This window comes from Microcoleus sp. FACHB-1515 (assembly GCF_014696105.1).
Taxonomy (GTDB): Bacteria; Cyanobacteriota; Cyanobacteriia; order Elainellales; family Elainellaceae; genus JAAUTJ01.
Window position 1 is genome coordinate 1 of record NZ_JACJPO010000012.1, and the last position, 101989, is coordinate 101989.

At 52.6% G+C, this 101989-nt stretch carries 99 protein-coding genes, 8 tRNA genes, 1 other RNA gene and 1 pseudogene; 47 read left to right on the forward strand and 62 right to left on the reverse strand.

Annotated features, from left to right (window positions below):
• Positions 1-187 precede the first annotated feature (187 nt).
• Complete coding sequence (gene fghA / locus H6F67_RS02560) at positions 188-1036, reverse strand: S-formylglutathione hydrolase (RefSeq protein WP_190763037.1); 849 nt, start codon at positions 1034-1036, stop codon at positions 188-190.
• A 119-nt stretch (positions 1037-1155) separates the two neighbouring features.
• On the opposite strand from fghA, the gene H6F67_RS02565 reads away from it, so the two are divergent.
• Entirely contained in the window at positions 1156-1629 is a 474-nt protein-coding gene (locus H6F67_RS02565; RefSeq protein ID WP_190763039.1) for an NC domain-containing protein, read from the forward strand.
• Here H6F67_RS02565 and H6F67_RS02570 read toward each other — a convergent pair.
• Positions 1619-2728: an S-(hydroxymethyl)glutathione dehydrogenase/class III alcohol dehydrogenase gene (locus H6F67_RS02570; protein WP_190763041.1), complete on the reverse strand. Its 1110-nt coding sequence runs from the start codon at positions 2726-2728 to the stop codon at positions 1619-1621. The two genes, H6F67_RS02565 and H6F67_RS02570, sit on opposite strands and share 11 nt — an antisense overlap.
• A 125-nt stretch (positions 2729-2853) precedes the next feature.
• Here H6F67_RS02570 and H6F67_RS02575 point away from each other — a divergent pair, with 125 nt between their 5' ends.
• Positions 2854-3765 carry a ChaN family lipoprotein gene (locus tag H6F67_RS02575; protein ID WP_190763043.1) on the forward strand — a complete coding sequence of 304 codons (912 nt, stop codon included), beginning with the start codon at positions 2854-2856 and terminating at the stop codon, positions 3763-3765.
• On the opposite strand, the gene H6F67_RS02580 is transcribed toward H6F67_RS02575, so the two are convergent.
• From H6F67_RS02580 to H6F67_RS02590, 3 genes are all read right to left on the reverse strand, one after another.
• Positions 3714-4142, reverse strand: coding sequence for a hypothetical protein (locus H6F67_RS02580; protein ID WP_190763045.1), 429 nt, complete (start codon positions 4140-4142; stop codon positions 3714-3716). The genes H6F67_RS02575 and H6F67_RS02580 overlap by 52 nt on opposite strands.
• Positions 4143-4232: 90 nt before the next feature.
• Positions 4233-4958: a 16S rRNA (guanine(527)-N(7))-methyltransferase RsmG gene (rsmG, locus tag H6F67_RS02585; protein ID WP_190763047.1), complete on the reverse strand. Its 726-nt coding sequence runs from the start codon at positions 4956-4958 to the stop codon at positions 4233-4235.
• Positions 4955-5614: an ABC transporter ATP-binding protein gene (locus H6F67_RS02590; protein WP_190763049.1), complete on the reverse strand. Its 660-nt coding sequence runs from the start codon at positions 5612-5614 to the stop codon at positions 4955-4957. The genes rsmG and H6F67_RS02590 overlap by 4 nt, the downstream gene beginning before the upstream one ends.
• Positions 5615-5776: 162 nt before the next feature.
• On the opposite strand from H6F67_RS02590, the gene H6F67_RS02595 reads away from it, so the two are divergent.
• Both H6F67_RS02595 and H6F67_RS02600 read left to right on the forward strand, forming a co-directional pair.
• Positions 5777-6106, forward strand: a complete 330-nt coding sequence (locus H6F67_RS02595; protein WP_190763051.1) for a hypothetical protein — start codon at positions 5777-5779, stop codon at positions 6104-6106.
• 182 nt (positions 6107-6288) lie between these two features.
• On the forward strand, positions 6289-8304 hold the full coding sequence (locus H6F67_RS02600) for a serine/threonine-protein kinase (RefSeq protein ID WP_190763053.1): 2016 nt from the start codon (positions 6289-6291) through the stop codon (positions 8302-8304).
• Here the strand turns inward: H6F67_RS02600 and H6F67_RS02605 are convergent.
• Positions 8301-8684: a YraN family protein gene (locus tag H6F67_RS02605; protein WP_190763055.1), complete on the reverse strand. Its 384-nt coding sequence runs from the start codon at positions 8682-8684 to the stop codon at positions 8301-8303. The genes H6F67_RS02600 and H6F67_RS02605 overlap by 4 nt on opposite strands.
• A gap of 104 nt (positions 8685-8788) precedes the next feature.
• Between H6F67_RS02605 and H6F67_RS02610 the strand changes: the two genes are divergently transcribed.
• The gene (locus H6F67_RS02610; protein WP_242020459.1) at positions 8789-9316 is read left to right on the forward strand and encodes a pentapeptide repeat-containing protein; all 528 of its coding nucleotides are present in this window, start codon (positions 8789-8791) and stop codon (positions 9314-9316) included.
• Positions 9317-9424: 108 nt separating this feature from the next.
• Here the strand turns inward: H6F67_RS02610 and H6F67_RS02615 are convergent, their stop codons facing one another.
• Entirely contained in the window at positions 9425-10450 is a 1026-nt protein-coding gene (locus H6F67_RS02615) for a PstS family phosphate ABC transporter substrate-binding protein (protein ID WP_190763057.1), read from the reverse strand.
• A 196-nt stretch (positions 10451-10646) separates the two neighbouring features.
• Here H6F67_RS02615 and H6F67_RS02620 point away from each other — a divergent pair, with 196 nt between their 5' ends.
• Positions 10647-10871 carry a hypothetical protein gene (locus tag H6F67_RS02620; protein ID WP_190763059.1) on the forward strand — a complete coding sequence of 75 codons (225 nt, stop codon included), beginning with the start codon at positions 10647-10649 and terminating at the stop codon, positions 10869-10871.
• A 35-nt stretch (positions 10872-10906) separates the two neighbouring features.
• Positions 10907-11836 carry an acetyl-CoA carboxylase, carboxyltransferase subunit beta gene (gene accD / locus H6F67_RS02625; protein ID WP_190763061.1) on the forward strand — a complete coding sequence of 310 codons (930 nt, stop codon included), beginning with the start codon at positions 10907-10909 and terminating at the stop codon, positions 11834-11836.
• A 47-nt stretch (positions 11837-11883) separates the two neighbouring features.
• On the opposite strand, the gene H6F67_RS02630 is transcribed toward accD, so the two are convergent.
• From H6F67_RS02630 to H6F67_RS02645, 4 genes are all read right to left on the reverse strand, one after another.
• Positions 11884-12387: a hypothetical protein gene (locus H6F67_RS02630; protein WP_190763063.1), complete on the reverse strand. Its 504-nt coding sequence runs from the start codon at positions 12385-12387 to the stop codon at positions 11884-11886.
• 4 nt (positions 12388-12391) lie between these two features.
• Positions 12392-13321 carry a CoA-binding protein gene (locus tag H6F67_RS02635; protein ID WP_190763065.1) on the reverse strand — a complete coding sequence of 310 codons (930 nt, stop codon included), beginning with the start codon at positions 13319-13321 and terminating at the stop codon, positions 12392-12394.
• A gap of 5 nt (positions 13322-13326) precedes the next feature.
• Positions 13327-14472, reverse strand: coding sequence for a succinate--CoA ligase subunit beta (locus H6F67_RS02640; RefSeq protein WP_190763067.1), 1146 nt, complete (start codon positions 14470-14472; stop codon positions 13327-13329).
• A 141-nt stretch (positions 14473-14613) separates the two neighbouring features.
• The gene (locus H6F67_RS02645; RefSeq protein ID WP_190763069.1) at positions 14614-15567 is read right to left on the reverse strand and encodes an SDR family oxidoreductase; all 954 of its coding nucleotides are present in this window, start codon (positions 15565-15567) and stop codon (positions 14614-14616) included.
• Between the two features lie 74 nt (positions 15568-15641).
• Here H6F67_RS02645 and H6F67_RS02650 point away from each other — a divergent pair, with 74 nt between their 5' ends.
• Positions 15642-16277, forward strand: a complete 636-nt coding sequence (locus tag H6F67_RS02650; RefSeq protein WP_190763071.1) for a YqiA/YcfP family alpha/beta fold hydrolase — start codon at positions 15642-15644, stop codon at positions 16275-16277.
• Between the two features lie 9 nt (positions 16278-16286).
• Here the strand turns inward: H6F67_RS02650 and H6F67_RS02655 are convergent, their stop codons facing one another.
• Positions 16287-17033 carry a DUF2993 domain-containing protein gene (locus tag H6F67_RS02655; protein ID WP_190763073.1) on the reverse strand — a complete coding sequence of 249 codons (747 nt, stop codon included), beginning with the start codon at positions 17031-17033 and terminating at the stop codon, positions 16287-16289.
• A 116-nt stretch (positions 17034-17149) separates the two neighbouring features.
• The gene (locus H6F67_RS02660; RefSeq protein ID WP_190763075.1) at positions 17150-17296 is read right to left on the reverse strand and encodes a hypothetical protein; all 147 of its coding nucleotides are present in this window, start codon (positions 17294-17296) and stop codon (positions 17150-17152) included.
• 16 nt (positions 17297-17312) lie between these two features.
• Here H6F67_RS02660 and H6F67_RS02665 point away from each other — a divergent pair, with 16 nt between their 5' ends.
• From H6F67_RS02665 to H6F67_RS02675, 3 genes are all read left to right on the forward strand, one after another.
• The gene (locus tag H6F67_RS02665) at positions 17313-18569 is read left to right on the forward strand and encodes a DUF4912 domain-containing protein (RefSeq protein ID WP_190763077.1); all 1257 of its coding nucleotides are present in this window, start codon (positions 17313-17315) and stop codon (positions 18567-18569) included.
• Between the two features lie 116 nt (positions 18570-18685).
• Complete coding sequence (locus H6F67_RS02670) at positions 18686-19264, forward strand: hypothetical protein (protein WP_190763079.1); 579 nt, start codon at positions 18686-18688, stop codon at positions 19262-19264.
• Positions 19265-19473: 209 nt separating this feature from the next.
• Positions 19474-19854 (forward strand): DUF4359 domain-containing protein, encoded by a 381-nt coding sequence (locus tag H6F67_RS02675; RefSeq protein ID WP_190763081.1) that lies wholly within the window; start codon positions 19474-19476, stop codon positions 19852-19854.
• A 10-nt stretch (positions 19855-19864) separates the two neighbouring features.
• Here the strand turns inward: H6F67_RS02675 and H6F67_RS02680 are convergent, their stop codons facing one another.
• From H6F67_RS02680 to H6F67_RS02695, 4 genes are all read right to left on the reverse strand, one after another.
• Positions 19865-20869 (reverse strand): Gfo/Idh/MocA family protein, encoded by a 1005-nt coding sequence (locus tag H6F67_RS02680; protein WP_190763083.1) that lies wholly within the window; start codon positions 20867-20869, stop codon positions 19865-19867.
• A 5-nt stretch (positions 20870-20874) separates the two neighbouring features.
• On the reverse strand, positions 20875-21585 hold the full coding sequence (rnc, locus tag H6F67_RS02685) for a ribonuclease III (RefSeq protein WP_190763085.1): 711 nt from the start codon (positions 21583-21585) through the stop codon (positions 20875-20877).
• Between the two features lie 30 nt (positions 21586-21615).
• An RNA gene (gene rnpB, locus H6F67_RS02690) (RNase P RNA component class A) lies at positions 21616-21981 on the reverse strand.
• Between the two features lie 92 nt (positions 21982-22073).
• Positions 22074-24005, reverse strand: coding sequence for a sensor histidine kinase (locus H6F67_RS02695; RefSeq protein WP_190763086.1), 1932 nt, complete (start codon positions 24003-24005; stop codon positions 22074-22076).
• A 547-nt stretch (positions 24006-24552) separates the two neighbouring features.
• Here H6F67_RS02695 and H6F67_RS02700 point away from each other — a divergent pair.
• Together H6F67_RS02700 and H6F67_RS02705 are read left to right on the forward strand one after the other, a co-directional pair.
• Positions 24553-25704 carry a helix-turn-helix domain-containing protein gene (locus tag H6F67_RS02700; RefSeq protein ID WP_190763088.1) on the forward strand — a complete coding sequence of 384 codons (1152 nt, stop codon included), beginning with the start codon at positions 24553-24555 and terminating at the stop codon, positions 25702-25704.
• Between the two features lie 98 nt (positions 25705-25802).
• Positions 25803-26765: a M48 family metallopeptidase gene (locus H6F67_RS02705; RefSeq protein ID WP_190763212.1), complete on the forward strand. Its 963-nt coding sequence runs from the start codon at positions 25803-25805 to the stop codon at positions 26763-26765.
• Here the strand turns inward: H6F67_RS02705 and murJ are convergent.
• Positions 26762-28375, reverse strand: coding sequence for a murein biosynthesis integral membrane protein MurJ (gene murJ, locus H6F67_RS02710; RefSeq protein WP_190763090.1), 1614 nt, complete (start codon positions 28373-28375; stop codon positions 26762-26764). The two genes, H6F67_RS02705 and murJ, sit on opposite strands and share 4 nt — an antisense overlap.
• Positions 28376-28539: 164 nt before the next feature.
• Here murJ and H6F67_RS02715 point away from each other — a divergent pair, with 164 nt between their 5' ends.
• The 3 genes from H6F67_RS02715 to H6F67_RS02725 all read left to right on the forward strand — a co-directional run bounded on the left by H6F67_RS02715 (position 28540) and on the right by H6F67_RS02725 (position 29960).
• The gene (locus H6F67_RS02715) at positions 28540-28836 is read left to right on the forward strand and encodes a DUF6464 family protein (RefSeq protein WP_190763214.1); all 297 of its coding nucleotides are present in this window, start codon (positions 28540-28542) and stop codon (positions 28834-28836) included.
• Between the two features lie 291 nt (positions 28837-29127).
• Entirely contained in the window at positions 29128-29445 is a 318-nt protein-coding gene (locus tag H6F67_RS02720) for a hypothetical protein (protein ID WP_190763092.1), read from the forward strand.
• Positions 29446-29663: 218 nt separating this feature from the next.
• Positions 29664-29960 (forward strand): Npun_R1517 family heterocyst differentiation transcriptional regulator, encoded by a 297-nt coding sequence (locus tag H6F67_RS02725; protein ID WP_190763094.1) that lies wholly within the window; start codon positions 29664-29666, stop codon positions 29958-29960.
• A gap of 77 nt (positions 29961-30037) precedes the next feature.
• On the opposite strand, the gene H6F67_RS02730 is transcribed toward H6F67_RS02725, so the two are convergent.
• On the reverse strand, positions 30038-30349 hold the full coding sequence (locus H6F67_RS02730; protein ID WP_190763096.1) for a TIGR02450 family Trp-rich protein: 312 nt from the start codon (positions 30347-30349) through the stop codon (positions 30038-30040).
• A 505-nt stretch (positions 30350-30854) separates the two neighbouring features.
• On the opposite strand from H6F67_RS02730, the gene rpoD reads away from it, so the two are divergent.
• From rpoD to H6F67_RS02750, 5 genes are all read left to right on the forward strand, one after another.
• Complete coding sequence (gene rpoD, locus H6F67_RS02735) at positions 30855-31967, forward strand: RNA polymerase sigma factor RpoD (protein ID WP_190763098.1); 1113 nt, start codon at positions 30855-30857, stop codon at positions 31965-31967.
• A 67-nt stretch (positions 31968-32034) separates the two neighbouring features.
• Complete coding sequence (locus H6F67_RS02740) at positions 32035-32412, forward strand: response regulator (protein ID WP_190763216.1); 378 nt, start codon at positions 32035-32037, stop codon at positions 32410-32412.
• 103 nt (positions 32413-32515) lie between these two features.
• Positions 32516-32695, forward strand: a complete 180-nt coding sequence (locus H6F67_RS28445; RefSeq protein WP_396797533.1) for a hypothetical protein — start codon at positions 32516-32518, stop codon at positions 32693-32695.
• Between the two features lie 115 nt (positions 32696-32810).
• Positions 32811-35060, forward strand: coding sequence for an FdhF/YdeP family oxidoreductase (locus H6F67_RS02745; protein ID WP_190763100.1), 2250 nt, complete (start codon positions 32811-32813; stop codon positions 35058-35060).
• Positions 35061-35575: 515 nt separating this feature from the next.
• Positions 35576-35797 (forward strand): hypothetical protein, encoded by a 222-nt coding sequence (locus H6F67_RS02750; RefSeq protein WP_190763102.1) that lies wholly within the window; start codon positions 35576-35578, stop codon positions 35795-35797.
• 170 nt (positions 35798-35967) lie between these two features.
• On the opposite strand, the gene H6F67_RS02755 is transcribed toward H6F67_RS02750, so the two are convergent.
• The gene (locus H6F67_RS02755; RefSeq protein WP_190763104.1) at positions 35968-36162 is read right to left on the reverse strand and encodes a hypothetical protein; all 195 of its coding nucleotides are present in this window, start codon (positions 36160-36162) and stop codon (positions 35968-35970) included.
• A gap of 840 nt (positions 36163-37002) precedes the next feature.
• Between H6F67_RS02755 and H6F67_RS02760 the strand changes: the two genes are divergently transcribed.
• From H6F67_RS02760 to H6F67_RS02775, 4 genes are all read left to right on the forward strand, one after another.
• Positions 37003-37485, forward strand: a complete 483-nt coding sequence (locus H6F67_RS02760; RefSeq protein ID WP_190763106.1) for a hypothetical protein — start codon at positions 37003-37005, stop codon at positions 37483-37485.
• Positions 37486-37537: 52 nt separating this feature from the next.
• Positions 37538-37906, forward strand: coding sequence for a roadblock/LC7 domain-containing protein (locus tag H6F67_RS02765; RefSeq protein WP_190763107.1), 369 nt, complete (start codon positions 37538-37540; stop codon positions 37904-37906).
• Positions 37907-38001: 95 nt separating this feature from the next.
• The gene (locus H6F67_RS02770) at positions 38002-38637 is read left to right on the forward strand and encodes an ATP/GTP-binding protein (RefSeq protein ID WP_190763109.1); all 636 of its coding nucleotides are present in this window, start codon (positions 38002-38004) and stop codon (positions 38635-38637) included.
• A 56-nt stretch (positions 38638-38693) separates the two neighbouring features.
• Positions 38694-40340 carry a tetratricopeptide repeat protein gene (locus H6F67_RS02775; RefSeq protein WP_190763111.1) on the forward strand — a complete coding sequence of 549 codons (1647 nt, stop codon included), beginning with the start codon at positions 38694-38696 and terminating at the stop codon, positions 40338-40340.
• Positions 40341-40452: 112 nt separating this feature from the next.
• Here the strand turns inward: H6F67_RS02775 and H6F67_RS02780 are convergent, their stop codons facing one another.
• A complete protein-coding gene (locus tag H6F67_RS02780; protein ID WP_190763114.1) occupies positions 40453-40665 on the reverse strand; it encodes a hypothetical protein in 213 nt (70 codons plus the stop codon).
• Positions 40666-41041: 376 nt separating this feature from the next.
• Between H6F67_RS02780 and H6F67_RS02785 the strand changes: the two genes are divergently transcribed.
• Positions 41042-42013 carry a M28 family peptidase gene (locus tag H6F67_RS02785; RefSeq protein ID WP_190763116.1) on the forward strand — a complete coding sequence of 324 codons (972 nt, stop codon included), beginning with the start codon at positions 41042-41044 and terminating at the stop codon, positions 42011-42013.
• Between the two features lie 96 nt (positions 42014-42109).
• Here H6F67_RS02785 and H6F67_RS27565 read toward each other — a convergent pair whose 3' ends face one another.
• From H6F67_RS27565 to psbB, 7 genes are all read right to left on the reverse strand, one after another.
• Complete coding sequence (locus tag H6F67_RS27565; RefSeq protein ID WP_242020460.1) at positions 42110-42664, reverse strand: response regulator; 555 nt, start codon at positions 42662-42664, stop codon at positions 42110-42112.
• Entirely contained in the window at positions 42580-43050 is a 471-nt protein-coding gene (locus H6F67_RS27570; protein WP_396797548.1) for a sensor histidine kinase, read from the reverse strand. The genes H6F67_RS27565 and H6F67_RS27570 overlap by 85 nt, the downstream gene beginning before the upstream one ends.
• Positions 43008-43271 carry an RsbRD N-terminal domain-containing protein gene (locus H6F67_RS28450; RefSeq protein ID WP_396797549.1) on the reverse strand — a complete coding sequence of 88 codons (264 nt, stop codon included), beginning with the start codon at positions 43269-43271 and terminating at the stop codon, positions 43008-43010. Before H6F67_RS28450 ends, H6F67_RS27570 begins: the two co-directional genes overlap by 43 nt.
• 304 nt (positions 43272-43575) lie before the next feature.
• Complete coding sequence (locus H6F67_RS02795) at positions 43576-44550, reverse strand: 30S ribosomal protein S1 (RefSeq protein ID WP_190763118.1); 975 nt, start codon at positions 44548-44550, stop codon at positions 43576-43578.
• A gap of 209 nt (positions 44551-44759) precedes the next feature.
• Positions 44760-45278 (reverse strand): transcriptional regulator NrdR, encoded by a 519-nt coding sequence (nrdR, locus tag H6F67_RS02800; protein WP_190763120.1) that lies wholly within the window; start codon positions 45276-45278, stop codon positions 44760-44762.
• 157 nt (positions 45279-45435) lie between these two features.
• A complete protein-coding gene (locus tag H6F67_RS02805) occupies positions 45436-45534 on the reverse strand; it encodes a photosystem II reaction center protein T (protein ID WP_190763122.1) in 99 nt (32 codons plus the stop codon).
• A 113-nt stretch (positions 45535-45647) separates the two neighbouring features.
• Positions 45648-47180 carry a photosystem II chlorophyll-binding protein CP47 gene (gene psbB, locus H6F67_RS02810; protein ID WP_190763124.1) on the reverse strand — a complete coding sequence of 511 codons (1533 nt, stop codon included), beginning with the start codon at positions 47178-47180 and terminating at the stop codon, positions 45648-45650.
• A gap of 271 nt (positions 47181-47451) precedes the next feature.
• Between psbB and H6F67_RS02815 the strand changes: the two genes are divergently transcribed.
• Positions 47452-47751 carry a 2Fe-2S iron-sulfur cluster-binding protein gene (locus H6F67_RS02815; protein WP_190763126.1) on the forward strand — a complete coding sequence of 100 codons (300 nt, stop codon included), beginning with the start codon at positions 47452-47454 and terminating at the stop codon, positions 47749-47751.
• An 81-nt stretch (positions 47752-47832) separates the two neighbouring features.
• Positions 47833-47946 (forward strand): photosystem II reaction center protein PsbM, encoded by a 114-nt coding sequence (psbM, locus tag H6F67_RS02820; RefSeq protein WP_190763128.1) that lies wholly within the window; start codon positions 47833-47835, stop codon positions 47944-47946.
• 138 nt (positions 47947-48084) lie between these two features.
• Here the strand turns inward: psbM and H6F67_RS02825 are convergent, their stop codons facing one another.
• Positions 48085-48366, reverse strand: coding sequence for a hypothetical protein (locus tag H6F67_RS02825; RefSeq protein WP_190763131.1), 282 nt, complete (start codon positions 48364-48366; stop codon positions 48085-48087).
• Between the two features lie 454 nt (positions 48367-48820).
• Positions 48821-49996: a DNA double-strand break repair nuclease NurA gene (locus H6F67_RS02830; RefSeq protein ID WP_190763132.1), complete on the reverse strand. Its 1176-nt coding sequence runs from the start codon at positions 49994-49996 to the stop codon at positions 48821-48823.
• Between the two features lie 193 nt (positions 49997-50189).
• Between H6F67_RS02830 and H6F67_RS02835 the strand changes: the two genes are divergently transcribed.
• On the forward strand, positions 50190-51218 hold the full coding sequence (locus tag H6F67_RS02835) for a glycosyltransferase family 1 protein (RefSeq protein WP_190763218.1): 1029 nt from the start codon (positions 50190-50192) through the stop codon (positions 51216-51218).
• Positions 51219-51254: 36 nt separating this feature from the next.
• Here the strand turns inward: H6F67_RS02835 and H6F67_RS02840 are convergent, their stop codons facing one another.
• Positions 51255-51623, reverse strand: a complete 369-nt coding sequence (locus tag H6F67_RS02840) for an EamA family transporter (protein ID WP_190763134.1) — start codon at positions 51621-51623, stop codon at positions 51255-51257.
• Between the two features lie 98 nt (positions 51624-51721).
• Between H6F67_RS02840 and H6F67_RS02845 the strand changes: the two genes are divergently transcribed.
• On the forward strand, positions 51722-52393 hold the full coding sequence (locus H6F67_RS02845) for a Mo-dependent nitrogenase C-terminal domain-containing protein (RefSeq protein WP_190763137.1): 672 nt from the start codon (positions 51722-51724) through the stop codon (positions 52391-52393).
• 306 nt (positions 52394-52699) lie between these two features.
• On the opposite strand, the gene H6F67_RS02850 is transcribed toward H6F67_RS02845, so the two are convergent.
• The 4 genes from H6F67_RS02850 to H6F67_RS02865 form a co-directional block, all read right to left on the reverse strand.
• A complete protein-coding gene (locus H6F67_RS02850; RefSeq protein WP_190763139.1) occupies positions 52700-53146 on the reverse strand; it encodes an ATP-binding protein in 447 nt (148 codons plus the stop codon).
• 207 nt (positions 53147-53353) lie between these two features.
• Positions 53354-53698, reverse strand: coding sequence for a DUF3288 family protein (locus H6F67_RS02855; RefSeq protein ID WP_190763141.1), 345 nt, complete (start codon positions 53696-53698; stop codon positions 53354-53356).
• Positions 53699-53826: 128 nt separating this feature from the next.
• The gene (locus H6F67_RS02860) at positions 53827-54921 is read right to left on the reverse strand and encodes a cell wall metabolism sensor histidine kinase WalK (RefSeq protein WP_190763143.1); all 1095 of its coding nucleotides are present in this window, start codon (positions 54919-54921) and stop codon (positions 53827-53829) included.
• A gap of 2 nt (positions 54922-54923) precedes the next feature.
• A complete protein-coding gene (locus tag H6F67_RS02865; protein ID WP_190763145.1) occupies positions 54924-55625 on the reverse strand; it encodes a response regulator transcription factor in 702 nt (233 codons plus the stop codon).
• Positions 55626-55856: 231 nt separating this feature from the next.
• Between H6F67_RS02865 and H6F67_RS02870 the strand changes: the two genes are divergently transcribed.
• Positions 55857-57620: a hypothetical protein gene (locus H6F67_RS02870; RefSeq protein ID WP_190763147.1), complete on the forward strand. Its 1764-nt coding sequence runs from the start codon at positions 55857-55859 to the stop codon at positions 57618-57620.
• A gap of 4 nt (positions 57621-57624) precedes the next feature.
• Here the strand turns inward: H6F67_RS02870 and H6F67_RS02875 are convergent, their stop codons facing one another.
• The gene (locus tag H6F67_RS02875; RefSeq protein WP_190763149.1) at positions 57625-58392 is read right to left on the reverse strand and encodes an ABC transporter permease; all 768 of its coding nucleotides are present in this window, start codon (positions 58390-58392) and stop codon (positions 57625-57627) included.
• 63 nt (positions 58393-58455) lie between these two features.
• Here H6F67_RS02875 and H6F67_RS02880 point away from each other — a divergent pair, with 63 nt between their 5' ends.
• Positions 58456-59733: a recombinase family protein gene (locus H6F67_RS02880; protein ID WP_190763151.1), complete on the forward strand. Its 1278-nt coding sequence runs from the start codon at positions 58456-58458 to the stop codon at positions 59731-59733.
• Here H6F67_RS02880 and H6F67_RS02885 read toward each other — a convergent pair.
• Positions 59668-60843: an alpha/beta hydrolase gene (locus H6F67_RS02885; protein ID WP_190763152.1), complete on the reverse strand. Its 1176-nt coding sequence runs from the start codon at positions 60841-60843 to the stop codon at positions 59668-59670. The two genes, H6F67_RS02880 and H6F67_RS02885, sit on opposite strands and share 66 nt — an antisense overlap.
• A 265-nt stretch (positions 60844-61108) precedes the next feature.
• Complete coding sequence (locus tag H6F67_RS02890; RefSeq protein WP_190763154.1) at positions 61109-63019, reverse strand: transketolase C-terminal domain-containing protein; 1911 nt, start codon at positions 63017-63019, stop codon at positions 61109-61111.
• 307 nt (positions 63020-63326) lie between these two features.
• Between H6F67_RS02890 and H6F67_RS02895 the strand changes: the two genes are divergently transcribed.
• Together H6F67_RS02895 and H6F67_RS02900 are read left to right on the forward strand one after the other, a co-directional pair.
• A complete protein-coding gene (locus H6F67_RS02895) occupies positions 63327-63734 on the forward strand; it encodes a hypothetical protein (protein WP_190763156.1) in 408 nt (135 codons plus the stop codon).
• Between the two features lie 243 nt (positions 63735-63977).
• Positions 63978-64316: a hypothetical protein gene (locus tag H6F67_RS02900; RefSeq protein WP_190763158.1), complete on the forward strand. Its 339-nt coding sequence runs from the start codon at positions 63978-63980 to the stop codon at positions 64314-64316.
• An 83-nt stretch (positions 64317-64399) separates the two neighbouring features.
• Here H6F67_RS02900 and H6F67_RS02905 read toward each other — a convergent pair whose 3' ends face one another.
• The 3 genes from H6F67_RS02905 to H6F67_RS02915 all read right to left on the reverse strand — a co-directional run bounded on the left by H6F67_RS02905 (position 64400) and on the right by H6F67_RS02915 (position 69199).
• Positions 64400-64621, reverse strand: a complete 222-nt coding sequence (locus H6F67_RS02905) for a DUF4327 family protein (RefSeq protein ID WP_190763160.1) — start codon at positions 64619-64621, stop codon at positions 64400-64402.
• Positions 64622-65205: 584 nt separating this feature from the next.
• On the reverse strand, positions 65206-66942 hold the full coding sequence (locus tag H6F67_RS02910) for an SBBP repeat-containing protein (RefSeq protein WP_190763162.1): 1737 nt from the start codon (positions 66940-66942) through the stop codon (positions 65206-65208).
• Between the two features lie 142 nt (positions 66943-67084).
• Positions 67085-69199 carry a TIGR00300 family protein gene (locus H6F67_RS02915; RefSeq protein ID WP_190763164.1) on the reverse strand — a complete coding sequence of 705 codons (2115 nt, stop codon included), beginning with the start codon at positions 69197-69199 and terminating at the stop codon, positions 67085-67087.
• Positions 69200-69802: 603 nt separating this feature from the next.
• Here H6F67_RS02915 and H6F67_RS02920 point away from each other — a divergent pair.
• Positions 69803-70183, forward strand: a complete 381-nt coding sequence (locus tag H6F67_RS02920) for a hypothetical protein (RefSeq protein WP_190763166.1) — start codon at positions 69803-69805, stop codon at positions 70181-70183.
• A gap of 39 nt (positions 70184-70222) precedes the next feature.
• Here H6F67_RS02920 and H6F67_RS02925 read toward each other — a convergent pair whose 3' ends face one another.
• Positions 70223-70993 (reverse strand): HAD-IA family hydrolase, encoded by a 771-nt coding sequence (locus tag H6F67_RS02925; RefSeq protein WP_190763167.1) that lies wholly within the window; start codon positions 70991-70993, stop codon positions 70223-70225.
• 36 nt (positions 70994-71029) lie between these two features.
• Positions 71030-71653: a TVP38/TMEM64 family protein gene (locus H6F67_RS02930; RefSeq protein ID WP_190763169.1), complete on the reverse strand. Its 624-nt coding sequence runs from the start codon at positions 71651-71653 to the stop codon at positions 71030-71032.
• Between the two features lie 188 nt (positions 71654-71841).
• On the opposite strand from H6F67_RS02930, the gene H6F67_RS02935 reads away from it, so the two are divergent.
• Positions 71842-73011: a lipocalin-like domain-containing protein gene (locus H6F67_RS02935; protein WP_190763171.1), complete on the forward strand. Its 1170-nt coding sequence runs from the start codon at positions 71842-71844 to the stop codon at positions 73009-73011.
• Here H6F67_RS02935 and H6F67_RS02940 read toward each other — a convergent pair.
• Both H6F67_RS02940 and H6F67_RS02945 read right to left on the reverse strand, forming a co-directional pair.
• Positions 73008-73880, reverse strand: coding sequence for a prephenate/arogenate dehydrogenase (locus tag H6F67_RS02940; RefSeq protein WP_190763173.1), 873 nt, complete (start codon positions 73878-73880; stop codon positions 73008-73010). The genes H6F67_RS02935 and H6F67_RS02940 overlap by 4 nt on opposite strands.
• Before the next feature lie 8 nt (positions 73881-73888).
• On the reverse strand, positions 73889-75715 hold the full coding sequence (locus H6F67_RS02945) for an APC family permease (RefSeq protein ID WP_190763175.1): 1827 nt from the start codon (positions 75713-75715) through the stop codon (positions 73889-73891).
• A 276-nt stretch (positions 75716-75991) separates the two neighbouring features.
• Here H6F67_RS02945 and H6F67_RS02950 point away from each other — a divergent pair, with 276 nt between their 5' ends.
• Entirely contained in the window at positions 75992-77512 is a 1521-nt protein-coding gene (locus H6F67_RS02950; RefSeq protein WP_190763177.1) for a helicase C-terminal domain-containing protein, read from the forward strand.
• A gap of 436 nt (positions 77513-77948) precedes the next feature.
• Here the strand turns inward: H6F67_RS02950 and H6F67_RS02955 are convergent, their stop codons facing one another.
• The 17 genes and pseudogenes from H6F67_RS02955 to H6F67_RS03040 form a co-directional block, all read right to left on the reverse strand.
• Positions 77949-78500, reverse strand: coding sequence for a hypothetical protein (locus H6F67_RS02955; protein WP_190763178.1), 552 nt, complete (start codon positions 78498-78500; stop codon positions 77949-77951).
• A 105-nt stretch (positions 78501-78605) separates the two neighbouring features.
• Positions 78606-79622 carry a DUF1517 domain-containing protein gene (locus tag H6F67_RS02960; protein WP_190763180.1) on the reverse strand — a complete coding sequence of 339 codons (1017 nt, stop codon included), beginning with the start codon at positions 79620-79622 and terminating at the stop codon, positions 78606-78608.
• A gap of 229 nt (positions 79623-79851) precedes the next feature.
• Positions 79852-79923, reverse strand: a tRNA-Lys gene (locus H6F67_RS02965).
• A 15-nt stretch (positions 79924-79938) separates the two neighbouring features.
• Positions 79939-80013: transfer RNA gene (locus H6F67_RS02970), tRNA-Lys, on the reverse strand.
• A gap of 83 nt (positions 80014-80096) precedes the next feature.
• A tRNA-Ile gene (locus H6F67_RS02975) sits at positions 80097-80174 on the reverse strand.
• Positions 80175-80178: 4 nt separating this feature from the next.
• Positions 80179-80253 (reverse strand) — tRNA-Leu (locus H6F67_RS02980).
• Positions 80254-80302: 49 nt separating this feature from the next.
• Positions 80303-80378 (reverse strand) — tRNA-Pro (locus H6F67_RS02985).
• Between the two features lie 5 nt (positions 80379-80383).
• Positions 80384-80460 (reverse strand) — tRNA-Leu (locus tag H6F67_RS02990).
• Positions 80461-80613: 153 nt separating this feature from the next.
• Positions 80614-80685 (reverse strand) — tRNA-Gln (locus H6F67_RS02995).
• 1 nt (position 80686) lies between these two features.
• A tRNA-Gln gene (locus tag H6F67_RS03000) sits at positions 80687-80762 on the reverse strand.
• 448 nt (positions 80763-81210) lie between these two features.
• Positions 81211-83628 (reverse strand): phospholipid carrier-dependent glycosyltransferase, encoded by a 2418-nt coding sequence (locus tag H6F67_RS03005; RefSeq protein WP_190763182.1) that lies wholly within the window; start codon positions 83626-83628, stop codon positions 81211-81213.
• Between the two features lie 272 nt (positions 83629-83900).
• On the reverse strand, positions 83901-85583 hold the full coding sequence (locus tag H6F67_RS03010) for an SBBP repeat-containing protein (RefSeq protein ID WP_190763185.1): 1683 nt from the start codon (positions 85581-85583) through the stop codon (positions 83901-83903).
• A 138-nt stretch (positions 85584-85721) separates the two neighbouring features.
• Positions 85722-86468, reverse strand: a complete 747-nt coding sequence (locus H6F67_RS03015) for a hypothetical protein (RefSeq protein WP_190763186.1) — start codon at positions 86466-86468, stop codon at positions 85722-85724.
• Positions 86469-86816: 348 nt separating this feature from the next.
• Positions 86817-88340, reverse strand: a pseudogene (locus tag H6F67_RS27575) (TnsD family Tn7-like transposition protein).
• Positions 88341-88543: 203 nt separating this feature from the next.
• A complete protein-coding gene (locus H6F67_RS03030) occupies positions 88544-88990 on the reverse strand; it encodes a hypothetical protein (RefSeq protein ID WP_190763190.1) in 447 nt (148 codons plus the stop codon).
• A 20-nt stretch (positions 88991-89010) separates the two neighbouring features.
• Positions 89011-89346, reverse strand: a complete 336-nt coding sequence (locus tag H6F67_RS03035; RefSeq protein WP_190763192.1) for a TnsA endonuclease C-terminal domain-containing protein — start codon at positions 89344-89346, stop codon at positions 89011-89013.
• Positions 89347-89817, reverse strand: coding sequence for a TnsA endonuclease N-terminal domain-containing protein (locus H6F67_RS03040; protein WP_190763194.1), 471 nt, complete (start codon positions 89815-89817; stop codon positions 89347-89349).
• A gap of 151 nt (positions 89818-89968) precedes the next feature.
• On the opposite strand from H6F67_RS03040, the gene H6F67_RS03045 reads away from it, so the two are divergent.
• The 10 genes from H6F67_RS03045 to H6F67_RS03090 all read left to right on the forward strand — a co-directional run bounded on the left by H6F67_RS03045 (position 89969) and on the right by H6F67_RS03090 (position 101676).
• A complete protein-coding gene (locus H6F67_RS03045) occupies positions 89969-90727 on the forward strand; it encodes a ribbon-helix-helix protein, CopG family (protein WP_190763196.1) in 759 nt (252 codons plus the stop codon).
• Positions 90728-91132: 405 nt separating this feature from the next.
• The gene (locus tag H6F67_RS03050; RefSeq protein WP_242020462.1) at positions 91133-91837 is read left to right on the forward strand and encodes a sigma-70 family RNA polymerase sigma factor; all 705 of its coding nucleotides are present in this window, start codon (positions 91133-91135) and stop codon (positions 91835-91837) included.
• A 30-nt stretch (positions 91838-91867) separates the two neighbouring features.
• Positions 91868-92797 carry a DUF1822 family protein gene (locus H6F67_RS03055; protein ID WP_190763198.1) on the forward strand — a complete coding sequence of 310 codons (930 nt, stop codon included), beginning with the start codon at positions 91868-91870 and terminating at the stop codon, positions 92795-92797.
• A 23-nt stretch (positions 92798-92820) separates the two neighbouring features.
• Positions 92821-95205: a CHASE2 domain-containing protein gene (locus H6F67_RS03060; protein WP_190763199.1), complete on the forward strand. Its 2385-nt coding sequence runs from the start codon at positions 92821-92823 to the stop codon at positions 95203-95205.
• A gap of 23 nt (positions 95206-95228) precedes the next feature.
• Positions 95229-95981: a DUF928 domain-containing protein gene (locus H6F67_RS03065; RefSeq protein WP_190763201.1), complete on the forward strand. Its 753-nt coding sequence runs from the start codon at positions 95229-95231 to the stop codon at positions 95979-95981.
• Between the two features lie 184 nt (positions 95982-96165).
• Positions 96166-96678: a hypothetical protein gene (locus H6F67_RS03070; protein ID WP_190763202.1), complete on the forward strand. Its 513-nt coding sequence runs from the start codon at positions 96166-96168 to the stop codon at positions 96676-96678.
• Positions 96679-96706: 28 nt separating this feature from the next.
• Complete coding sequence (locus H6F67_RS03075) at positions 96707-98119, forward strand: NCS2 family permease (RefSeq protein ID WP_242020463.1); 1413 nt, start codon at positions 96707-96709, stop codon at positions 98117-98119.
• Between the two features lie 124 nt (positions 98120-98243).
• Positions 98244-100898, forward strand: a complete 2655-nt coding sequence (locus tag H6F67_RS03080) for a filamentous hemagglutinin N-terminal domain-containing protein (protein ID WP_190763204.1) — start codon at positions 98244-98246, stop codon at positions 100896-100898.
• A 170-nt stretch (positions 100899-101068) separates the two neighbouring features.
• Positions 101069-101269, forward strand: coding sequence for a type II toxin-antitoxin system VapB family antitoxin (locus H6F67_RS03085; RefSeq protein ID WP_190763206.1), 201 nt, complete (start codon positions 101069-101071; stop codon positions 101267-101269).
• Complete coding sequence (locus tag H6F67_RS03090; RefSeq protein WP_190763208.1) at positions 101266-101676, forward strand: PIN domain-containing protein; 411 nt, start codon at positions 101266-101268, stop codon at positions 101674-101676. Before H6F67_RS03085 ends, H6F67_RS03090 begins: the two co-directional genes overlap by 4 nt.
• Positions 101677-101989: the final 313 nt, after the last annotated feature.

Sequence of the window (101989 nt, forward strand, 5' to 3'; positions counted from 1 at the left end):
TGTGGGTTACTTTGAATAAACTGTTCGAGCGTTTCCATTGTCTGAGAGGGTAGAGTTTGAGGCACACCCTCAGCCTACCATTTGTTCACATCCTATTTAGGCTGCCTGTATCATCGTGATGTGGATGAAACGCTCGTGATGGTTAGGCAACTTCTCGTAATCTTTGGTGTAGTGTTCGATCGCATAATTATCGACACAGTTTGGCTGCATGATGACGAATGTGATCGCCAATAAAAGTTGAAATGAAATAGTAGCTGTGATCGTAGTTGGGCTGCATTCGTAATGTTAGAGCTTGTCCGACTTTGGTGCAGGCTTGCTGGAAGCGATCGACCATCAGTTGATTCTCCAAAAATGAATCTGCACTTCCTTGATCGATTAAAATGGTGTGATTGAGTTGTGTTTTTGCGACCAGTTCGGTCGCGTCGTATTCACGCCATGCATCGCGATCGCTGCCCAAATAGCCGCTGAATGCTTTTTCTCCCCAAGGGCACTGTATTGGGGCGGCGATCGGCGCAAAAGCAGAAACTGACTGGTAGCGATCGGGATTACGCAAAGCGCAAATTAACGCGCCATGTCCGCCCATCGAGTGGCCGAAAATGCCTTGGCGATCGATGTTGGCGGGAAAACGTTCGGCAATCAAAGCGGGAAGCTCTGAGGTGACGTAGCTGTACATCTGGTAGTGCGATCGCCAAGGTTCTGCTGTCGCATCGACATAGAAGCCTGCGCCCGTTCCGAAATCCCAGTCGTCATCTTCTCCGGGAATTCCCGTATTGCGCGGACTCGTATCGGGTGCGACGAGCATAATTCCGTGTTGGGCGGCGAACTGTTGTGCTCCGGCTTTGACCATGAAGTTTTCCTCAGTGCAGGTGAGGCCAGAGAGGAAATAGAGGACGGGAACGGATTGCGATTGCGATTGCGGCGGCAGATAAACCGAAAAGCGCATATCACCGTTGCAGGTTTCAGAGCGATGACGGTAGAAGGCAATTGAGCCGCCAAAACAAGTAGATTGATTCGTTAATTCGATCGAGGTAGACACGAAAAACTCCTACGAATGTCGAGAACTGATGAAAATTTAGCAAAGTTGATGAGGGGCACTTTGAAAATAGAAAAGAATATGGGAATGTTAATAAGGATGAAGTTCGATCGCTTACGACAATGCTTAGTATTTACAGCCGTTCGATTCACGCTTCAATGGGAATTGCTCGCCACTATTACCTCAGCAAAGATGGCGATTTCGACAATTCAGTCGGTTGGACTTATACCGGAGTTGAATGGCGTGGAGAAATTGATTTGACACAGGAACAGCGCGATCGAATCGGCCATTATGCTGAAAAGTTTGGTGCATACAGCATTCTTTCCAATAACTGCGAAATGTTTGCCTGGTATGTCTTAACTGGAAAGCACTATTCCGGCCAAACTCAAGAAGTTTTTGTCGCTCAAGTTGGCGCGGCTTTGATTTCATTGGTTCAGCCTGTTTGTACAGTTCGCTCTCAGAAATATTTGCAGGTTGAACAGGCGATTTCACATCATCTAGAGAAAAACCTAGCAGAAGCAAGAAAACACAAACTGCTCGAAGATCAAGCAGCTCGTGATGCGTTTTGGGCAGCGCGTCATGCAGCTAGAACGTAACCACGCTGCGGATCGATTCGCCTCGGTGCATGAGGTCAAAAGCGTCGTTGATTTGATCGATCGCCATCGTATGGGTCACCAAGCTATCGATATCAATCTTGCCGTTCATGTACCAATCGACAATTTTGGGAACGTCCGTCCGGCCTTTTGCGCCCCCGAAGGCCGACCCGCGCCAAACGCGCCCCGTGACCAGTTGAAACGGACGGGTGCTGATTTCCTGTCCGGCTCCGGCCACGCCGATGATGATGCTTTCGCCCCAACCTTTGTGACAGCATTCGAGGGCTTGCCGCATGACGTTGACATTGCCGATGCACTCAAAGCTGTAGTCGGCTCCGCCTTTCGTTAAATCGACGAGATAGGGAACCAGATCGCCCTCGACTTCTTGAGGATTGACAAAGTGCGTCATGCCAAATTTTTCCGCGAGCGATCGCTTCGCCGGATTGAGATCTACGCCCACAATCATATTCGACCCGACCAGCCGCGCCGCCTGAATCACATTCAGCCCAATGCCGCCCAATCCAAACACGACGACATTTGCGCCCGGTTCGACTTTCGCCGTGTTGATCACCGCGCCGATTCCGGTCGTCACACCGCAGCCGATCAGACAGACTTTCTCAAACGGCGCATCCGATCGAATTTTGGCAACCGCAATTTCCGGTAAAACCGTGTAGTTGGCAAACGTTGACGTGCCCATGTAGTGATGCAGCATTTCGCCGCCTGCGGAAAATCGGCTGGTTCCGTCGGGCATGAGTCCGCGTCCCTGGGTCGATCGAATGGCCTGACACAAATTCGTTTTGCCGCTGAGACAGTATTCGCAGTTGCGGCATTCGGGTGTGTAGAGCGGAATTACGGAGTCACCGACCTTCAGTGATTTCACGTCCGCACCGACTTCCACGACGACTCCGGCTCCTTCATGGCCGAGAATGGCCGGAAATAGACCTTCTGGATCGGCTCCCGATAGCGTGTAGGCATCGGTGTGGCAAACGCCCGTCGCTTTAATTTCGATTAAAACTTCTCCGGCTTTGGGCGGTTCAAGCTCGACGGTTTCAATGCTGAGCGGTTTTCCGGCTGCGTGGGCGACTGCCGCTTTCACCTTCATGGGGCGTAACCTTTCAATGACTGTTCATGACTTCAACAGTGTATCAAGGCGATCGCCCGACGGATATTACGTTTCATCGCTCCAGATAGATTGGTAAACCGCGATCGCGCCTTCATAATGTTGAGATGAAGTATTCCGTGAAATTCTGGGCTTGGTCGCTAGCTTTGCTCACCGGAGGTCTCGCTGCCCTTTTGCTGCTGTGGACTGCGCCTGCTCAAGCTCAGCGCGTTGAAATTCCGAATCGCTCGCAATCCGTCAACATTCAAACGTTTCTGGCAGATCTGGCGGAGGCGCAAATTGTCTACCTGGGTGAAACGCACGATAGTCCTGCTGATCATGCGGCTCAGCTTGAAATCATTCGATCGCTCCATCAGCAAAATCTGCAATTGGCAATTGGCATGGAGATGTTTCAGCAGCAGTTTCAGTCGGTGATCGATCGCTATCTTGCCGGAGAAATTACTGAAGAAGAACTCCGCGAACAAACCGAATTCGATTCGCGCTGGGGATTTGATTGGGAATTTTATGCACCGATTTTGCGCTATGCCCGCGATCGACAAATTCCCGTGATTGCGCTGAATGTGCCGACTGAAATTACGCGGCAGGTAGCGCAAGGTGGATTGGAAAGCTTGAGTGAGAGCGATCGCGTCCAAATTCCACCTGCTTCAGAGATTCGCACAGACAATTTGCAATATCGCCAAATGGTGCAGGAAATTTACGATCAATTTCATCAGGGACATGGCGTCAGTGATGGCTTTGAGAATTTCTTTTTGGCACAAGTGCTGTGGGATGAAACGATGGCGACCAATGTCGCGAACTTCGCTCAATCTCACCCAAACTATCAGGTGGTCGTGCTGGCGGGACAGGGACATCTTGTGTTTGGATATGGCATTCCCGATCGCGTTCAGCGACGACTCGGAACGGTGGAGCAGCGATCGATCCTGCTCAATTCCAGTCCAGAAGCCCAACAAGAACCCAACATTGCCGATTACTTTTGGTTTAGTGAATCTGACATTGAATCGCCACAACCCCCTCTGTAAATAGGCTTTAGAACATAGCTGAAAAAGACAAGAATCGGAACCAACCACATACCCCTGATAATGTTCCATCTACCGGAATTGTTAGGACAAAGTAAACTGCTGAGTGCAGCAAGTATGAAGCCTGCAATCAACAAATAAACCAGTGAGGCTCCTATGTAGCAAAGAAAAAGATTGAGAGCGCTTCCGATAATGCAACCAACAACAGAGAGCCAAATACCGTAAATTTCTATTGCAAGGAGAAGGCCAGCATCGCCCCGCCTAGCCCTGGCCGGATCAGTATAGACCAACAAGCAAGGGAGCGCACCACCGATAATTGCTCCAAAAAACCATCCAGCGATCGCCGCAATGATTGGAAAGAAAACATCTTGCGTCGTCATGGCTTTACTCTGAGATTTTACAATCAGAATAAAGAGAATTTCAATTAGTCAAAATTGCCGACTGTGACAGTTTTTCGACTGGTGTTTTTCTCACGCTAAAGGTTTTTGAACGGCCAGCCCGATCGCACGGGGAAAATCTTTTGGTGTCGGCGCAACTTTCCGTAAATAGAGACAGTGACGAATGGAATAGGTGAGCGGGGTTTCAAACATTTCGATCGATTCCAGTTTGCCGCCCAACAAAGGTAAAGCTTTTTCGATCGCGTCCGCTTCTTCTGCTGTCCACTGGCCGCGATACAAAATTGCCGTGCCACCGACTTTCAGCAGCGGCAGGGCATATTCGGCGCAGGCAACAGCGGCGGCGACGGCTCGAATCGTTGCCAGATCAAAGCGATCGCGCCACAGTCGGCCAACGGTTTCGACGCGATCGCAGCGGGTTTTCACCTGTGGCAGGTTGAGCGATCGCGCCAGCGTTTCGAGGAAAGTAACTTTTTTGCGGGTCGAGTCGAGGAGCGTGACTTGCCAGCTAGGACAGGCGATCGCGATCGGCAAACCGGGAAAGCCTGCGCCCGTGCCGATGTCGATGACCTGCAAATCATTCTGGTTGCGAAAAGGGGCAATGCCGCGCAGCGAATCCCAGAGGTGCTTCTCCCAGAAGTCGATCGGTTCGGTGACGCGAGTGAGATTAAGCTGACGGTTGCCTGCGAGAATTTCGGCGTAAAGCTGCTGAAACTGCTGAAGCATGGCCGCGTCGGGCTGCCAGTTGATCGATTCCTGCCAAACGTCGAGCAGGTCGGGCAGCGACTCAACAGCGCTCATTTGGCGGCGACGGAGGTGAGTTCGGCAGGCTCAACGGCTTGCAGTTCGCCGTGATGAAGCGTCCAGCAGCGATCGGCAATTTCGAGGAGATCGCTCGCGTCATGCGTCACGATCAGCAAGCTCCACTGCGTCTTAAGCTGAGCCAGCAGCCGAATCACCTGTCGCCGCATTGACCAGTCGAGTCCGGCTGTTGGTTCATCGAGCAGCAGCAAAAACGGCTGGCGAATTAACTGCACGGCAAGAGCGAGACGGCGTTGCTGACCACCGCTGAGCGATTGAGGCGCGGTTTGCAAGGGCAGATGGCCGAGGCCGACAGCAGACATGGCTTGCTCTACTCGGTCTTTCGTCAGTTCCGGGTGGCCGAGCCGCAGTTCGTCCAAAATGGTGCCGCAGCAAAAATGGCGTTCGGGAAATTGAAAGACCAAGCCGCCAAGCTGCTGAAGATGGTCGGGCGTCAGTTCTTGGTCGCGCCAGTGAATTGTGCCTGACGTTTTTGCCGCAAGTCCGGCCAGAATTTCGAGAAGCGTACTTTTGCCTGACCCGCTGGGACCGACGATCAATCCCAACTGCTGCGGGGCGAGTTCGAGGCTGATGGATTTGAGGATGGCGATCGGTGTCGCGGCGGGATGATAGGTCAGGTTGTTCAAATAGAGCATTCAGACGGCATCAACAGGCAGAGTGATTCCATTGTGACAAATTCGCAATCCAAAAAGTAGATCGATTGCCCAAGTTCACCTGAAGCGATCGCACCCGATACAAACACAAATTCGTCATTGTCCTTAGAATCAATAGAAAGCCAATACTTGTGGAGGTGGCGAGTGAAGATTGTTTGGGAACGCAGCGTCTACATCGGCAATGCCCCGGTCTTCTGCACCATTTGCGATCGCCGCTCCTATCCGGTTAAGGTTCACGGTCAACTGCTGCTCGCCGTCATCTACGATCAGCAAGGCGTTTTTCAAGGTGAAGTCTGCCGAAGCTGCGTGGCGTGTGGCTCAGAAGGCATCAAAGCCCGACTGCAAGAGCGGATTTCGGCGTTGCAGGCCAAAACGATCGAACTTCAAGCCCTTGCCCAAACCGACATTGAAACGCCCAGCCTCGAAGAAGAATTTCACGTCCACCGACCCTACGGCAACGAAATGACAGGCTGAAGCAAAGCGGTCAGCTTTCACATCGCTTCACAAATTGTTTCTCAAGTAAATTTGCGAGGTCGCGATCGCGCCGGAAATGGCTGTACTACAGGTTGTGCGATCGTCTAACTTGGGAATCCTACGGCAGCTTGATCTCCCTGACTTGTGGGAGAGTAGGAGTTAGGGTTCATCTACCTGCGGTCATGATTTGCATTAATCCGCATTGCTTTCAACCCGACCATCCCGGCAACGATGGCAATCGCCACTGTCAAAGCTGCGGCGCAGAATTGCTGCTGCAAAATCGCTATCGCGTCGTGCGGCTGATCAGCGACAGAAGCGGCTTTGGGCGCGTGTATGACGCGATCGATCTGCAAAACCGCGCTCAGCCGAAAATTCTCAAAATTCTCAAAGAAGTTCACAGCACCAATCCCAAAGCGGTCGAACTGTTTCGCCAAGAAGCGATCGTTTTGAGTCAGTTGCATCATCCGGGCATTCCCGCGATCGAGCCGGACGGCTATTTTCAAGTGCATCTGCCGGATTTGCCCGACCCGCTGCACTGTTTGGTGATGGAAAAAATTGATGGGCCAAATTTGCGCGAATGGATGCAGCAGCAGGGCAACAATCCGATCGGCGAAAAGCAAGCGCTCAACTGGCTGATGCAGCTTACTGAAGTGCTGCATCAGGTGCATCAAAAAAACTATTTTCATCGCGACATCAAGCCGGAAAATATTATGTTGCGATCGAACGGTCAGCTTGTGCTGGTCGATTTTGGCGCGGCTCGCGAAATGACCTACACCTATCTGGCGCAGCTTGGCGGCGGATCGAGCGGCGTCACCCGCATCAGTTCAGCCGGATACACGCCACCGGAACAAGAGCAGGGGCAGGCTGTGCCGCAGTCGGATTTTTACGCGCTCGGTCGCACGTTTATCTATTTGCTCACAGGCAGACAGCCCAGCGATCAAGCGGTTTATGACTCGCTGCACAACCAGTTTCACTGGCGCGAACATGCTCCCCATCTCTCGCCGCAGTGGGCAGATTTGATCGATCGCCTGAGCGCCCCCAAAGCCGTCGATCGCCCCAACAACACGCAGGAAATTCTCGACGCTCTGGTACAGGTGGCTCGCAGTCCCAATCGCGTCGCGGCGTCCAACGCCACCACCGTATTGCCCTCATCAAGATCGTCCCTGCCCGTCACGCAGGTCGAAAAAGAAAAGCCGCCTGTCGATCGCCGCTGGATTGTCGGTGGAGCGATCGCGCTGGTGTTGAGTTTGGGTGGCGTCAGTCTGTGGCAGTTCACGCAGCATCAGCAGTCGGTCGTCACCGTCAACAGTTTGCGTCCGGTGCGATCGCTCGCAGGCCACACAGGTTTCATCAACTGCCTTGCCATCAGTCCCGACGGACAATCGCTGATGACAGGCAGTGCTGACTTCACGATTCGGCTGTGGAATCTGGCAACCGGACAAACGATTCGCACCCTGCAAGGTCATCAAACTTTTGTGAATGCGATCGAAACCACCCCCAACGGTCGCACTTTGATCAGCGGCGATGCCGATGGCGAAATTAAGCTGTGGAATTTGGCGACCGGACAGGCGACTCGCAGCTTGCAAGCTCATGCCCGACCCGTGAACGCGATCGACATCAATCCCAACGGCAGCACGATCGCAACGGGTAGCGCAGATAACACCGTCAAGCTGTGGAACACCGCAACCGGAACGGTGATTCACACACTGAGCGGACATTCTAGCTCGGTGAATGCGATCGATTTCAGTCCCGATGGCAAGCTGATCGTCAGCGGCAGCGCGGACAATACCGTCAAGCTGTGGGATGTCGCGACGGGCAACGAGCGGCGCACCTTCAGCGGCCACACGGGGTATGTCAACGCTGTGCTGTTCAGTCTGGATGGCAAAACCTTGATTAGCGCCAGTGCCGACAACACGATTAAAGTTTGGGACACCGAAACCGGGCAAATTCTGCGGACGCTGACCGGACACACCAGCTTCGTCAACTCGATCGATCTGCAAATCAACGGCAAAACCTTGATCAGCAGCGGCGCAGACGAAACGATTCGCCTGTGGAATCTCGAAACCGGAACGGAAATCCGCAAGCTCACCGCTTCAGACGATATGCGGATCGACTACTTCGCCATCAGTTCCGACTGGAAGACGATCGCGACGGGAAGAGGCACGACTGCGATCGAAGTGTGGGAATTGCCTCGCTAGCTCAAATCAAACGCATTCGGCAAATAGTGCTGCAAGTGCAACTGGTTCGATCGCACACTCACCAGCGCCACGTCAAATCGACAGGTGCAGTCTGCCCACTGCGGACGATCGGCCAAAAATAGCTGGGCGGCCTGCACCAGTTTGGCTTGCTTCTGCGGCGTGATTGCCAGCAGACCGTCTGCGTCCCAATTGCCGCCACTGCGAGCTTTGACTTCAACAAAGGCGATCACAGGAATCGGCTGCATCTGACGAGCGACGAGATCGAGTTCGCCCCATCGACAGCGCCAGCGGCGGAATTCGATCGCCCAGCCCTGCGCGATCAGCCAGTCAGCAACCAGGGTTTCGGCGGCAATTCCCAATTCGCCCGTCGATTTTGCCAAGCGGTACTCCTGTTCACAACACGTAATGCCAAGCAGGGCAACAGTTTCCGGTACTATTCACAGTAGAACATAGCAGTGATGGAGTGGTGATCGAGGGAGCGAATATGACTGACCAATTGAAAAGCGGGTTGCGCCGTTTGCTGATGGTGCTGCTTTGTGTCGGGCTGCTTTGGGGCGGGCTGTTCTGGCAGGGGCTGTCTTGGAACGAAAGAGGATCGATCGCGCAGGCAGCAGACTACAATCGCGAAGCTTTGCTTGAACATGATTTTTCTAATCAAGATTTGACTGATTCGAGCTTCACCAAAGCCAACCTGCGCCAAAGCGACTTTAGCAACAGCAATTTGCAGGGCGTCAGCTTCTTCGGGGCAAATCTGGAGCGAGTGAACTTCACGAACGCCAATTTGACCAATGCCACGCTCGACAGTGCTCGACTGGTCGATGCCAATCTCACCAACGCCGTTCTCGAAGGCGCATTCGCGTTTAATGCCCAGTTCGATCGCGCTTCGATCGAAGGAGCCGATTTCACCGATGTCTTGTTGCGTGACGATGTGCAGCAAAAGCTGTGTCAGTCTGCCAAAGGTACAAATCCCACAACCGGACGCGATACGGCAGAAACGCTAGAGTGCTTTTAGATTTTTGGCTTTTTCTAGTCGTTTGGTGGGTTCAGATATGTTTGTTGAAAGCGAATTTCGATGCCAACTTCTTCGAGAAAATTATCTGGAGAACTCGCAATTTTTCTATCAGCGAATTCTTAGATATCCCGCTTTTTCCAGAAGGGATTGTCCTTCATCGGAGAGCAAGAAGTTTGCATAAGTCTCACCAACTTGCTGTTCAAGCTGACCGTTTTGCTTGATCACAACATAAAGCGTATTCTTTAGCTCACTCGGATATGCTCCGCTTGCAAAAGCGGCAAGATTGACTTGATTCCTTTGAGAAAAACATTGAGGTGAAGAAATTAACGGCTCTTTGTATGGGGTAATTGTTTGATTGGGAGTAGTCGCGATCGCCAACACTTTGACCGTACATTGTGGCACGGCTAAGGGTGCAGCAACGACTGCAAAACTTCCGGGTGTTTCTGCAACTTTGCGAATTAATTCGAGTGGAGTTGTGAGGGTTTGAAGATTGCTGTTAGCAGTCGATCGCGCCTCGATCATGTCAGAATTCACATCGCGATCGAACTGCTGAATGGGTAGATCGGGACCGCCAATTTGCCGCCAGTTGGTGATTGAACCAGAGCGAATCGCATTGATTTGATCCAGTGTGATTGAGGAAACAGGCAGCGATGGATTAACAGCAACCACATCAAAACTACTAGCAACAGGAATAAGTTTTAGCTGAATTCCCTGGCTGGCGAGTGTTTGCAGCACTTCGTTGGAAGGCAGCCGAGACGCGAGAGAAAATGCGGTTTTCCCTTGCGTCAGCAGCTCAATTCCTGACTGTGTAGAAGGAGCAACGCCGTCTTGCTGCACATAGTTCAAGCGAAACTCAGGTCTTGCCTTTTGAATTTCGAGATCGACAGTTCCACGAATCGTTGCCCAAGTCGTACTGCCGCCATAATTAAATGTCCCATTCGGCACATTTTGCACTTGTGAAAATCTTTCAACGGGGCTAGAAGGAGTATCGATCGAACTGGTTGCTTGCCGCGATTGTTGGGGCGCGATCGAGGAGGCAATCACATCTCTAAAAGACCAAACTGCCAAGCCAACAATGCCGAGCGTTGCAAAAAGCGATAGAAGCAATACGCGCATTTCCTTCTTGCCAGTCATTGGAAATTCCTCTGCATCAACTTCAACATCGTTATTATGACTCAGAGCCTATCTTCACCAAAGATTTACTCATTTTCTGAAGGCGATCGAAACAGGTTGAAGGCAAACTGATATTGCTCAGCAGCTTTGAGGGTGTACTGGCTGGTCGTTCAATCCCATCCGATCGCCGCCTCCGTCATTTGGTAAGATCGATCGCGTGTCATGGATAACCCTTAAAATCACGAATACGCACTGGGAAGCCGAGCTAATGCAGCAAATGCTAGCCGCTCATGACATTCCGGCGCGAGTGGTCAGTCAAGGCGTTCCTCACTTTGGCTGCGGTTCTGCGGCTTGTCTTCAGGTTTTAGCCAAAGACCAGTGGACAGCCCTTTTGCTGCTCAGCCCGATCGAGGAGGAAACCAGCCTCGACCGTGATCCGTAGCGTTTTCAAAACAATCCCCCATCCCATTAACCCCTATGTCTCTGTTTGACTGGTTTGCAAATCGGCGGAAATCAGGTGCAGCGCAGGTCGATCGCCAAGAACGTGAAATTGCCGACGGACTGTGGAGCAAGTGCCAAGCTTGCAACGCCATGACCTACACCAAAGATTTGCGATCGAATCAGATGGTGTGTCCTGAATGTCAAAATCATGCCCGTGTGTTTAGCGATGAGCGGATTCGGCAACTGATTGACGCGAACACTTGGCGATCGCTCTCGGATGAACTGTGCCCGATCGATCCGCTGGGCTTTCGCGATCGGAAAGCGTATGTCGATCGCCTGCGCGACTTTCAGGAAAAAACCGGACTGACGGATGCCGTCCAAACCGGACTCGGCCAGCTTGACGGCTTGCCTGTTGCTTTGGGCGTGATGGACTTCCGCTTTATGGGCGGCAGCATGGGGTCGGTGGTGGGCGAAAAGCTGACGCGATTGATCGAGCGGGCAACCTGGGAAAGACTACCTGTGCTGATTGTCTGTGCGTCTGGGGGAGCCAGAATGCAAGAAGGCATGTTGAGCCTGATGCAAATGGCGAAAATTTCCGGTGCGCTAGAGCGTCACCGCGAAGCCAGCCTGCTCTACATTCCAATTCTCACCAATCCGACAACCGGAGGCGTGACGGCGAGTTTTGCGATGCTGGGCGACATCATCATTGCTGAACCGCAGGCGACGATCGCATTTGCCGGACGGCGCGTCGTCGAACAAACCCTGCGCGAAAAGCTGCCCGACGACTTCCAAACGGCGGAATATCTGCTCAATCACGGCTTTGTCGATGCGATCGTGCCGCGCACCCAGCTTAAGCAAACCTTGGCGCAACTGATTCGCCTCCATCAGCCCTACGCGCCGACTTCACATCTTCATGTGACGGATTTGCCCTTGACGCACTCAATTCCCGAAGAATCAAGCCTGTAGCGATCGCTAATTTGGTGCATCGCTTAACCCTCAATTCTTTAAGTGGTTCAAGTTGTCAAGCTGACCAAACTGCTGCCGCCCAGTCGAGTATCAATGCGCTGCATGAGGTCGGCTGGAATGCTTGCGCGGTTTGAACTCCGTTCGATCGATTGCTCATTCCGAAAATAAATTAAATGGCAATCAAACTGAAAGACATCAATGTAATAGCCAACCAAGCCTTGTGTGCTGCTCAGTAGTGCCAGCCAATCTAAAAAAGCGAAACCGATGTTGAAGAAAGTGTCATCGTCTAATAAAACTCGAAAACACAGTTGATTGCGATCGAGCGAACTTCTATGAGTTTGGGCAGAATCTTCTTCCCCAGTGCGTGGATGATGATTCGCAATAATATTTCTCCACTCTTCACCAAATTCAATCTCAAAGAAAGGATGCTCGATCGCCGCATCAAAATCGTAATCTTGCGATCGCGTCAGATAGTTCAAAGTATCAACAATCTGCGGCGATAAATTCGGTTTTAGGTCATAAATTAAGGCAACTTCAAATGCTGTTCCCATCAGATTAAGCTTTCTCTAGCGATCGCTTCCCATTCAATGCTTTCTTGAGCAAATCGGGAATTTGCGAGGGGCGATCGGCAACCGGAATTTTCGCCTGCTTCATGGCGGCAATTTTGCGATCGAACGTGCCCAAATCCGCATCAAAATCGGTAATTTGCGTGGTGATCACGGCGCTAGAATGTCCCATCACTTGCCGTCGAGGGGCGGTGCGTCCGGCGATGTAGGCAATCACAGGCTTGTCGATCGCCTCAGTAATGTACTTTGCGGCTTGTTCTTCGCTGTCACCGCCGATTTCGCCCACCAGGACGATCGCCTCGGTGCGCGAATCTTGCTGGAGGTGGTTTAGCCAGTAGTCGTAGGACGAGCCGAGGATTCGATCGCCACCGATGCTGATGGCGATCGATTGGCCTAAGCCTGCCTGCGTCAGCGTCAGCGCGACTTCATAAATTAAAGTTCCGCTGCGGCTGATCAGCCCGATCGAACCGGGCTTGTAGAATTCGGCGGGATGAATGCCGAGCAGCAGTTCTCCCGGCACGATGATCCCTGGTGAACTGGAGCCGATCACGATTGTTCCGGTCGCTTCGGCTTTGCGGGTAATGCGTACCATGTCGAGCGGCGGAACACTTTCGGTCACGATCACAAGCTGACGAATGCCTGCCGCCATTGCTTCGAGTGCGGCATCAAGGACGAGATAGGGCTGGACGAGAATCACCGAGGTGTCGATCGCGCCCACTGATTCGCTACCTTGGGTCTGCGAAGCAACCGCCTGCTCGACCATATCAAAGACGGGAATGCCGCCGATCGTTTCGCCGCGATGTCCCGGACTGATTCCGGCTGCGATCGGGGTTCCGTAGTTCAGCATCAGCGGCACATAGCGCGATCCCATCGGCTCCATCATGCCCTGAATCAAAATTTTGGAGGTGGTAAGGTTCATGACGGCTAGGCGAGCTTTGATTTGCTTAAGGAGACGACTTTGGCGATCGCATCATCCAAATGATTCAGCGTCGGCACTTCGATCGCCATCAGCATTTCCTGAGCCGAGGCGAATTCGTTGCCGACCAAGCGCACGATGATTTGCGGAGCGCGATGATTGTAGGGTTGACGCTGAAGGTAGCTGGCGATCGCGTTGGCAATGTCAAGGGCGGAAACGATGCTGCTGAGCAAATTCACCAAAATCACCTTCACGCCTTTCGCCTGCCTGAGCAGTTCAAGCCCCTGTTCGATCTGGATCTGAAGCTGTTCGGGTGACAGTCCGTAGCGGCCTTCGCGTCCCAGATTGACAAATCCTGCGGGTTTGCCTCCTGCTTTGTGAAGCAGATCGAGCGTTGCCATTGTCAGCCCTGCGCCGTTGCACAATACGCCGATATTGCCTTCCAGCGAAATGAAGTTGAGGATCGATCGCAGACTGGCGGGCGATCGCGTCGGCAGTTGGGCTTGCAGCGCGGACAGGTCGGGATGGCGACCCAAGGCTTCATCGTTGACCGTAACTTTGCCATCCAGCGCCATCACGTCGCCCGATCGACTCACACCGAGCGGATTGATTTCGATCAGGTCGAGGTCTTTGGCAACAAACAGGCGATACATCTTTTCGACGATCGCGCTGACCGACTGAATCAGTTCGCCTGACAAATTCATCTTCAAAGCCAAGCGACGGGCGTAGAACGACGAAAATTCCTGATCGACCTGCACCTGCTGTAGCTGCTGCATGGTCAAGTCGGTTTCGCTGCCGCCCGCGATCGATCCCAGCAAAAGCGGACAGCGCGTCGTGCGATCGAGCAGAACGGCGAGATAAAGCTCTTGCTGGGCGTCGTATTTGGCTTCGGCCAGCAGCACTTCGGGATATTGCCCCATGATCGGCAGATTGAAGATTGCTTGAGCGGCGGCGATCGCATCGATCGTGTTGGCGACGAACTTGACGCCGCCCGCTTTGCCACGTCCTCCGGTATAGACCTGCGATTTCAGCACGACCGGATAGGGAATTTTCAAGCCTTTGAGGTCGCGGCAGTGGTCAATTCGCTGTGAGGGCAAAACCGGAATGCCCATTTCGCGAAACAGCGCTTTGGCCTGATACTCTAGCAAGTCCATTTCATCTGCCGCCTACTCGTGTGTGCCCGCGATTCCCTGAACTTCCATGATGAAGCGATTCCGCAGAAGCGTCTACTGATAAAATTTCGGAGAGCGAAAATTCGGCGGCAGTGGCTTTAGCGATCCGGCAGCACTTCCGCATCAGTTTTGCTCGGTTGTGATGTGGGATCGATCGCCTTCATGTGATTGATTCGACAGTTCCCGCGCCTGCCACTCTTTTGCCACCAAATTGATGCCGTAGAAGCGCTGCCAGAAGCGATCGGTAAACCACGTCGGCAACACCTTGGTCATCAGAAATAAAAGAATCGTGCCGCCCGTTGCCGCCACGTAGCGCGGACGCGGACGGCGATCGCTCAACGCTTGAATAATCACATCGGCCACCCGTTCGCAACTCCAAGCGCGGCTGTTGACCTGGCGATCGAGATGCTCCAGTTTCGCAAAAGCGGGACGATACGGCGTATTGAGGGGGTCGGTAATTGCTTCTGCCACTGCCTGATTGACGACCGAGAAAAATTCTGTTTGCACTGGTCCCGGTTCCACCACGCTGACGCGAATTTTGAACGGCTCTAGCTCCATCCGCAGCACGTCGCCCAAACTTTCGAGCGCGAATTTGGACGCGCTGTACATGCCGCCAAACGGAAACGCCATGCGTCCGCCCAAAGAGCTAATCAAGATGATGCGTCCGCCGCCCTGCGATCGCATCGTCGGGATCAAGGCGCGAATCAGCGTCAGGGGGCCAAACACGTTCACCTTGAATTGCCGCTCGGTTGCCTCAGCGGGGATCAGTTCCACTGGCCCCATCTGTCCGTATCCGGCATTGCTGACGATCGCATCAACTCGGCCAAACTGCGCGATCGCTTTTGCGGCCAACGCCTGCACCTGCTCGGTCTGCGTCATGTCGGTGGGAACGACTAGCACTTCGGCTCCGGCTTTGCGGCAGTCGGCGGCAATTGCTTCGAGTCGATCGAAGCTCCGCGCTGCCAAAATCAAGCGAATGCCCGTGAAACGATTCGCCAGTCGCCGTGCCAAACCTGCACCGATGCCGTAAGATGCTCCGGTAATTAAAATGACTTGTTCTGCGATCCCCTGCGCCATAAAAATCAATCCGCTCGTATCAGAATTTCTCTACGCTCAATATAGAATTGCGCTTCGGGGATCGACACGCTTTCATGACCAACTGTTACATCTATCTGCACGGATTCGCCTCTAGTCCGCGATCGACCAAAGCGCAAGCGTTCGTTGACAGGTTTCGAGCGATCGATCTTCCCCTGCTGATCCCCGACCTCAATCAGCCCAGCTTCACCGACCTGACGCTGACGCGCCAAATTCAGCAAACGCAAATCCTGTTTCCGCCATCCCAGCCCGTAACGCTGATCGGGTCGAGCTTTGGCGGACTGACGGCGGCATGGCTCGCTCAGCAGCAAATGCAGGTCGATCGAATCGTTTTGCTTGCGCCCGCTTTCGGATTTCTAAGGCATTGGCTGCCACGTCTGGGATCGCAAACCGTTCAGGAGTGGCGATCGATCGGAACACTTTCGGTTTACCACTACGGCGAACAGCAGCAGATTCCCTTAAGCTACAAATTCGTTGAAGATGCCAGCCAGTACGACGAAAGCCAGCTTCAGCGATCGATCCCCACGTTGATTTTGCATGGCCGCAATGATGATGTGATCCCTGTGCAGGCAAGCCGCGATTTTGCGATCGATCGATCGTGGGTCAAACTGATTGAACTCGACAGCGATCACGCGCTAACTGATGTGATGCCGCAAATTTGGCAGGAAGTTTCCGCGTTTTGCAGCCTGTAAGCCAGTTCTTCACTCTGGCAGCGGGATCACGTTAATTCGACCCTGACAGGCAATCTTTTCAGGATCGATCGCCAGTTGCGCTAGCTGTACATCTGCGCCAAGATCGATCGTCCAGCCATCCAATTCTCGAAGCGGCAAACCGCGCTTTGCCTGAGCATGAGGCAACCACTGCGGCTGATCAAGCTGTAGCTGATGCCCATCTGTGACTTTTAATCCTGTCCGAATCGCGATCTCGGTTGGCGTTCCGCTCACAGAAATCAGATTTGCGCTGAGCGTAACCTGTCCTGCGCCAAGCTGAATTCGTAGCTGATCGAAGTTGAGATTATCAGCAGGTGCGTCGAGTAAATCCGCATCGCCCGATCGCAACAGCGTCACCAGAAATTCGCTGACGGCTTGAGCGAGGAGGGGCGATCGCAATGATGCATTCAAATCCGCCTCGGTAATCATCGCTTCTCCGACAACGGGCACAACTTCCAGCAGTCGCAGCGGCTTTCCTCGCACAACTTGCCGCAAATTCACGCGAATATTCGTGCCGCTCAGCCGAATCTGACTGAGATGTAAACCTTGATAGACGGCGTTTTCTGCCGCTACATTCACCTGCGGAACATAGCCGCCGAGCAATTGTCGATCGCCTCCTGCAATTTGCAACTCCAGCTTGTCGATTTGCTGAACTTGCGATCGCAGCCATAGCCGCAAAGCCGGAGTCAACACGCTGCCGAGAATGCGGCTGGATTTGGTGGAAGGAGAATCTGTCATTGCCCAACGCAGATGAATGAGCAAATCATGACATACCGCGATCCCCGCTTGATCCCCGAACTGCTAAAATGTCATGTTTTCCTGACATTGCGATCCCCGCAAACCTAGCAAAATCGTCAAACTGGCGCAAAATCAATATTTTTGTCTTCTTGACCATTTTGTAAAGTTTCTGCAAGAGTATGTCTATCGAGCTGATCCCCGTGCTCCCGAAAAGATTCTGCTCTCACATTGCGATCGCCGCGATCGCGTTTTGAAGGTTCCATCCTGGAGGTCTCAACCATGACCAAAGAACGTCCACCCCTAGAGGAAATGACGCTGAGGCAACTCCGCCGAGTCGCCAGCGAATGCGGCATCTCGCGCTATAGCCGAATGCGAAAAGATCAACTGCTTAGCTCGATTCAAGAAGTCCAGCGCACCCAGTTTTCGCCCGTCCCATCCCACAGCCCAGAGGTACAGCAAGAAGTGGAAGCCACAAAATTCGAGGTTGGTCAGTCCGAAGCGATCGCCCCGCCAGTCATGGCTTCTGAGCCAGTCATGGCAATGCTTGCGACCGTTGATGAAGACTTGGGCGAACTGCCAGAAGGCTATGGCGAAAGCCGCATTGTGCTGATGCCCCGCGATCCGCAATGGGCATATGCCTACTGGGACGTGACCAACGACCACAAAGAAGATTTGCGTCGGCAAGGCGGCTATCGTTTGGCCTTGCGCTTCTACGACGTGACCGACATCGACTTTGGCTACCAAACGCCGCACAGCGTTCAGCAGTATGAATGCGACGAAATGGCGCGGGAATGGTATCTGCCGATTCCGGTGAGCGATCGCGACTATGCCGCAGAAATTGGCTACATCTGCGGCGATGGTCGCTGGCTGATCTTGGCGCGATCGGCTCCGGTTCGCATTCCGCCCGTCTATCCCTCCGACTGGATCGAAGACACCTTCATCACAGTGGCATGGGAAGAATCGCTCGAAGGCAAAAAGTTTGTCGAACTTGTGCCGCCGAGCCGCCGCATGGCAGCAATGGCCGCAGGCAACGGTACGCGCACAGGCAACGCCATCTACGACGAAATCTTTGGCATGGCCGAATCGATCGAGGCGCAGCGCATCGCGGGATCGCTCTACGGTTCGATGCAGCAAGTTCCCCAGCAGGCGATTAGCTCGTTTGTCTTCCCCTCTGGCGTTGGCGGCTGGGCAATGCCGACCGCTTCCGGCATGGGCATGTCGGGCGTGGGCTTCTCCGCTTCGATGCCGCCAATCCGTCCGCGCCAGTTTTGGCTGGTGGCTGACGCTGAACTGATTGTTTATGGGGCAACGGAACCGGATGCGACCGTGACGATCGGCGGACGACCAATCAAGCTCAACCCCGACGGCACGTTCCGCTTCCAAATGTCGTTCCAAGACGGCCTGATCGACTATCCGATCATGGCCGTTGCCGCCGATGGCGAGCAAACGCGATCGATTCACATGAAGTTCAATCGTGAAACGCCAGAGCGCAACACCAACACCAAAGCTGAAGCCGTCACCGAATGGCTGGCCTAACCTGCTGGTTCACTTCACACACTGGATAGGGTAAAGCTTCCCCCGACTGACCATCGGGGGATTTTTGTCGGGGATCGATCGTGTTAGGTTCAGGTAAAACTCTCAGCGATAACGCCATGACCCCGCAAGACATCACAAAAACCCTGACCAACCTGTTCGGCGCAGAAGTGCAGGTGGCCGAGCCGGAATCCTGGCAGGTCGAAAATGACGGACTGCGACTGCTCGTGTTGCTCTCGGAAGATCAAAGCTGGCTGCGATCGCTCGTTTCGATCACCTCTGCTCAAGAGGCCGAACCGTTTCTCGGTCAGTTGCTCGAAGCGAATTTTGACGAAACGCAAGAAGCCCGCTACGCCATCTATCAGGGCGTGTTGTGGGGCGTGTTTCAGCACAGCGCGCAAAGCCTGACTGGAGAAGATTTTGAAGCGGCGATCGCTCAACTGATTGCGCTTCAGCAGCGCGGCCTGTCGCCCAGTTTTAATCAGCTTGCCGAAGCGCAAATTCGCCAAATTATTCTTACCGCCAAGCTGCAAGGCCAGTCGCTTGAAGCCACCATGCAGATGCTCGATCGACTGTATGAAGAAGGCGTGATGGGCGATGTTGACCTGCCTGCCGCTCAGCGCGATCAGGTATTGGGCGCGTGGCGCTATCAGCTAGAGCGTTTGTGGAACGAGGTGGAGACGTTTGGGGAAGAGTGATCGAAAATAGAATGAACAAGCAATGCGATCGACGCTTATGAACCTGTTGCGCGGCATCACCAAAAGTTTGTTTCTGCTGATTTTACTAAGCTTGCTGGCCTTTGTTTACATTGGCTTGCAGGGAGCTGCTTGAATTCGTTGTGCAGGCACATCCGCCTGAGTGCGATCGTCTCGGTCAGGATAGAGATGACCTTTGTGTTGGGGCTGCTATGAAGAAGCGCAATTTGTTGATTTATGCGATCGCCGCAGTCCTCACCGCAGTCGGAATCGGCATGGCGGCAACCAATCCAGCACCAGAAGCATACGACGACTACGCGACAAAGCAGCTTACTGTCTACCTCAAAGACAACGCCTGCACGCAAGCTCCAAACGTGCTCGGCGATTTTCTTCAGGCTCAGTGTGCGGCAATTCTAGACGACAACCAGGAACAGCTCAGGCGCTTGATTGCCAACAACACCGATCGCCAAAACTGGCTGCTGCTGAGCGTTTACAAAACCGATTTGTCCGTCAGCGATCTCCTGCCGTCCTACCGTTTCGAGACGATCGGCGTGTTTGGCAACCTCTACACCTACAAAGCGGAGCAGCAGTGAAAACTGTTCCTCATTCTGCCTTCCTCACTTCTGCCTGCTGCCAATCCTCGATCGCCACCCAAGCGCCATCCTGCTGCAAAGAAGCAGTTAGTGCTGCGAGAATTTGCACCAGTTCCGCGCCGACCCAGCCGGAAGAAGTTGGTGAAGGCTGGTTGTGCTGAATGCAGGCGAGAAAGTGATCGCACACCTGCCAGAGCGGTTCGGTTTGAGCAAACGACAGCGCGTCCAGTGAAGCCCTCACTTCCCCCTCACTCGGCAACCAGCGCAACACAGCCGAATCCAGTTCGTCAAAAATCAGCGTGCCGCGATCGCCCACGATGCCCATTCGTCGCTGCTTATCCGGATTGCTCCAGCACAAATGCAGTGTCGCCCCAAAGCCGCTCGGATATTCCAGCTTCACCCAGGCAAGATCGGCGCGATCGGATCGCCAGCTTTGCGCTTGTGCTTGGACGCGAATCGGACGCGATCGCAGCCAGAAATTAAAAATGCTCAAATCGTGAATCGCCAAATCCCACAGCACATCGACATCTTGTCGAATCGGAGCGGGATGGGTGCGCGTCGCATAGCCGTAGCGCAAGCGGCCAAGCTGCGGAATTTGCTGTTGTCCCTGCTGAATCGCGGGATGAAACAGGTAGGTGTGATCGACCACAAGCTGCCGCTGTTGGCGATCGCTCAGTTCACACAGCCGCCTCGCCGCTTCAGGATGTAAGGTCAGCGGTTTTTCAGCTAGTACGTGCAATTTTTGCGTCAGAGCCGCTTCAATCAGCGCTTCATGCAGGCTGGCAGGCGTGACGATCGCCACCGCTTCCAGATTCGGCGTGTGCAGTACCTGCAGCCAATCGATCGATCGCTGTATGCTGGCAGCAAGCTGGAAATCGTCCGCGACGGCTGTGAGGCGATCGGCGTTTGGGTCAGCGATCGCCACGACTTGCGCGTGTGGATGCGCCAAAAAATTCCGCAGCAGATGCACGCCCCAGCGACCTACGCCCAAAACGGCCAGCTTCACAGGCGGCATCCACGCTATCCTGCTTCAGCGAGCAGTTTCAGGTAGGCCGCTTGCGCGGCGGCTTGTTCGGCGGCTTTCTTGGATGCGCCGCTGCCACTGCCTAACGGTCGCCCCTGAAGCCAAACTTCTGCCCGAAAGCGTTCTGCGTCGTTGTGAATTTTGTTGATTTCTTCCAGCCGATATTCCGGTGCGGCTTTGAAGTGTGCGCCCGTCCATTCTTGCAGCGCTCCTTTGTAGTTTTGACGGGCAGGATCGTTGCGAACCACTTCGGCGATCGGCGCAAACTGTCCATCGAGCCAAGGATGAACCAGCGACAAATCCTGCGTACTCAAGAACAACGCCCCCAGCACCGCTTCAAACGCCGCTGCCGATCGTGTCTCTTGTCCGGTTGGGTCAGCGATCGCGCTATTCGACATCAGCAAATAGCGATCGAGACCGTAGGAATCCGCAATTTTTGCCAGGACGCGATCGCTGACTAAGATCGCGCGAATTGCCGATAGCTCTCCGGCTTTTGCCTCCGGATAGGTTTTGAACAAGAACTGAGCAGCCGCCAGCTTCACAACCGCATCCCCGACAAATTCCAGTTCTTCGTAGTTGGCTTCGCTCGAAAAGGTTGCGTGCGTAAGGGCGCGATCGAGCAAGCTCCAATTGATTCGAGCCGTGTCAGACAGTCCCAGCTTTTGCACAAACTGCCCAAGCTGCTTTTGACGACGAAAATCTTGCATCAATTCATTCAACGACAAATCATGAATAGTGGAAAGAGGCGGACATAAGCCGGGTTCTGTTCTGACATTGAGTTGCCCCATGCCAGGGCAGTTATCTATCTCGAACATCTGTTACCAAATGTCTCTAGCGGATGCACAGGAATTGCTTCCTGCTCGGAACGGGAAAACGACCAACCCTTGTTCCTTCGACCTTACTCCCCACCGGGGTTTACCGAGCCAGCACCTCTCGATGCTGCTGGTGCGCTCTTACCGCACCTTTGCACCCTTACCCGAAGGCGGTATGTTTCTGTGGCACTATCCTCACGATCGCTCGCACTGGACGTTATCCAGCAGGTGTGGTCGTTCGGGAGACCGGACTTTCCTCAGGCTTGCGCCCGCAACTGCCTCGCCTCCTCTTTCCATGATCCAGTCTAGTCAACTTCGGCAGATTAGATGCGTTTTCAAGCTGCTGAGGAGTTGAGATGTGAGCCTACGTTTCCAGTTCTTTCCTAATTCTTTGCATGGATCGGCAGCTCAATACAAAATTCTGTGCCTTTTCCCCACTGAGAATTGCAGACGATCGATCCGCCATGTCTTTCAATAATTTGATAGCTAATTGCAAGGCCAAGTCCCGTGCCTTTGCCAACGGGTTTGGTGGTGAAAAACGGATCGAAAAGATGCGATCGAATGTCCTCCGTCATTCCCAACCCGTTATCGGCAATGCGAATTTGGATCGAGGCTGCTGACGCGATCGAGGTTTGAATCGTGATTTGGTTGGGCTGCGTTGCAAGCTGCTGACCTGCCGTAATCAATTCGCAGGTGGTACGTTCTTCGAGGGCATCGATCGCATTGCTAATCAAATTCATAAATACTTGATTAAGCTGTCCGGCAAAGCAGTCAATCAGCGGCAATTTGCCATAGTTTTTGATAATTTGAATGCCTGCATCGGTGCCGTTGGGTTTGAGGCGATGCTGAAGAATCATCAGCGTATTGTCGATGCCTTGGTGAATGTCAGCGAGCTTTTTCTCGGTTTGGTCGGCTCGCGAAAAGTTTTGCAGCGATAAAACAATTTGACGAATGCGTTCCGATCCGACTTTCATCGAGCCGAGAATTTTGGGAAAGTCTTCTTTGATAAAGTCCAGATCAACCCTGTCGAGAACGGCCTGCGTGCGATCGCTCGGCTGCGGACATTGTTCTTGATAGGCCGCGATCACCGCAAACAGATCTTGTGCGTAGCTGGTGGCGTGGCTGAGGTTGCCGTAGATGAAGCTGACGGGATTATTAATTTCGTGTGCAACTCCGGCCACAAGCTGACCGAGCGATGACATTTTCTCAGTTTGCACAAGCTGACTTTGAGCCTGCTGGAGGTCTTGGAGTGCCTGCGCGAGTTCGTTGGCGGTTTGCTCAAGCTGGCGAGCTTGCGCTCTGGCAGTGGCGGCGGCGACGCAGCTTTGCTCATACAGTTCCGCTTGCTGAATGGCGATCGCTGCTTGGTCGGCCAACTGCTGAAGCAAGTCGATTTCAAAGTCTTCCCAGTGGCGCGGAGCGCGGCACTCGTGAGCGATCAGCAATCCCCACACCTGACCGAGCATCCGAATCGGCACGACCAGATTCGCCTTGACCTGCATCGCTCGCAGCAGTCCTTTGTGGCAGTCGGCAATGTCAGATTCTTCGAGGTTGTCGATCGCACGGACGCGCCCTTCGAGATATTGCTGGCCGCTTTCTTCGGGAAAGCAGTTGTCCTGGTAGGTGTTGCCCAAGACGCGCTGCCAAGGTTCCAAGACAGACTCGACGACCACTTCGCCCACCCACTCTTGATCAAAGCGGTACATGACAACGCGATCGGTATCAAACAGCGATCGCACCTCGTCCACAATCGTTTGCAGAACAGTTTGCGGATTGAGCGAACTGCGAATTTCGTCGGTGATTTGCTTGAGAACTCTGGCAAGCACCAGCGATCGACGCAGTTCGGCGGTTTGCTCTTGCACCTGCTGCTCCAAGCTGGCGTTTAAGGCTTGTATCTGCTTATAGAATTGCTGCTGCTTCATCGAAAAATCAAACTCGTCCATCACGGGATCGGCATCCAGGTGGTTCCAAGGTTGTTGCATCTGTTGTCGCTGGCGGAGGGCGGCGCGCGTGTTGCGATCGCGGAGTTTTCCTAAATCAAGCTGCTGCTGCTCATCAAGCAAATCTTCTCGCCGCATAAATTCGACGATGATTTCTGACAAGAGCGACTCGACCTGGATCATTTCGCCGCCGAGCCACTGATGAATTTCAGTTTCTTCGGGTGCAAATTCGATGCATTCGAGTGTGTAGTGGCGGAACTCGCGGATTTTCCTCAGTAAATCTACAAGTTGCGCCGGGCATTCACAGGCAATAACGTTCGCAGTTTCGCAAATAATTTGAAGCTGCGCGTCTGAAAAATCGGAGTTGAGTGACATCGCGGGCGTCGATCGAATCCGTCAAAGCAATTCAGCAGAGTTTAGCAAGGGTCAGCGACAATCAAAAACCGCTGACGTAGATACATCCTTAGGCTAGAACAGGCGCGGCGGACGAGCCACGATCGCTAGACTTAATTTTTCTTCACCGTAACGACGAGCGTGAACTTAGACGCTCTGTCCCAGGGCGGAAATTGTGTAAACAATTCATGTATAAGATAATACCCAACATTGCAAGTCATTACAATTGCGAACTTGTGACAAAGTTTACGAGCTTCTGATGAAATTGTAAGGCGATTGCACGACTTTGTGCGATTTTGCGCTTAGGGATACTGCTTGCTACGGATGTTGTTGTTTTGCACACCGATATGCTTAAAGAAGCAAAAGCTAATCTCAACAGCATCAGGCGAATTGTCTTGGTTTGACATCTACGATCGCTTGATTCTAGGCGGTTAGCGAGTTTCGTTGTTCTTTTATCAAGGCCCCTACAGCAATGCTCAAATTAAATATGGATAACAATTTTCCCGCTTTTGTTCAACACCTAGAATCAATGTATGAAAGGTTGGGACAGCTTTACAGCAGTGTAGAGGTTGCCGAGCAACCCACTGAGCTATTTCCGAAGGCGCTAAAAGAACTTGGATTTGCCGCTGAAGAATTGCAGGTTGCAACCGAAGAATTGCGGCAGCAAAATGAACAAATCACGCTCAATCTCGCCGATGCAGAACTGCAAGCCCGACAGTATCGATCGCTGTTTGACGATTCACCGCACGCCCAACTGATCACCACTCCTGCGGGCAAAATCGAAGCGGCGAACCATGCGGCCACTCGGCTGTTGCGTGTGTCGCCTGCCTACCTGCTCGATCGCTTGCTGATTCGGTTTATTCCGCTTTCTGGCCGCACTGCCTTTCGCAACTATCTGGCTCGACTGCATCAGTTTCAGCAGCCACAATCCTGGGTCAGCAATGTGCAGCTTCAAACCGGAGAACTGAGCGAACTCGTTTTCACAGGAACGCTGGTTAAAACCGATGACTTGGCCACGATTCGTTGGACATTGCACGAGGCGGCTCCGCTGAGAGCTGCCTTGATGCAGGCCGATTTCAACGGAGGAATGCTTGCAGATGTCCAAGCGCCTCAAAATGCAACCGAACTCGATCGCTATCCAAAATATCGCTATGCCAAAGGCGACCTCATTACGCTGACTCCGCAAACGGTGTGCTTTGTGGTGCGAGGCTTGGTGAAGCTGACAACCTTGACGGCCAACAATGAAGAAGTGCTGCTGGAACTGGCCGGATGCAACACGCCATTTTTGCTCGGATCGGCGCGTCTGCTGACCTATCAGGCGATCGCGCTGACGGATGTGGAAATCATTGGCATTGCGATCGAAGACGCACAAACGCATCTGGCAACGCTGCTGCTGCCCAAGTTTTTCCAGCGGCTAGAGCAAACCGAGGCGATGCTGCATGTAGCCGGACAGCGCCGCACCAAAGACCGACTCTATCATCTGCTGCGACTGCTGGCCGTTGAAGCAGGCGAACCGATCGCTGACGGTCTTCGGATCAGCGTTCGCCTGACGCACGAAGACCTCGCCAACGCCTGCTGCACCACCAGAGTCACGGTGACGCGCTTGCTGGGTGACTTTCAGCGGCAGCAGAAAATTCGCTTTGACCACAAATTTCACATCATTTTGCGATCGAATTTCTGAGTGCGGAAACATGATTCGGCGGGTTTCACAACCCTTCCTGCTCAGCCTGAAGATCGCGAGAAGTGCCAGAATGGAATCGATCGATTCCACTTTCTGCCATGCCCACCTACCCCGGAATTTCCAGCGAAGCGTTTCGCCATCCGCTCGACTATCAAGCTGAACAAGCGTTGCGTAGCGTTCCTGGATTTGATCTGGTCGCCCGCAAGTTTGTCGAACTCACCTACGAGCGACCGCGCTATGTGTTTTTGATGGGCAACAGCATCGAAGTGGGGCCGCGCCAATACGCTTCGATCTATCAGTCTTTTCGCGAATGCGTCCGCTCTCTTGACATCTCGCCAGAACCGACTTTGTTTGTCACCCAGTCACCGCTGGCAAATGCTTATGCGCTGGGGCAAGAGCGGCCTTGCATTGTGTTGAATAGTGGCCTGCTCGATTTGGCGAACGAGGCAGAGTTGCGATCGATCCTCGCTCACGAACTCGGCCACATCAAATGCGGTCACACAACGCTGACGCAGATGGCAACCTGGGCAATCACGCTGGTTTCTGGCTTGAGTACAGCCACGTTTGGACTGAGTACCTTGGTGAGCACCGGATTAATTTTGGCGTTCTACGAATGGCTGCGAAAAGCGGAACTGTCTGCCGATCGCGCCTCGCTGCTCGTCATGGACGACCTCAATCCGATTTTGCGAAACATGATGCTGATGGCCGGAGGCAGCATTCAACATCAGCAGGAACTCAGCTTGGAAGAATTTATTCGCCAGTCGGAGCGCTACCAAAATTTGGATGAAGACGGACTTAACCAGGTCTACAAGTTCTTTCTCTACAACAACTTGTCGCAGAGCGTCTTTTTAACGCATCCGTTTACGGTTGAGCGCGTTCACTTTTTGCGCGAATGGGCGGAGTCTGAAGAGTTTCGCCAAATTCGTCAGGGCAGCTATCGCCGCACCACTGAGGGCGCAGTCAATGTGCCTGCGGAAACACCGGAAACCGAAGCCGATCGCTTGCGTCGCGAACTGGCCGACCTTCAGCGCGAAATCGATCGCCTCAAAAACCGTTCCTAGCGCCGAAACAATCGACGGCGGAAACTGGCGATAAACTGTTGGACTTCCGGAAGCTGCAAGCGCGTCGCGAAGAGGAGAAAAACACCCGCCCCGATCGCGCTGGCAGTGCCCAGTTCGGCGACCTGAATCAGCAAATTGGCCGATCCCAAAAATTGCGTCAAGCCTTGCCAGGTGAACCAGCTTGCGAATCCGGCGGCCACGCTGCCCAAGGCGAGAAAAGCGATCGGAAAGCTCCATTCGCGCCAAGGCAAACCGCCGAGTTTGCGATGTAGCACAATCAGCAGCGCCACCATTGAAATTACGTTGACGCTGACGGTTGCCAGCACGATTCCCGCTGCGCCAAATCGCCACACAAGCAGAAAATCAAACAGTGCATTCAGAAAAATATTGACGACGCTGATCCGAAATGGCGTATCGGCATCTTCTAGCGCATAAAAAACCCGCACCAAAACATCGCGACCCAGATAGAAGAACATGCCGATCGCATACGCCATCAGCACAGAAGCCGTCAGATAAGAAGCATTCGTGTCAAACGCACCGCGTTCATAAACGACACGGGCGATCGGCACAGCCAAGGCAATCATCAAGGCGCTAATCGGCATCATCGTGAATGCGGTTAGCATCAAGCCTTGCCGAATGCGCGTTTTCAGTTCCGGCCAGTTTTCCGGCGCGGTCAGTCGGGCAAAAATTGGCATCAAGGGTACGAGAATGACGTTCGAGACAATGCCCAGCGGCGTTTGCACCAGCAAGCCTGCATAGCCCAACGCAGAAACGGCAGCGGTTGCATCGGGAATGAACGTGATGAAGAATAGATCGGTGGCGACGTTGATTTGCATCATGCCCGACGAGAACACAGCAGGTCCCATAATCTTGATTACCTGCTGCACTTCCGGCTGCCGAAAATTGAAGCGCAGTCGCAAGCCGCCCAAGCCCGATCGCCACTGACTCGGCAACTGCGCCACCCACTGCAAGACGGCTCCTGCCAAAGTAGACCATGCCAAAACTGCGCCGCCCAAAGCCGCATTTTCAGCAGCGGTAATTTGATCGCCCCCCAAATACAGCGCCAATCCGCCCAGCCCAATTAAAGTTGTCACGCTGGAGAGCAAAGGACTAATCGACGGCAGCCAATACTGATCGTCCGCATTCAACGCGCCAAAGCCGATGCCAATCAGTCCGGCAAACACAGCCATTGGCGCCATGATCCGCAACTGCGAAACGGCGATCGATCTGGCGTCTGCCTCCAAGCCCGGAGCCGTCAGGTGCAAAAGCGGATCGGCAAAGACCGCAATTGCGATCGCCACCAGCAGCAAAATTCCGACAACGAGCGTGGTGATCGACTCGACGATCGGTGCGACTTCTGCTTTGTTGCGCTTGGCAAGTACGCTGACGATCGCGCTGTGAAACGGACCGTTGATGCCACCGAGCAAAATCAGCAAAAAGCCAGGAATCACATAGGCGAAGTTGTACGCGCCATACGCCGCTCCGGTTCCAAACGCTGCTGCGATCGCCTGTTGGCGAAACAAGCCAAAAAATTTGCTAATCAGCGTGGCGATCGCGACGATTGCTGCAATGTTAACTAGCGATCGCGTCGGTTTCTTAGAGTCAGACACAAACATTCAGGGCGAATGGGATTCACACTATTTAACCGTGAATCTGGCGGCTTCGCATGAATCGCGCTGCAACAGTTCAGCCAGACTGTCTCTCAGCAAATTCTGAACGGCTGATGTAGCATGATCCCTAACGCTACATTTGCTTCACCACATTTGTCTTGCCCATGTTCAGCGCGTTCTTCATTCTGCTGGTTGGATTAACGCCTTCGTTTTTTTCGCTGTGGATGCTGCGGCGCAGCGACGATCGTACTCAGGCGAGGTTTCGACTCGCCTTGGAATCCGTTTCGATGCGTGACTTACCCGGAGTGCGGCTGCTGCCCGACCAGCAGTATGTAGACGGGTTGGGCTACGTTGTCGGAGATTTCACCTGCCGCTTTAATGCGCGATCGACCTACATCCGCTGTGCGGTCAATCCGTTTGGCCCCTGTCAGGACTGCACGCATTATGAATCGCGGCTTTAAGAGTTGAATCGGCAGATCAGCCTCAATAAATCTCGATCGATGAAAGCGGCTGACCATAACTTTGCAGAAACTTTGTAATTTTGCTCACTCGATTGATCGAAACTTTATATTTAAGGGTCATTGATTTTGCTGACTCAAAAGTTGTTCTTTGAATTGAATCAAAGCTGAAAAAATTGTTCGTTTAAATTGCTACTCAAACTTGCCTTGGCAGTCAACAACGTCATGGCTTTTGTTGGGCAAAGTAGCTTTTAATACTACAACTGCAATATTAAAATCAGTAGTAAGAAAGCAATGGACGAGCAAAAAATGAGGTCCGATGTTTTCCGCAATTTCTGCTTGAATCTACGGATGTTTTTGTTGCAGAATTGCTACCCTACTGCCGCATTCTCATTCGGAGCGATCGAGCCATCAAGCGCTGATAAACCCTCGCATTGCTGGATTAAAGCTTTGATGAAGCAGCGCGATATTCCTACTAAAATTGATACAATTGCGTTCTTAAAGTACTCAATAATCACAAACAGTTTTGGAACCACAGTTCTTCAAAACTGGGAAAACAAACCTAAGCCAATCAAGTCTGCTTTGCTGACATCACCATCTCAATTTGGCTGATCAATTCAGCTACTTAGCGGATCTATCTTCTTGATTGGCAATGCTAGTTTAGAAGCTAAGCAGGCAGCAAGCAATTTTTATGTCTATCGAATATCGGCCTTTTTTCATCCAGCCTGAACTTCGATCGCCACTCGCTCATCCTGCTCAACTCAATTTCTGCTTCTCGCGAATCGTTTGACAAATTCACTACAGGCCAGTGGGTACTGTTTTACTCCCTCATGAAATCGAGTCCTCTAGAGCGTCAATCTGCCACTCCTGAAGTTGGCGTTTTCAACTGCGAAGTTCACCTGAAGTTTCGCCTGCTTGAAGAAAAGGGCGTTTTTATCGATACGCAAACCGCGAGTGGCCGCGAACAACTGCTGGAAATGCTGCTTGATGCGTTTGTTTGTGGAGCAGATGAGTTTCTCGAACCGCTGCATGTCCATGTGGAGGCACAAGAAATCGCAGAGGTTGAAGCCTCACCGCAAATGCGCCGCCAGTTAATTCGCCTCCGCAACTCCAGCGATCTGACCTGACTGCCAAATCGTCAATTTGGAAAGCAGCGATCGCCCTGGAATGGCGATCGCTGCTTTCTGCCTGTTAACTGCTGACTTCAAGGGGATCGATCGCCTTCGATTGAATCAGGCGGCTCGGCAGTAAAGGCATCGGGAATGCCTGCTGCCTTGGAATCGATGCCCATCTCCTGCATTGTCTGCCAGCCCGATCGCCACAGCTTGCGGTCTTTGAGCTGTCGCGCATTCAGCCAAAAACGTACCGTTGGGTCGCAGGCGGCTACCATCTCGGCAAACACCCACTGGCCTTCATTTTTGCGATTGACGACCTGAAAATGTCGCCAGCCCCAAGTTTCTTGCTGAGCTGTCCACCGAGAGCCGACGAGATAAGGAAACTTCTGCTTTTTGGGCATTGACAAAGTTATGTTGCTGTTTTTGCAAAAACAGCGCTAAATTCAATTCACAGTTGTTATCTTGACGATGCCATATTGAAGCGGCGATCGGGTGAGTTGCCAGTTTCGGCTACGACCTGCGTTACGCTCTGATTCGGCATTAGGCTGAAAGTTTCGACTTCCATCCGTTTTTTGGCTTAGAGTAAAGTGCGATCGAGATTAGCCCAACATCTTCATTGCGCTTTACTCTCCTAGAAAAGGCAATCTTCCCCGGCTTTTTCTTTGACAAATCATTGGGAAAAGGCGTGCAATTTTTGTGAGAAAAGCTACAATCGGAGAGATTCCTGCCTATCGCAAGATAGATTAACCCCTTTGGTGCTTCTACCCAATGATGTATTTCGGGGAAGCATTATGTCTCGTCAGCCTCGCGGTAACGTAGCGGCTGGCTGAACTAGAAATCAATCGATTTCTTCAGTATTGTTTGACGTTTGAACTTACCTGAATTAAGGAGCATGAGGAGCGCGGCATGACCCAGGCCAACGACGTACTCGAAACCATTGACCAGTCTGAAGGTGAACTGGAACTCTTAGTAGACGACAGTGAAGATCTTGATGACGTTCAATCCGAGGATGACGAAGAAGACGGCAAAGCTGGCAAGCGGTCTCGTCGCCGCGCCCCTGCCAAGAAAAAACACTATACCGAAGATTCGATTCGGCTCTACCTGCAAGAAATCGGTCGAATTCGCCTGCTGCGAGCTGACGAAGAAATTGAACTCGCCCGCAAGATTGCTGATCTGCTAGAGCTAGAGCGCATCCGCGAGCAACTGATGCTCGATCTCGATCGCGAACCGCAAGATAAAGAATGGGCCAGCGCAGTTGATATGGCGCTGCCCGCTTTTCGTCACCGCTTGCATCTAGGCCGCCGCGCCAAAGACAAAATGGTGCAGTCGAACCTGCGACTCGTGGTGTCGATCGCCAAGAAGTACATGAATCGCGGCTTGTCGTTCCAAGATTTGATTCAAGAAGGCAGCTTGGGCTTGATTCGCGCAGCCGAAAAGTTTGATCACGAAAAGGGCTACAAGTTCTCCACCTACGCCACCTGGTGGATTCGTCAGGCAATTACCCGTGCGATTGCGGATCAGTCACGCACCATTCGCCTTCCGGTTCACCTCTACGAAACCATTTCCCGCATCAAGAAAACCACCAAGCTGCTGTCGCAGGAAATGGGACGTAAGCCGACCGAAGAAGAAATCGCGACGCGCATGGAGATGACGATCGAAAAGCTCCGCTTCATCGCCAAATCCGCTCAGTTGCCAATTTCGCTGGAAACGCCGATCGGCAAAGAAGAAGATTCACGCCTGGGCGACTTCATCGAATCGGATGGTGAAACCCCGGAAGATCAAGTCTCCAAGAATCTGCTGCGTGAAGACCTCGAAAGCGTGTTGGGAACCCTCAGCCCCCGCGAGCGTGATGTGTTGCGCTTGCGCTACGGCCTAGACGATGGACGCATGAAGACGCTAGAAGAAATCGGCCAAATCTTCAACGTCACGCGAGAGCGCATTCGCCAAATAGAGGCCAAGGCGCTGCGTAAACTGCGCCACCCGAATCGCAATAGCGTGTTGAAGGAATACATCCGCTAGAATTCGATCGAATCATTGAAAGCCTGGAAGCTCAATTCACTTCCAGGCTTTTTTGTGGAAAGAGTAGATTTTAGCGGTAGACAATGAGCCGGATTCGTTAGAGTTTACTGCCATTGTGCTGGAGCAAGTGGAAGCAAATGTGATCACCGCAACTTCCGCAACCGAAGCATTACCGCTGTTGAATCGATTCCAGCCTGATCTGCTGCTCAGCGATGCTGGAATGCCCGATCGAGATGGTTATGCGCTGATGCAGCAGGTGCGTTCTTTAGACTCGCTTCCGCAATCGAAAAAACAAATTCCAGCGATCGCACTCACAGCTGATGCAGACGACAGAAACTTTGAAAAGGCGATCGCAGCAGGTTTTCAGCGACACCTTGCCAAGCCTGTTGAGCCAGAAACATTAATCCGAGCGATCGCTGATTCAATTCGGCAACAGTCTCACTGAACGGGACACAACTGCGGAAAGTAGAGGTCATTCATTTCTTTGCCGAGGTCGTGCAGGCGATCGCCTCGTTAGGGCGCAGAGTCCGATCGCATCTTTGTGAAGCGTGAATGATGAATCGAATACATTGTTAATCAATCAGTTTTATCAGATATTCATTAATCAGATTCAACCGAGAGCCGAAGCCCTACGCCAAGCTCAACTAACACTGCTAAAACACCAGAAATATCCAACTCCCCATATTTTGGGCGGCAGGCGCATGCCAGCCCGCTTGTGCATCTGCTGACGACACCCTGAGTTACACCAACACACTAGTCGATTCAACTGTTTATCCCCTGTAGGTTCGCCCCCGCGATCGAAAATTCGCGATAAGTTGAAGGGAAGTGCATTGTGTGCGAACCATGACTTTCGATCGCGATCGCTCCAACCCGCCTGAAATTGGCGGCGGCTTGCCTGTCATCGAATATTGGGCAAAAAAAACGCTTTCACCACAGGGCGCAAAAATTTGGAAAACCCTGCTGCACAAAAGCGCCTGCCTCTCTTGCGCGTGGGGAACGGGTGGACAAAAAGGCGGCTTTGTAGATGAAGACCATCAGGGTTTGCAGCGCTGCGCGAAAAGCGTGGAAGCGATCGCCTCGGAACTTCAGCCCGCGATCGCACCCGAAATTTTCGATCTTTCGATTGCAGAACTTCAAAAGCGAAACTCCCAGGAAGTCAACAATCTTGGACGGCTCAGCCATCCGATGATTTTGCGTTCAGGCAAGCGGCACTACGAGCGAATTTCCTGGCAAGAAGTTTTCGAGATTGTCACGGCGGCATTTCAAAAACCTGCCGAGCGGGTGGCGTCATACAGTTCGGGGCGATCGTCCAACGAAGCCGCATTTCTCTTGCAACTGCTGCTCCGCACATTGGGATCAAATAATCTCGCGGACTGTTCTGACTTGTGCCACGCCGCTTCGACCACCGGACTCAAAACAATGTTCGGATCGGGTACGTCGATGGTCAGTTTGGAAAGTTTGCAACACGCCGATTGCGTTGTGTTGGTTGGCTCGAATGCTCCGGCGAATCATCCGCGCTTGATGAACGAACTGATTAAACTGCGCGATCGCGGCGGCAAAGTGATGATCATCAATCCGCTGATTGAAATCGGGCTAGTGAAATTTGGCTCGCCCGCCTTTCCGATTCGATCGCTCCTTCCCGGTTCTGAAATTGCCTCACTCTACTTGCAGCTTGTTCCCGGCAGCGACACCGCTCTATTTGTTGGCATTCAAAAAGCGTTAATCGAGCAAAATTTAGTCAAGTGGAACTACCTACGCAACGTCACGGAAAACTGGGAAGCCGTTATCAATCAGGCCAAATCCACAGCCTGGACGGAAATTACCGAAACCTGCGGCATTTCTCAGCTTGAAATTGAAGCCGCAGCGCGAATGATCGGACGGGCGCGATCGGTCGTTTTCGCTTGGGCGATGGGAATCACGCAGCACGAAAACGGCGTTGATAACGTTTACAGCATTGCCAACACTGCCTTGCTGACCGGAAATGCGGGCAAGTTGGGCGCGGGGACAATGCCGATTCGCGGCCACTCGAACGTGCAAGGCTTCGGCTCAATGGGCGTGACGATTCATCTCAAAAAGGAAATTCAGCAGGCGATCGAAATCCTTCTGGGTCGCTCGCTCAATCTATCCGGCGGCTACGACACGCGAGCTTTAATTGAAGCTGCCGATCGCAACCAAGTCGATACGCTCTTATGCCTCGGTGGAAATCTCTATGCCGCCAATCCCGACTTAACAGAGGCGAAACGCGCACTCGGCAAAATCAACACGATCGTCTATCTTGCTACCAAGCCGAATCTGGGACACTTTCACGGACTGGCAGCGGAAAATACAATCGTGCTTCCGGTTTTTGCTCGCTTTGAAAATCCACATCGCGTCACAACTGAATCCGGCAATAACTTTGTCCGCCTCAACGATTCTGGAGAGACGCATCTCAAGGACGCTGATTTGATTTCCGAAGTTGAATTTTTGTGTGAACTGGCGGCGCGACTACACGGCAACCATCCGATCGACTGGCGCAAACTGCAAGACACGCGCTATGTCCGTCAACTGATCGCCCGCACGATTCCCGGTTACGAGAAAATCGGTCAGATTGATGAAACAGGTGAAGAATTTACGATCGCCAACCGTGTTTTCACCGAGCCAAAATTCCCAACTTCTTCAGGCAAAGCCAAGATGTTCGCCACGCCACTGCCAACGCTTGATCTTCCCAATCCGGAAGCGTTTGGCATTTCTCGCAACATTCCGCACATTGTTCTCGCCTTGGGAACCGGACGCAGCTACGCGCAGCATAATACTGTTGTTTATCAAGCAGACGATCGCTATCGGGGAATGCCGCATCGCAACTGCATTTTGATGAATCGGGAGGATGTCCGGCAGGCCGGACTGCAAGAGCATCAGCGCGTCACGGTGCAAGCGGATGCAGGCAAACTGGAAGATGTTGAGATTATTTTTGGCGACATTCGATCGGGTGCGGCCTTGATGTTTTATCCGGAAGTCAATTCGATCTTTCGAGCCAAAATCGATCCGCGATCGGGCACACCTGCCTATAAGCGAGTTGCGGCAATTGTGTATGCTCAACGACAGTTTCACTCGTGAATTGAGTCAAATTACCTAAGTCGATCGCGCTCAATTAATTTGCTTTTGCTGCTGTTTAAAGTTCGCTTCAAAAATTGAATAAATTTGTGCTGAAATCTGGCGATCGCATACGGATTTTCGATAGTATCGCTGTAAGGTGGACTAGCGGCAGTGCTTCGGCTACAGTGCTGCACGAACAACAATTCCATCTGATCCTCGAACTGCAATTTTGTTGCACATCGTCGATCGATTTTCCGTAAAACTACCAACTGCCGCTTCAATTTGAGCGCTAGGATGGTAAGTAGCCTTCGTGTGAGGAATACTAGCGCTTGGACTCGTTTTAATCGCTAGCAATACTCTGTCGCAATTATGCGATCGAATCTTGATCAACGAGCCATTTGCGTTCGTTGAAAATCCATTTTCCCTATTGCTGTAATAACGATCGCTCCTCCAGCCTCGACAACTCGTGGAGCGATCGTCGCGCAGCGCTCTTGAACGCTGTCTCACCCCACGCTTAACGTGGGAAGGATTTGATCATGATACCAACCTCAAAGCCCAAAGCAAACGTTTACCCTTGGCAAATTATTCGCCTGCTGCCCAACATGCAGCAGCAAATTACCGCACAGTTTCACCGCCGCAGCGATGCCGATGGCTATTTACGAGCGCTGCAACGTCTAACTCCTTCAGCTAACTACGCGATCGTTTTCACGGCAACAACACCCGTGCCAGAAACACCAGCAAAGGTGGAGGCTGAATAACTTTCAATTCCTTTTCCTTTGGCTCATCGATCGATCCGGCTAAAAATTCAATCTCTGCTTTCAGCAAAAAGCGATCGCTTCTCATTGAGGCGATCGCTTTTTGCATTGAATTATCGACAGTTAATTATCGACATAAGGTGCTAGCTCAATCGCCAGCGGTTCCCTAATTCCTAGTAGCTGTCTTCGCCCGCAACTACGTGACGATCGACTTCTTGGGGCATCAGCGCGATCGCTGCATCGCGAATTGCCTGCCAGTGGCAAAACAATTCGTGTCCGCCGAAGTCGCTGGACTTGTAGCGGTGAATAGCTTGTTCGAGTTCTTGAGTGGTTCTGGGAGTCGGAACGTTACAGGCGGATTCTGACATCGAAGTTACCTCGCTGTTTGCAATCGTTTTGACCTGTTTGCAGCAATTCTAACTGCTGAGTCATCACAGTATGAATCGCTTTGCTCTTGATTGTAATGTTTTTTTGATAAAGAAAGTATCGAGCGATACGAGTAGCAATAGAGTTTTAGTAATCTTAACAAAGGAATGCATTGATCTATTGCTAGGAACAAGACATGATTGCTGAATGAATTTCGCCGTTCTATCTTCAATTTGATTGCGGTTAATCGAACTGGCCTTTTCCAAATCAAAAAAGCGATCCATAAGTCGGTAGACACAATTCAATATCAAACCCTGCGACCTAGAGATGCCCACTGCGTAGGCGGCTTTGGCTGGATCTCGTTTTTAATTGAAGGAAACTACTGAGAATAATTTACTTACAAAGTCAGCAGAGCAAATCAGACCATCGATCGAAAAAACTTACCTTTATTGGCTGATATAAACATAATTTTATAATTAGTTACATTGCCGTGAAATCATTTAGAGAAAATATCAACGCTTCACTCGAAATTAACGCTACTTTATGGGAACTTCAAAGTTGATTGCCTAGAATTTTCAAGAAGCCTGTTGAGTGAACTTAGCGTTGCGATCGCACAGCAGAAGAAAGCACTCTACCATTTCGATCGAGCTTCAATATTTCGTAGCTTGACCTCAAGCAGCATGAATTAGACTTCCGCACCCGACCAAGTTCTAATTCGCATCCTGCACAAAATAATTCCAAATTCGCGATCGAAATCGCTCCTTCATCGAGAACGGAGCGATAAATCATGGAGCCTACCAACGATTAAATTACGCTCACTTGTACTTTTTGGAGGCGTTGCAATGGTTACGTCTATCTCTGCGACTAACATTCGCTCTGAATTGGGCGATTTCAGCAGCATTGTTTGTTTCAAAGCGGTTGTAGTGGGTGTTGAAGAAGCACTCGGAGAAAAAGCTGCGGCGATCGCTTTGATTGCCGCAGGTCGCGCCAGAGGCAAACAGGTTGCCATTCAGCTTGGCCTGGCCGAACGCAATATTTCGCTGGCAGAAATGGCTCCAATTCTCAATTCAGTTTTGGGCAAAGAAGGCACTCGCCTTTGCATCATCGATCGAATTGTTGAAGACGAAATCATCAAAGTTTTTTGTCGTGAAACCATTTGTTCGGCAGGAGAAGAAGAAGGTTCGAGCCGTTGTCTCACCTACACTTTAGGCGCAATTCAAGGCGTCCTTGAGCAACTAACCGGAAAGCGACTGCGCGGCAAGCAAATTGAATCTGTTGTGCGCGGCAGCACACACGATGTTTTGGCTTACGAAGTTCTCGCTTAGTTCTCGCAAACAATTCACCTGCAAACAATTCAACCCATAAGGAAGTCCTGCAATGGCAATTAACACTGAAAAACTCAGCTACATTCTGCAAAACTTCGTCAGCAACACGATGGATATTCAAGGCGCAGCGATCGTCACGCCCGACGGGTTGCCGCTGGCAGCAAATCTTCCCATCGGCATGGACGAAGAGCGCGTTTCTGCGATGTCTGCGGCCATGTTGTCGCTGGGCGAACGCATCGGCAGTGAATTAGTTCGAGGTGCGATCGATCGAATTTTTGTGGAAGGCACAGACGGCTTTGGCGTCCTGACAAGCTGCGGTGAAGATGCAGTCTTTTTGGTGCTGGCAAGCAAAGTTGTGAAGCAGGGAGTTCTAATGCTGGAAATCAAGCGGGCGGTGTCTGAACTCAAGCTGGTTTTGTAGTTGATTTTGGCTGGGGCGATTGGCAAATTGCCCCGCTCAATTCGATCGAGGCGTCATTCGTTTACCGTTTTGTTCAAACTTTGAAGTAACACGCTATGGACATTTTGCGATTTGTGGTTACAGGTACACCCGGAGCCGGAAAAACGAGTTTTGTGCGATCGATGAGTGAGGTTGGCATCGTTGAAACCGATCGCACCGCAACCGATCAAACGGCGCAAATGAAATCAACCACCACTGTCGCGTTTGATTATGGTCGCGTCACCGTTGGATCGGCGTTTCAACTGCATCTTTATGGCACGCCCGGACAGTCTCGCTTCAACTTTATGTGGGACATTTTGATTCAGCGGGCACATGCCTACATTCTGCTGGTGGCGGCGCATCGGCCTGAAGATTTCTCGAAAGCGAGAGACATTATTGATTTCATGAACCAGCAGGTGAAAATCCCGATGGTTGTGGGAATTACGCATCTTGACTGTCCGGAAGCCTGCACCTGTGAAGAAGTCATGCTGCGCTTGGGCTATGCCGATCGCGATCGACCAATGGCGATCGGCGTTGATGCAAATAACAGCACTTCTGCCCATCTTGCCATTCATCTCGCGCTGTTGGCCGTCCTGCTCGATCAGCGGCACCGTCCAATCGCAATGTCTGTCCGTTCGCCCATCCGCTTGTCTGCTCCGGTGTGCCGCCCTCAACCGCTGCCCGTCACCTCGCTCGATCGCTCAATGCATTGAAATGAGACGGGTTTACAGCCGACATCTGATTCCCGACCCCCGCCATCCCACCCGTCATGAGTGCCACCCTCGCCAAGCTTCACTTTCATCGATCGAATTGGGCAATTCCAGCCGAGCAACTGGCGCAACCGCCCGCTTTGCCGCTGCTGCCCGCTCAGTTCACCGGACGCCAAGCGGAAACGCAGCAGGCGATCGCGCTGTGGCAGCGGCTGCGCCCTCGCACTGCGCCGAAAGTGATGGCGATCGTTGGACAGGCGGGCGTCGGCAAGTCCGCGTTTGCTGTGCATCTGGCGCACCAGATTCGATCGCGCTTCACCAACGGGCAAGTCTATTTGAATTTACGCAGCGAGCCGCCGCTTTCGCCTGCGGCGATCGAACAGCAAATCTGTCGTGCGCTCTCGGTTGAGCAGTTGAGCGAGTTAAGCGATCGCCGGATTTTGCTGCTGCTCGATGCGATCGAAACTGCGGCTCAGCTTCAGCCGCTCCTCAAGCTGAGCGAAGACTGTACGATTTTAGTGACCAGCGCTCAGCCGCTCGCAGAAATTGACACGATCGAACTTCAGCCGCTGTCGAGTGCGGATGGAATCGCGCTTTTGCAAGCGATCGCCCCTGCCAAACCCATTTTGGCGGAAGCAAAAACGGCCAAGGCGATCGTGCAGCTTTGTGACAATTTGCCGTTGCCGCTGTGTCTGATCGCGGCCCTGCTGCAACAGCCACAACTGCAACTCGATGACTGTTTGCAACAGCTAATGGAGGAGCGCAAACGCTGTGAGCAAGCGCACTTGAGCTATCCCGCCATTCGCGCCAGCTTCCACTTGAGCTATCGCCGTTTGGATGCGCCCACTGCTCGACTGCTGCGGCGAATTGGCGTGCTGGTCGAACCGACTTTGACCGCAGAAACAGCGGCAGCACTGAGCGATTCGATCGAATCGGCACAGGCAAGTCTGGCTCTGCTGCGGCGAATGCGGCTGCTGGAATGGACGGGGACTGACTATCGCCTGCCAGATCTGCTGCGGCGACTGGTTAAAAGTCAACTGGCGATCGAAGAATCTACAGAAACGCGCCAAGCTCTTCGGCTGCGATTGGCGCAACACTATCAGGAAATGGCCGAAATCTTGAGTTCCTGCTGGGAGGCAAGCCGATCGATTTTTGAGCGCGATCGCTCGAATTTTCTAGCGGCGATCGATTGGGCAATTCAGGCGGAAGCATGGCCGATTGCCATTCCAACGATCGCCAGCTTGACGCCGTTCATGCTCGATCGCGGTGATGCGGCTCGCTGGCTGCAAATGCTGCAAACGGCGATCGCAGCGGCAGCATCCTCGGACGCGCTGCCAGTCGCCCAACTGCACAATCATCTCGGCAACACCTACGCGCATCTTGGCGACTGGGAAAAAGCCAAAGCGCACTATCAGCAAAGCCTGCAACACCTGCAAGATCGGCAAGAACCGATTCGCGAAGCGCAAACGATCGCCAATCTCGGACTGGTCTATCGGCAACAAAACAATCTGGAAGCCGCCGCGATGCAGTGGGCGATCGCGCTCGGACGCTTGCCCGCTGGTTCGGCTGCCGATCGCGCCATGATCCAGTGGATGCAGTCGATCGATGAAGCGCTGTTGCAAAAAGCAGGGTCGCGAGTCGATCGACCTGCTGCCAGCAATTTGCTAGGAGCGATCGGCGGCATCTTCAAGCGGATTATTTCTTAAGCGATCATTTTTTTAAGCAACCATTCGGTAGGGGCAGTTCGCAAGCCGCCCCTACAAGCTTTAAGGTGTATTCACAGCCATTGATCCTCGGACGGATTCAATCAGCCGTCCCTTAGCGTAACCGTCGTGTGTACGTTACCGACACCAAGTTTGGATGATTGGGAACGGGCTGCGGGCTTGTCCAATCGCTGATTTCCGAGAAGCGACAGAGGAACAGTTCGCGCACAATTTGATCGACACCCGGACGCAATCCGGTCACGGTCACTCGCACCATTTCTGGCTTTGCGCCGATCGATTCGGGCTGAGACTTTGCAGATTTTGCCATTTTAGATTTTGCTCCTTTTGAAGAAAAACCCAAAAACCGAGTCACCCAAAACCGAGCCGCGATCGCAGCAGAAGTTAGGATGACTCGGCGGGGTAAAATCCGAAAAGCCTCCTGACTGGCCTGATCAGTTGTGGGGGTTAGCCGCTCGGAATGCTCTGGATCAGCTTCCGGTGCGGCGCAACTCAGTTTTTGAGTTACATGTACCGACACACGCCGTTTCCAACGTGTAATCGAAGAAGATACTCGATCGCCTTTGGGGAGTCAAGCTTTTGGGCTGAAATTGCGCTGTAAAGATTTGCGTCGATTGCCGCATCGCAGCCCTCACCCGCTTCGCGAAATCTCCCTAGAATAAAGACTGGCACATGAATTTGGACTCATGAAGCGATCGATTTGGGTAGCATTTGGCCTTGCCGTTTTTCTGAGTTTGGCGATCGCTTGGCAGTGGAAATGGTCGCCGCGCCCGCAGGCGATCGAGGTCAACTTTGCCCAAGCTCAAATCAATCCGCCGACCCTCAACGCCGATCGCTTGTGGAACGATTTGCGATCGCTGGCCTTTCGCCGCTATGCAGGCATCGATCGCAGCCGCGCCCGCCGCTATATTTTGCGATCGCTAACCGAGGCCGGATGGACACCGCAAGCGCAAACCTTCGCGCAGGGCGTCAACATCGTCGCGGAACGTTTGGGAACCAATCCCGCCGCAGGCAAGATATTACTCGGCGCACACTACGACAGCGTGGCTACTTCGCCTGGAGCCGACGACAACGCCACCGCCGTCGCCACCGTCCTTGAAGCCGCCCGACTGTTCAGCACGATCGACACGCCGCGATCGCTGCAACTCGTTTTGTTCGATGAAGAAGAAACCGGACTGTTAGGCAGTTCCGCTTTTGTCGATCGCCTCCAGTCCGATGAACTGCAAGGAGCAGTCATCCTCGAAATGCTCGGCTATGCCTGCTACGAATCTGGCTGTCAGCAATATCCCGGCAATTTGCCGATCGACCCGCCGACCGATCGCGGCGATTTTCTTGCAATTTTGGGCGATCGCGGTCACATGCCGCTGATCCACAGCTTCGAGCAAGCCCAGCGATCGAATCTGCCGCCGATCGTGACTTTGCCCGTTCCGCTGGCTCGCTTTTTGCCGCCCGATCTGCTCCGCAGCGACCACGCTCCCTTTTGGAAGAACGGGTTCGGAGCCGTCCTTGTCACCGATACAGCCAACTTTCGGACGCCACACTATCACCAGCCCAGCGACACGATCGACACGATCGATCGATCGTTTTTTACGGGAGCCGCTCAGCTTGTGGTGAATGCGCTGACGACGCTTCTACAAGATGAATTGAGCGGTGCTTGAAGGGTGAATGTGCAGAAAGATGTGTGTGACGATGATGTGAGTTCGGCAAGTAACGGCTGGCTGCGACAAGCAATCTACGATCGCTTGCGGGTCGGTTCATTTGAGTTGATGCCACTCTACAGAGCGGGCAACGATCGCCACCAGTTCTGCTGGTTCGACGGGTTTCGACAGGTGAGACTGAAAGCCTGCGGCGATCGTGCGCGTCCGGTCTTCCACTCTGGCGTAGGCAGTTAGGGCAACAGCGGGAATTTGTCCGCCTTGATTGGCAGGCAGCGATCGCACCTGAGCAATTAAGCTGTAGCCGTCTGCTTCGGGCATGCCAATGTCGCTGGCGAGGACATCAGGCGATTGTTGAGTCAGCAGATCGATCGCAGCTTGTGCCGAGTTTGCCATCAGCACTTCGGCTCTGCACTCTTCTAAAACCGCCGCCACATATTCGCGGGCGTCCACTTCATCGTCCACGACCAAGACCCGCACTCCGTTCAAGTCGGGTGCGTTGAAGGGTGCTCCTTTGTCCGCTTTGGGATGAACGCGATCGCTCTCCTCAAATTCAACCTGGACGGGAATCAGCGGCAGCTTGACGGTGAAGGTTGCGCCCCGACCAATGCCCGGACTGTGAGCGTGAACCGTGCCGCCGTGCAGTTCGACCAAGTGACGGACGATCGTCCTAAGCCGCTGTAAGAACGGGTTGTGGAGCTATCGACCTGCCGGAAGCGATCGAACACAGAGGGCACAAATTCAGGTTCGATGCCCTGGCCTGTATCACTAATCGCAATTTCAACGTGAGAATTCACCTGTTCGAGGCAAACCTGCACTCGTCCGCCTTTGGGCGTGAATTTAATCGCGTTAGAGACAAGATTCCAAACGATTTGCTGGAGGCGATCGCTGTCGCCTGCGCTCGATCCGGCTCTGGGATCAAGCACGGATTGCAGCCGAATTTCTTTGGCTTCGGCAGCGGGGCGCATCGTTTCGATCGCAGCTTCGATCAGCGGTTTCACGTCGAGCGGCTGCACGTTGAGGCGGACTTTTCCCTGCATGATGCGCGACACATCGAGCAAATCTTCGGCCAGTTGAGCTTGAGCGCGAGCGTTGCGCCCGATCGTTTCGAGCGCACGAGTACATCTTGCCAAGCCGGAGCCTGAATATCCCTGAGGTGATCTTGCTGCACTGCCTGCCGAAATAATGAGAGAAATTCGCGGCATTCTTGGCGCAGTTCACTTTCTTTAATAAGTCCGCGTCGATTGCTGCTTGTAGCAATTTCTTGGAGCTATTCTGTTAGCAATTCCGCTTCATATGCTGTCAAGATTTCTGAAATTCTCGTGCTGACCATATTAAAGATTTTTCGATCGAACGTTGGCCAGATTAAGTCGCTGCGATGAAACTGGCATGAAGAGACATTTCAGCATAAATCGATCGACCTGAGCTGTAAATCAATTGTCAGAAATCTATACCCGGAGGAGCGGTCTGGGCTGGCTCTGCCTGCTGCCCGCAGCAAGCCGCTCGATCGCACAAGCAAAAAAAAGAGGGCGATCGCCCTCTTCAAAAGTTGATTTGCGTAGAACCTACTCGGCGGTTGCAACAGCTTCTTCAACTTCCACTTCGCCTTCTTCGATCGCATCGGGAATTTCTTCTTCCTGCGGCTGCGACTGCTGGAACATCCGCTCGCGATATTTCGCCGCCATTTCTTCCGCCTTCTCGTAAACGACGCTGGGATTTTTCACCATGTCGCCCGGTTCCGGCTCAAGCTGCTTGGTCGAAAGCGAAATGCGTCCGCGCTCGGCGTCGAGATCGATGATCATCACCTTCACTTCGTCGTTGACGTTGAAAACGCTGTGCGGCGTGTCGATGTGGTCGTGCGAGATTTCCGAGATGTGCAGCAAACCGCTGACACCGCCGATATCGATGAATGCGCCGTAGGGTTTGAGGCCGCGCACTGCGCCGACCACAACTTCGCCCACTTCCAGACGGTTCATCTTGCGCTCCACAAGGGCGCGACGGTGGCTCAAGACCAAGCGATTGCGGTCTTCGTCCACTTCAAGAAACTTCAGCGGCAAATCTTCGCCCACCAGATCTTCTTTGGGCTTGCGGGTACTGATGTGCGATCCGGGGATGAAGCCGCGCAGACCTTCGATCCGCACGAGTGCGCCGCCTCGGTTGGTCGCGAAGACGTTCGATCGCACGGTTGCATCTTCCGCCTGAAGCTGCCGGACGCGCTCCCAAGCCCGCATATATTCGATGCGGCGAATCGACAGCGTGAGCTGGCCGTCTTCGTTTTCGTCGGTGAGGATGAAGAATTCGCGGGTTTCGTTGGATTGCAGCACCTCATCGGGGTTGTCAATGCGGTTGATTGACATTTCCTGAATGGGGATGTAGGCCGCTGTTTTAGCACCAATGTCAATCAGAGCGCCCCTCGGCTCTAAGCTAAACACCGTCCCGGCAACGATGTCGCCAGGGCTGAAGTGGTAGTCATATTTGTCGAGAAGTGCAGCGAAATCGTCGAGAGTGAAGCCAATATCTGTTTTTTCCTGATTGACCATGCTAATAAAGTTCCTAGTGGTTGTCTCCGTTGGGGTAGTGGTCTCCTAGCGCAGCATCGGCACGTCGATTCATCAGTCGCCCCGCCCTTTGTGAATGTTTTTTGTAGGAGATGATGCCTGCAAAAATATTGCAGACCCTAGAAGATCAATCTTAAACTAATTCGCGTCATCCGGCCAATCGATCGCCATCAATCCGCTGGATCAAGCCTTTAAGAACGAGTTGCCAAAGATGGAGAAGGATCGCCATCTGCTAGTAATTTCGGCTCGGTCTCTGAACTGCCGGACTGAAGATGATTGAGCGTTTCAGCAAAATCGCGAATGCCGCGAAATTGCCGATAAACCGAGGCAAAGCGAATATAGGCAACTTCGTTGATCGGCTGCAATCGCTTTAGTACAAGCTCGCCAATTTCGTTGCTGGAAATTTCCCGCACGAGCCGCTGTTGCAGCTCCATCTCAATTTCATCCACCAGATTTTCCAGTTCGATCGAACTCACACCCGACTTCTCGCAAGCTCTGACAATGCCGCGCAACAGCTTGTTGCGATCGAACGATTCGCGATCGCCGTTGCGCTTGATGACCGTAATTGGCACAAGTTCAATTCGTTCGTAGGTTGTGAAGCGATGCTTGCACTGCAAACATTCGCGCCGCCGCCGAATGCTCTGGCCGGATTCGGCAGAACGCGATTCAAGCACTCGGTTGTCGGTAAATTGGCAGTGTGGACAGCGCATCAGCAACGCCCTTTCGCAAAATTAGTGGTCACAGGTGATCGTTAGTCATCAATTTTAGCAGTGACCGCAGCCTGAAACCGGACGTAATTTTCTCTTAAGACGGCAAAAAGCCCGAATTCTGTCGAAGAACTCAGGCTTTCTTAGAAATGCAACCGATCTAGTCTTTGTTAATGCGCGGCGGTTCGCGAAAGGCGATCGCAAAGAACAAAACGGCGATCGCACCTGCCAAAAACAGAATATAGGCAACAGCTTCCATTGGTTTAGTCCCCCTAAACAGCTAATGATCAGTTTATCGAGCGAATCGAGGCGGAAAGCGCAATTGTGAGAGAACGTCATCGAACTTCACATTGCGCTTTCCGTCGATGTCGTTTAGACGGGTTCCTTGCGGCGGGTAGATTTGTCACCCACTTTCTGATAGAAGCCCCACTCGACTTGCTCTTCTGACAGATCCGGATCGACTCCAGCGAACACGTCGCGGTAGAGCGTCCGGGCACCGTGCCAGATGTGACCGAAGAAGAACAGCAGTGCGAAGACAGCGTGACCGTAGGTGAACCAGCCGCGCGGACTGCTGCGGAAAACGCCATCCGAGTTTAGCGTTTCGCGATCGAACGAGAACACTTCACCCAGTTGCGCCTTGCGTGCGTACTTTTTGACTTCGGCGGGATCGTCGATCGTTTCGCCGTTCAGGTCACCACCGTAGAAGCTGACCGTGACGCCCGTTTGCTCAAAGCTGTATTTCGATTCAGCACGACGGAACGGAATGTCAGCGCGGACAACGCCATCCTTATCGGTCAAGATTACCGGGAAGGTTTCAAAGAAGTTGGGAATGCGGCGAACGGTCAGTTCACGACCTTCACTATCGGTGAAGACCGGATGACCGAGCCAGCTTTGGGCAATGCCATCACCTTTGACCATCGGACCTGTGCGGAACAAACCGCCCTTCGCAGGGTTGTTGCCCACATAGTCATAGAAGGCCAGCTTTTCGGGAATGCTCGACCAAGCTTCTTCCAGGCTGGAGCCGTCGGCTACGTCTGCTTGAACGCGACGCTGAATTTCTTGGCGGAAATAGCCGTCATCCCACTGATAGCGGGTGGGGCCAAACAGTTCGATCGGGGTTGCGGCACTGCCGTACCACATTGTTCCGGCCACGACGAAAGCGGCGAAGAAGACGGCAGCGATACTGCTGGAAAGAACGGTTTCGATATTTCCCATCCGCAGCGCTTTGTATAGACGCTCTGGCGGACGCACAGCCAAGTGGAACAAGCCAGCGATGATTCCAACCACGCCTGCGGCGATGTGGTGAGCCACGATGCCGCCCGGATTGAACGGGTTAAATCCTTCTGGTCCCCAAGATGGCGCGACGGGTTGGACGCTTCCGGTTAAGCCGTAGGGATCAGACACCCACATTCCCGGTCCAAACAGTCCGGTGAGGTGGAATGCGCCGAAGCCGAAGCAAAGCAGACCAGACAAGAACAAGTGGATGCCAAACATTTTGGGCAAATCCAAGGCGGGTTCGCCCGTGCGCGGGTCTCTGAACAGTTCGAGATCCCAATAAACCCAGTGCCAGCAGGCCGCTAGGAATAGCAGACCAGACAGAACGATGTGCGCGACCGCAACACCTTCAAATGACCAGATGCCCGGATCGGTGGCTGCGCCGCCTGTGACGCTCCAGCCGCCCCAAGATTCGGTGACGCCCAAGCGAGCCATGAACGGCAGAACGAACATGCCTTGCCGCCACATCGGATTGAGAACCGGATCGCTGGGATCAAAGATGGCAAGCTCGTAGAGTGCCATTGAGCCAGCCCAGCCTGCGACGAGGGCAGTGTGCATCAGGTGTACTGCAATCAGTCGTCCGGGGTCGTTAATTACGACGGTATGAACGCGATACCAGGGTAGTCCCATCGACTACGCTCCTCCTAATAATTCGGGTTGAACGCTTCCTTCAGCCTTTTCTTAAGGTGGTTCATTACTGGTAGCCTACCAGATTGAGAATCACCGAAATCGAGCCACTGTCTGAAAAGTTGCGATCGCCTCACGAACGATTTCAACCTTCGACAGTTTGACAAGATGCTTGATAAAAATGAAAGTGTATGTAGAAGTGTATCGAGTGTTAGAGGCGATTGCAAGCAAAAGTCTGACGCAAGACGGGTGGAAGTGCAGCAGGAGGTAGATTATGGCAAATATTAAGTTTATTAACGAAAATCAAGAGGTGATTGCCGCTGATGGAGCGAATCTGCGAATCAAAGCGATCGAAAACCGCATCGACCTCTACACGCTGATGGGCAAGATGATGAACTGCGGCGGCTACGGCCAGTGCGGAACCTGCACGGTCGAGATCGTCGAAGGTTTAGAAAACGTTTCGCCTCGGACGGATGTTGAGATTCGTAAATTCAAAAAGAAGCCGGACAGCTATCGATTGGCCTGTCAGGTGATGGTGAACGGCGAGATTGCGGTGAAAACAAAACCTTCGTAATTCGATCGCGGCTGTGGCTCGATGGTGATGATATCCTTAAATTTAGGTTTCACCCATTTGAGATAAGCGTAGAGGCAGGTCATGGAAGTTAACGATCTTGGATTTGTTGCCAGCCTTTTGTTTGTGTTGGTTCCTACCGTTTTTCTGTTAATTCTTTACATTCAAACGGCGAGCCGCGAAAACAAAGGTTCATAAGCTGAGATTCACTAAAACTTGAATAAGTGTTGCAAAAATGCGTTCTAGACAATTTCTTGAGCGCATTTTTGCTGTGGCAAATGGCGATCGTGACAAAATCGATCGCCTTAGCTTGCGGAACGGGATCGCCCCAACAGGTTATTCAATGCGGAAATAGCGGATCAGCGTGCTAATCACATCACCCGGAGCAGGCGCGATCGATAGCGGTTCCCCAATCGCCAGCGGTCTTGCCCAAGTGGTTGCATCCGCATAGCGCAGTTGTTGCAGATGCAGGATCGTGCGATCGACTGCCACAGGCTGACCGATCAGCACGTGTTTGATCACATAGCGCGGGTCTTGCGGCAGGATGAAAGCCGAGGGAATTTGCAGCAGCGCAGAGCCGTCGCGCTCATTCGGGCGCGACATGAAGTCGTTTCTCATGTGGGTCTTCCTTTTGTAAGCGGGCAGGAAAACCCAAAAACTCAGCCGACCCCAAAAGTCAAAGCAAGACAATCGGGGTGGCTGGGAGAGTAAAATCTCCGTAGCCCGCTCGGACTGGCTCTATCAGTTTGACGGGTTAGCGATCCGTTGTTGGCTGGAATCAACTTCGGGTCGCGTCGGCTCAGCTTTTGGGCACAACGCTGGGAGCAGCGTTAAGGCAAAAAGTAGCGGAAGGACTTTGCTCTGTCAAGCAAATTTCTGAAGCGAGATGTGGAACGATCGCCAAACGGCTGATTCTGTCTATGTTTTGCGGATTTGGGTGTGAGGAAGTAAAGATCGATCGCGATCGAAAATTTGTAGCAGAAATTACAGAATGTCCGCGAATCCAGGGGGTTAAGTAGGGGATGAGGAGATTTCCTAGCCGTCGATGCCGTTTCAACAATCTGAATTGAACTCAGGCAATGCTGCCGCGCTTGCGGGCTTCCTTGTAGGACGTGCCGATGTTCGTCAGGCCAGCGCGGATCATCTGCTGTTCCAGAAGCGCAAAAAAGCGGGCGCGATCGCCGCCTCGGACGACTGCCTGATTGTGCGCTTCTGCCAGCGCAACCGGATAGCCGTAGCCCTTTTGGACTTGGGCGATCGTCAAGGTCAAAGCGGTATCGAGCAGGTGGCGATCGGCAAACACCCAGGCGGGCACTTCAACGCGAGCCACTTCCGAGCCAACATGGACGTAGCAGAAATAGATCGCCTGTTCGCCATAAAACTCCAAGATTTTTGCCGAACTGCGCCAAAACGGACTGCGCTGCCCTGGTTCTAGCAGCAGCGACCACAAGGCCGTGTCGCGCAAGGGCGCAAACACTTGGCAGGGCGCGGTTTCGGTTTGTCCCTGACAGTGCGACTGACAGTCGGGCGTTGTGTGCGGACAGGTGTGCAACCGCAGAAAATTCAACGCCTCGCCGCTGCGGGCAGCACTCAGATAGCCGACCAGCGGAATTCGCGCCTCGCGCAACTGCTGCCATGCATCGAGAATCGGCGGCAAAATCGCCTCTCGCGCCTCAGCCGGAAGCGGTTCGAGGAACCAGTGAATCAAGGAACCATCCACCATTGCGAGAATTGGGGATCGATCGCTCATTTCCCGTCCCAATTCTGCCAGCGCGATCGCCTCGGAAACCGTGCGCCGATATCCCATCCACTCTTCGGTGCGAATGCCCCACTGCCGAGAAACGTAAAGGTCTTCGGGACGGTAGAACACTTCGGGGAGGCTGTCGAGCAGCGGATGGCGACTTTGGCCGTAGTGCAGCACGATTCGTCCGACATTGATCAAATAGCAGTAGGCGATTTCGTGATGACTAGGGGCAATTTGCGATCCGTCAGTGGCAAGGACGGTGTGAACCAAAGGCGCAGCGGCGATCGCCTGTCTTGTATCGAGCGGTTCCACAGGTTCGGCGGCGGCAAAGCCCAAGCGATCGCGCCACATCTGCTGCAAAGTGACCAGATCAGCCTGATGCGATCGTGCCTGCACCAGCAGTTTTTCAGCCAGGGTAAGCCGCTGGCGGGTGGCTTCGGCTTCGTCGCTGAGGTGCTGGCTAATGCCTTGCATCTGTCGCGCCAGTTTTACCAAATCAAGCATCTCTAGAAAATCAAAATCGCTTGTTCAAATCCTACTGCGCGATCGCCTTGAAAATACATTTGTTCTTTGTGCTTGTTGCTCTCGTTCCTGACAGCCTCTAAGCTAAAGTGGCACGCGATCGAATAGAACGGGTAGACGATCTTTGACTGTGACTCGCGTTCATTCTTCCTTGCTGATTAGCTGTGCGGCGCTGATGGCTGAGCCGACAGGCATTAGCACTTATTTGTCGGGCATTTTGCCACACCTAAAGTCGCTTTCGCCCGTCTTGCTAAGCTGGCAGGAACATCCGGGCTTTCAGGTTGAACCTGTGCCGAACAACATGAACGCGCAGTATGGCTTTCGGGGACATGTGCGCCGTTTGATTTGGACACAGTTTCAGCTTCCAAAGCTGTATCAGCAGCGAAAGGCAAATTTGCTGTTTTCTCCCATTCCCGAAGCGCCCGTTTACTCCAACTGTCGATCGATCGTGATGGTGCATGATCTCATTCCACTGCGATTTGGGCGAGCCAAATCACCGCTGACGGCGTATTTTCGCTATGGCGTTCCGCAAGTGTTGAACCAAGCCGAACACATCATTTGTAATTCGATCGCAACTGCCCAAGATTTAGAAGACTTTTTCAAAATTTCTGCAAATAAAATTACGCCAATTCTGCTAGCTTATGATGCCGATCGCTTTTTCGATCGCAACTTGCCCACCGCCAACTATTTTCTTTATGTTGGACGACAAGATCCCTACAAGAATTTGCAGCGTTTAATTGCAGGCTTTGCCGCTGTTTCTGGAGAAGCAGAACTGTGGATTGCAGGAGCGATCGATCCGCGCTACGCTCCGGCTCTCCAAGCGCAAGCGGAGCAGCTTCAAATTGCAAATCGCGTCAAGTTTCTTCGCTATGTGACGGCGGAGCAGCTACCGATTTTGATTGGGCAGGCGATCGCGCTCGTTTTTCCGAGTCTGTGGGAAGGTTTTGGTCTGCCGATTCTCGAAGCGATGGCCTGCGGAACTCCGGTGATCACCTCGAATCTTGCTTCACTGCCTGAAGTTGCAGGAGATGCGGCAATTTTAATCGATCCGTATCAGGTGCAAGAAATTTCGGAGGCAATGCAGATGATGCTGAAATCCGAAGTGCGATCGAATTTGCGGGCGGCAGGTTTGGCGCGATCGCGCTTATTTAGCTGGGAAAAAACAGGTAAAGAGACGGCTGCAATTTTAGAAAAATTCAGCTAGCTATTACACTGCAACTGAAAAGCTGAATCGGCTTTTTCACTTTTTCCAAATCACCAACAGCACGCCGCAGACGATGCAGGCTAACCCGACAAGGCGGCTGAACGGAATCGGTTCGCGATACACCACAAAGCCGATCAACACAGCGAAAACATAAATGAGGGAAACAGCAGGAGCCGCCACGCTGAGATTAACGCGAGTGAGCAGCAGAATATAGGTAATTGCGCCCACTCCATAGCAGGCCAATCCTGCTACTAGTTCCGGCGTCGTGGCGATATTGAGGATGTGGCTCATCCAGTTGCTCTCGCTGACCTGGCCGAGCTTGAGCGCTCCGGCCTTGAGAAAAAACTGACCGCCCACGCTCGCAAATACCGAAGCCAGCAGCAGCAAAAATTCTTGCCAGTTCACGCACCTATCTCCTCAACTCAGTTTCCTAGTTTACAGCGACACCGCCGTGCTCCGAAGTTAAAATCAACTCGGTCTTTATCTACATCAGGCAAACCGTTATGGTTCAGCGTGTTCGATCGCCATACGCTTCCGCACAAATGGCAGTTTGGCTCCGAGGATTGCTGACGATCGCCTTGGCCGATGGTCAGTGTGACGAAAACGAGCAGCGTTTGATTGCAACGCTGATGGACGAACAAGACTTGCACTGCGAACCGATTTCCGCCGCAGAACTCGCGGCTGGCCTTGGAGACGATCCGACTGTTGGCGAAAACTTTTTGCGGACAGCAGTGATGGTGGCGATCGCAGACGGCGCTTACTCACACTCAGAAGCCCTTAAAATTCAAGAGTTCAGCGCAGCGCTGAATCTAGCGCCTCCCCTGCTCAATTCGCTCAACGCTGCGATCGAGCCTGTCTCCAACCTCATCATCGAAACCGAGCAGCCCGCCTTCGCCGTCAACTCACCAGACCTGCATCACTCGCTGCTGCACCCACTGCAAGACTGGCTCGATCAGGTGGATGTGCAGGATGCGCGGCTGGCGCATTTTTTGTGCCGCATGATTCCCGCTCAATGTCCGTTTGAGCGCGACGTGAATCTGTTTGGCCGCAAGATTGCCCACATCCCCGCTTTGTGCAAACTCAATCCGGTGTATGAGCAACTTGTGGGCTTGCGGTTTCGAGCGCTGTCGTATCTGGCGGATGAATGCAAAGAAGACGTGACGCGCTACTGCTAGGCAGTGTATTAAGCGGTCAATGCCTCGTGCCGCAACGTTGTCTCGACCGATTGCGCTCAGCAGGTTTACCTCGCTCACGCAAGGTTGGAGAGCGATCGCTCACGACATTGCTCGACTGTTGCCGCTTGCACACTCGATTAGCCTCGCGCCCTGGAGAAGGGGGACGTGGGTGGCGTGGATGTGTAGGCTTTTGCAGCGGTAATTATCCAGGACTTTTCAGACGGAAATGGCTCGATCGACTGTGTTGGGTTGAGCGGCGGGGCGATCGAACAAGAAAAGATTTGGTCGGTTAAAGAGTGAGATTTGCTAGCGCAGCAGCGGCAAACGGCGTGGTTTTACTTCTTTGCACAGGCGCAGTTCGGTTCCCTGCTGGTTCCACAACACCTGATCAAAAACTTGGTGGAGGATGAAGAGGCCGCGCCCGCATTCGTCAACCTCGTGGGTGCTGGGGTGGACAGGATCGATCGAGCAGCAGCAGGCGGGCGTGAAACCCGAACCTTGATCGGAAATAATCCACCAGTATTGATCTTCGACCGAGAAAAATTCAACCGCAACTGTTTTGTTGGGGTCAAGCTTGTTGCCATGTTTGGCGGCATTGACAAGCGCTTCCTGTAGACCGAGGCGTACATCTTCGCGACAGCAGGCTGGAACTTCGGCCAGCAGCAAATCTAGAACCGGGCAGAGGTGCAAAGTAGAGGCAAAGCTAACAGTGCCCCACTTGCGCCCGCTCGGACGCAGCGAGATAGCAAGCACGCAAGAAACCTCACAGCTTCAGGTGAACAAGTTGGACGGTCTCTTTGATTCGACGCGATCGCGCCTGTTTGAAACCAGCGAGCTTCAAGAAGACGGCTTGACGTGAGCAAAACACCCGCAAACCGCAGCAGATGACGATTCCCTGGGCGAGGTAGTGTTTTCCACACCTCTATGCTCATCCTATCACATCCCTTTCTGCTGGCGACGCTAGCTCCAATCTTCGCGCTGGCTGCCGCGCCCCCGATACACCTGTGCAGCTTGGTGAATTTGCCGGGTGCGATCGAACAAGCTGGCCTCGGTCAAGTTCCACTGTGCCAAGACGCGCTTCAAATCCGTCTGGATGTCTCGTGCACCGGGAAATCCGCGATAGCGAATGCACAGCCGCGCCAGTTCTGCCAAATTGTAATCGTCGGGCGTACCGTCCAACAGAGCGTTAACGATGTCGCGATCGCTGCGCCAAAGCGGATGCTGTTGATCTTTGAGCAGTTGATCTTTGGACGGTTGGTCTTTGGGCGGTTGGTTTTTGGAAGGTGAGTTTGTTTCGCCAGCCATAGATTGAAAAAGTGCAGAATTGAGAAGCAATCCTACCTGATTTGGGGTCGAGTGCGATCGCTGATTTTGCTGTTTTGCTGACGGCGATCGCTTGTTGGCAGCAAGATGTAGAGCAAGACTTTGTCAGCCTACGCGATCGGCAGGGAAAATCGAAACGTGCTGCCGACGCCCAGTTCGCTTTCGACTTCGATCGCGCCGCCTTGCAGTTCGACCAAGCGGCGCGAGATGGCAAGACCAATGCCCGTTCCGCCCGATGTGCGGTTGCGCGATCGATCGGCTCGCCAAAAGCGCTCAAACACCTGCGGCAAATCTTCTGGCGCGATGCCAATGCCCGTGTCGCTGATCGCAATCCACACTCGGCTACCGTCCGGCTTGACGGAAACCTCGATCGAGCCTGCGGGCGTATAGCGAATCGCATTGCCGATTAGATTCACCAAAATTTGCTCAACCCGCTCGGCATCGGCCAAGACTAGCGGCACGGCAGGCGGATAAATCAGCTTTAAGTTTGGGCTGGTTTCGTCCAAAAGCTGATCGGAAAAGCGCTGCACGAGGCTAGAAAGTAGCGGCTGCAAGTCCAACGGTTGCACGTCGATCGCCAGATAGCCCGCTTCCATCTTGGAAAGCTCCTGCAAGTCATCGACCAGACGGCGCATCCGCGTGGTTTCGCTCAGCAAGCGCTGATGCACTTCCGGCGTGGGATCGATCGCGCCATCGCTCAAGCCCTCCAAATATCCGGCCAGCACGGTCAACGGTGTGCGAAGTTCGTGCGTCAAATCGCTGACCAGATCGCGCCGTCGATGCTCGATGTTTTCGATCGCTGCCGCCATCCGGTTAAAGCTCATTGCCAGATGGTCAAATTCTTCGATTTCCTGAGCGCCCATCCGCTCGTCCATTTCACCCGCCGCAAACTTCTGGGTAATCTCTTCCATCTGCTCTAGCGGCTGCACAATCCGCCGCGACAGCCAGTAGCTGACGCCCGCTGCCGTTCCCACACCGCTCACCACCGCCCACAGCGCACCTCGCGACCAAGCCGTATCAAAGCCGCGCACCAGTTCTTTGCGATATTGCCAAACGCGAAAGCCGCGCACTTCAATTTGCCGCAGATACACGGCGAAAAAGCGCGGCGAAAAAATCTTGCCGATCGCCAAAATCGTCACCAGCGCCACGACCAGCACGATCAAATGTGAGAAAAACAGGCGCGATCGCAGCCCTCCATTTTTCATGGCTAAGCGGCATCCTCAAACTTATAGCCCACGCCGATCACCGTTTTCACAAAAGTCGGACTAGCCGGATCAGGCTCAATTTTCTTTCGCAACCGAGCAATATGCGTGTCCACCACGCGCTCATCGCCAAAGAAATCGCCGCCCCACAGTTTTTCAATCAGTTGCGATCGATTCCACACGCGCCCCGGATGGCTCATAAACGTCGAGAGCAAATCAAACTCCAGTGTGGTCAAATCCAGCGGTTCCGCTGTGCCTTCCAGCAGGCGATTGGCGACGCGCTGTTCGATATCGATCGCAAAGTGCGCCGTTTGATAGCCCTGCGACTGTCCGCCCTGCCGCAGAGTGCGTCGCAGCAGAGCGCGAACGCGGGCGACCAGTTCACGCGGACTGAACGGCTTCACCATATAGTCATCCGCTCCAGTCGAAAGGCCGATGATGCGATCGATCTCTTCCCCTTTCGCCGTCAGCATCAAAATGTAAGGATCTTTGGCTCCGGGCTTTTGGCGAATGCGGGCGCACACTTCCAGTCCGTCCAGTCCGGGCAGCATCAGGTCAAGAATGATTAAGTCGGGCTGCTGCTCTTGAAACATCTGCACAGCGGTCAGGCCATCGCGACAAACCCGACAGGCAAAGCCTTCTTTCTCCAGATACATCTGGATCAACTTGGCGATCTCGACTTCATCTTCCACAATCAAAATGTCCATAATCATTGACTTTATGGCACACTTCGGCCATCTATGAATAGAACGATCGAGCGCATCTTAACGAATTTTCCTCATCCTCAATTCCTCCCCCTCAGGAAGAGGGACTTTGAAATCCGGTTCCCCTTCTCCCTGGGGGAAAGGGAAAGGGGATGAGGGGGCTGTTTAACGCTAAGATGCTTCTTCATTCTCGCAAGCGGTTCAAAATCAAGCAGAAATTTTTGGTTCACTGCCATGAAAACCGTCACTCCTCATCGATCGCAGCCCACCAAGCTGCAAACGCTCGCCACCAAGCTGCAAGCCGCCCTCACTCCACCGCTTTCGATTCGCTGCGGCCACAAAGACGATCGACTATTAATCTTGGCAGAAATCTCGGCAGAACAATCGCAAGAGACTGATCAAAGCTCACTCTTTGCTCGGTTGCAGGCAGCGATCGAATCAATTCAATCAGACGTACTTGCCGCCGTTGATGCGGCTGACGCGCTGCCTGTACAGATGTTTTTGCGCGTCAAGGGACAGGCTCAGCCCTATGCAATGCAAGAATTTTCTCTTGCTTCCGCAGGCGCGATCGTACCCGCCACCAGCGCGATCGTGGCGTCCCGGAACGATATCGTTGCCACAAAGACAACTGCCCCGCTTGCTTTGGTGGAAGCTGATTTGGAGCCAACAAGCGATCGGCGTTGGCGCGATGCATCGCTGCCTGTCGGCGTTTTGGGGCTGGGCGTTTTGGTGGCAGTGACGGCGTTTGGCGGCAGCTTGTGGGCAATGACGCGCCCTTGTGTTTTGGGAAACTGTGTGCCGCTGGTGCAGGCCGAGCGACTGCGAGAAACGGCAGGTCAGACGATCGCCACGACGACATCCGCCCAAGCCGTGATCGACGCTTACGATCAACTGACGAAAGCGAGCGATTTGCTCGAAACAATTCCGCCTTGGTCGCGGCGGCATGACGAAGCGCAATCTCAACTGCAACTCGTGCAGGCTCAAGCAGGCGAACTCCAGCAGATCGTGTCTGCCCTGCATCTGGCAAACGCCGCCGCCCTAAAAAGCCAAAATCCGCCGCACCCGTTTCGCACGTGGCAGGAAATCCGTGCCGACTGGCAGCAGGCGATCGCTCGTGTCCAGCAGGTTCCACCCGACAGCCCGGTGGCGTCTCTCGCCCAGCGCAAACTGACGGAATATCAAGCCAACCTCGCCACGATCAGCCGCCGCATCGACCTGGAACGGCAGGCACAAGCGCAGTTGAACAACGCGCGATCGACCGCTCGCATTGCTGAAGCTAGAGAAGGCGTCGCCAACTCGGTTGATAGCTGGCAGCTTGTGCAGGCGACTTGGGAAAGCGTCGTGTCCGCGCTGCAAAAAGTGCCCGCGACGACAATGGCGCAAACCGAAGCCCAACAGCTTTTGGCAATCTACCAGCCAAAACTCGCAGCATCTCGCGATCGCGCTACCCGCGAAACCGCCTCGACTCGGTTCTACAACGATGCCCTGAGTGCCGCCAATCAAGCCGAAGCTGCCGAGCGGAATCGCGCTTGGTCGCAAGCCGTTGAAGCGTGGCAGTCTGCTCTCACCAATGCTCAGCAAGTTCCGCCCAACACGATCTATCACGATCGCACCCAGCCGCTACTTGCCGCTTATGGAACGGCATTGGCGCGATCGCGAGAAATGTTGAAGACGGCAAGAGCGCAGGAGGCGGCAGCGGACGATCTCGATCGCACCTGCAACGGCTCGCCCAAAATCTGCGATTTCTCGTTTGCCGATCAAGCGATTCGGGTGCGGATCACCTCAACTTACGATCGTCTCGTTGAGCAAACGATGACGCAAACCCGTATGAGCGGCGACTATGCAACTCAGGCCGACCTGCTCTCTCATGTCAATTCTCTGTTGCGGGCACTGGCAGCAATCAGTGAAAATGCCGACTTGCCGATCGAGCTTTACAATTCCGACGGCTCGCTGTTTGGCACGTATAAGCCAGAATTTTCCGGGTATGTGCCGAGGTGAGGCATTAGCGACGGTTAAACTGCCAGGCGGCATTGAAGAATTGACGGGCGATCGCTTGCGTAATCAAAATGCTGCTGAGGGCAGCGACAAAGGCGATCGAAACGAGCACCACCACTTGATACAGTGCCGCCTGAAACGGATCGACTCCGGCCAGAACAAGACCGCAAAAAACTCCGGGCAGCGTTGCGGCTCCAGCGATCAGCATGGCGTTGAGCGTTGGGAGAATTCCGGCTTTGATCGCGTCGTGGCGGAAAGTGGCGATCGCCTGCTGTGGATTTGCGCCTAAGCTCAGGTGCGTCTCAATCTCAATCCGACTGGATTTAAGCGAAGTGATTAGCCGTTCACCCGATTGGGCGATCGCATTGGCACTTGCCGCCAGCAGCAGTCCGGCCAGCGGAATCAAATATTGCGGCGCATACCAAGGATTCGGACGCAGCACCAGCAAATATAGATAGATCAGCGCGATCGCCACGCTGCCAACCAGCACGCCCACAGTCATCAGCAAATTCGGCAGGTCGCCCAAGCGACTGCGAGCCGTGACAACAGCAACCGCCAGCATCAGCAGCACGATCGCCAGCACCAAACCCAAATTGGGAGATGCAAACACAACCGAGAAAACCACGCCGATCGCGCCCAGTTGCAGCAGCATCCGCCCGATCGCAATCGTCATGTTCACAGGCTGCGATCGCTGCCAGGTGAGCAGTCCCAGCGTGATTGCCGCTAAACCCAGCAGCCAAGCCATGTTGGTCGGACTCAGTTCGATCGCATTCACAGCATTTGTTCAAACTTGCTTTTTGAGCGTACCGCGAAACCAGCGCCAACTTAGGATCGAGCTATGACGACGATCGCCTATCTCTACCTGGAACCGCTGCTCGACACCCAGCCGAATGCTGCATGGGGTCAAGCTGTCGATCGCGTCTATTCCGACTGGGGCGATCGCTCCCAGTGGGATCAGCTTTTGCAAGATTGTCAAACGGCAAGCGTCGAAACGGTTCTTGTCCGCAGGCTGGCAGATTTGGGCGAAACGGTTGCAGCGGTGAGCGATCGCCTGACTGCTCTAGAAGCCTTGGGGATCACTTTAATTTCTCTCGAAGAACCGATTGCAGAGGGACTGAAGCGATCGGATTTGCTGCGTCTGCTGGCAACGCTTCCCGCCGATCAGCGGCAGCAAAAACTGCGGCTAGGCCATGCCCGCAATCGCCTTAAAGCCCTTCCGCCACCGGGAAAAGCGCCCTACGGCTATCGACGCGGAAAAGATCGGTATGCGATCGATCGTGCGACGGCTCCGGTCGTCAAAGATTTTTTCGATCACTTTTTGCTTTATGGTTCGCTGCGCGGCAGCGTCCGCCATCTCGAAAAAAAATACGGCAAAAAAATTTCCGCCTCAACCGGAAAACGCTGGCTCACCAGTCCAATCTATCGCGGCGATTTGGTTTATCAAACTGGGGAAGTGATGCCAAACACACATCCGGCAATTTTGCCGCGTGCCGAAGCCGCCCAGATCGATCGCCTCTTGCGCCGCAATCGCCGTTTGCCGCCCAGAACCGCGAGTGCGCCGCGATCGCTGGCTGGACTTGTCACCTGCGCTCAGTGTCAGTCCGGCATGACGATCGCCCGCGTCAAAACGCGCCGTCAGGAATATCTGTATCTGCGTCCGACAAGCTGCCCGCAAAAGCCGAAATGTCGCGCTTTGGCTTATGAGGAGGTGCTGCGGCGATCGATCGAGCAAATTTGCGCTCAACTGCCTGCCGCTGTTGCTGCCACGCCACAGCCGGATGTCAGTCGCATTCAGCAGGCGATCGCTGCCGAAATTGCCGCGAAAGAATCGACGCTAGCCAAAATTCCGACGCTGGAAGCTGAAGGCATTCTGGATGCAGAAACGGCTGAACTGCGAATCTACAAACTCAAAACGGAACTCGCGACCTTGCAGGCAAAACTGGCGCAACTGCCGCCCGCCAACTTGCAAGCGATCGCTCAAACCGTTTCCATCCCGCAATTCTGGCTAGATTTATCGGAAGCCGAACGCCGCTTTTATTTTCGCGAATTTCTAAGAACGATCGAGATCGATCGATCCGCTGAGACTTGGCAAATTCGACTTGTCCTCATCTTTTAGCGTGGCAGCGAAAAAGCGATCGACATAGAAAAGGGCAATTTGATTGCCCAAACCGCGAAAAACTGCATCAAATGCATGTTCCGACCAAGGAAGCTCGATCATCGCGCTCGGAACTTGCTCGGATCGCAATCGATCGAACAGCGATCGGCCAAACTTCGCCTGCACAATATGATCGCGACTGCCATAAATCAACAGCGTCGGCGGAGTCGATCGATTCACAAATTCAATCGGTGATGCTTGTCGATACTGCTCCGGCAGTTCGGCAGGCGTTCCACCCAAAAAGGCTTCAAGGACGGCGCGAGTGTCGATCGGGTCAGGAGAAGGCGGATCGGCATAGCCTTGCGCTAAATCAACAGGGCCGTAATAGTTCACGACCGATCGAATCACCGCATCGTTCGCTTGATATCCGGCCAGCATCGCCAAATGTGCGCCCGCCGATCGCCCGATCAGCCCAATGCGATCGACATCCGTTTCATATTCCGCTGCGTGATCCCGGATGAACTGCAATGCCGTTTTCACATCCTCAAGCTGAATGGGAAAGCGAAACTGCGGCGCGTGCCGATAGTCGATCGCCCAAACCACATAGCCTTTTGCTGCCATGTAGCGATTGAAATCGGCGTTGTCTGAGGGACTGCCTGCCCGCCATGCGCCACCATAGATCGCAACGATCGCCGGATAAATTCCGACTTCCAGCGGGCGATACACCTCCAAATGCAGCGGCACACCATCCGGCTTGGCAAACTCGATCGCCGCCGTCTGCCGGACAGCAGCAATCGGGACGCCGCGAAACACGCCTGCGATTGCTCCAAGCGCAGAAGGCGCAGGCGAATTCCCAAACGCCTGCTCAAAACTCGACTGGGCACGATCGATCGTGCCAAAAAGCTGCACGACCGGAAGCAAGCTCAACACCAGCGCAATCGCACTCAGGCCAATCGCGACATGAACTTTGCGAATCAAGCTGAGTGCGATCGCGCCCAAGCTCAGCACCACCAGCCAAGGACTGATTTCCGGTGCGCCCACACCCAGCGGCAGCAAAGCAAAAATCGGAGCCGGAACGACGATCCACAGGCTGAGGAATAAGGTGAAGCTGGCGATCGCGATGGAGAACATAACTCGATCGAGTAATGAGCAAACAGCCGCCCTCATCCCCTACGCCGTGTTTTAGAACCCGCTTAATCCTCCCCAACCCCATAAAAAAGAGGGAGTCATCCTCAAAGTCCGGGTTCTCAAGGGGGATTTAGGGGGATCTCAGTGGAGAAATCTCACCACCAAGAGGTTTTAACACACCCCCTAGCCCCTTCTCCGAGAGAAGGGAAACCAACCTTCAAAGTCCCTCTCCCTGGGGGAGAGGGATTCAGCAAGGGGGCTGTTATTCTCAGCCGATCAATTCCTTCACCTTGTTCATGATCCCCACTGGATCAATGCCCTGATGCGGATATTGTTCCCACAGGCCGCCGCAGCCTTCGTGATGCGTTCCCAGATGGGCATACTTCGGAGTCAAGCCGCGCTCCAGCAGCCAGGTTCCAAAGCGGCTACCGAGTCCCGTGCGGCGGTTGAAAGCTTCCACGACGAGAACAAACGGCGCATTGCCGACTTTGGCAATCATTTCCTCATCGACCACATTCAGTGTTGCCTTGTTGATCAATCCGACATCCACGCCTTCTTGCTTCAGCCGTTCGACCGCATCAAGCGCACGATACAGTCCTTCGCCAAAGCTGACAACATATCCGGCTGTACCTTCGCGGATGACTTCATCTTTGCCAGGCGTAAACTGATAGCCGCTGCCGTAGAAATCGTTGCCCTGACTGTCAAGAATGTTTGGGGTTTTCGATCGCGTCGAGAACACAAATCGCAGGCCGGGCTGATGGAAAATCGCATCAATGCAGGCGGTCATCTGTCCCGCATCCGCAGGGAAATACAGCGCGGTTGGATAGCCATCATCCAGGCCATTGTCGGCAAACATATTGTTGATGCCGAAGTGACAGGTGTTGTCGGCCATGTCATCGACGCCCGCATGAGAGAAATGACACAGCACGTTCGACTTGTTCAGTCGCGCCATTGTGATTTCCGAGATGCACATTTCCAAAAAGGCGCTGAACGTCGCGAAAATCCCTTGCTTGCCCTCGGCCATGCCAAATCCGGCAGCGGCGGAAAAGTTGCCCCGCTCCATGATCCCCGCATTGATAAAAATTTCAGGATAGGCATCGTGAATCGGCTTGAAGCCGACCGAGCCTTCCAGATCGCTGTCGATTACCAAAACTTTTTCCTTGCGCTCCGTCTCGCTCATCTGCCCCAGCACCTTCACGACCGACTCGCCAAACACAACGCGATTGGCTTTCATCTGATCGCCCGATCCCAGGAAGGTGTAGTCCTGCTTCGGATACTGCACGTTCTTGAGGAAATTCACCGCATCCGTCAGGCCGCGCTTTTCCAGGTAGGGAATCGCATGTTTCACGGGGATCACGTCATGACCGTGATTCGAGCCTTCGATTCCTTCAATGCCAACCGCCATTTTGCGCTTGTTGACCAAGGCGATCGGTCCCGGCGTCGTCACGGCTTCGCACATGCGGCGATACAGATCGTCTAGATCCTCGCCGTCGCCTTCGTTGACGCTGAGGCCATGACCTTCTAGCGTTTTGGCAACCGAAAAACCGGGTAAATAGTCAGAAGGGTGTCCGGCGATCGTCACGTCGTTGTCGTCAATAAACAGCTTCACATTGAGATGCTGCGCGACTGCTAGCCTTGCGGCCTCGGCATCGTTGCCTTCCTGCTGCGACCCGTCAGAACCGAGGCAAACCACGACCTTACCGGGATTCGCCAGTGCAACCCCGTTGATGTACGGCCAGATGTGCCCCAAGCGACCGGAACTGAACTTGATCCCCGGAGCCATGCCTAATTCTGGGTGTCCGGGCAGCATCGAATGCGCTTCGCGATAGCGGACAAGCTGTTCGGCAGGTAGATCGCCATAGATCGCCGCCATCAGGTATTGCGTCGCGACCCGATGTCCAGCTTCATCAAAGAAAATCGGCACAAATTTATCCGGTGCGCCTCGGAAAAACGCATCGAGAATCACCACTTCCGGCACGGTGTCGTAGGGGCCACCCGTGTGCCCACCGACGCCTTTGGCGGCTCCGGTGGCCGTAAACAGAATGATCGCATCACGACACAGTTGAATATTGGCTTTCAGGGCTTGCCGCTGTTCATCCGTCAGCGTGGGATTGGTGGGATCAAGCGCAATTTTTTGATAAGCACCCAGATCGATCGGAAAAGGAGCAGGAGTTGTCATGACCAGAGTCCTAATGGCAGCTTTGATGGCACGATTCACCAAAACTATAGAACGATCGCGCCGCCTCTGGCTCAATTGATAGCATTGGGGATCGGATGTCGGGGATCAAAAATTGGCTGTGAAGCAGCGCGGCCATAGCAAATTGGAGCAATTCGGTTTGCGACAGAAGGCGAGGCGGCTCCGTTGTCATTTCTGACAGCGCAGTAAAATTGCCCTGAATCAGGAAAGAGCGCGATCGCCACTGTTGCACTCAGCAGCATCCGAGTAAGATGACGAATACTCTCGCTGGAGTTGAGGAGTGGTTTGAATGTTGAGGCGCAATGTGCAGTTGATGCAGCCGCTCTTGGCTGAATTTCGAGCCGCCTGCGTGGAATTGGGGCTAAAGCTGCCTGCCAGCACGCCGCAAATCGATCGCCAAGTTGCCCAGATCCTTACTGCACGCGGACGGCTTGCCAAGCTGCACCGCCAAATTCAGCGCTACCTGATTCGAGAAATGCCGCCACCGATGCGCCAACAGCTTCACACGCTGCTGCACAGCACAAGCGATCTATTGCAGCTTGCCGACAGTCTAGTTTTTCTGGCCGAAGAATATCCGCTTGATCCCGAAGGCTCGATCGCCTGTTCGAGACGGCTGCATCTGCACAAAATAAATGTTCTCGCTCAGATGCAGCGATCGCTGCCGCTGGCGATTGACACGAATGCGATCGGCTCCTAGGGCGTGTTTTCAAAGCTCCAGCGAGTGGAGGGTGCGCGATTACGGTACGGATTAGCTTGGCTGGCCGCGAAGCGCTCTTTGCAGGAATCGATTCCCCTAAATCCCCCTTGTTAAGGGAGACTTTGAGGAGTGGTTCGGCTCCCTCCTCAGCAAGGAGGGTTGGGGAGGATCATGCAGTTTCAAATATGCCCTAACCCCCAACCCCTATTATGGAGTCAGCCCAGAAAACGCATCTGTTCTGTAATGACTCAACTTCGACTCAATCTCGTAGAAGGCTCGGTTTCCTTCAGCTTTTCGCCTCAAGCCGCGCAAGATTTGCAAAGCGCGATCGCCAATCTCATGCAGTCGCTCAAAGCCGTCGCCACCAAAGCCAGCGGCAAACCTGCGCCCCAACAGCCGATGCAGTATCAGCACACGGGCGAGGTGTTTTTGGAAATTTTTTGCAATCCGAATATTTGGCCGAGTCCATTCGCTGCGAAAGTTCTCGTCACCGTCCGAGACGATCGCATTCGCCTGACGACCGAGGCAGAACTGACGCGCCTAATTGAAGATTTGAACCTGTATCTTGAAAACAATTCTTAACGCTCAAAGGCTCAAATTTGAAAACGTCAGCTCGATCGACGCAAGTGCAGCGGAGGTCGATCGGGCTGAGGCATGAGCAGCGACTAGTCGTTTTCCCAATCTTCGCGACCGAGCAAATCGCCAATGCGATCGCGCAAGAGATAGCTACTTTTCTCCAGCTCGCACTCGACCGAAGCCCATTCGCGAGCGGGAATATACTGGCAAAGCACATAGATCGGCTGATTGCGGCTAACAACGCCTTGCTGCACAAGCTGCCGCGCTTCGTCTTGAATAAATTGCATCGAGTACTGTACTGACTGAATCATAATCCGTCCTCTATCTTGTTCGAGTTCAAGTGTGCTACTTTGAAAGCCTTACGCAGACCGTCGAGTGCTGCCTTGGGAGGTCACGTCCCCATCGAAATAGCAAGTGTAATGGCCTATACCAAATAATTTTTATTTTTACGCTAACTACCTCAGAATTATATTAAAAAAAGTAACAAAAGTCACTAAACTCCTATCAAAAGAATGAGCAGCTTAAGAGATATCGATCGCCAGCATTGAAATAACTCTATGGAACATGCTTCTGCATCCGCGATTGAATCACTGTTGCGCTGTATTCATTTTTGCGTTGAAGCGCTTGCGAGTCTGTTGTCCGTCACACACTGCTTTGAGTACATTTGACCGCGATCGCATTTTCCCTTCGCTCAAGCAACTTTTCATTATTGCTTCGAGCGCCAAAAAACCAGCAAAGCGCAAGCATCTCTTAAGAAATGACGCTCGCGCCTTGCTGAAACAGACAGCCTCAGATCCATCGCAGCACTTTCGATTCTAGGAAAACTTGCGCGGTCGTCCGCCTCTGAAAGGTTTTTCGCGTTTCTCGCGCTGGAGAGTGTGAGAGCGATTTGCAGTTAAGGTAGATATTTCGCCACCCAGACATCCCAAACTGGACTGCGGGGATTGGTTGCACCAAGCGATCCGCCTGTAATTCCCATCACGTGAATTTGATTGACACTATCGACAGCGATCGCATAGGCTCGATCTTCCCAACGAGTTGCTAGCAGTTCACCCCACAGATTGCTGCCTTGGCTATTAAATTTGGCAAAATAGGCGTTCCAACTTCCGCCAACGGTCGCCGAGCCGAAAGCATCTTGCGTCCGGCCAGAAACATACAAATCGTCTGCTTGGTCGATCGCCAAGTCCGCTAAATCCGTCACGAAAGAACCGAATTGAGTTGTCCAAATTTGTGCGCCGTCGGCTGTAAATTTGCTGATCCAAGGTTTGTTTTCCGGCCAAATACTGCCCGCAGAACCACCCGTATTGCCACCAACGTAAACGTTATCGGCACGATCGATCACGATGGCATTGGCTCGATCGATCGGGCTAGCCGAACCAAACTGTTTCACCCAAAGCAAGCTGCCTGCTGTGCTGTATTTGGCAAGCCAAGCATCATCGCCACCTGCACTGCTTCCAGCAAGTGCGCCTGGAGTTTCACCTGCAATGTAGGCATTGCCCTGGCTATCGACCGCAACGCTAAACGCTTCGTCATAGCCGGAAGTGCCGAGTTGTCCCGTCCACTGACGCTCGCCATTGCTATTGTACTTGGCAACCCAGGCATCTAAGCTTCCGGCATTCGCACCACCGATCGAACCAGATGTTCGACCCGTGATGTACAAGTTTCCGCTGGAGTCAATTGCAATGTCGTTGCCAATGTTGCCACTGCCTCGCAAATAGTCAATCCAAAGCTGATTGCCGCTGCTGTCATACTTGGCAATAAACGCGCTAGCCCGGTTAAATTGACCAGACCCAGCAGTTGCGCCTGTGAGATAAAGATTTCCAGCACTGTCCGTCACCAGACCCTTGATGTAGTCATTGCTTGATGTTGCAATTTTACGGAGCCACTGCTGATTTCCGGCTGCATCGTATTTCGCAAACCAGGCGTCGTCAAAGCCTGCTCGTGAACCACCGCCAACAGTGCTGTTGGAATTGCCACTGATGAAGGTGTTGCCAAAGCGATCGATCGCGATCGCTTCCGCATGATTGTTGGCTGCCGTTGCCCTCTCAGGATTATCCGTTGGGATTTGTCGAATCCAGGCTTGTCTAGGGTTGGCTGAAGTTGAGGGCGCAGGCGTGGGCGCAGGCGTGGGCGCAGGCGTGGGCGCAGGTGTGGGAACAGGTGCAGGTGTGGGAACAGGTGCAGGTGCAGGCGTGGGTGTGGGCGTTGCCGTTGCAGAGGCTTGCAGCGAGTAGGGCGTGTCACCACTGCGGCGAAACACGCGCAGGTAGTAAGTGCCTGCTGCCAAAGTTGTTTGAATTTGCTCTGACGATGTGCCGCTCTTGTTCGATCGCTGCAATTGCCGTCCGCGATTGTTCAACAATGCCAGATCCGCATTGGCTCGCAACCGCCCCAATGACACGGTGAGCGAACTTCTCCCTGTAAGCTGAAATCGAAAGAAATCTTGTGTATCCGATCGACCAACCTGTCCGCTTCGAGCTAGCTGTCTGTTGGTGAGATTACCCAGAGAATTCGTAGTGCCGAGGCTGTTGTCATTTCTTGCCATTTCGTCAGCATTTAGTGTTTTGTTGCAGCAAACGATGCTGATCGCACGGTGGCCGACCGAGTAGCTGATGTGTTCGATTACCAGCAAGAGCGCAGCATGATAGTCAGAATCATACTCAGAACTTCAGTGATTCTACGATCGCTTTACGAAAGCTTTATTTCATAGGCGATCGCAAAAGCCGAGGCAGTTGACACCCCGGCTTCCACAGATATCTCAAGAGTTGATCGCGCTAGCGCACTGCTGCCGCTTCGTAACGACTCGTCAGGCGGCTAAGCTGCTGCACCAACAAGCTGAGGAACAAGCCCACGTCTGTCACCACGCCGACCGATTCAACCGAGCCGCGATCGCTCAGCTTCGTCACCACAGCCGGATTGATATCGACGCAAACCATCTTCACGCCTGCCGGAGTCATGTTGCCCACCCCGATCGAATGCAGCATCGAGGAGAGCATCAAAATCATATCTGCGCCTTCAATCAGTCGAGCGTAATCGGATTGCGCCTGAATTAAATCCATCTGTGTATCAGGCAAGGGACCATCATCGCGAATTGACCCAGCCAGCGAGAACGGCACATTTTTCTTCACACACTCGTAGAAAATGCCACTGGTGACAATGCCTTGATTGACCGCTTCAGCAATGCTGCCGTAGCGTCGAATCGTGTTGATCGCCTTCAGGTGGTGACGATGCCCGCCTCGAACAGAAACGCCGCGCTTCATATCCATGCCCAGCGACGTGCCCATCATCGACTGCTCAATATCGTGAACGGCGATCGCATTGCCACCGAGCAACGCCTGCACATAGCCCTCGCGAATCAGATGCGACAGATGCTCGCCGCCTCCCGTGTGAATTACAACCGGGCCAGCCGTGACAACGACCTTGCCGCCCTGATCGCGAATCTTCCGCAGTTCCCAGGCAATTTGCTCCACGACCAGTTCCACGCGCCGTTCGCTCGACACGCCCGCGCCCATAAAGCTAAATTCCTGAGTGGGCTGCGGATTGCGAGCTTCCGGCTTGCGGACGGTGCGAATGCCGCTGGTGCCGACAACGACGCGATCGCCCTCCGCCAAGTCGCGCAAAAGGCTACAGCGAGCCGTCAAACCGTTCGGGGTCTCGGAGACGACGATCGCCCCGTCCATCCGCTGATTCTGAACGCGCACCCACTGATTTTTCACCAGCACTTCCGTCGGATAGATTGTCGTCACATAGAAGTCATCTGGCGCAACTCCCGCTTTGGGCGCGGTTTCCAGCGTGCAGTTGGACACTTCATTCGAGACGGCCACTGCACCCATGTCGATCAGTTGCGACATGATCGTTTCCATCACGTCGCGAGAGGGAGCCGTTACCTTCACTTCTGCCGATGATGTACTTTGCCGCTGTTCGCCCAAGCGGAAATTTAAGACTTGAAAGCTGCCGCCCGCTTCGACAATCAGATCCAGGGCGCGGTTGACAATGCCAGAATCAAGCAGATGGCCTTCAAGCTGAATCACGCGAGAGTCGATCGCAGCAGCCGCGTGAACTTCGACGCGCACAGGTTCCGTCACGCGCAAGGTCAAGCATTTCGCCGCGCCGCCCGCTTTGAGAAATTCAGTCAAGGGCGTTTCGATCACCTCAAAGCCGACGTTCGCCAAGCGCTGCTTCAGGTCATCGCTGGCCTGATTCATCACGATCGTGCGATCGACATTCACGGCATTGCAGGCAAAATTCACCGCATCCGCCTCGGCCACCGGAATTCGCTTCGCTTCTGGGACGCGCATCTCGATCAGCCGATTCGAGTAGGCATCAAACGCAGGCGGATAGTACAGCAAATAGCCGTCCGTCAAGGGGCAAAAGCAAGTGTCGAGATGGTAGAAGCGATCGTCCATCAGGCGCAGCGACAGCACTTCAATATCCAGCCACTTGGCGAGGTAGGGGTGTGAATCAAGCTCCGATCGAAAGCCGTAACCCGCCCACAGCCAGCGGCCTTCGCGATCGAGCAAGGCATCGCCCGCGCCTTCAAACGGCAAATCTTTCGGCAGTTCAAACACGGTGTAGCCCTGCTGCTCAAACCACGCTTTGAAAAACGGCTCTTCGCCCTGCCGCTCTTTGTGATAGAAACGGCTCAAAACGACGTTATCGCCCAACACCAAGCCCGCATTCGCCGTAAACACCATATCGGGCACGCCTTTTTGCGGCTCGATCAAGTCCACAGCGGCAAGATCTTTCAAAATAAAGTGCAGCTTGTCCCACTGTTCGGCAGCGCGATCGCGAGACGACTTGTGAATATTTCCTTCCATCCAAGGATTGATCACATAGTCCACGTCGTAGTGATCGGGCGAACACATCAAAATCCGAATCGGAGCGCTCATAAAATTCCTGTCGCGTTGGGTAGATAGACACGGCATCGCCACGCGCAGGCAAAATTCGCCATAGCAGGCCGGATACCCACGAAAATCAAGATCCTATTCTATTACTTTGTGACAGTCGATCGAGCAAAGAGCGATCGATGTCAAGCCTTCCTCACTTTGTGAAGATTATGTTGTTTGGGGTCTTGGGGCGATCGTACTCAGCCAAATCGAATTGCCAAAAGTTCACTTTCCAGAAATTTGAGTATGAAAGTGCAACCCTTCAGAGCGGTTAGATCATCGAATACAAATCAGAGATTTCAAAATTAACGAATTGCTATCTTTGGTAATTTCTAGAAGTAATCATCCTAGTAAACAATCTAGTCAATCTGCTAGATGTTGCAGCCCTAATTGCGCTGCAATTTGAGTCAGCCACAGATAGGAATGCTGAAAGGGCGATAGCGTAAGCAGCACAGCATCAAATGTAGCAGGCGCTCTGGTCTGGTTTAGCGCCCCTCGCAAGTAGTATTTTTGTATTAGTCAATCGCTGACCTGGGATAGACGGCGATCGCCCTATCCCACTTCGATAATTGAGTCAAAGCAGCATTTAATATAGGAATCCTAAAAATGTCGATCGAAGAATTGCGGAAAAGCGACATGATGGCGCATTTGCTAGATGCGCTTGATGAAGGCAAAGATATTGGTCACTATGGCCGCTTGACGTTTGCGATGATTGCCCGTCACTTCATGGACGATGACGCGCTGATTGAATATCTGCAAAAAGACAAAGACTTCAGCGAAGTGGAAGCCAAAGCATTGGTTAAGCAGGTGGAAGGCAAAGACTACAATCCACCGAAGCGCGATCGCATTTTGGACTGGCAAAGCCAGCAGGAATTTCCGATTTGTCCGAATGCTGATGATCCAGATTCCTGCAATGTCTATCGCGATCTAAAGTTTCCCGATCACGTTTACGAACACATTTCCAGCTACTACGAACACAAAGTTTAACTTGTAATCGAGAGGAAGGTGCGATCGCGCCTTCCTTCTTTATTCGGTCAATAAGCAGTCTTGAATATCTTGAAGCGTGATGTAGTCTTTTGGTTTTGCAAGAGAGCGGTTGGCGAGAATTCGCATCGGTGAATTTGGCTCACCCAAATCGGAAACGACGAGAATCGCTTCGTGCAAATCTTCTTGAGCGGTGTAGCTGCTGACGGTGACAAGTGTGCGGAATCCAGCCGCGATCGCGGCCACCAAACCCTGACGCGAATCTTCAATCACCAAGGTATTTTGAGTGGACAAATTCAATCGTTCTTTTGCTAGCAAATAAATATCTGGAGCGGGTTTTTTGTGGGACACAATGTCGCCTGCAAAAATGTGAAACTGCGCGGCTTGTTCCTGACCAACCACGTATTCTAGAACGGCACGAACTGAAGATTCGGCAGAAGTGGAAGCGACAACGAGTGTCCAACCGGAGGCGATCGCCTCGTTTGTCAATCGAGCAATTCCGGGACGAGCAGGTAATCTTCCGCTCTGCACCATGTCTTGATAAACCGCACTTTTGTAGCGATGCCACTGGGCAATCAGTTGTTGTTGCTCATCTGGATTGGTTGGCAGCTTTGCCGCTGCGATCAATTCGGGAGTGAGCAGGCTTGCCATTCGTTCTTTGCCGCCGCCGATCGCCAGCTTTTCTGCATAGTCGGCTTGCGACCACTGCACGGGCAATCCGAAATGTTGAAAGGTTTGGTTGAAGGCGGGCAAATGTCCATCGCGCTCGGTGTCAGCGAGAACGCCATCGCAGTCAAAAATAATTGCGCTCATGCGATCTTCAGCAAATTTGGGATCGATTCTACGTCGCTATTCGACCACTTTGCGAAGGGCATTGCGAGCGATCGCGGCAATATACAGCGAGGCGGCGATCGTGGCGATTAATCCCAACCCGTAAAGCGCGGATTCGATCGGCGTTTTGCTGCGGGTGGCTGCGCCAGAGAATAGCGCTGCCAAGTTGCCAAACAGCGCACCGATATAAACGTACATCAGCGTTCCAGGAATCATGCCGATCGCGCCGAGCACATAATCGCGTAGCGAAACCTGCGTGATTCCATAGGCGTAATTTTGCAGCACAAACGGAAAGACAGGTGACAGGCGCGTCAGCAAAACGATTTTCAGCCCTTCTGCCCCGACTGCCCGATCGATCGCTTGAAACGTCGAATTTCGGGCAATGCGATCGGCCACCCAGCCGCGAGCAAGATAGCGCCCAATCAAGAAAGCGGCGATTGATCCCAGCGTCGCTCCAATAAAAACCACCACCGATCCGACCAGCCAGCCATAAACTGCGCCCGCTCCCAGCGTCAGGAAAAAGCTGGGAAAGCAAACGATCGTCGCCGCGATGTACAAACCCACAAAGGCGATCGCGCCTGCTGTGCCAAGTCCGTCAACCCAAACGAGCGCCGATTCAATCAGATCAGCAGGTGCAGTCATGGTGAAAAAGTAAAGGCTATGAGCGCGATTCTATAGCAGAGATGAGGAATTGGGGATTAGCGGTTCGGCTGAAATTAACGCGGGCGTGCGGGATGCGGCGATCCTGTTTTTGGCAAGAAGCGATCGATTCCGGTGAACGGAGTGGCGCGATCGAGCCATAATAAATTTGTGAAGGTTTGTGAAGACGCATGAAACGATTTGCCCTGGTTCGATCGATCCTGCTGCTGGCAGTCTGCTGGCTGCTCTCAGTTCAGCCTGTTTGGGCGGCGAGTGCGGAACTAAGTTGGCTGGATGCACCTGCGGCAGATTCGTCCAGCTTCCAAAAGGCGATGGCTCCGCAAACCTGGCAGTTTCCGCAGGATTTTGGTCCGCATGAAGGCTATCAAACCGAATGGTGGTACTACACCGGAAACTTGCAAACGGCAGAAGGGCGACCGTTTGGATTTCAGTTGACGTTCTTTCGGCAGGCAATTACTCCTGAAGCACAAACTGTCTCCAACGCATCCCACTGGCGCGGCAATCAAATCTACTCGGCACACTTCACGCTCAGCGACATTGCCGAAAAGCAGTTTTATCCCTACGAGCGCTTTAGTCGCGGACAAATTAACTTGGCCGGAGCCGAAAACGATCCTTATCACGTTTGGCTGGAAGACTGGTCAGCGATCGCAACTGCCCCAAATCAAGTGCGCTTGCAGGCGAAAAGCGACCAAATCGCGATCGATCTGACTGTGACGCAAACGCGCCCGCCCGTTTTGCAGGGCGATCGCGGCTACAGCGTGAAGGGAGCAGAACCGGGAAATGCCTCGTACTACTATTCGCTGGTGCAGCAGCTAACGGCGGGAACGGTGACGATCGCCGATCAAACCTATGAGGTCACAGGCATTACCTGGAAAGACCACGAATATTCGACCAGTGCGCTGACAGCCGGAACGGTCGGCTGGGATTGGTTTTCGATGCAGTTTGAGAACGGCGCAGCGTTGATGCTGTATCTGCTCAGGCATGATGACGGATCGATCGAACCGCAGTCCGCAGGCAAGTTCATTCTGTCAGACGGCACGACACAAGCGATCGCCAAAGACGACTGGAATATCCGCGTTCTCGACACCTGGAAAAGTCCAAGCAGCAAAGCCACCTATCCGGCAAAGTGGGCGATCGATCTGCCCAAGCTCGATCTGTCGCTGACGGCTCAAGCTTTGATGCCCAACCAAGAACTGAACACGGCAACAGCAACTTATTGGGAAGGCGCAGTTGGCTTTCAGGGAAGCTGGCAAGATCAGCCGCTTCGCGGTCAAGGCTATGTGGAATTGACCGGATACGCCGATCGCCTCGATTCCCTTCTGGCCGAGCGAACGCCCTAATCCTCTTGCAAGAAGCGGGGTCGCGCCGCTTGTGTTTCCGTCAAGAGCGCTTCGATCGCGTCCCAATCTGCTCGATCGACGCAATCGATCATTTCGTCGAGTCGATCGCGATAGATTAACAGCGCTTGCCGCAGTGCCGCCTGATTGTAGCAAGCCATCATCACGCCGAGTTCAGGAACGCCGCCCCCGACGCGACTCGCATCGCGAAAGCCAGAACTCGCCAGCTTTTGAGCTAAATTTTGAATCGTGGCGTCCGGTTCGCTCAGGCAGGCGCGAATCAGGCTGGCGCTAACCATGACGGGCAGATGCGAAATCCAAGCAACTGCGCGATCGTGCGCTTCAGGCTCGCACTCATACACGATCGCACCGACGGCTTTGGCGATTTCGGTGACGATCGCGATCGCTTCCGGTGGCGTGGAGTCGATCGGCGTCAGCACATACGGCTTTTGCACAAATAGATCGGCCTCAGCAACATCCAGTCCGCTTTCGGCTTTTCCGGCCATTGGATGTCCGCCCACGAAGTTCGGCCAGAGGGGAGCGATCGTCTCGACAATGCTGGCCTTTACCGATCCCACATCCGTCAAGACAGTTGTGGATTTCAGGTGAGGCAGCAGCGATCGCACGGTTGGTTCGATCGCGGCGATCGGTGTACACAAAATCACGACATCGGCAGTTGCAAGGCAATCGAAATTCACGCTGGCTTCGTCGGCTGCGCCGATCGCGATCGCCTGCTGGCAAACTTGCGATCGACGGCTGACTCCCAAGATGGTGTAGTTTCGAGTCGAATCCGTTCTGGCAGCGCTACGCGATCGCAAAGCTAAGCCGAGCGAACCGCCGATCAGCCCCAATCCAACAATGCCGACGCGCATTTTTGCTCCTACAGGTAATAGCGAAAGGAGGTGACAACGCGGCTGCGTTTTGCCCGCAGTGCTCGCTTGAGAAAAAAGGCAGTTTGGTTGTGCAGCAAGCCTTCCCACCAAGTCCGCGTCACAAACGTCGGGATGATAATAGTGGATAGCACGTCGGGGTGGTCATATTCAAAATCGCTGACAAACTCGATGATCGGTTGAATCAGCGATCGATACGGCGAATCGAGGATTACCAGGAGAATATCAGATTCAAACGAGTCCCAGCGCTCGTGTAGCTTTTGGCGATCGGTCGTGCCGATATCGACATGAACAGCGACAACTTCGTCGGCAATGCTGCGGGCATAGTCGAGTGCTTCGATCGTGCCGCGATTCAACTGCCCAACGACAACCACTGCGGGATGCGTCACTGTATCGGTTTTGGGTCGGGCGATGTAGCTGCGGGGCGCATAGCCTTCAATGCTGAGCCGTTTCGCGACATAGCGATAGTGCTGGCGAATCGCGAGGAACAGCATCACGACGATCGGAATCGCGACGATCACCAGCCATGCACCCAGCAAAAACTTCGTCGAAATAATCACCAGCAGCACGATCAAAGTTGCTGCCGCCCCGACGCCGTTCATAACCGCGCTCGGCTTCCAGCCAGACGTGCGCTCTTTGAACCAGTGGCGCACCATGCCCGCCTGTGAAAGCGTAAACGAGGTGAACACGCCGACCGCATATAGCGGAATCACAGCGTTTGTGCTGCCGCGAAACACGACGACAAGCAGGGCAGCACACAAGCTCAACAGCAAAATGCCGTTTGAGTAGACGAGGCGATCGCCCAGCATGGCAAATTGACGCGGCAAAAATCCATCTCGCGCCAAGAAGTAGCAAAGACGAGGAAAATCCGCAAAGCTTGTATTCGCCGCCAGCAGCAAAATCAGCAGCGTGGCAACCTGCAAAAAGTAATACAGCGGTGAATCGTTGCCGAGAATTTCGCGCCCCAGCAGCGAAACTGCCGTCTGGCCTTCTTCGGGAACGACATCATAAATCTGCGTCAGATAGGTAATCCCCAAAAACATGCCGCTCAAGATTACGCCTAGGAAAAGCAGCGTTTTGCGAGCATTTTTCCACTCTGGCGGCTTAAAAGCTAAAACGCCATCGGAGATCGCTTCCACACCTGTCAGGGCTGTGCAGCCTGCCGAAAATGCTCGCAAGATAAAAAACAGGCCGATCGGCTGCGCGGCGGCGATCGGTTGCGGAATCGATTGAATTTGTCCGGTCGCCTGCTGAAACATGCCCATGACAATCAGCGCAAAAATGCCGACCACAAACGCATAGGTCGGAATCATAAACAAATTGCCGGACTCGCGCACGCCGCGCAAATTCGCCACTGTCAGCAGCACAATAAACAGCAAGCACAAATCAACGCCATACGGCTGCAAATTGGGCAGGGCGGAAGTCAAAGCTGCCGTTCCCGCCGTGACGCTGACGGTGACGGTGAGAATGTAGTCGATCATCAGCGAGCCTCCGGCCACCAGACCCGGAAGCAAGCCGAGATTTTCGCGAGCGACAATGTAGGAACCGCCGCCTTGCGGATAAGCGCGAATCGTTTGCCGATACGACAAGATCACGATCGCCAGCAGCACAACAATGACCAGTGCGATCGGCAAAGACAAAGACAGCGCCCCGCTGCCCGCCGCAATTAGCACCAGCAAAATTTCCTCGGTTGCGTAGGCAACGGAAGACAGCGCATCTGACGATAAAACGGCGAGGGCGGCTGGAATGGTTAATCTTTCTTCGGCGTGGGCACTCGTCGGCAGAGTTCGACCCAATAAAATTTGCTTAAGGGACATAATTCGTCCGCGAGAGATGCGATTCGGTCAATCGGTAGAGGGCGAAGCTGCCAAGATGAAGAGATGCGTCATTGACGCTGATCTATTCTACCGATTGGTGAACGAACTGATACTAAGGTGAAGTCCGTGCTGCCTCAATGCCTCTGACGACGCATTTTGCAGGTATCAAAGCGATCGATCCTGCATTGGCAAGGCGGATTTTGGCCGTGAATCGATCGCTCATCAGCCATGAAACGTTTGTGCCACAATGAGAGACATTGCGTCAAAAGAATCTGCGTGATCGAGGTCGAAGTTCACCGTCAACTGAGAGCATTTCTGCGCGAGCAGGGCGAACCCTACTGGCTGCATCATTTGACGATGGCGCGGCTGGTCGCACGAGCTTTGCGGCTCGGACGCAGCGCGCTGATTCAAACAGGAGCCACGTCGGGCTATCACGGGCACTATCGCCTCAGCTATTTAATGCCTGCGTTGATTTGGCAGGAGCCGACGCTGCTGGTTGTGCCCGAAGCGCTTGCTCAACGATTACTGATGGTCGAGATTCCGCGTCTGCGGCAGTGGATCGAGGTGGACAAGCCGATTCGCACAGGCGATCGCTGGGAACCCAACTTCTCCGGTTTGATGCTGACCACGCCGCAAGCTTGGCTGCGCGATCGCCTCTTTCACCTCGGTCAGTTCCCGACTGAAATTCCCACCATTCTCGATGGCGTGGACGATCTGGAAGCTTGGGTGCGATCGACCCTCACGACCACGCTGGAGCCGAGCGACTGGGATCGCTTGATGCTGGCTTGCCCAGACCAGGCGGACGCGATTCGCGATGCCAGAGTGCAACTGACGCGATCGATTTTTCAGCATCCCGCCAATCCCTACGATTGCTATTTGCTCGACTCAACCGAGCAAGACAGCTTGATCCAGCTTTATCAAAGCTTGGGCGATCGCACGCCACCCGAACCTTGGGCGAGCTTTGGACACTTTCAGCAGGTAAACTCGCTGGTTTGGACGCAAATCGCTCGCAAACAAGGTCAGTTTTCGCTGCACTGTGGCTCTGCGGATGTCGCGTCTGCCCTGGAATTTGTGTGGCAGCAACAGCCGATCGTCCTGATCGGCAGTGCCCTCGATGTGGCTGCTGATGCACCGAACTTCCGCCAGCGGCTTGGATTGGGCGAACTCACCTGCGTCAAGTTTTCGCCCGATCGCCAAAACGAACTCATTCAGCTTTACCTGCCCGACGGCATTCCGTTTCCCAACACGCCGCAGTACCAAACTGCCCTGCTGCAAGAAGTTCGCCGTTTACTCGATGCCAGTTCAGCCACTCCAGGATTAGCAGTCATTTTGGTGGGCGATACGCCGCTGAAGTCGCAGGTCGGCTCGATTCTGGCATCTGAACTGGGGTCACGAGTGCAAGTTGAGAAAACCTGCCTGGATGAAAACGGCGTTCTGGTAAGCGGCTGGGAATTTTGGCGGCAGCATCAAGCCGTTTTGCCTGCGCCGCGCCTGCTGATCATCGCCACGCTGCCCTTACCTTCGCTCGAAGATCCGCTTGTGGCCGGACGAGTCGCCTACTACAAACGGCTGCGCCAAGATTGGTTTCGCCTCTATTTGCTGCCGACTGCGATCAGCGAACTGCAACGATCGATCGCGCCCGTCCGCGAATCACAAGGCGTCGTTGCCCTCCTCGATAATCGCGTCAACCACCGCAGCTACGGTCAGCAAATTCTCGCCGCTCTCAGTCCGATTGCTCAGTTGAATTACGTCGATCGCAGCTTATTTTTATCAGCAGATGCGCCTGTTTTAGATTGAAAAATTCGTGAATGAGATGGAATTGAATCGGGAAAAGCTGTAGTTAAACCTACGCACTCGATCGCACCACTTCAAAGATGATTAACGGTTTTCCTATTGTCTGGATTCTTGCAGTTCTACTGGTTGTATTGTGGATGTATTTTCAGTCAGAAGACCACAAAAAACGCATCATTCATGCCCTTCAAGTTCGCGGTGCCAGAGACATTACTGTTTCAACAAGATGGTTTGATGGCGACAAAACCACTAGCACCTATGATGTAACGTACATCAATCAGCAAGGCCAATCTTGTCAAACAGTTTGCAAGATTAGCACTGGATTCTTCAGCGATCCCGAAATCTTTTGGCGCGATTTGCCCTAGCCAAGCAACACTCGATCGCGCATTCATTCAATAACAAAAAGCAAGGGCGATCGACGCGATCGCCCTTTTCAATCTAGTTACTTTGCAGGCGATCGCTGTTCGGCCATCTGCTTGTAAATCAAATACACCAGCAATCCCGCTGCAACGCCACCCCCCAACAGCAAAAACAGCATCATGAACTGCATGAATGGATCGTCGTTCTCCTCTACATCGACTTCTACGACAGGTAAAGTTCCGGGCTGGCGAGTACCAGAATAGGTAGAGCGATGAATGACTGAAGATTGACTCGATCGCCCAGAACTCGATTCGTTCGACCAAGACGAAGTGGAATGCGTTGAAGTTGTACTCGAATGCCCAACGCCGTGATCATCTGACCATGAAGAAGTCGTGTGACGAGTTCCTCCTGAACTGTTGCCGTTTGACCAAGAGGATGAACGAGTCGTCGATCGCGGCCTTGAACTGCCAAAAGAACCGCCGCCCGCTCGCCCTCCAGAACGGCGAGCCTCAGCTCGATCGCTTTGTACCCAGCTTTGATTGGAACCAAGGGCGCTCAGATCAATTCCAAAGTGATTGACAACGGTGAAGGCGATCGCAACAGCAGCGAAAAATCGCAGGGTCGGAAATTTCATGGCGTTGAGTGACGATTAGCAGTGCAGCATTTCTGATACATTTAGTAAGCCCAATCGATCGACTCAACGCTTCAGTTGAAATGCTCAAGGTGAAATCGATCGCCGCTAAACGATCAGCTTCAGATGCGGATATTCGCTGATTAATTCGTCTTGACTGAGGCTATCGGCAGCGTCTTGAGGCGACCACAGCAGTTCAAACACCATCAGGTAGTCGGATGTCATGCCGCCCAAAACTTGCAGCGCGGTTTTGAGGTCTTCGGTCGTGTGAATTTCGGGGTTGATAATGGCTCGATCGTCGGCTGAACCGATCAGCAGTGTGACGACAATGTAGGACGCGGGTTCATCGGCTGCGGGCTGCATCGCTTGACGACGAATGCGTCCACCGACGTTAACCAGCGTTTCCGCGCTGAATCGGCTGCGTTCCGCGATCGAAATTTGCTCAAACGCTTGAGATGCCGCCTCGCGAGTGCCGAGCGTTTGCGAACTGGCGCTTACGTGCGTCCAGTATTCGGGCGATCGCAACAGCGCCAACACGCTTTCGTGCATCAGTTCGCTTAAGCCTTTTGGTGTTGCGGTATCAGCGGTTTCGGTAGGCTGCGTTAGCTCGGTTTGAATGTGTCGGGCTTGCGCCAGCAGAGCAACCTGAAGCTTGGTAACGGTTACAGTGTCGTTGTCGAGTTCTTGAGCGGGCGCGGACGATCGCGGACTGGACTGCTTCAAAATCAGATACACCAGCACGCCAACAGCAACGCTGCCGCCCACCAGCAGCAAGATCATGATGAAGCGGAGAAATGCTGCATTGGAAATCGCCCCGCTCGAACCCGAACTAGAATAGCCAGAACGATAGCCGCCCGAACTGTAGCCGTAGGATGACCCGCTCGATCGAGATGGCGAACTGCTGCGCGACGGTGATGAATTCGATCGCGATCGAGACGACGAACTGCTGCCAAACGATCCGCCGCTTGCTCGTCCGCCCGACGACCCTCTGCGAGCTTCAGCCCGATCGCCTTGAATCCAGCTTTGGTTCGATCGAGACGGCGCAACATCGATCCCAAAATGATTAACCAGCGTCAAGGCGATCGCAGTCGCGGCAAAAAATCGCAGTGTTCGAGAAGATTTCATTGCGTTTGAGTGACAAGTACAGGTGAGGCAAGCTGTTCCGGTCGCAGCTTGAAGCAGACCTTTGGAATTGCTTGTATCGATCGCTTCAGTTCCTCAACTCAAAATTCCCAAAATCGCAACATTTATGGTCAACATCAGCAGCGAAGCGCCTCGATCGCTCGTTGTCAATGACGAGTGACAGGCGCGATCGCTTCTACCATCGCAACCGTGAAGTTGATCCTTTCCTGAGTGGGCGATGTAGGATTTGAACCTACGCTCTTCCGCTTAAGAGGCGGCTGCTTTACCGCTTAGCTAATCGCCCAGAATCGATCGAATTTGGTGGGTCGCCTAGGGGTTGAACCTAGATCTTTCCGCTTAAAAGGCGGCTGCATATCCGCTCTGCCAACGACCCAAATAGGAAGGATGAATTGGATTGGGTGCAAATGGTAGAGAGTTGAGTTCATACTCATTCCTTTTATCCTTCATTCCTCTAATTGGTACACCGGGCAGGAGTCGAACCTGCTAATTACACGCTTATCGGGCATGCGCGTCCACCACTTCCGCCTCCGGTGCTTGATGCTCCCGACAGGATTTGAACCTGCATTCATCTAGACTCTCGACCTAGCACGTCTTCCGATTCCGTCACGGGAGCGAAAAAGAATTCGTAGTTATTGATTTGACCTCCAAATTCCGAATTCAATTGGTCGGGATGGTAGGATTTGAACCCACGACTCCTTGTTCCCAAAACAAGGCTTCTGACCGCTGAATTACATCCCGATCGCTGGTACTGCTGATGGGAGTCGAACCCACAACTTCTGGTTTCTAAGACCAGCACCTCTTCCAGTTGGGTTACAGCAGTGTGGATATTCGGAGTTGGTGATTTGGTGCTCCTGGCGGGAGTTGAACCCGCACATAAACTGTTTTTGAGACAGCCGCCTCTGCCAAATTGGGCTACAGGAGTAAGGAACAGGAGGATAGAAAGATAGACCCAGAAACCTTTCATGCCCCCCGACTGCCCCGCCAGGGTTTGAACCTGGAATTTCGCTTTCAAAGAGCGAGATGTTGCCAGTTACACCACAGGGCATTGGATGCAGGAGTTGGGGTCGAACCAACCTCTCTTTGATTCAGAGTCAAAGCGACTTGCCAATCGTCCATCCTGCAATAAATGAACCATTTTTATGTGAATTGATAGCTTGAAATCGGCTGAGCAAAATTTGCAGAATCTAACCTAAAAAACATTGAATGGAATCCAAAAAACTTCTCAATCTAGTTCTCAAAGCTCAGAGCATTAGCATGATTTAGATTTGCTTTCTTTCAGCATCCTGCTGTTAGATGAATTTGCAGTGCGTTCGGACTGCAAAAATGATTTTTTGCAGTTGAAATCGAAGTCGATCGCATTTTTTCCTCCTTGCTTGTTTCATACTACTTATACTACAAACATACTACAAAGCTGTCAAGGGGTTTCCAGAAAATTTTTTGCGACTCCTTGGCTGGCTTGAAAGCATGAGAATTCAACTCAAACCGAAGCAGCGTTACAGCCGCTTGGATGTCGCTAGTTGAAAAATCAAGTGAAGCGAAGCGGTTTACGAAATGGCCGCGATCGCCAATCTCAAATTTTGGCTTGCTGCCAGTGCTGCCACGCCTGCCACAAGTTGCCATGCATCAATGCCGCGATCGTCCCCAGCAAATGCAGTTCTGGCTGGTTTGGGGCGATTGCCAAAGCAGAATCGATCGCTTGCTGAGCGGCGATCGGACGCAGCGTGTAGAGTTGGGCGGCAGCGAGATAGGCGAAGGCGTTGGGGTTGCGCGAATCAAGCTGGACGACTTGCTGGAGAGTGGCGATCGCCGGATCAACTTGCTGAAGCAGCGCATAAGCAAAGGCCAGAGCATAAGCCTGATCAGCATTCGTCGGATTTTGCTCCAGTCGAACAGTCAGGGTTTTCGCGGCTTGCGCTGCATACGCTTGAATCGGGTCAAACATATTCAGTTGGCCGATATTGGCAAAAATTTCTTCCAGTGCGTCTCGGCCTTTCGGTAGGTCGGCAGCTCGCGATCGCAGTTGCGTTACCCAGTCGAGTTCTGGAGCGGGCACCGCAGGCGCGGCAGGGTCAAGCGTAATTGTGATCGGTAGTGTGGAAAGCGATCGCTGCTCTCCTGTCTTGCCGTTGAGATACACTGCTTCAAGCTGATAGGTTCCGGGAACATCGGGCGGCTGCATGGCCGTTCGTTCGACGACCTGAAATGTTTGATTCGGATGGGCAGCAGGCGCATAGAGCGATCCCAGTCCGATGCCGTGATCGTGCAGCCAGTTTGCTTCACCGTTTTGCTGTCGCCAAGTCAGCAGCACCAAGCCAGAAGTAAGCTGCTGCCATGAGCCTGACCAAGTGTAGGTAACGGGGATCGGTTCGTCAGGCGGCACACGGGTTGGCACTTCGACCCGATCGAGCTTCACTGCCGGACTCGTTGCGATCGGCTGAACCGTAACGGGCAGATTCGATCGCTTGTAAAGCTGGATGCGCTGATTGTCCGGCAGCGTCCAGGCTTGATGTAGCCGGAAATTCGGACTCTGAGCGATCGCCTGTGTCAGTGCGCGGCGACCTGCATCCGCACGGCGATCGGGCAGCGTCAAAAACCAAGAGAGCGATCGCAGTTCTTCTTCAGTTTGGCTTTTGTCGCGCCCCATCTGCCGCGAAAAAACTTGGAAGTTGCGGAGGTTGCCGAAGTAGTTGAACGTGTGCTGGTTCACGGTTGGCGTAGAGGCAAGCATTCCCAAATTGGCGATTTGCTGTGGCTGAGCGCGAATGATTTGATCGATCACTTCGGCATGAGGAAACGGCGTACCCGTGTAAGGCTGCATTGCTGCCTGCGGACTAAGCAACTGCGTCATTGGCAACAGCCCGATCGGAAACAAATTGCCGACTAGCAGCAATCCGGCCAGCCCGATCGCGACGCGGCGCAGCGTTGGTCGCAACAGCGCCAAGCCTTGCGCGAGGACGATCGCCACGATCGGCAAAGTAGGCAGAATGTAGCGGTCGTCTTTGTTGACGATCGCTGACCATAAGCCAAACGATCCCAGCCAAAACACCAGCAGCCAACTGAGATTTTGCAGGCTGATGCTGATCGGTTTACGGCGCAGCAGCCAAAACGCACCGCCTGCGATCGCCAAAATCAGCAGCGGCCAAGACACCGCACGGGGCAAATGCTGCCAGTAGTATATCCAGGCTCCGATCGTATTCAGGGGCGGGTCGCCTTCATCGATCGCAGATTTGACGTTGGAGTTGAAGGCGGCACTGATTTGATAAATCCAGTTGGTCGTCACCCAAGGCAGAACGATCGCCAGCGTCACGGCAAAACTGCTGACAAGCTGAAGCAGTCGTTTCCACTGCCGCCCGTTGCGAATTAGCAGCCACAGAATCGGCACGATTAGAAAGAAGAGGGCAGACTGCTTGGTGAGGATTGCCAGTCCATAGCTGACGCCAAAAGCGATCGCCCAAACCCACTGCCGCAGGCCGGATTGCTCATCGCGCCACAGCGTCAGGCAGTAGAAGCTGAAGGCCACCATTGCCGCAACCGGAAAATCCATGAAGTATTGCAGGCGATTGGTGTAGAAGCTGGGAATTAGGACACACAAAATTGCGGCGATAACGCCTGCGCGATCGCTGAGCAGATGCCGCCCGATGCCATAAACAGACAGCAGCAGAATTGCGCTAAACAGCAAATTCACCAGCAGCGCGGAATCTGCTGCCAGTCCGAATCGCTGCAAAAACGGAACGGTCAGCGCAAACAGCAAGGGCGGATATTTGGTCGATACTGCCCAAAACTGCATCCACCAGTCGCCCGATAGCCAGCGAGCCTGTTCGATCGCCACCTTGAAATGCAGCGCGTTCGTCAAATTGTCGGCAGGATCCCAGGAGGGAACAGATCGATCGAGCCAAATCCAGAGGCGATCGATCAAAGCACTCACCAGCCAAATCAGCGAAATGGCTTTTAGTCCACGAATTTCTAATTTGCCGAATTTGCGAACCACGATCGAGCGCGAGGAAAGACGAAACCATTGTAAGGGCTGCAAGCAGCGGCAGTCAGGATATCAATCGGCTTCGGCTTCTGGTTTCGTGGCAGGTTTGGCGAGTAATTCTTGCATCGCCTGATTGCGTTTTTCGATCGAGCAGTCGCAAAGCTGACACAGCAGCGCCACCATTTCGATCGCGCTCCGGTGCGGACAGACACCTGCAATTCCTGCGCCAACAGCGTTCCAGCGTTCCAGTTGCCGTTCTGTTTAACTCCGAACGGTAAAAACGGCTATTGAGGCGTGTACTTGGCAATGAAAACATCGTATTGGCCTGCGCTGGTTTGTCCAGCAAATTCGCCTTCAGTTTGTCCAATTACATAAAGATTGCCTGCATCATCAAATCGGAGATTGTACGATTCATCGTTGCGGTTTGTGCCAAACTGCCGAACGCTGAGTTGATCGCCATTCGATGCAAACTGAGCAAAAAACGAATCTGCCCCGCCTGCATAAGTTTGACCGAACAGCGCGGCGTTGGTTTCGCCGCTCAGGTAAACGCTGCCGTCTGGAGCGATCGCGATGCCCTGCGCTTCGTCTAAGCTGCTTGTGCCAAACTGCTTTACCCAGCCGAGTGTGCCATCTGTGCTGTATCGAGCGATGAAGGCGTCGCGATCGCCTGCGCTCGTTTGTCCGGCTAGCGTACCGTCGGTTTGTCCGGCGATGTAGATCGTGCCGTCAGCAGTAACGGCAATTCCACGTGCATAATCTTGGATCTGCGATTGGTCAGGGGTTCCTAGCGTTTCGTCCCACTGAAGCGCACCGCTACTGTTGAATTTGGCAACAAAGGCATCTCCTTCTGTAAATAGCCCGTCCAGATTGCCCGCACTATTGATATTGAGTCTGGCGTTTCTCACTCCGGTGATGTAGATGTTGCCTGCGGCGTCCAGCGCGACTCCTGATGCCGCGTCTGCTCCATTTGTGCCGTACTTGGTGAGCCATTCGCGATCGCCATTTGGCTTGTATTTGGCGACAAATGCCTGCGCCAAATCCGAAAGCGATTCGCCCGTGAATCCAGCGACGTAAAGGTTGCCTGCGGCATCGATCGCTACGCTGGAAACGGCATCACCCGCCGGACGATTGCCAAGGAATGGAATGCTGATGGTCGATTCAACAAGTGCCTGCCAGTTCTGGCTGCCGCTGCTGTCAAATTGGATCAAGCTGCCATCGAGCCGACTGTTGAGCGCGTTGCTGCGATCGATAAACAGATTGGTGATGCCCACCGCTGTATAGTTGCCCGCCGCATCGATCGCGACCCCAAACGCCGCATCGTCATCAGTCGACCCAAATCGACGCAGGCTAGCTCCCACCACATTGCCGCTCGAATCGTATTGCGCCACAAAGCTGTCGGTTCTCGCCGCATCCGAGACCTGTGACGTTGTGCCAGAAACGTAGATGTTGTTACCGCTGGAGTCGATCGCAATGCCGTAAGCGTAATCATTGCCGCCCGTGCCAACCTGCCGCAGCCAGCCAAGCGAAAAATTGACGGGTGTGGGTGCGGGAGCAGGCGTAGGGCTAGGGCTAGGCGAAATCGGCGTGGCATTGACCGAGAGGCGATAGCGGCTCTCCCCTCGCTGCGGAGAAATGCGGAGGTAGTATTGGCCTGCTTCTAGGGTGCGATCGATCGCGCCAGAACTGGAGCCAAGCCGCGTCAGGTTTTGCCGAACTTGTCGGCGCGTCAAGTCACTAAAGTTGATGCGGCCAATTCTGCCGATCGCGCCTTTGGCCGAAAAAATTTCGACGCGCACTTTTGCGCCGCGCTGCACGTTGCCAAGCCGGAGCGCCACCTGACTGCGGCTACCCAGTCGAATCCGGTAGAGGTCATCGCGATCGCGCCTGCCGACAAAATCTCGCACCGAGTCGCCTGCTGTCAGGAAACGAGCTTGTCTGAGCGTATTTCGAGCGCGATCGGCTACCATGCCTATTCCTCTTCGTAGCTACGGTTACAACTATCGTCTGTAGAAATTTGCGATCGCCAGCGTAAGATCGCGAATTCACCAAAAGTTTATGCAGGGCGCTCCGGGATCATACAGAGGGCGATCGCGTTATCACCCGTCCTAGTTATTGCCAGTCATGCGGGTGGTGCGGAAGGTGACGTTGACGCCTTCGTTTGACTGCTCCAGCACCAAAAGCGGCGTCGGCTTGGCTTTTTGATCCCAGTGCATCGAGGCAATGCGGCCTTGAATCGTCGGCTGCCAGCTATCGTGGTCAGCCGACGGACTCATAAAGGTTTGCATACAGTCGATAATCTGATTAATCGTCACAGAGGTCGGCTGCGTCGGCAGCTTCATCAGCTTGATTTGAATGCGAAACAGCACGCGCTTGGCGCTGTTGGGCGTGTCGTTGAGATTGTATTCAATGTCAAAGATTTCATCGACCTGACGACCCGTGCTGGCAATGCCCAGCGTGCCCTGATTGGCTTGGTTCGGACGCAGAGCAACTGAGATTTTTTCTTTGACTTTGATTTTGATTTGGTTAACGATCGCAAAGTGAAACTGGTCTTCTTCCATCCGCATTCGCAGATAGTCGAGGTTGAACTCGCGCGAGTGAATCAAATCCGGGTTTTTCTCCATCTTGGAGATCGTTTGCAAAGCCAGCTTCAGCTTCTTTTGCAGTTCTCGATTCTTGTATTCTTCAAAGCGCTTTTGCTTTTGAAGCTGGTCAGTTTTGACTTTGGTGAACGCCGCCAAACCCGCCAGCAAAAGCAGCAGCCCGCCGGACGCAATCATCCAAGGTTGACCCGGATTCGGCTGAGTCGGAGCCTGAGCCAACTGGGGTTTGAGCAGGATGATAGAGGTTGACATCGCAGTAAGAAAAACAGTTCTAATACCTACCTCTAGGATGCCCTGAACTCCGGTAAATCCACCACTGTTTCTTGGGGGTAGAGACTTGCACATCTTGCTCGCTCATACTCATCATCCACCCATTTGCCATGCTTCGCCGTTGCCGCAATGGGGGACAAATCTGCTTGATTCTGGGTGTCCTGATATATTCGAGGAATAGTTATCGCACCTGAAAGTCGCTAGAAGCCTCAGAACTGCGTACCTCAAATTACAGGTTTTTCTCATTAGTTATCGCACTTGGAAGCAGCAGTCATTCTTGCGGTAGCAGAGGGAGAAACAATAGTTATCGCATCTGTCACACAGGTAAAATTACTCAGTAATGCAGCTTCGATCTTCCCCTCCATGCAGGAACGAATCTAAAACCGTCGCGATCGCTGCTTCGACTTTCGGCATCGCTGCAATATAGGCTTTGAGATTTGCCTGCTTGACAATTTGCCAGTGTTTCGGCTGAATTCCTGCTTCCAGGAAACACTCGGCAGCCCAGTGAACTCGACGCACCGCAAAATCCTCACTTGTCTCTACCACCTCAGTCAAAGTTTGGGCAGTGATCGGTAGCTTGGCAAGCTGTTTTCGCACCAACGCTGAGTGGCCGCAGCGACTGGCGATCGCTGCTTTTGTCACTCGCTCTGGCCTTCCAGGTTGACTTTTAAGTGATTGAGCAGCGGCTTTGAGCGCCCTTGCAACTTCTGTATCCCTTTGAAACCAATCGACCTGACCCTGAGCGGGCGGTTTGGATCGAGGAGGGGGTAAATGTTCGCGTAGCCAATTATAGTCATAACTTCACAACCAACTATGTACCCTTGAGTGCTGACTCGATAACTGCGCTCTCCCGGCATCCGGATTTTGCCGTAGGATCTCCAGCCACTCCTCACGATACGCTTCTACCTGGACTGAATTGACTTCATCGGTTTTTGGCGGTGTCGTTTCACCGATCTGTGTCTGTTTCCAAGTCGGGCTAGGGCGGGGAAAAGTCAGCCCCAACCGAGCAGCTTGGCGCTTAACCGTTTGGCGATCGACACTCAAGCGGTTGGCGATCTGTTCCAACGAAACCGTAGAATCTTCCCAAAGCTGTTTGAGAAAATCTTCCCAAACTTGTCCCCACGCAGTAACTTTGCCAACTCTAAATCGATCATCAGGTGACTGATCAGGTCCCAAGCGAGCATAGGTGAAGCCGCACTCGCAGCAGAAGGTTGCTGTCATTCTTCCGTGCGATCGATCGCGCTTCAATGTGTACTCTTGAATCTGAGGCTGTCGAAAATGAATACAAACGGGATTGAGACAAGGCCAAGAACCATCTCCAAACGGTTTTAACTCACCCGAAAGCTGAAAGAATTCTCTAGCAGAATAACTCAGAAATTGAATCAGGAGTAAATGGTAAAGGGGATGCTGCGAGTGCTTGGGTGGTCGCATCAAGCGCAGTAGCCAATTGCTGTTATTTTGTTCTCGTATCTCGCCCTGAAGCAACTTGAGTAATTCAGGGGAGTAGTAATCTTTGAACGCCTCAATCAGCGGGTTAACGCGAACTTGTTCAGCGTAGCTTGCCAACCCTCGATCGATCAGCAATTTAAAGTAACGATCGCGAGTTGATTCTAGCCCTGGTAGAAAGTTCTCTTGAGCCAAAAGCCAAGCCGCATCTTGAGCAATTTTCAGCAGAATCTGGTGTACTGAATTTGAGGAACTTAGCATTCGTAGAGAAACGGCCTGAACTGCTTGTTCGATCGAGGCGAGTTTGTACCGAGTCTGTCTGCTTCTACCATGAGCAGTGCTGTTTTCTAGAAAAACATTTTTCCCCAACAGCTTCTTCATCGCGGATTTCTGACTGGGGTACTGCATTCACTGTTGAAATCGAGCGCAAATACTGTAAAACAACTCATCTGGGTAGGGGTCAGAAAAACAGTTTATTATCGCGCCGTTCATACCAATGTGTTAGTTACATCCGCATAAACTAGAAAAAAGCTCAATTAAGTCGCTGATTTCTTTCAGGCAGCCTTAAACCACATCAAATTCCGCTGAATCGACAATATATCCAGCTTTCTTTAGAGCTTGGTAGGCAGTAAGCTTCTGCTTGACACCCTGATCGATCGCCTTAGGTTCTTACGGATTGCTTTTTCCGATCGACCTGTCTTCTTACTTGCCTGTTGAATCAGCCTGCTACGTTCTTGGGGAATAAAAGCCAATTCACCACTTGCATGAATTGAATAAACAACCTTCCACGCCGACTCTAGATGCTCGCGCTGGGCTTCAGAGAGATCTTCAAGGTATGGGAGAGCTGCCTCGAACGGGTCTTCTGCCAAAAATTTGATACTGCCATTTTCAACGATCGATTCTAGCTCCGCTCGTTTATGCCAATTTGGTTGAGCGCAAGGATGATTGACATCGATAATGACGACATAATTGGAGTCCACCTGCAATACGCGATGAACCGCAGCTTCCCCTTCAGAACTATGAAGCCATTCAAATAAACGATTGCGCTCTAAAGACATCGTCTGCTGCTGCCACTAATTTACAAGTGCGAGTATAGAAGAATTAATCTTTTGCCTGGTTCGATCGGCTGATTCATATCAACCAACCATTTGCGTTGGGCAATTAAATATCGTGCCACCGACAAACTATTTCCAGGCAATACACCAAGTTGATCGTCGCAATCAGCAGCAATTTCTGCTAAAGGCGCATCTCTTTCAACGACCCATTTAGTCATCAAAGTAGCAACTCGATTGATCTCGCGTTCTGATAAGCCAACTTCATCAGCGTGAAAGCGATGATAAATCCATAAAACGTTCTTTTTGAATACTTCTGGAAGATCGAGTTCTGTCAAAACACGCCAATTGGTTTCTCTCATTTACCAGTAGTGGCGTTCAATTTCAAGTTTCTCAATGACACGTGGGTCACCTAACTTCTTTGAAGGTTTGACTGCCCTAGCAACATCAAAAATGCCAATACTGCCTTGAAGGGAAATTAAAGCGTCAGTTGTCATGACGATCGGTTCACCTTCAAAGCTAGGATGTTCAACACCAAGTTTTCTTGCGATTTCTTGTGTTGTTTCCAAGGGAAGAAGTGGGTATTGCTCCCTGAGTTCCACTACATTGGGTAACCAACTCAGGATTTTGAAATAGTCTGCCTCCAGCAAACTCAACGCTTCATAGCGTCTTCCGCTAGGCTCCAGGATTTTGATCCGCACAGAAAAACTGTCCACAGACACATCCTGTCCAGTGAGCCAGGGTTTGTAATCAGCGCCTCTACCTTGCCCCCGTCCCTCAGCAATCCATTTGCGGATTTTTTCGGGAGTCGTTTTCTTATTGCGTCTAGCCATTTGACCAATCTCCTTTGTTTCTTGTTTACCTCAGTTGCAGTGAGCGAGTCGGCACTGGCTGAATTGCTTTCTCAACGATAAAAATACTCTTTCTAATTAAGAAATAAATACAGCTTCTAAAGCGAGAACGCGTTGGGAAAGTCAAGAAATTATGACAAAAGGAAGAAAGCGAGTCAAAGGCGTTGGACATCTGCATGATGAAGTGAAGAGACAAATCAGCTTGGCACTCACTCCTACTGCACAACAGAGGTTAGATGAGATGGCTGAGCAGCAGGGACTCTCGCGATCGGAGTTCGTCGAGCAAATTGCTCGTGGGCTGATTCCTTTGGCTACCCCTCAAACTTCTGATGATGTTCAAGTTGTTCCTTCAGAGAATCTAAGTCAAGCGAGCCAAGAAGAATACAAGGCTGAGTTTCCGCTGAACTGGAAAACCATTCACCTCAGCGATTGGCAACTGCTTCCGAATCGGCCTGGGGTTTATGGCGTTGTCTACAACGACGAAAAGTTGAATCTTGATGATGTCTACGACTACACAAGCAAATATGACCGCTACAAACCGAGCAAGCTTCACATTCGGTTTAGCCAAAATATCAAGGATCAGTTTCAAAATGAATTGGTTAATGAAACTGACCTAAGAGAGGTTATTGAATCTTTGCCTAAAGTGGCACCTTTTGCCTACTTAGTGTCGGCTGAGGTGTACGAGGAAACACTGTTTTTGCAAATTTGTCAAAGCTTAATCGATTCTTGTACGAAGGCAGTTGATTCAAGAAGTTTAGATCATCTACAGCATGTAGAGCAGCAGAAAAGAGATGATTCAACCTGTAGCGTGATTTATACCAGTCAATTTAGAGGTCACTTTAGAGATCGCGATGACATCGATCTCACTCCCTTTTTTGACTTAGAATCGTGAATTTAATAAAATGAAATTCTACCTTGTGCATCTATAAGCTAGAGAGATCGATAGATCATTAGTGAATTGATGCAACTCCACCCTGCTTTGATAGAAGCTTAGATGAAATGCATCGGCGATCGCTCTTTTTCGTCAATTTTAGGTAGGGATAATTGCACTTATCTCTATCAAACTATCCTCAGAATACTAGCGGATGGAAAGCGAGCGCAAGCGAAATTCGCTTTATGATAGGGAGATCTGCGATCGACTAAAACTGCCTTGTTGTAGGCTGTTCACTTAATGCTCATTCATTTGATTCGATCGCAAGCTTTCGGGAGTCGAAGCAGGGCGATCGCAAAGAGTCACCTGCGACTGAGTGTGAAGATTTGTAAAGTTTTGCAGGCTTGGCAGAATCTAACGCTGTGAATGACGAATAGCCTTTATAGCATTGCAGTCGGGTTTTTGACTCCGCTTGACCTCACTATGAACTTGGATGAACAACTCAAGCAGCTTGCAGTGGAGGCTCAGCAGCATCCGCCCAATACTCTGCAAAGACAGCGATCGATCGCTCAACTGATCAGCATTATTCATCGCTCTAAAAAGCTGGTTCGCCCCTATCAAGGGCAGTTTCCAGGTTGGTATGAAGAGATTTATGCCGAAGCTCAGCAGCGCTTGTTTTTGCACATCTGCGAAAAGATTGACCAGTACAATTCAGAGTTTGAGGTGTTGCAGTGGGCGAACTTTTTGATGAAGCGGCGATTTTTTATCGAGGCGAGTCGCGACCTGATGCCTGCTGCGCCGAAAGGAGTGGAGCGATCGCAAATCAGGCGCATGACCTTGGAGGTATTGGAAAAGCAAAATCCGGTTGAGATGCGATCGCAAGCGAGTATTTCTTTGTCCGAAGAAGTGATTCAGTGCATCCAAGAAGACCCCGACAAAGTGTTTCAGTCTACCCACATCGAGCAAAAGCCAGCCGCAAACTTTCAGTACATTGCTTTGCAGTTTTTGGGCGGGTATTCGTGGAAGGAAATCTCCGCAGACCTTGACGTGAAAGTGGTCACGCTTAGCTCTTTTTATCAGCGCTGCCTCACCAAGTTTGCTCCTAAATTCAAGGAGTACCTATCGTCCTGATACCGCCTTATGAAATTATTTTACTCAGCCATGAACTCCCTATCTAGTATGTTCCCGTTCACCGTTCCGCTCACCGCAGCCAATCACCAAACTGCGGAGAAATTCTATCAGCAACACTCAAATTCTCAAAAGGCGAGACAAGTTTATTTGAATACGCTGAGCGTCTTGGCGGTGAACTTTTATTTGACCTGTTTGGGCATGAAGACGGATTTTGAGCAAAGTCAAAGCTGGAATCCAACTTTGCAGGTTTTAGTCGATAGCGCAGATTTGTGGGTGAATGATTTGGGTCGATTGGAGTGTCGAGTTGTGCTTCCAGATGCAAAAGTTTGTGTAATTCCGGCTCAGGTATGGAGCGATCGCATTGCCTACATTGCTGTGCAGCTTAACGCTGATTTGACCGAAGCGGCGCTATTAGGATTTGTCAGCAGTGTGGAAACAGAAGAACTGCCGATTGAAAAATTGCAGCCGATCGATCAGTTTCCTAGCTATTTGAGTAGCCTAAATGTGATTGCTCCTATCACCAGATTGAGTGACTGGCTGCAAAATCAAATTGCCGCAGGCTGGCAGACGCTGGAAGCGCTCTTGAACGGTCAAGAACAGCTTGCTTTCAGCTTTCGGACTCCGATCGTTGAAGCATCACAGGCGACATCAGGCATGAAACAGGGGAAGCTTTTAACGCTAGGAACTCCAAAAATTCAGGCGTTATTTTTAATCGAAATTGCGCCAAGAACGACTTCTGAGTATCAAATTCGGATCGAGTTATATCCGACTGGAGCAGAAGCGTATTTGCCTCGATCGCTACACCTTTCGCTGATTGATGAAGCCGGAAAAACAATTTTGCAAGCCGAAAATAGCAACAGCGAAGGGCTTGAATTTCAATTTGCGGGAGAACCTGGAGAACAATTTAGTGTCAAGATTAGCTTGCAGGAGGATACTATCATCGAAGCATTTGAGATCTAGCAAGTCACAAGGGCGGATGGTCAGTGGATAAACTCGTGATTCTGGAATTAGAAGGAGATTTTGAAACGGTGGGCTTTCGAGCCACGCTGGAAATTCGCGCGGAACCCCGAATCTTGAAGGTGAAAGGCTATCTTCCTGCGGCTCCCGAAGTGGCAACGCAACATCGTCACTGGCAGCAGACCTATCGATCGCTGGGAATGCCGCTCCGCATCAAAGCCGAGAAAATTATTCACAAAGGGTCGCTGAATCGCCGCATCTTAGACTGTCAAGAATCGGCTCAAGTGCTGCGCAATCGCTTCCGTGATTGGCTCAATTCCCAGTCGTTTCAGTCAATCGATCGCCGCCTCCGGGAAGAACTGAATCGAGATGACACCATTCGATTTTTAATTCGCACAAACGATCTCAGTTTGCAAAAGCTGCCCTGGCATGAATGGGATTTTTTCGAGCGCTACCCGAAAGCTGAAGTTGCCCTAAGCGCACCCGAATACGAAGCGATTCACAGCCAAAAATTAATTTCTGCAAAAGCAACAGTTAAAGTTCTGGCAATTTTAGGAAACAGTCAAGGTATCAGCTTGGAGCGCGATCGCCAGCTTTTAGAACAACTTCCCCAGGCCGAAATTGAATTTTTAGTTGAACCCGATCGCCAGCAGTTGAGCGATCGATTGTGGAATGAATCGTGGGATATTTTGTTCTTTGCTGGACACAGTCGAACGGAAGGCGAGAGCGGACGAATTTATATTAATGAAACCGATAGTTTTACGTTGACAGAATTAAAGTATGGGTTGCGGCAAGCGATCGATCGCGGCTTGCAGTTAGCAATTTTCAACTCTTGTGATGGCTTGGGTTTAGCACAAGAACTGCATCAGCTTCGGATTCCGCAACTGATTGTGATGCGAGAGCCGATCGCGGATCAGGTGGCCGCTGTATTCTTGCAATATTTCCTCGCGGCGTTTGCCGCTGGCGAATCGCTCTATTTAGCAGAACGACAGGCGAGAGAACGCTTGCAGGGATTGGAGCATCAGTTTCCCTGTGCCAGTTGGTTGCCAATCATCTTCCAAAATCTGCTCGTCACGCCTCCCGACTGGCGCAGTTTGTGCGGCAATTTTGATCTACCTGCAACGCCTATATCGCCCTCACTGCCTCGCATGAAACCGCGTTGGCGATCGACTCTCTGGATTAGCCTGCTTGTCACGTTCGCAGTTTTGGCAATTCGATCGATCGGACTGCTACAACCGATTGAGCTAGCCGCCTACGATCATCTGATGCGGTTGCGTCCGGCTGAGGCGATCGATCCGCGCATTCTCGTCGTGGAAGTGACGCAGGCCGATGTGAATCAGCAGGGCGGCTATCCGCTGACGGATGCAACGCTGGTCAAAGCGATCGCCGCTCTACAATCGCTTGAGCCTGTGGCGATCGGGCTGGATATGCACCGCTTTCAGCCCAGAGGTGCAGGCCGACCAGACCTGATCGCGCAGTTTCAGCAGAATTCTAAACTGATAACCGTTTGTGCTTTTAATTCGGACGATCGAAACTATGCGGCTCCGCCTGAGTTTTCCTCAGACCAGCAGATTGAACAGGTTGGATTTAGCAATCTGGCGATCGATCGCTTTAGTGTGTGGCGACCTGCATCGCGCAGCGACATCCAAACGGCAACCGCACAGCCGGAAGGAAGCATGGTTCGTCGGCAGATCTTGTCTTATGATCCGAACCTTGCGCCATTGCGATCGACCTGTACAACGCCCTACAGCCTCAGCTTTCAGCTTGCCTACCGCTACTTACGCCATGCCAACGTGCAGCCGCTTCACGTCAATGAGTGGCAGCAGTGGCAGTTTGGCGCGATCGCCTTTCGCCCGTTGCCCGATCGCTTTGTCGGCTATCAATCACTCGATGGCAGCAATCAAATTATGCTCAACTATCGTGCCGCTCCGCCCGGACAGCAAGTGTCGCTTCAGCAGGTACTTGATGGAGAGGCGACGACTGAGATGGTGCGCGATCGCATCGTCCTGATTGGCTACACGGCTCCGGTTGCCAGAGATAGCTTTGATACGCCTTATGGTGAAATGGCAGGCGTTTGGGTTCATGCCCATGCAGTCAGCCAGATCCTTAGTGCTGTGCAAGATCAGCGATCGCAAATTCGCAGCCTTCCCCAATGGCGTAACCTTCAGTGGGGCGATGCAACGTTGATTTTAGCGGTTTCTTTAGTGACAAGTATGCTGGTGAAACGGCTGCGATCGAATTTGCTGTGGCTGGGTGTGGCGATCGCAATTTTGTCGATCATGCTTCATCAAATTAGTTTAATTAGTTTAACTGGGGGGATTTGGCTACCGTTCATTCCCGCTTTGTTTGCCATATTTTTGAGTGCGATCGGTGTGATTTCTAATCTAGAATTGCAGCGCAAGTTAAAGTAACTGTACGAACTGAATGGACGATCATGAGGAATTTTAATTTGATCGGCAAATGTTCGATGATATTAGTCGCGCTGGCGATCGGGTGCAGCTTACAGGCGGTGTCGGCTCAAACGGTGAGCGATGCCGTCACCATCAGTCAGCGTCCTCCAAATCCACCACCCAGTCCACCCCCAAACGATACGCGACCAGGCGGCGGACTTAGCCCTCAAGATTCATCGTGCAATCCGCTGAATCGATCGATGCAAGCGCTGATTCCCGTCACCAATCCAGTTTTAACCACCACCAATTCCCCGACATTTCTGTTTTATATTCCCTTTGCCGCCGATCAAGTTCAGTTTGGTGAATTCACCCTTCTGGCTTGGCCGGGAGAAGAACAACGTCTCCATCAAATTCGCTTTACGCTACCTCAAACGCCCGGAATTGTTAGTATCTCCCTGCCGCCTCAAACTGAACTGCAAGAAGGAAATTCTTACCGCTGGTATTTTCAGCTTTACTGTCAAGATGGCACAGGCACACAGCCGGACTTAACCGTGAATGGCATGGTTGAGCGCGTCGCACTCACACCCGATCGAGAACGCCAAATTCGCGATGCGACGCCGGATATTTGGTATGACGCTTTGGCACAAGTTGCAGGTCAGCTACAGGCATCACCACAAGATGCCCAACTGCGGGAAAAGTGGCGATCGCTCCTGCAAACGATCGACGCTGAAGATTTAGCACAAGAGGCGATCGTCGGTTCAATTATTCCGCTACCAGCCGCATCTTCGGGACGATAAACGCTAACTTCCCCAATTACGAATTGCCTCGATTTGTTCAAGCATTTCGAGGCTTTTTGTTGCCATTGCTAATCGCTGAAATTCGGCGTGTGAAGAAATATTTCAATAAAACTATCGTTGCAGAATTTCGCTCTTGCTTCTTTGAACTACCTCGGAAGCGCATTCAGCGTGAAGAGATTTCGACATGACTATTCAATTAAACCCAACTTTTCAACTTCAGCAAGTACCCATTGATCATCTAGAGCCTGATTTCTATCTTGATCCAAATCGCTGCACTCTTGATGATGCCGTGCAGCAGTTAGCGATCGATCCTCAATCTAATATTCCGTTCATCGTCTGGCTATTTGAAGATTCTAGTAGCGCGATCGCATTTCCCGGCAAGATTAACCTGTATGGGCATGATTGCCTTCACGCCATTCTCAACCGGGGACATTCTCTAGCCGATGAAGCTTTTGTGAAAGGCTTCACGATGGGCAGCGATACTCGAACTCATTGGCTGCACCAACTTTTGTTTAAGCTAATTTCATCAACGCTGTACCCGAAAAAATATCGTTTTTCCTGGTCAGATTTTCACTGCTTTGATGCGGGATTGGCTTACGGTCGATCGCTCCAAGTTAGAGATTTGAATCGATTCGACTTTAGCGCTAATCGGAACTTCACCATTTCACAAGTCAGACAGCAATTTGGAATTTCCTAAGTAAACAAAACAACCCCATTATTACCCCATGAATAAGCCAAAACTTGCTCTAATTTTTCCGATGTCGATCGCATGGACAGAGAGCATCAAGCGTTTCTTTCAGTTTGAGAAGTTGGGAACGAACTACCGAACTGAATTGCTAGCTAGCCTGACTACATTTATGACAGCGGCTCCGATTTTGATCGTCAATGCTCATATCTTGGGAAATGCAGTTTTTCTACAGCAACCCGGTGATTTGTTTGAGCAGATTTTGGTGGCGATCGCGCTTTGTGCTGCGGTTTCCAGCATCTTGATTGGACTGTTCGCAAACTATCCGTTTGCGCTGGGAACTGGAACTGGAACAACCGCTCTATTTGCCTTTTCGATCGTGCTGGGCATGGGTATGAACTGGCGCTTGGCGTTTACCGCTGCTCTGGTTGAAGGCATCCTTTTTACTGCACTGTCAGTCAGCCCTTTGCGTCGGCAATTAAACGATGCCATTCCGAACTCACTAAAACAAGCAATGGTAGTCGGCTTAGGATTATTTTTGTCTTACATCGCGCTGTCGGGAAAAGCGGCTCCTCCCCATTTAGGAGCAGGCATTATTGTCAGCAATACGGCCACAACGACTGCCTTGGGCGCTTTAGAGCAGCCTGCGACTTTGATGGCCGTTTTTGGCATTTTGCTGACTGGTTTCCTAATGGTTCGACGGGTCAAAGGTGCGCTGCTGTTTGGAATTTTTGGCACTGCAATTTTGGGTTGGCTCTGTGGCGTTGCACCCTTACCGCAAGGGATTCTGACGCTGCCACAATTTCCGATCGATTTAGTGGGGCAGGCGATCGCAGGAGTGCAATATCTCACCTGGTCACAACTGGGAAACTTTGTGGCAGTTGTCTTCATTTTGCTGTTTGTTTCCCTGTCAGACACGATTAGTTCTTTGAACGTGTTGGCAGGTCAAGTCGATCGAGTAAAGCCGGATGGTGAGCTACATCGATCGAAACAAGCCTTACTCTCGAACGCGATCGGTACAGTGTTTGGCGCATTGGTGGGCAGCGCTCCGGTGATTCCCTATCTCGAATCGGCTTCTGGGATGTTTGAAGGGGGACGCAGCGGATTTGTGGCGATCGCAGTCGCAATTCTATTTCTGCTTTCCGCTTTGTTTTCTCCCTTATTTGCTGCGATTCCTGCCTTTGCCACTGCTCCCGTTTTAATTATGATTGGCGTCTTGATGATGAGTTGTGTTCGCTTCATTAATTGGGATGATTTAGCAGAAGCAATTCCAGCATTTCTTGTCATTTTGATTATGCCGCTGACGTTTTCGGTGGCGGATGGAATGGCAGCAGGTTTTGTGGCTCATGCGATCGTGAAAGTGGCTCAAAGAAATCAAAAAGGGCTGCGATCGAGCCTTGTTCTAGCAGCAATTTCTGTGGCTTACTTCACGCTGATCACGATGCAGGCTTAGCGATCGCATTCACAATTAAAAGGATGAAAACAATCTTCTGAAAATCCTGATTATTTTTTGAGTCATTACCTTGACAAGTAGATTAGGGACATCCAAAATCTCTAGTAACGAATTGCCCCCTCGTATGAAAACAGCTTCTACCGTCTGGATTTTAGTCAGCCTGTTCCTCAACTTAGCTGCTCTCACTGCCAAAGCGCAGATTGTTCCAGACAATACGCTGCCGGAGAACTCCAGGGTCGAAGCGGGCTGCACGAACTGCACGATCGAGGGCGGCACGACGCGAGGCAGCAATTTGTTTCACAGCTTCCGCGAATTTTCGGTTCCTACAAATGGCTCAGCCTCATTCAATAACGCGCCGCAAATTGAAAACATTCTGACCAGAGTGACGGGCAATTCTGTCTCGAATATTGATGGATTGCTGCGATCGAACGGCAGTGCCAATCTATTTCTGCTCAATCCCAACGGCATCATTTTTGGGGCGAATGCACGGTTAGAGGTGGGCGGTGCATTTGTCTCATCAACCGCAGATGCGATCGCTTTTCCCAACGGTGATCTGTTTAGCGCCACCAATCCCACTGCGCCCACGCCACTGCTCAACGTCAATCCCAACGCTCTACTGTTTAACCAGCTTAATCCGCAGCCGATTATCTCTCAAGGAGCCACTTTACAGGTTCCCGATGGTCAAACTTTAACGTTGCTTGGTGGGGCGGTCAATGTGGAAGGTGGGCAGTTACTCGCACCCGGAGGACGGGTGGAATTGGCAGGGGTGGCATCTCCAGGCGAGGTGGGACTGAGGCAGCAGGGGCAGGAATGGCGGTTGAGTGTACCGGATGGGTTGACGAGGGCGGATGTGGCGATCGCGGATTCGGCGCTGATTGATGTCACCGCAAGCGGCGGCGGCAATATTGCGATTACCGCCCGAAACATCAACATTTTAGGCAGTAGTAATCTCACAGCAGGAATTGCTGACACTTCAAGTTCTGCGGTTGCTCAAGCAGGAGAGATTACATTCAATGCTGCGGAAACTGTCAGAATTGCAGAAGGAAGTAATGTATTTAACCTGGTAGAGCCTGGAGGTGTCGGAAATGCAGGTGGTATCAGGATTGTCGCTCGCTCTGCTGAACTGGATGATGGTTCCCAATTAGGCAGCTATACTTACGGTCGGGGAAATACGGGAGACACGAGGTTAGAGATTGCTGATACTCTTTCTCTGGCTGGATTTGGCGGGAATGATGGCTATACGTTTATTGGGAATATAATCTGGCCACAGGGAGTCGGTGATACTGGAGACGTGATTGTGTCAGCCGACTCTATCAGACTTGATGACGGAGCGGAAATCGGTGCGGTCATCTACGGAACAGGGAACGCAGGAGATGTGCGGCTCTCGGTTAATGGTACGCTCTCTCTGGCTGGAAGAAAACCTGATGGATTTGCTGGTAGCAGTGTCATAGGAAGTCAAGTAACAGAAGATGGAATAGGCGCTGGAGGTAACATCGAAATTTCAGCTAACTCTATTGCTTTAAACGATGGTGCAGGAATCGTAACTGCTGTTATTGGAAGTGGTACTTCTGGTAATATCACGCTCGAAGTTAATGATACTCTCTCTTTGTCTGGATTTAGTGAGCGAAATGAAATCAGTAGTTCAATTCAAAGTTCTATCATTTCATCAAGGGCAATTGGTGATGGAGGAAGTATCACAATTAGAGCAGGTTCTATAATTTTGACGGATGGCGGCTTTATAACAAGTGCAGTATTACGAGGGCCAAGAGGCGATACAAGAGGCAATGGGGGTAATATCACAATTTCAGCTAACTCTATTGCTTTGAATGACGGTGCTTATATCTCTGGTACCTCTTATGGGCAAGGAAATGCAGGCAATATAAGTTTGAGAGTTGCTGACACTCTCTCCTTCGCTGGGTTTGATCGTGAAGGACTTTTCAGCGCCATTCTAAGCGATGTAGGAAGGAATGTAACAGGAAATGGAGGGAATATCGATGTTGTAGCAGACACGATTTTGCTGCGCGACGAGGCTCAGTTCGCTTCAAATAATGCTGGACAAGGAGCCGCTGGCAATATTCGGGTACAAGCTGAATCTGTGATTCTGCGACAGGGGGCGCGATTGACGACTGAGACAGTATCCGGTCGAGGTGGAGATATCACTTTGCAAAATGTGAATTTGCTCTTACTCCGTGACGGTAGCAGTATTTCCTCTACAGCAGGCATCGCTCAAGCAGGCGGCGATGGGGGCAACATCACCTTTAACGGCGATTTCATCGTCGCGGTTCCCTCAGAAAATAGCGACATTACTGCCGATGCGTTCGATGGAAGAGGCGGCAACGTGGACATTACGGCACAAGCAATCTTTGGGTTTGAATCGGGGCGCTCAACACCGCAAAGCGACATCACTGCCAGTTCCCAATTCGGCACACAGGGCACAATCACCTTCAACACGCCCGATGTCGATCCAACTCAAGGTTTAACCGAACTGCCTGCCGATGTCGTCGATGCCTCAGACCAAATCGCGATCGGCTGCTCGCCCACCGCCACCGCCCAAGCCAACCGAGGCGAGTTCTACCAAACAGGACGCGGTGGAATTGCGCCATCCCCCACCGACCCGATCGCCAGCAGCGACATTCTCGAAGACTTGCAGCCACCCGCATCCTGGAGCGCATCCGCTGATCCAACCGCTGAAATTGTCGAAGCGCAAGGCTGGCAGGTGAACGATCGCGGCGAAGTCATGCTCGTCGCCGCCACCCTGCCAACTCATTGCGGACGATGAGAAGAGGACAAGATTGATGCTGCGATCGTACCGAGTCGTTTGAGCCAATCATCGTGGTAAAAGAACTTTTGGTTTTCAACTCAAGCGAGGGAAATGAAAGCGCGATCGCGGCTGTTTTACAGAATGCAGCAAGATAGAATACGTCTACAAATCGTTGCTGAGGTGCAATCGTGGCGACATCACTCAACATAAGCGATGATTTACTCCAAGAGGCTCTTGCTCTTGATGAACAAACGACTTTGGATGCTTTAGTTGAAACCGCATTGCGCGAGTATATTCAACGTCGCAAGCGTCTTAAAGTGCTAACTCTTTTCGGCACGATCGACTACGATTCAGATTATGACTACAAACAGCAACGTAGCCAAGCATGAGCATCATTGTTGATACCTCTGTTTGGTCATTGGCTCTACGTCGAAGAACACTTGCTGACTCTTCTCCTGCCGTTGCTCAATTGCAAGCTTTGATCACAGACGATCGAGTGATTTTGCTAGGCGCAATTCGTCAAGAAATCCTCTCTGGTATTCGGAGTTCAGAACAGTTTATCAGGTTACGAGACTATCTTCGTGCCTTTCCAGACTTAGAGATCGTCACTGAAGACTACGAACTCGGCGCTGAGTTTTTTAACGTCTGCCGTAGCAATGGCATTCAGGGGTCAAATACTGATTTTTTGATTTGCGCCGTCGCCCACCGTCGCAATTACAGCATCTTGACAACAGACAACGATTTTCAGAACTTTCAATCACACATTCCGGTTTCTCTATCGATCGTTGAAAGCTAAACCATCCGAATCAATCAGCAGTCAGCGATCGTTTCAATCGAAGCTATAGCAATCCTGGATGAGCGGTAAACTCGGTCTGCCCTCATCCCCAACCCTTCTCCCTGGAGGAGAAGGGAGCAAGATTAAAGTCCCTCTCCCTGGGGGAGAGGGATTTAGGGTGAGGGCAAAATTCTCGCTGTTTACCAATCAATTAGGACTGCTACAGGCAGCCTAAATAGGATGTGAACAAATGGTAGGCTGAGGGTGTGCCTCAAACTCTACCCTCTCAGACAATGGAAACGCTCGAACAGTTTATTCAAAGTAACCCACATAC

Coding starts and splice junctions, on each gene's coding strand:
- H6F67_RS02565 (WP_190763039.1), top strand. CDS start 1,156: ATGCTTAGTATTTACAGCCGTTCGATTCACGCTTCAATGGGAATTGCT.
- H6F67_RS02570 (WP_190763041.1), bottom strand. CDS start 2,728: ATGAAGGTGAAAGCGGCAGTCGCCCACGCAGCCGGAAAACCGCTCAGC.
- H6F67_RS02575 (WP_190763043.1), top strand. CDS start 2,854: ATGAAGTATTCCGTGAAATTCTGGGCTTGGTCGCTAGCTTTGCTCACC.
- H6F67_RS02580 (WP_190763045.1), bottom strand. CDS start 4,142: ATGACGACGCAAGATGTTTTCTTTCCAATCATTGCGGCGATCGCTGGA.
- rsmG (WP_190763047.1), bottom strand. CDS start 4,958: ATGAGCGCTGTTGAGTCGCTGCCCGACCTGCTCGACGTTTGGCAGGAA.
- H6F67_RS02590 (WP_190763049.1), bottom strand. CDS start 5,614: ATGCTCTATTTGAACAACCTGACCTATCATCCCGCCGCGACACCGATC.
- H6F67_RS02600 (WP_190763053.1), top strand. CDS start 6,289: ATGATTTGCATTAATCCGCATTGCTTTCAACCCGACCATCCCGGCAAC.
- H6F67_RS02610 (WP_242020459.1), top strand. CDS start 8,789: ATGACTGACCAATTGAAAAGCGGGTTGCGCCGTTTGCTGATGGTGCTG.
- H6F67_RS02615 (WP_190763057.1), bottom strand. CDS start 10,450: ATGACTGGCAAGAAGGAAATGCGCGTATTGCTTCTATCGCTTTTTGCA.
- accD (WP_190763061.1), top strand. CDS start 10,907: ATGTCTCTGTTTGACTGGTTTGCAAATCGGCGGAAATCAGGTGCAGCG.
- H6F67_RS02630 (WP_190763063.1), bottom strand. CDS start 12,387: ATGGGAACAGCATTTGAAGTTGCCTTAATTTATGACCTAAAACCGAAT.
- H6F67_RS02635 (WP_190763065.1), bottom strand. CDS start 13,321: ATGAACCTTACCACCTCCAAAATTTTGATTCAGGGCATGATGGAGCCG.
- H6F67_RS02640 (WP_190763067.1), bottom strand. CDS start 14,472: ATGGACTTGCTAGAGTATCAGGCCAAAGCGCTGTTTCGCGAAATGGGC.
- H6F67_RS02645 (WP_190763069.1), bottom strand. CDS start 15,567: ATGGCGCAGGGGATCGCAGAACAAGTCATTTTAATTACCGGAGCATCT.
- H6F67_RS02650 (WP_190763071.1), top strand. CDS start 15,642: ATGACCAACTGTTACATCTATCTGCACGGATTCGCCTCTAGTCCGCGA.
- H6F67_RS02655 (WP_190763073.1), bottom strand. CDS start 17,033: ATGACAGATTCTCCTTCCACCAAATCCAGCCGCATTCTCGGCAGCGTG.
- H6F67_RS02660 (WP_190763075.1), bottom strand. CDS start 17,296: ATGGAACCTTCAAAACGCGATCGCGGCGATCGCAATGTGAGAGCAGAA.
- H6F67_RS02665 (WP_190763077.1), top strand. CDS start 17,313: ATGACCAAAGAACGTCCACCCCTAGAGGAAATGACGCTGAGGCAACTC.
- H6F67_RS02670 (WP_190763079.1), top strand. CDS start 18,686: ATGACCCCGCAAGACATCACAAAAACCCTGACCAACCTGTTCGGCGCA.
- H6F67_RS02675 (WP_190763081.1), top strand. CDS start 19,474: ATGAAGAAGCGCAATTTGTTGATTTATGCGATCGCCGCAGTCCTCACC.
- H6F67_RS02680 (WP_190763083.1), bottom strand. CDS start 20,869: ATGCCGCCTGTGAAGCTGGCCGTTTTGGGCGTAGGTCGCTGGGGCGTG.
- rnc (WP_190763085.1), bottom strand. CDS start 21,585: ATGCAAGATTTTCGTCGTCAAAAGCAGCTTGGGCAGTTTGTGCAAAAG.
- H6F67_RS02695 (WP_190763086.1), bottom strand. CDS start 24,005: ATGTCACTCAACTCCGATTTTTCAGACGCGCAGCTTCAAATTATTTGC.
- H6F67_RS02700 (WP_190763088.1), top strand. CDS start 24,553: ATGTATGAAAGGTTGGGACAGCTTTACAGCAGTGTAGAGGTTGCCGAG.
- H6F67_RS02705 (WP_190763212.1), top strand. CDS start 25,803: ATGCCCACCTACCCCGGAATTTCCAGCGAAGCGTTTCGCCATCCGCTC.
- H6F67_RS02715 (WP_190763214.1), top strand. CDS start 28,540: ATGTTCAGCGCGTTCTTCATTCTGCTGGTTGGATTAACGCCTTCGTTT.
- H6F67_RS02720 (WP_190763092.1), top strand. CDS start 29,128: ATGGACGAGCAAAAAATGAGGTCCGATGTTTTCCGCAATTTCTGCTTG.
- H6F67_RS02725 (WP_190763094.1), top strand. CDS start 29,664: ATGAAATCGAGTCCTCTAGAGCGTCAATCTGCCACTCCTGAAGTTGGC.
- H6F67_RS02730 (WP_190763096.1), bottom strand. CDS start 30,349: ATGCCCAAAAAGCAGAAGTTTCCTTATCTCGTCGGCTCTCGGTGGACA.
- rpoD (WP_190763098.1), top strand. CDS start 30,855: ATGACCCAGGCCAACGACGTACTCGAAACCATTGACCAGTCTGAAGGT.
- H6F67_RS02745 (WP_190763100.1), top strand. CDS start 32,811: ATGACTTTCGATCGCGATCGCTCCAACCCGCCTGAAATTGGCGGCGGC.
- H6F67_RS02750 (WP_190763102.1), top strand. CDS start 35,576: ATGATACCAACCTCAAAGCCCAAAGCAAACGTTTACCCTTGGCAAATT.
- H6F67_RS02755 (WP_190763104.1), bottom strand. CDS start 36,162: ATGTCAGAATCCGCCTGTAACGTTCCGACTCCCAGAACCACTCAAGAA.
- H6F67_RS02760 (WP_190763106.1), top strand. CDS start 37,003: ATGGTTACGTCTATCTCTGCGACTAACATTCGCTCTGAATTGGGCGAT.
- H6F67_RS02765 (WP_190763107.1), top strand. CDS start 37,538: ATGGCAATTAACACTGAAAAACTCAGCTACATTCTGCAAAACTTCGTC.
- H6F67_RS02770 (WP_190763109.1), top strand. CDS start 38,002: ATGGACATTTTGCGATTTGTGGTTACAGGTACACCCGGAGCCGGAAAA.
- H6F67_RS02775 (WP_190763111.1), top strand. CDS start 38,694: ATGAGTGCCACCCTCGCCAAGCTTCACTTTCATCGATCGAATTGGGCA.
- H6F67_RS02780 (WP_190763114.1), bottom strand. CDS start 40,665: ATGGCAAAATCTGCAAAGTCTCAGCCCGAATCGATCGGCGCAAAGCCA.
- H6F67_RS02785 (WP_190763116.1), top strand. CDS start 41,042: ATGAAGCGATCGATTTGGGTAGCATTTGGCCTTGCCGTTTTTCTGAGT.
- H6F67_RS27570 (WP_396797548.1), bottom strand. CDS start 43,050: ATGCAGGGAAAAGTCCGCCTCAACGTGCAGCCGCTCGACGTGAAACCG.
- H6F67_RS02795 (WP_190763118.1), bottom strand. CDS start 44,550: ATGGTCAATCAGGAAAAAACAGATATTGGCTTCACTCTCGACGATTTC.
- nrdR (WP_190763120.1), bottom strand. CDS start 45,278: ATGCGCTGTCCACACTGCCAATTTACCGACAACCGAGTGCTTGAATCG.
- H6F67_RS02805 (WP_190763122.1), bottom strand. CDS start 45,534: ATGGAAGCTGTTGCCTATATTCTGTTTTTGGCAGGTGCGATCGCCGTT.
- psbB (WP_190763124.1), bottom strand. CDS start 47,180: ATGGGACTACCCTGGTATCGCGTTCATACCGTCGTAATTAACGACCCC.
- H6F67_RS02815 (WP_190763126.1), top strand. CDS start 47,452: ATGGCAAATATTAAGTTTATTAACGAAAATCAAGAGGTGATTGCCGCT.
- psbM (WP_190763128.1), top strand. CDS start 47,833: ATGGAAGTTAACGATCTTGGATTTGTTGCCAGCCTTTTGTTTGTGTTG.
- H6F67_RS02825 (WP_190763131.1), bottom strand. CDS start 48,366: ATGAGAAACGACTTCATGTCGCGCCCGAATGAGCGCGACGGCTCTGCG.
- H6F67_RS02830 (WP_190763132.1), bottom strand. CDS start 49,996: ATGCTTGATTTGGTAAAACTGGCGCGACAGATGCAAGGCATTAGCCAG.
- H6F67_RS02835 (WP_190763218.1), top strand. CDS start 50,190: ATGGCTGAGCCGACAGGCATTAGCACTTATTTGTCGGGCATTTTGCCA.
- H6F67_RS02845 (WP_190763137.1), top strand. CDS start 51,722: ATGGTTCAGCGTGTTCGATCGCCATACGCTTCCGCACAAATGGCAGTT.
- H6F67_RS02855 (WP_190763141.1), bottom strand. CDS start 53,698: ATGGCTGGCGAAACAAACTCACCTTCCAAAAACCAACCGCCCAAAGAC.
- H6F67_RS02860 (WP_190763143.1), bottom strand. CDS start 54,921: ATGAAAAATGGAGGGCTGCGATCGCGCCTGTTTTTCTCACATTTGATC.
- H6F67_RS02865 (WP_190763145.1), bottom strand. CDS start 55,625: ATGGACATTTTGATTGTGGAAGATGAAGTCGAGATCGCCAAGTTGATC.
- H6F67_RS02870 (WP_190763147.1), top strand. CDS start 55,857: ATGAAAACCGTCACTCCTCATCGATCGCAGCCCACCAAGCTGCAAACG.
- H6F67_RS02880 (WP_190763151.1), top strand. CDS start 58,456: ATGACGACGATCGCCTATCTCTACCTGGAACCGCTGCTCGACACCCAG.
- H6F67_RS02885 (WP_190763152.1), bottom strand. CDS start 60,843: ATGTTCTCCATCGCGATCGCCAGCTTCACCTTATTCCTCAGCCTGTGG.
- H6F67_RS02890 (WP_190763154.1), bottom strand. CDS start 63,019: ATGACAACTCCTGCTCCTTTTCCGATCGATCTGGGTGCTTATCAAAAA.
- H6F67_RS02895 (WP_190763156.1), top strand. CDS start 63,327: ATGTTGAGGCGCAATGTGCAGTTGATGCAGCCGCTCTTGGCTGAATTT.
- H6F67_RS02900 (WP_190763158.1), top strand. CDS start 63,978: ATGACTCAACTTCGACTCAATCTCGTAGAAGGCTCGGTTTCCTTCAGC.
- H6F67_RS02905 (WP_190763160.1), bottom strand. CDS start 64,621: ATGATTCAGTCAGTACAGTACTCGATGCAATTTATTCAAGACGAAGCG.
- H6F67_RS02915 (WP_190763164.1), bottom strand. CDS start 69,199: ATGAGCGCTCCGATTCGGATTTTGATGTGTTCGCCCGATCACTACGAC.
- H6F67_RS02920 (WP_190763166.1), top strand. CDS start 69,803: ATGTCGATCGAAGAATTGCGGAAAAGCGACATGATGGCGCATTTGCTA.
- H6F67_RS02925 (WP_190763167.1), bottom strand. CDS start 70,993: ATGAGCGCAATTATTTTTGACTGCGATGGCGTTCTCGCTGACACCGAG.
- H6F67_RS02930 (WP_190763169.1), bottom strand. CDS start 71,653: ATGACTGCACCTGCTGATCTGATTGAATCGGCGCTCGTTTGGGTTGAC.
- H6F67_RS02935 (WP_190763171.1), top strand. CDS start 71,842: ATGAAACGATTTGCCCTGGTTCGATCGATCCTGCTGCTGGCAGTCTGC.
- H6F67_RS02940 (WP_190763173.1), bottom strand. CDS start 73,880: ATGCGCGTCGGCATTGTTGGATTGGGGCTGATCGGCGGTTCGCTCGGC.
- H6F67_RS02945 (WP_190763175.1), bottom strand. CDS start 75,715: ATGTCCCTTAAGCAAATTTTATTGGGTCGAACTCTGCCGACGAGTGCC.
- H6F67_RS02955 (WP_190763178.1), bottom strand. CDS start 78,500: ATGAAATTTCCGACCCTGCGATTTTTCGCTGCTGTTGCGATCGCCTTC.
- H6F67_RS02960 (WP_190763180.1), bottom strand. CDS start 79,622: ATGAAATCTTCTCGAACACTGCGATTTTTTGCCGCGACTGCGATCGCC.
- H6F67_RS03010 (WP_190763185.1), bottom strand. CDS start 85,583: ATGGTAGCCGATCGCGCTCGAAATACGCTCAGACAAGCTCGTTTCCTG.
- H6F67_RS03015 (WP_190763186.1), bottom strand. CDS start 86,468: ATGTCAACCTCTATCATCCTGCTCAAACCCCAGTTGGCTCAGGCTCCG.
- H6F67_RS03030 (WP_190763190.1), bottom strand. CDS start 88,990: ATGTCTTTAGAGCGCAATCGTTTATTTGAATGGCTTCATAGTTCTGAA.
- H6F67_RS03035 (WP_190763192.1), bottom strand. CDS start 89,346: ATGAGAGAAACCAATTGGCGTGTTTTGACAGAACTCGATCTTCCAGAA.
- H6F67_RS03040 (WP_190763194.1), bottom strand. CDS start 89,817: ATGGCTAGACGCAATAAGAAAACGACTCCCGAAAAAATCCGCAAATGG.
- H6F67_RS03045 (WP_190763196.1), top strand. CDS start 89,969: ATGACAAAAGGAAGAAAGCGAGTCAAAGGCGTTGGACATCTGCATGAT.
- H6F67_RS03050 (WP_242020462.1), top strand. CDS start 91,133: ATGACGAATAGCCTTTATAGCATTGCAGTCGGGTTTTTGACTCCGCTT.
- H6F67_RS03055 (WP_190763198.1), top strand. CDS start 91,868: ATGAACTCCCTATCTAGTATGTTCCCGTTCACCGTTCCGCTCACCGCA.
- H6F67_RS03065 (WP_190763201.1), top strand. CDS start 95,229: ATGAGGAATTTTAATTTGATCGGCAAATGTTCGATGATATTAGTCGCG.
- H6F67_RS03070 (WP_190763202.1), top strand. CDS start 96,166: ATGACTATTCAATTAAACCCAACTTTTCAACTTCAGCAAGTACCCATT.
- H6F67_RS03075 (WP_242020463.1), top strand. CDS start 96,707: ATGAATAAGCCAAAACTTGCTCTAATTTTTCCGATGTCGATCGCATGG.
- H6F67_RS03080 (WP_190763204.1), top strand. CDS start 98,244: ATGAAAACAGCTTCTACCGTCTGGATTTTAGTCAGCCTGTTCCTCAAC.
- H6F67_RS03090 (WP_190763208.1), top strand. CDS start 101,266: ATGAGCATCATTGTTGATACCTCTGTTTGGTCATTGGCTCTACGTCGA.